This is a genomic window from Streptomyces noursei ATCC 11455, assembly GCF_001704275.1.
Lineage (GTDB): Bacteria > Actinomycetota > Actinomycetes > Streptomycetales > Streptomycetaceae > Streptomyces > Streptomyces noursei.
In genome coordinates this window covers 3,312,032-3,427,374 of sequence record NZ_CP011533.1, presented here as the reverse complement: position 1 = coordinate 3,427,374, position 115,343 = coordinate 3,312,032, and the positions used below count along the sequence as shown (strand labels likewise).

Here is a 115,343-nt window from a genome sequence, read left to right as displayed (position 1 = left end):
AATCGAAGTCCGCGTTGAAGCCCGCGTCGGATCCGGAGGCGTCGGCCTCCGCCTCCGCCGGGGCCGGACCGGTGCCGAACTCGCTCATTGTCCGGCGCGCGACGGGGAACTCGGCGGATAGGCCACTGCCTTCGGTCAGCGCCTCCACATCGACGGCCTGGAGGTCGGCGACCGCCTCCTCGGGCGGGGCGTCGCGGAGCAGCGCCTCCATCACCCGGCGCTCCTCCTTGCCCCAGTCGTCCTCCTTCGTGGCGGCCTCCACCGCACCCAGCACCTCGTGGACCCGCGCCTCGCGGGCGAGGACCTTTTCCGCGACGGTCCGGTCGTCCAGGGCGCCCTCGACCTCGCTCCGCAGGATCAGCGCCCGGAATTCGGGGTTCTCGCGCTGTCCGTACCGGTCGATGCGGCCGTTGCGCTGCTCGACCCGGATCAGGCTCCACGGCAGATCCCAGTGCACGAGGTGGTGGCACTGCCGGTGCAGGTTGACGCCCTCGGAGGCGCCGTCGCCGGTGAGCAGCAGCCGTACGTCGCTGCCGGCCCGCGCGAACTCGTCCACGTAGTCCATCTGGACGGTGTCGGAGACCTCGCTGTGCATCACCTTGACGGCGGCCTCACCGTCCTTGGGCTTCTTCCAGCCCAACAGCGCGGGAAGTACCGCGCCGAGCCAGTTGAGGGTCTCGCGGCGCTCGGAGAACACGACCGCGCGGGTCAGGCTGCCCGGTCCGACCTTGATCTGGCGGAGATAGCTGACGAGGGCAGCGAGCTTGGCCGTGGCCGCGGCTCCTGACACCGACGCCTGCTCGACCTCGCGCGCCAGCTCCGTGAGCCGGAGCAGCGAGGCGACCTCCGGCACCCCCGAGTGCGCCTCCGCACCGGTCAGCGGCGGATCGGTGACGTTCTTGTGCCCTTCCGGCAGGGCATGGCCCAGGCTGGCCAGCTTCTTGCGGGCCGTCACGAACAGCGCGCGGTGTGAGGACAGGAAGGACTTCAGCAGCACGTACGGGAAGAGGTGATCGGCCCCGCGGGGATCCGGATTCCTCAGCCAGTTCTCGGTCAGCTCGGCGAAAACGCGCTCCTCCAGCTCGCCTGCCGCACACGGGATCGGCTTCGACTCGCCACGAGGCGCCCACGCGCCTTCCAGCGCCTTGGCCACCTCCTTGCTCACCTTGGTACGGCGCAGCATGAGGTGGTGCAACTCGGACGCCTTCGGGTTCTGCTCGTCCTTGACGGCCATCGGGTCCAAGAGCCGGACCAGGCCGGTGAAGTCCCGCATCACACCGTTGTGCGGGGTGGCGCTCGCGAGGATCAGGGCATCGGTCTGCTTCGCGAGCAGCTCAGCCAGGATGCGGCGGTCGCTGCCGCGGTTGATCAGGTTGTGGGACTCGTCGATCACGACGGCGTCCCATTCGATGTCCTGGAGCCAGGCACCGTAGCGCTTGGCGTTCTTCAGGGTGTCCATCGAGATGATGACGCGCTTGTAGTAGGTGAACGGGTTCCGGCCGACCGGGATCTTCCGCTCGATCCGGGAGATGCCGACACTGTCCAGGCGGACGAGGGGCAGGGAGAAGCGGGTCCACATCTCGTGCTGGAACTGCTCCAACACCGGCGCCGGGGTGACCACGAGAATGCGCTCGCCGCGTCCCCGGCGGATCAGCTCACCGAGCAGGATCCCGATCTCCAGGGTCTTGCCGAGGCCGACGACGTCACCGATCAGCAGGCGCGGCCGCAGCGGATTCGCCAGGGCCTTCTCGGCCGGCCGCAGCTGGTAGTCCATGCGATCGAGCAGAAAGCCCTCAGTGAGCGCGAGACGGCGCTCGATCTGGGGAAGCGGGGTCTTGCGCAGCACCGCCTCCAGGAAGAGCCGGCTGAGACGGTATCCCTCGGATGTGTCGTGGACGAGTCGGGTGTCCTCGGGGCGCAGAACGCGGGGCATACCGTCGAGTGAGGTCAGGAAGCGTGCCCGGTGCCCGCGGACCAGCTCGGAGGCGCCGATCGCCTCGATCAGAAACTCGCCGGGGCGCACCTCGCGAGGGTTGTTGTGGACCAGCCACTCCTCGTCCCGTACCTCGATCACCGTGCCCGCCGGGGGCGGGCCCGAGGGGAGGTCGGACGCTGCGTCGGGCATGGCGGGCGGTTCCTTTCGACAGGCCGGCGGCACGCGCGCCGGACTCGGCGCACGAGGTTCTGTTTCTCCCGGTGAGAGGGGGCGGCGCGGGCCCATTCGAAGCCTAAACGGACACGGGCCCCAGCGATCCGGGTTCTGCAACCTGTTCTCGCGAGGCCACGGCACCGCCCACGCCGTGGCAGATCAGAGACGCCCACTATGGGCGTACGCCTTCCGCAACCGCTCGGCAGCGCGCAGGGCGACAGGCGGCACCACGGCCGACTCGGGCGTCGCGGGGGGCTGCGGTGGTGCGAGGCGGTAGCTGGTCACCGTCGGCTGCGCGGGGACCGGCGTGACAGCGGGCAGCGCGGGTCGCGGGGCCGGGTCCACCACGGTCGGCACATATGTGGCGGGGCCGGGCGCGGGCTCGGCCTCCACATCCAGGGGCTCCAGGTCCTGCGCCTCGGCCTCCAGGAACTCGTCGAACAGGTCGGGCGCCCACGGACTGTCCGGTGCGGCCCCCTGGTTGACGGCCTGCTGGGCCGCCTGCTGGATCTCGGGGTCCGCCAGGTCAGAGAGGGCTTTCGTGGGGAGCTCGGGGATCAGCCCGGACCCGGTCACGAGAGCCCGCAGCTGGTCCGCGGCGGCTTCCTCCGTCAGTCCGTGGCCGGCGAGCAGCTGGCGAAGGTCGCTCTCGATCTCGTCGAGAGAAGGCCGCTGTGCCTCCACCTGCACCAGAATCCGGCCCAGCAGCGGCAGGTACGGTGCGTGGACACCGTCCCACTTCGGTGCGGTGAGCAGGGGAGCGAGGGGGTACGGCGGGCGCTTGGCGGCCGCGAAGAACAGCACCGCCCCCAGCGAGTAGATGTCTGCGGACTCCGTGACGTGCTTGGTGTCGGTCGCCTGCTCCAGAGACATGTAGGACGGGGTGCCGAAGCCGTCGCCCGTCTTGGTGAGAGCCGCGTCGCTGTCCCGCTCGGTGAGTACGGCGAGACCGAAGTCGAGTACGACGGGGCCGTCGGGACCGAGAGCGATGTTGCTCGGCTTGAGGTCCCGGTGCAGCAGTTTGGCGCCGTGGATGGCGCGCAGAGCGTCCACCAGGGCGAGGCCGAGCGCCCCGTACGGGCCCACGGGCAGCGGACCACAGGCATGGACGAGCTTGTGGAGAGTCGAGCCGTGGACATAGTCCATGGCCAGCCAGGGCTGTTCGGCGTCGGCGTCGGCGGCGAGCAGCGCCGGAACCCGAGCGCTGGCCACCGTACGCATCGTCTCGATCTCCTGCGCGAACCGTGCCCTGGCCTCCTCCTCGGAGTGCTCGGAGCTGTCCCGCAGCTTCGACGGCTTGATCACCTTCACCGCTGCCAGGGCCGGCTGAGCCGACTCCCTGAACTCCGTCAGGTGGTATCCCGTCTCCAGCTCGGGACCCAGGTTCTCCAGCGGGAGCCTGCGCCCGAGGTATGTACGGCCCATCCCGCCCTGTCCGAGCACGGCGAGCAGTTGGAACGGCCCCAGCACCGCCGGGTCCTTCTCCTCGTTCAGCTCGTACATGGCTCGTGCCCCCACCCGTGTCGAACCCTGAACCTGGTCTCGTCGGCGGTGCCCGCTGCTCCGGAGCTGGACGTGTGGGAGGGCCGCGTCCGGCCGACGGCGCACACAGCTTGTCGGCCAGTCTACGGCGAGCGTTCCGCTTCTCTGCCGGGATCGGAGCAGGCCAGGGAGCCGAGCGGCTAGATCAGAGCGCGTACTGGCCGAGAATCGACCCGCGGGGCCGGAGCATCGGCTGAAGTTCCCGGCGCAGTAGATCGGCGTCCGGTTCCGGCAGTCTGAGCGACGCGCGGCGCAAGGTGGCACTCCAGCTGTCGGGCTTCGGGAAGACCTGAAGCTGCGGTACGAGGTCCGCGAGGATCACCCCCTCGTGGCGCGGGGCGAGTCCGTGCACCTGGAGGGTGCATCCGGAGGTGAAGTCCCGGTCGCCGAACGAGACGGGATCCGCGAGCACTGAGACCTCGGAGGTGACGGTCGCCAGGCCCATGATCCGTCCCCGGTCGCGTCCCGGGTTCCGGTAGCAGCCCCGGGTCGTGTAGATGAGGATCTCGTCGCCCTTCTCCGGGAGTCCGGTGGTGCGCCGAGCGGGGAAGGCCATCCGCTGGTTCTCCAGCACCCAGGCCAGGGGCTCTCGGTTGCCGATGATGATTAGTTGCGTCGCCATCAGGCCCCGCCTCGCAGCTGCTCGCGGAGGTCCTGGAGACGAACCCCGGGGTCTTCCTTGAGGACGTATTTGCCATAGCCGTTGATGTCGACTCCGGTCTGCGCCTTGAGCGCGGGCGACGGCTTGGAGAATGCGCGGCCGTCCTCGATTTCGAGCCAGCCGTCCGCCGTCACCGTGGCCTCATGTGTCAGCCCGCGACGCGGCTGGACGTGGATCAGCTTGTCCCCGGCCTTGAGCACTCCCGCCTTGATGAAGGGCATCAAATCTCCCGGCCGGCGCTCCGCCGTGACGGCCGGCAGTCGGCCGGCGCTTCCGAGGAGCAGGCGCCGCAGCACGTCGTTGGGTGTGTCCACCAGGGGCTCGCTCCGACTCTGCAGGTACGCGAACACCTCGTCGTCGATCTCAATGGAACGCTTGGGCACCGCCGATTCCCCCAATCTTTGACATTGAAGTCTCAAAGACTAGGGGATTTGAAGTTTTTGTGCAAGGGCTGTCGGCACTCCGGTCGGGAAGCCGTCAGGCGCCAGTAGCATGTTGGCCCTGTGACGCAGGGGTGCGTCCTTAGTTATTGGGGGTGTGGTGGCGTTAGACGGGCCCAGCCTGGGCAAGATGCTGGAAGATGTTGCGGCCGGAAGGATCCAGCTTCCTGACTTCCAGCGGCAGTGGAAGTGGGACGATGACCGGATCCGTGCTCTGCTGGCGACGGTGACCCTCGACTATCCGCTGGGCGTCGCCATGACGCTGGACACCGGTGGCGAAGCTCAGTTCAAGGCCCGGCCCCTGCACGGCACCGAGGTGGGACCGCAGGTCGTCCCGGAACAACTGCTGCTCGACGGTCAACAGCGCCTGACGTCCTTGTTCCAGGCGCTCCGGTCGGACCGGCCGGTGGAGACGACGGGCGCACGCAACAAGCCGCTCAAGCGCTGGTACTACATCGACATCGCCAAGGCGGTGGACGACACGGCGGACCGGGACGACGCGATCGTGTCCGTTCCGGAAGATCGAGTCGTGCGTGGCGTCTACGGCCGCACGACCTGGGACCTCGGCACGCGGGACAAGGAGTGCGCGAGCGGCCTGTTCCCCTTGAACCTGATCTTCGAGCCGGATCGGACAGGTAAGTGGCAACGGGCCTACGTCAGCGGCGGCGACGACCGCTGGGACATGTGGTCGGCGTTCCAGGCCCAGGTCATCGACACCGTCAAAGGGTTCAAGGTGCCGTTGATCCGGCTGCCGAAGGAAACCCGTAAGGAAGCGGTGTGCTCGGTGTTCGAGCGGGTAAACACCGGCGGCGTCGTCCTCAACGTCTTCGAGCTGCTCACGGCGACCTACGCCGGTGACACGCAGTACGCGGAGCGCAACGGAGGCGAGGACTTCAGCCTCATCAAAGACTGGCAGGCCATCAAGGGCAAGCTGTGCTCGGACCACCAGGTGTTCGGGACACTGGACAAGGAAGGCGGTCAGGAGACCGGACTCACGAGCCTGGACTTCCTCCAGACCATCGCGCTGGTGCGTACGTACCAGCGCAAACAGGAGTTCCTGGCGGAGCATTCCGGGGCGACCAACGCGCCGGCGGTGAGCTGCAAGCGCCGCGATCTGCTGCACCTGCCGCTCGCCGACTACACGCGCATCGCGCCGAAGGCGGCTAAAGCGCTGTCCTGGGTCGGCCGCTTCCTCGCCACACAGCACGTCTTCCGCGAACGCGACCTGCCGTACGGGTCCCAGGTGGTACCCCTCGCTGCGATCGGTGTCCTTCTCGGGGAGGCGGTGGAAGACCGGGGCGTCCACGAGAAGCTCGCGCGCTGGTACTGGTGCGGTGTGCTCGGCGAGCTCTACGGAGGAGTCACGGACACCCGGTTCGTACGCGACGTCGAGCAGGTGGTCGGCTGGATCAGGGACGGCGGTCCGGAGCCCGACACCATCACGGAAGCGACCTTCCAGGAACAGCGCCTGCACAGGCTCACCACGCGCAACAGCGCGGCGTACAAGGGAATCCACGCTCTCCTCCTCAAGGAGGGGGCGATCGACTGGTTCTTCCACGGAGAGCCGATCAGCGAGCAGACACTGATCGGACAGTACGTGGACATCCGTCAGGTCTTCCCCAAGACCTGGTTCGAACACAACGGCGTCGACAGCTCCTTGATGAACAGCATCGTCAACAAAACCCCGCTGTCCTACCGGGCGCTGCAGACCATGGGGACCAGTGCTCCTTCCGTCTACCTGCCCTCTTTCGAACGTCACACCGGCAGTCCGGGCGACTGGTTCGACGACATCGTCGGCACGCACCTCATCGACGCCAAGACACTGCGCGCGGACGACTTTGAGGCGTTCTACCGGGACCGGACGGCAAGGCTCCTGGAACTCGTGGAACGGGAAATGGGCAAGAGCGCGGTGCGAGAGGGAGCGACCGATGGCCACGCCGGATGACGCCACGGTCAAGGGGCTGGAAGGCACCACCCTGTCGATCCGGGGCCTGGTGTCCCTCTGGGGCTTCCGGGTCCGTGACCACGCGTCCGTTCCGCAGATCCGGCTCGACCTGACGAACGCCGGTCTGGCCACGGTGCCGGACTTCGCGGTCGGCTCACTGAACGACGATGTCACGGTCGTCCGGATCGACCACGAGCACGACGCGGGCGCCGGCAGCTACGAAGAGGACAGCGGTACCGATCCGCACCTGGCCGACGACTCTGAAGACGCCGTCGGCATGTTCCCGCAGACGGCGATGCGGGTGCACGACCTGCCGTGCGCTCACAGGGTCACATCGATTACACCTGATGAGCTCCTGCCCGTCGCAATGGGCAGAATGGTGGAGCACGGATACTCGCAGCTTCCCGCGATCGATGCGTCAGGGATCTTGCATGGTGTCGTCACGTGGGCATCGATCGCCCACATGCACGCGACCGGGCGTAAGACATGCCTGACCAGCGCCATCAGCAGCGAGTACGAGATCGTCAACGCCTCGGCCCACCTGCTGCCGGTGCTGCCGGTAATCCGCGCACACGAATTCGTCCTCGTCCGGGCCGCCGACGGGCGGGTGAGCGGCATCGTCACCTCCGCTGACCTTGCCGGCGAGTTCGGCACGGTCGCCCGCCCCTTCTTCACACTGGGCGAGATCGAGCGGCGACTGCGACGCTGCCTGGGCCGTGTTTACGACGAAGACGACATCCAGAAGGTGCACAAGAACAAGCGGTCCGTCGACGAGATGATGTTCGGTGAGTACATCCGCCTCCTGAACAACGAGGAACGCTGGGGCAAGCTCGGCTGGCCTCTCGTCGACAGGGCCTATTTCGTCGGGATGCTCAGCCGGGTGAAGGACGTACGCAACACGGTCATGCACTTCAACGCGCCATCACTCAGGCCCGAACAACTCGACCTGCTCGACAGCTTCGTCTCCATGCTGCGCTTGTACGACCCGGACTACGGAGCGACCTTGGCGAGTACTGAAGGGGGACATCGCCTGGCTGCCGTTGCAGTGGATGGCAGGGAGTGCTTGAGACACTGACCTTGGCGTCGTGGGGGCGGAGCGGCGAGAGCCTTGGTCGGACCTTGATGATGATGGCGTGTCTGCTGCACAGGGCTGTGAGGTCCGCAGGGGCGGAGGTGAGGATCGTGACCGGTCCCGGGGCAGCCAGCGGTTGCGGCAAGCGTGGCGTCCATGGCGTGCTTGTGGCTGTGCAGGGCGGCGTCGGCGAGGAGGGCGCGGCGTGGGACGGCGGAACCGCGCTTTTTCCCTCACCTCGGCTCGTAAAACGCCTGGTCAGTAACCTATATGGCAGTCAATTGCCCATGGTCTAAGCGACCGTGTGCGTTTTGGCAGGCACAAGAAAGGCCCTGACCGGCATTTCTGCTAGTCAGGGCCTGGCACCGAAGTGCCCCCGGCAGGATTCGAACCTGCGCACACGGCTCCGGAGGCCGTTGCTCTATCCCCTGAGCTACGGGGGCTTCGTCGGCCGCTCGTTGCGGCGACGAGTAGAACACTACCAGCTCCGTAGGGGTGGTCATGAACGTTTTGGTGGCCTGCGGCGGAGCCGGGTACGACGGTGGTCCGGGGGTCAAGGAAGGGCGCCCTTACCGCATGCGACGGGTGGGTCGACGACGCTCGTCCAAAGGTCCCTCGCACGGGGGGCGGAAGTGGGCAAAACCGGGACGCAGCCGCAGGTGCGCACCTAGTCTCATGGTGTGCCTGGCTTGTCCGGTCGGATCCTTGTGGTCGATGACAACAAGGTGATCCGGCAGTTGATCAGGGTCAACCTTGAGCTGGAGGGCTTCGAGGTCGTGACCGCGGCTGACGGTGCCGAATGTCTGGACGTCGTGCACCGGGTCAGACCCGACGTGGTGACCCTCGACGTGATGATGCCGAGGCTGGGCGGGCTGCACACCGCCGCGCGACTGCGCTCCGACCCGCGTACCCGGGACATTCCGATCGCCATCGTGAGCGCCTGCACCCAGTGCGAGGTGGACAACGGGGAGTCGGTGGGCATCGACGCCTTTCTGGCCAAGCCGTTCGAGCCGATGGAGCTGGTGCGCACGGTGGGGATGCTGGTGCGCGAGGGGCGGCAGCGGGAGCGCCATGACTGCGAGGGGCGCGGGGGAGTCCCCAAGGGCGCCGGGGCCGCGGAGCGCGGGGCCGCAGGTGGCGAGGGCGGACGGCCGCGGGACGGCGCGACGGGGGCGGGCGGTGCGGTGCCGGGCGACGCCGCCCCCGGGGGTGGCGCGGAGAGCGGTGGCTCGGCGCGGAGCGGCACGTAAGGGCCGGTAGAAGCACGTGGGTGACCGTGGACCGGTGTCCGGTGTCCACAGGGCGAAACCCGTTCGCATGGCCACCCCCTTTCTCCCCTACGCTTGTCGTGTGACCCCGGCCGAGCTCTCCCGTACCGTCCTGTGCTCCGTGCGCAGTGCCGTTGCGGAGCGGGAGCTCTCCGTGCCCGTGCCGGCGCGGATCGTGGTGCAGCCACCGCCGCGGCCCGGGTGCGGGGACTACGCCTCCAACGTGGCGTTGCAGCTCGCCGGGCAGGCGGGGCTGCCGGCCCGTGAGGTGGCCGAGATCCTGCGGAGGCGACTGACCGGCCACGCCGGGATCGCCCGGGTCGAGATCGCCGGACCGGGATTCCTGAACTTCCATCTGGGGGACGGTGCGTCCGCCGGACTGGTGGGGGAGGTGCTGGCCCGGGGGGCGCGCTACGGCGAGCCCGCAGAGTCCGGTGCGGCCGCGGCGGGACCGGGGCGGGCCGTCGAGGGGCCGGCGCGCCATACGGGGGAGTGGGCCCGGGCGCGGGAGGCCGTCGTGGCGGACGTACTGGTCCGGCTCGGACGGGCCGAGGGCCGCGCGGAGCCGTCGACCGGCCCCGGTGCCGCGGAGCTGGCCGGGCTCGTGGCGCGGCTGGGCGTCGACGAGGCCCGATGGACGCTGCTCAAGCCCGCCGCGGCGGACCCGGTACGGGTGCCGGAGCGGCCGGTGCAGCACGAGGACAACCCCCGGTTCCGGGTGCAGTACGCCCATGCGCGCAGCCGCGCGACGGTGCGGAACGCCGCCGAGCTGGGGTTCGCCGCAGAGCCGGGGGAGGTCGTGGGCGACCGGCCCGCGGACCACGGCGACGTGCGGACGCTCCAGACGCTGGAAGCCGCTCTCGCCACCTATCCGACGGCCACCGCCACCGCGGCGCGGCGGTGTGCGCCGGATCGGGTGGTACGCCATCTGGAGGCCACCGCGGACGCCTATCTGCGCTGGCAGGAGGAGTTCTGGCCGCTGCCCGTCGGCGAGCAGAAACCCTTGGCCGTGCACCGCGCCCGGGTGGCCCTTGCCGAAGCCACGGGGACGGTGCTGGGGAACGGCCTGCGCCTGCTCGGCATCTCTGCTCCTGAACACGTCTGATCCGCACACGCCTGAGTCTGGAAATGTCTGATGTACGCGTCCGAAGATCCGCGGAGCGCGCCGAGGACTGCCCCGATCAGCACCACTGAACGATCTTGAGGGGACCGTTTCCGTTATGAGCCGTTCCGCGCATCCCGCAGGGCCCCGGCATGGCGACGTACTGCCCGAGGGGCACTACGCCGGGCCGCCCGCCGACCTCAACTCCCTTGACCCGCAGGTCTGGTCCCGTACCGTCCGGCGCGACGCCGACGGCGCGGTGACGGTCGGCGGGCTGTCCGTGACCGCGCTCGCCGAGGAGTTCGGCACGCCGGCGTACTTCCTGGACGAGGAGGACTTCCGGGCGCGCTGCCGGGCCTGGAAGGACGCGTTCGGGCCGGACGCCGACGTCTTCTACGCGGGCAAGGCGTTCCTGTCCCGGGCCATCGTGCGGTGGCTGGCCGAGGAGGGCCTCAACCTCGACGTCTGTTCCGGCGGCGAGCTGGCGACCGCGCTGGGCGCGGGGATGCCGGCGGAGCGGATCGCGCTGCACGGCAACAACAAGAGCACCGAGGAGATCACCCGGGCCGTCGAGGCCGGGGTGGGGCGGATCGTGCTCGACTCGTTCCAGGAGATCGTGCGGGTCGCGCACATCGCCGAGCGGCTCGGCAAGCGGCAGCGGGTGCAGATCCGCGTGACGGTCGGTGTCGAGGCGCACACCCACGAGTTCATCGCGACGGCGCACGAGGACCAGAAGTTCGGGATCGCGCTGGCCGGCGGGCAGGCCGCCGAGGCGGTGCGGCGCGCGCTGAAGCTGGACGGGCTCGAACTCATCGGGATCCACAGCCACATCGGGTCGCAGATCTTCGACATGGCCGGCTTCGAGGTCTCCGCCCGCCGGGTGGTGCAACTGCTCGCCGAGGTGCGGGACGAGCACGGCGTGGAGCTGCCGGAGATCGACCTCGGCGGCGGCCTGGGCATCGCCTACACCTCCGACGACGACCCGCGCGCACCGCACGAGATCGCCAAGGCGCTGCGCGAGATCGTGGGCCGGGAGTGCGAGGCGGCCGGGCTGCGGGCGCCGCGGATCTCGGTCGAGCCGGGCCGGGCGATCGTCGGACCGACCGCCTTCACGCTCTACGAGGTCGGAACCGTCAAGGAGCTGGACGGGCTGCGGACGTACGTCTCCGTGGACGGCGGGATGTCCGACAACATCCGCACCGCGCTCTACGACGCGGAGTACAGCGTGGCGCTGGCCTCCCGCACGTCGCACGCGGAGCCGATGCTGTCGCGGGTCGTCGGCAAGCACTGCGAGAGCGGTGACATCGTCGTCCGGGACGCCTTCCTGCCCTCCGACGTGGCGCCGGGGGACCTGCTCGCGGTGCCGGCCACCGGCGCGTACTGCCGGTCCATGGCGAGCAACTACAACCACGCGCTGCGGCCGCCGGTGGTGGCGGTCAAGGACGGTGCGGCCCGGGTGATCGTCCGCAGGGAGACGGAGGAAGATCTCCTGCGGTTGGATGTCGGGTAGGGCCGGATCGCCGGGACCGGGCCCCGGATGAAATAAATGTCTCGGCATCCGGACGAACGGCGGAAACCGCCGTCCGGTGCGTGAGACTGGTGCATGACCGGGAAACTGGTGCGTGACCGAGCATGAAACCGCTGGATCGAAGAAAAGACGAGGTCGAATGATGCGTACGCGTCCGCTGAAGGTGGCGCTGCTGGGCTGTGGTGTGGTCGGCTCAGAGGTGGCGCGCATCATGACGACGCACGCCGACGACCTCGCGGCCCGCATCGGTGCGCCCGTGGAGCTCGCCGGGATCGCCGTCCGCCGCCCGGAGAAGGTGCGGGCCGGGATCCCGGCCGAGCTGATCACCACCGATGCGACCGCGCTCGTCAAACGCGGCGACATCGACGTCGTCATCGAGGTGATCGGTGGGATCGAGCCCGCCCGGGGCCTGATCACCACCGCCTTCGAGCACGGCGCGAGCGTGGTGTCGGCCAACAAGGCGCTGGTGGCGGCCGACGGTGCCGCACTGCACGCGGCGGCCGAGAAGCACAACGCCGACCTGTACTACGAGGCGGCGGTCGCCGGTGCGATCCCGCTGGTGCGCCCGCTGCGCGAGTCGCTCGCCGGCGACAAGGTCAACCGCGTCCTCGGCATCGTCAACGGCACCACCAACTTCATCCTCGACAAGATGGACACCACCGGCGCCGGCTACAGCGAGGCGCTGGACGAGGCCACCGCACTGGGGTACGCCGAAGCCGACCCGACCGCCGACGTCGAGGGCTTCGACGCCGCCGCCAAGGCCGCGATCCTCGCCGGGATCGCCTTCCACACCCGCGTCACCATGGACGACGTGCACCGCGAGGGCCTGACCGAGGTCACCGCCGCCGACATCGCCTCCGCCAAGCGGATGGGCTGCACGGTCAAGCTGCTGGCCATCTGCGAGCGGGCCGCGGACGGCGCGTCGGTGACCGCGCGGGTGCACCCGGCGATGATCCCGCTGACCCATCCGCTGGCCTCCGTGCGCGAGGCGTACAACGCGGTCTTCGTGGAGGCCGAGGCGGCCGGCCGGCTGATGTTCTACGGGCCGGGCGCGGGCGGTTCCCCGACCGCCTCCGCGGTCCTCGGCGACCTCGTCGCGGTCTGCCGCAACAAGCTCGCCCGAGCCACCGGGCCGGGGGAGTCCGCGTACACCGCGCTGCCCGTCGGCCCCATGGGTGAGGTCGTCACCCGCTACCACATCAGTCTCGACGTGGCCGACAAGCCGGGCGTTCTGGCGCAGGTCGCGACGGTCTTCGCCGAACACGGCGTATCGATCGATACGGTCCGTCAGCAGGGGAAGGACGGCGAGGCGGACCTCGTCGTCGTCACCCACCGAGCGACCGACGCGGCGCTGTCGTCGACGGTCGGGGCGCTGCGCGAGCTGGACACCGTCCGCGGTGTCGTCAGCATCATGCGGGTCGAAGGGGAGTAAAGGAACCCATGTCTGCCAATTCCACCGTGACCACCGCGAACGGCCAGTGGCGCGGAATCATCGAGGAGTACCGCGACCGGCTGCCGGTCAGCGACACGACCGAGGTCGTCACCCTCCGGGAAGGCGGTACGCCGCTGGTACCCGCCCAGGTGCTGTCGGAGCGCACCGGGTGCGAGGTGCACCTCAAGGTCGAGGGTGCCAACCCCACGGGCTCGTTCAAGGACCGCGGGATGACGATGGCCATCACCCGCGCCAAGGAGGAGGGCGCCAAGGCCGTCATCTGCGCCTCCACCGGCAACACCTCCGCCTCGGCGGCCGCCTACGCGGTCCGCGCCGGGATGGTCTGCGCGGTGCTGGTCCCGCAGGGCAAGATCGCGCTCGGCAAGATGGGCCAGGCGCTGGTGCACGGTGCCAAGATCCTCCAGGTCGACGGAAATTTCGACGACTGTCTGACCCTGGCCCGCGGTCTTTCTGAGAAGTACCCGGTCGCACTTGTGAACTCCGTGAACCCGGTGCGCATCGAGGGCCAGAAGACCGCGGCCTTCGAAATCGTCGACATGCTCGGCGACGCCCCGGACATCCATGTGCTGCCCGTCGGCAACGCCGGCAACATCACCGCCTACTGGCGGGGCTACCGGGAGTACGCGGCCGACGGCATCGCCGCCCGCACCCCGCGGATGTGGGGCTTCCAGGCGTCCGGCAGCGCCCCGATCGTGCGCGGCGAGGTGGTCAAGGACCCGCACACCATCGCCACCGCGATCCGGATCGGCAACCCCGCCTCGTGGGAGTTCGCCGAGCGCGCCCGGGACGAGTCCGGCGGCCTCATCGACGAGGTGACGGACCGTCAAATCCTGGCCGCCTACCGCCTGTTGGCCGCCAAGGAGGGCGTCTTCGTGGAGCCCGCCTCGGCCGCCTCGGTCGCCGGTCTGCTCAAGGCCGCCGAGGAGGGCAAGGTCGACCCCGGCCAGCGGATCGTCTGCACGGTCACCGGCAACGGCCTCAAGGACCCCGACTGGGCGGTGGCCGGTGCGCCGCAGCCGGTCACGGTCCCGATCGACGCCGACGCCGCCGCCGAGCGGCTCGGCCTCGCCTGACCGGCCCGGACGCCCCCGGGCCTGCGGACATGTCGCGGGGGTGACGGGCCGGCCGGCCGCCCGTCGCCCCTCGTGGCGCACTGTGCACCAAGCCCCGGCAAACGCTGCAAACACTGCAAAGGCGGCGTCGGGGCATACGATGGCGTGCGACACGCATCGTGCGCCTCCTGTGCGCCCTATGTCGCGACAGAACCTTCCTTCGATAGGCTGGCACCCAACTCCCCTCCCCACGGCATAACGCAGTGGTGTGCAGGGCAGGTCAGAACAGACCCCACGAGCCGACCGGGCACCTCGGTGCCGCCGGTGCTGCGCTCCGGGTCAGTACCGCAGCATCAACCAAGGAGAGTCATCGAGCGATGGCCGGTCCCGCGTTCCGCGCCGCCGCCGTCCGGGTGCGCACCCCCGCTACCAGCGCCAATCTCGGCCCCGGCTTCGATGCCCTGGGACTTTCCCTGGGTCTGTACGACGACGTCGTGGTGCGCGTCGCCGACTCCGGCCTGCACGTCGACATCGCCGGCGAGGGGGCCGACACGCTGCCGCGCGACGAGAACCACCTGCTCGTACGGGCCATGCGCACCGCCTTCGACCTGCTCGGCGGGCAGCCGCGCGGCCTGGAAATCGTCTGCGCCAACCGCATTCCGCACGGCCGCGGCCTGGGCTCCTCCTCGGCCGCCATCTGCGCCGGGATCGTCGCCGCCCGCGCCGTGACCATAGGCGGCGAGCAGAAGCTCGACGACACCGCGCTGCTGGAACTCGCCAACGAGATCGAGGGCCACCCCGACAACGTCGCCGCCTGTCTGCTCGGTGGTTTCACCCTTGCCTGGATGGACACCGGCACCGCCCGGGCGATCCGGATGGATCCCGCCGATTCCATCGTTCCGGTGGTCTTCGTGCCCGGCAAACCGGTGCTGACCGAGACCGCTCGCGGACTGCTGCCGCGCACCGTCCCGCACGTGGACGCCGCGGCCAACGCCGGTCGCGCCGCACTGCTCGTCGAGGCGCTGACCAGGCGCCCCGAGCTGCTGCTCGCCGCGACCGAGGACCGACTTCACCAGGACTACCGCACCCCGGCGATGCCGGAGAGCATGGCCCTGGTGAACCGACTGCGCGCGGACGGCGTCCCCGCAGTCATCTCCGGTGCGGGCCCGACGGTGCTCGCACTGGTGGAAGAAGCGGCGGCCGACAAGGTCGCGGCGCTGGCGGGAGAGGGGTGGGCGGCCAACCGGCTGACCCTCGACGCGGCTGGTACGTGTGTGCTGCCGCTCGCCGGGTGATCGCACCGAGCGATCGTCGATTGCCGGTCTTGGAGAGGGGGAATGTTTGTTGGATCCGGTAGTGTTAACCTCAAGTCAGTACTCGACGCCAGTGTGGCGCGGTGCTTCGTGTCCCCCATTGGGACCACTTTCTTCCGGGAGCCTCCCAAACTGCTTGGAGCAATTGCCTGAGCAGAAGTGAGCACGCTCCGGAATCGGCGTGACGACAAAAGACACACCCCAGATCTTCACGCCGAAGCCATGAATTGATCTTTCCGCCGTATCCGGCGGGACCACCGCCCCGGCCCGGTCCGCACGACCCAAGGACCCGGCCGGACAGCACAACCGGTCGCCGAGCCAGACAGGCCGACGCCCGCTCCAGGGAAGGACCCTTCGTGAGCGACACCACCGATCTGATGGGCGCGCGCACCGATGGCAGTGCCACCACGCCCGCCACGGACGCTCCCGCCGCGCCTGCCACCACGCGACGCCGCCGTTCCGGCACCGGCCTTGAGGGCATGGTCCTGGCAGAGCTCCAGCAGATTGCCTCCGGCCTCGGTATCAAGGGCACCGCGCGGATGCGCAAGAGCCAGCTGATCGAGGTCATCAAGGAGAAGCAGGCTGCCGGCTCCGGGGCCGCTGCCAAGGCCGACGCGCCCGCAGACACCGAGACCAAGCCCAAGCGCCGCACGACCTCCAAGGCCCGCACGGGCGAGGACGGCGCCGAGCCGGCGGCCAAGGCCGCCAAGTCGACCAAGGCCGCGGACAAGTCCGGGACGCAGCAGCAGATCGACATCCCGGGCCAGCCGGTCAGCGACGAGGCGCCGGCCGGCGAGCGTCGCCGTCGCCGGGCCACCGCCCCCGCGGGCAGCCCGGACGCCGACGTCCGCACCGAGGCCAAGGTCGAGGCCGCCACCGCGGTCAAGACCGAGGTCCGTACCGACACCGCGGTCGCCCCGCAGGAGGCCGGCGAGGGCCGGTCCGCCAAGGGCGCCGAGCGTCAGGAGCGCGGGGACCGTCAGGACCGCGGCCAGAAGGGCGAGCGCGGTCGGCGCGATCGTGACCGCGACCGCGATCGTGACCGCGACCGTCGCAAGACCGAAGCGGGCGACAGCGGCCAGGGCGGCAACCGCCAGCGGGACCGCCGGGACGGCGACGACGAGGACTTCGAGGGCGGCCGGCGCGGTCGGCGCGGCCGTTACCGCGACCGCCGCGGGCGCCGTGGCCGCGAGGACTTCGCCGGTGAGCCGCAGGTGGCCGAGGACGACGTGCTGATCCCGGTCGCGGGCATCCTCGACATCCTCGACAACTACGCGTTCATCCGGACCTCCGGCTACCTGCCCGGCCCGAACGACGTGTACGTCTCGCTCGCCCAGGTCCGCAAGAACGGCCTGCGCAAGGGCGACCACGTCACCGGCGCGGTCCGCCAGCCCAAGGACGGCGAGCGGCGCGAGAAGTTCAACGCCCTGGTGCGACTGGACAGCGTCAACAGCATGGCACCCGAACAGGGCCGCCAGCGGCCGGAGTTCGGGAAGCTGACGCCCCTTTACCCGCAGGAGCGACTGCGCCTGGAGGGCGAGTCGGGCGGCCTGACGACCCGGATCATCGACCTGGTCACGCCGATCGGCAAGGGCCAGCGTGGTCTGATCGTGGCCCCGCCGAAGACCGGCAAGACCATGATCATGCAGGCGATCGCCAACTCGATCACCCGCAACAACCCCGAGTGCCACCTGATGGTCGTCCTCGTCGACGAGCGTCCGGAAGAGGTCACCGACATGCAGCGGTCGGTCAAGGGCGAGGTCATCTCCTCGACCTTCGACCGCCCGGCCGAGGACCACACCACCGTCGCCGAGCTCGCCATCGAGCGCGCCAAGCGTCTGGTCGAGCTCGGTCACGACGTGGTCGTGCTGCTGGACTCCATCACCCGTCTGGGCCGCGCGTACAACCTCGCGGCGCCCGCCTCCGGCCGCATCCTGTCCGGTGGTGTCGACTCGACCGCGCTCTACCCGCCGAAGCGCTTCTTCGGTGCCGCGCGCAACATCGAGGACGGCGGTTCGCTGACCATCCTGGCCACCGCGCTGGTCGAGACCGGCTCTCGGATGGACGAGGTGATCTTCGAGGAGTTCAAGGGCACCGGCAACCTGGAGCTCAAGCTCGACCGCAAGCTCTCCGACAAGCGCATCTTCCCCGCGGTGGACGTGGACGCGTCCAGCACCCGTAAGGAAGAGATCCTGATGGGCAGCGACGAGCTGGCCATCGTCTGGAAGCTGCGCCGGGTGCTGCACGCGCTGGACCAGCAGCAGGCCATCGAGCTTCTGCTGGACAAGATGAAGCAGACGAAGTCCAACGCGGAGTTCCTGCTCCAGATCCAGAAGACGACGCCGACCACGGGCAACGGCAACGACTGACGCCCGCGGCCACGCCGCCTTGTGACCGGGCCCCTCACCCCCCGCGGGTGAGGGGCCCGGCGCGTTCCGCCCGGCCGCGCCCCGCGGGTGTGAGCTGCGCCGCGCGGCACCGTGTCCCGCTTGAGACCTTTCGCACAGATCCGTACGGCGTACGCGGTTTCCTTCCACGCGCACGCCGCGGCGAAAGCCCTGGTGAGAGCCGTGTGGCAGCCCGCGCGCCGGCTCCGCGCACCCCGTTCTTCTAAGAAGACGCTCATAACGCGCTGTGCAACCCTTCCGGTCGGCCTCTCGTCTGACTAGGCAATCCACCGCTTACGGCAGGGAGACGGCGAGGCGCAGTCGACCGACGAAGGACTGAGGAACAGATGGCGCAGAGCGACGGGACCGCGCAGGCGGCCGGAGACCGCGGCCGCTCCATACGTGCCACCGGCCGGCGGCGCAAGGCCCCCACCCGGCGTCGCCGGGTCCTCACCACCACGCTGTGCGCGCTGGTCGGCGTCGTCCTGCTCGGCGGCGCCGGGCTCGGCTACCTCTACTTCAAGTTCAACGGCAACCTGACCGGCGTCGACATCAACGCCGCGCTCGGCAAGGACCGGCCCCAGAACGTCGACAACGGCTCGATGGACATCCTCGTCATGGGCTCCGACTCCCGCTCCGGCAGCAACGCCTCCTACGGCAAGGACGAGGGCGGGGCGCGCTCGGACACCGCGATGATCGTGCACGTCTTCAAGGGGCACAAGAAGGCCAGCGTCGTCAGCATCCCCCGGGACACCCTGGTCACCCGGCCCGACTGCACCCAGGGCGGCCGGACCGTCCCCGGGCAGCGCCGGGCGATGTTCAACACCGCCTTCGAGGTCGGCGGACCGGCCTGCGCCGTCAAGACCGTCGAGTCGATGAGCGGGATCCGCATGGACCACTTCGTCGAGGTCGACTTCACCGGCTTCAAGAAGCTGATCGACGCCCTCGGCGGGGTGCAGATCACCACCACCAAGCCGATCAACGACAAGTACAGCCATCTGCACCTGCAGCCCGGCACCCACACCCTGGGCGGCGAGGACGCGCTCGGGCTGGTCCGCACCCGGCACGGCGTCCCCGGCGGCGACGGCAGCGACCTGGGCCGCATCCAGCTCCAGCAGACCTTCGTCAAGGCGCTGATGAAGCAGGTCCGCAGCGTCGGCCTGCTCTCCAACCCGGCCAAGCTCTACACCATCGCCGACACCGCCACCAAGGCCGTCACCACCGACACCGACCTCAACTCGGTCACCGCGCTGACCGGCCTGGCCAAGGAGCTCGGCGGGATACCGTCCGACGCCATCGACATGGTGACGCTCCCGGTGACCTACGACCCGATCAACCCCGATCGGGTGCTGCCGCTCACCAGCCAGGGCCGCAAGGTCTGGGACGCGCTCCGCCAGGACCAGGACATCCCCAAGTCCGCGATCAAGGGTTCCGCAGGTGACAAGGGCGGCACGTCCAACTACGTGAAGTAGCCGCGACCACGCCTCGTCCGCCCCGGGAATGCCGGGGGACGGGCGGGGGAATAGCTGCGGCCGTACCCCGGTTTTGGGAGATACGGCCAGTGCTGGCAGACTGGACCGTCGGCCCCGGTTCACGTGACGCAATCAGCGCCACGACCCGGTGCACTCCCGAACCTAGGAGAATCCCTTGAAGCGCGACATCCACCCGGAGTACGTCGAGACCCAGGTCAGCTGCACCTGTGGCGCGTCCTTCACCACCCGTAGCACCGTGGCCGGCGGCAGCATCCGCGCGGACATCTGCTCCGAGTGCCACCCGTTCTACACGGGCAAGCAGAAGATCATGGACACGGGCGGCCGTGTGGCCCGCTTCGAGGCCCGCTTCGGCAAGTCCGCCGCGGCCGCCAAGAAGTAGCGACCCGCAAGGCGCCGGTCTCCGGTCGCCCCCGGACAGGGGGGACCGGACCGGCGTCTTTGTCGTCCGTACCCTCTGCCCCTCCGGCCGGGGGACGGCCCGCCGCACCGCGGCACAGGGGCACTGTCGCCCAGGGAAGTCACACCAGCAGTCAGCAGAGGAACACACGATGTTCGAGGCGGTCGAGGAACTGGTCGGCGAGCACGCCGACCTCGAAAAGCGGCTGGCCGATCCGGCGGTCCACGCGGACCAGCGCGAGGCCATGCGGCTGAACAAGCGCTATGCCGAGCTGACCCCGATCATCGCCACGTACCGCGCGTGGAAGCAGACCGGCGACGACATCGAGACCGCCCGCGAACTCAGCCAGGACGACCCTGACTTCGCCGACGAGGTCAAGGAGCTCGACGCCCGGCGCGTGGAGCTCACCGAGAAGCTGCGGCTGCTGCTCGTCCCGCGTGACCCCAGTGACGACAAGGACGTGATCCTGGAGGTCAAGGCGGGCGAGGGCGGTGAGGAGTCCGCGCTGTTCGCCGGCGACCTGCTGCGGATGTACCTGCGGTACGCCGAGCGGGTCGGCTGGAAGACCGAGATCCTGGACGCCAACGAGTCCGACCTCGGCGGCTACAAGGACGTCCAGGTCGCGGTGAAGACCAAGGGCGGCGGCGGGGCCACCGAGCCGGGTCAGGGCGTCTGGGCGCGGTTGAAGTACGAGGGCGGGGTGCACCGCGTCCAGCGGGTGCCCGCCACCGAGTCGCAGGGCCGGATCCACACCTCGGCGGCCGGCGTGCTGGTCACGCCGGAGGCCGAGGAGGTCGAGGTCGAGGTCGTCGCCAACGACCTGCGGATCGACGTCTACCGTTCCTCGGGGCCGGGCGGCCAGTCGGTCAACACCACCGACTCCGCGGTCCGGATCACCCACCTGCCCAGCGGCATCGTGGTCTCCTGCCAGAACGAGAAGAGCCAGCTCCAGAACAAGGAGCAGGCGATGCGCATCCTCCGCTCGCGGCTGCTGGCCGCGGCCCAGGAGGAGGCCGAGCGGGAGGCTTCGGACGCCCGGCGCAGCCAGGTGCGCACCGTGGACCGCTCGGAGCGCATCCGCACGTACAACTTCCCGGAGAACCGCATCTCGGATCACCGGGTCGGCTTCAAGGCGTACAACTTGGACCAGGTGCTCGACGGCGAGCTGGACCCGGTCATCCAGGCGTGTGTCGACGCCGATGCGGCGGCCAAGCTGGCCGCCGCCCAGTAAGACAGGCAAGACCCAGGACGTACCGGCTGGAGGACCAGTGCCGCACGATGCAGGGGGGCGCCCCCCGATCTCCCGATCGTTGCTGCTCGCGGAGGTGGCCCAGGCCACCCAGCGGCTGGCCGATGCCGGCGTGCCCTCGCCGCGTTTCGACGCGGAGGAGCTGGCCGCGCACGTGCACGGCGTCAAGCGCAGCCAACTGCACACCGTCGCCGACGCGGACTTCGACGCCCGCTACTGGGAGGCCATCGCCCGCCGCGAGGCGCGCGAGCCGCTCCAGCACATCACCGGTAGGGCGTTCTTCCGCTACCTCGAACTCGCCGTCGGGCCCGGGGTGTTCGTCCCCCGCCCGGAGACCGAGTCGGTGGTCGGCTGGGCCATAGACGCGGTGCGCGCCATGGACGTCGTGGAACCCCTGATCGTCGACCTCTGCACCGGCTCGGGGGCGATCGCCCTCGCCCTGGCGCAGGAGGTCCCGCGGTCGCGGGTGCACGCCGTGGAGCTCTCCGAGGAGGCCCTGGGCTACGCCCGCAAGAACGTCGAGGGGTCCCGCGTCGTTCTCCACCACGGCGACGCGCTCACCGCGCTCCCCGAACTGGACGGGCAGGTCGACCTGGTGATCTCCAACCCGCCGTACATCCCGCTCACCGAGTGGGAGTACGTCGCCCCCGAGGCCCGCGACCACGACCCGGAGCTGGCGCTGTTCTCCGGCGAGGACGGCCTGGACACCATCCGGGGCATCGAGCGGACCGCGCACCGCCTGCTGCGGCCGGGCGGCGTGGTCGTCGTCGAGCACGCCGACACCCAGGGCGGACAGGTGCCGTGGATCTTCAACGAGGAGCAGGGCTGGGCCGACGCGGCCGACCACCCCGACCTCAACAACCGGCCCCGATTCGCCACCGCGCGCCGGGCGACGCCATGAGCCGCCCCGCTCCGGCGCCCGAGGCGGCCGACGCATCCGAAGTATTCGTTCCGCACGAGGAGGACCGCTAATGGCACGGCGATACGACTGCAGCGACGCGACCGACCGCGCGACCGGCCTGCGTGAGGCCGCCTCGGCCGTCCGCCGCGGCGAGCTGGTCGTGCTGCCGACCGACACCGTCTACGGCATCGGTGCGGACGCCTTCAGCCCGGAGGCCGTCGGCGACCTGCTGGAGGCCAAGGGCCGCGGCCGAGGGATGCCCTCCCCGGTCCTGGTCGGTTCCCCCAACACCCTGCACGGCCTGGTCACCGAGTTCTCCGAGCAGGCGTGGGAACTGGTCGACGCGTTCTGGCCGGGGGCGCTCACCCTCGTCGCCAAGCACCAGCCGTCGCTGACCTGGGACCTCGGCGAGACCCGCGGCACGGTCGCCGTGCGGATGCCGCTGCACCCGGTCGCGATCGAGCTGCTCACCGAGTTCGGCCCGATGGCGGTCTCCAGCGCCAACCTCACCGGCCATCCGTCGCCGCAGGACTGCGACGCCGCCCAGGAGATGCTCGGCGACTCGGTCTCCGTCTACCTCGACGCCGGCCCGACGCCCGCCGCAGTGCCGTCCTCGATCGTGGACGTCACCGGCAAGGTGCCGGTGCTGCTGCGCGAGGGCGCGATCAGCGCGGAGGAACTGCGCAAGGTCGTACCCGAGCTCGAGGTGGCGCATTGATGCCCCCGCCGCAGGGGCGTGGCATAGCGGGACCAGGCGACGACATTCCCTTCGCCGCCCCGGCGGACCCCATGCCCTGTTTCCGGATCCTCCACGTCAGCACCGGCAACGTCTGCCGCTCGCCGATCACCGAGCGGCTGCACCGGCACGCCCTGCAGGAGCGGCTGGGCTCTCCGCAGGCGGTCCGCGGCTGCGGGCTCCTGGTGGAGAGCGCGGGCACCTGGGGCCATGAGGGCGCCCCCATGGAGGCGCACGCCGCCACGGTGCTCGCCGACTACGGCGCGGACCCGGCCGGCTTCATCGGCCGCGAGCTGCTCGACGAGCACGTCATCCGGGCCGACCTGGTGCTCACCGCGACCCGCGACCACCGCGCGCAGGTCATCTCGATGGGGCACTCCGCCGGGCTGCGGACCTTCACGCTGAAGGAGTTCAACCGGCTGGTTCGCGCCATAGATCCGGCCACCTTGCCGGCGCCCGACCCGGACCTGCCCGACAGCGGGCTGGTCGAGCGCGCCCGCGCGCTGGTCGGCGCGGCCGCCGCGCTGCGCGGCTGGCTGCTCGCGCCCAACCCGGAGTCCGACGAGGTCTACGACCCCTACGGTGCGCCGATCACGTTCTTCCGCTCCATCGGCGACGAGATCAACCGCGCGCTCGATCCGGTCGTCACCGCCCTCACCGGGGTCCCGGCACCGGCGTAGCACCCCCGGGGAACGGCCCTGGAGGGCCCTGTGCGGCCCGTGGGCCGGCCCCGGGACCCCGATGCCCCGCCCGCCGCGCCCGATCCCCGTGCCGCGCCTACATTGGGATTGGGGCCTGCCCGGCAGATCGACGTCCGGGACGGGCCCTGGGGGCACGTGCGACGTGCCCTGGTCCCCGCACGAGGCCCGGAGCCAGCGATGCCCGCCACCACCGCGTCATCCCGCCGTACGTCCGCCGCCGGCCGCGCCCGGGCCGGCGAGCCCCGGGCCGCCGCGGCGGCCGCATCCGTCGAGCAGCGGGCGCAGGAAGCGGCCCGTGACGAGGTCACCCGGCCGCCCGGCGCACCGGACTTCGCCGCCCTCCTGGGCCAGGACCCGGAGATCGCCGGCGTCCTGCTGGCGGAGAGCGCCCGACAGAGCGACGGGCTCCAACTCATCGCCGCGGAGAACTTCGTCTCGCCCGCGGTCCTGGCCGCCCTCGGCTCCCCCCTGAGCAACAAGTACGCCGAGGGCTATCCGGGCGCCCGGCACCACGGCGGCTGCGAGATCGTGGACCTCGCCGAGCGGATCGCGGTGGAGCGCGCCAAGGCCCTGTTCGGCGCCGAACACGCCAACGTCCAGTCCCACTCGGGGTCTTCGGCCGTCCTGGCCGCCTACGCCGCCCTGCTGCGTCCCGGCGACACCGTCCTGGCGATGTCCCTGCCGCACGGCGGGCACCTCACCCACGGCTCGCCGGCCAACTTCTCCGGCCGGTGGTTCGACTTCGCCGGTTACGGCGTCGACGGCGACACCGGGCTGCTCGACTACGACGCGATCCGCGCCCTGGCCCGCGAGCGCCGGCCCAAGGCCCTGGTCTGCGGCTCGATCTCCTACCCGCGGCACATCGACTACGCCGCGTTCCGCGACATCGCCGACGAGACCGGCGCGTACCTGATCGCCGACGTGGCACACCCGATGGGGTTGATCGCCGGCCGCGCGGCCCCCAGCCCGGTGCCGTACGCCGACGTGGTGTGCGCGACCACCCACAAGGTGCTGCGCGGGCCGCGCGGCGGGATGATCCTGTGCCGGGGGCGGCTGGCCGAGCGCATCGACCGCGCGGTGTTCCCGTTCACCCAGGGCGGCGCCCAGATGAACGCGATCGCCGCCAAGGCGGTGGCCTTCGCGGAGGCCGCCCGGCCCGCCTTCCGCACCTACGCCCGCCAGGTCATCGCCAACGCCCGGGCGCTGGCCGGCGCGCTCGCCGCGGAGGGACTGCGGGTCACCACGGGCGGCACCGACACCCACCTGATCACCGCGGACACCGCCCCGCTCGGCGTGGACGCGCGCACCGCCCGCGGCCGGCTGGCGGCGGCCGGGATCGTGCTGGACACCTGCGCGCTGCCGGGCGCCGAACCGGCCACGGCGTCCCGGGCCTGCCCGACCGGGATCCGGCTGGGCACCGCCGCGGTGACGACGCAGGGGATGGGCGAGGCCGAAATGCACCGGATCGCGGAGTTGATCGGGGCGGCGCTGCGGGAGGACGGCGCGGTGCGGGCCGCGATCGCCGGCCTGGTCGGCCGATTCCCGCCCTATCCGGATCAGGGCTGATCCGGGCGGAATCGGGAACCGCCGCTGGGACGACGGACGTCCTACCCGGTGTTTCCCCGTATTCACGGCCAGGGGGCGGACACGCATAAGGTGTGAGGCTGTGATGGCCAGCTATCTCGATGGGGCAGCCCGTGCGTGAATACCTGCTGACGCTGTGCGTCACTGCCGCGGTGACCTACCTGCTGACCGGCCCGGTGCGAAAGTTCGCCATCGCCGCCGGGGCGGTACCGGAGATCCGCGCCCGTGACGTGCACCGCGAGCCGACCCCCCGGCTGGGCGGGATCGCGATGTTCGGCGGGCTGTGCGCGGGGCTGCTGGTGGCCGCGCACCTGACCAACCTCAAGAGCGTCTTCGAGACCAACGAGCCGCGGGCGCTGCTGTCGGGCGCCGCGCTGATCTGGATCCTCGGCGTGCTCGACGACAAGTGGGGCGTGGACGCGCTGGTCAAGCTGGGCGGCCAGATGATCGCCGCGGGTGTGATGGTCCTTCAGGGCCTGACGATCCTGTACCTCCCGGTCCCCGGCATCGGCACGGTCGCGCTGACGCCCATGCAGGGCACCCTGCTGACCGTCGCACTGGTCGTCATCACGATCAACGCGGTGAACTTCGTGGACGGCCTGGATGGCCTGGCCTCCGGCATGGTCTGCATCGCCGCGGCCGCGTTCTTCATGTACACGTACCGGCTCTGGTTCGGTTACGGCATCGAGGCGGCGGCGCCCGCCACCCTGTTCTCGGTCGTCCTGATGGGCATGTGCCTGGGCTTCCTGCCGCACAACATGCACCCGGCGCGGATCTTCATGGGCGACTCCGGCTCCATGCTGATCGGCTTGGTGATGGCAGCCGGCGCGGTCTCGCTGACCGGCCAGGTCGACCCCGACCTGCTCAACCAGAAGGCGGGCGGTCTGCGCGAGGCGACCCACGCGATGGTGCCGGTCTACATCCCGCTGCTGCTGCCGCTGACGATCATCGCGGTGCCGGTCGCGGATCTGATTCTGGCCATTGTGCGGAGGACCTGGAAGGGCCAGTCGCCGTTCGCCGCGGACCGCGGGCACCTGCACCACCGCCTGCTGGAGATCGGCCATTCCCACAGCCGCGCGGTGCTGATCATGTACTTCTGGTCCGCGCTGATCGCCTTCGGTGCGGTGGCGTACTCGGCGAACGACGCGAGCATGTGGATCGTCCTGGGAATCGTGCTGCTCAGCGCGGTCGGACTGGTGCTGCTCCTGCTCCCGCGCTTCACCCCGCGCGCCCCGATCTGGGCCGAGCGGCTGGTCCCCCCGCGCTACCGCCGGGTCGTCCGCGGACCGCTCGCCGCGAGCGCGTCGGCGTCGGACGCCACGGCCGACGGGGCGGCCGAGGAGACGTCGGGGGAGGAGCGTCGGACGGCGGTCCCGGCCGGGATCAACGGCGCCACGGCCATCGGCGATCGGTCACGTTTCGTGGACCGTCGGAAGGCGGGGAGTCATCACTGAGGCCCGTCGTGGTCGCCCGAACGTGCCTCGAAAATCGGGATGGTTGACCCCATACCAGACAATCGACGGCCCGTCAGTGCACCTATGGGCGCAGTCACTCTCACGTGTGACAGGATCCACACGAAGCAGGTAAAGACCTCATCAAATAGTTTGTGATACCGTTCACGAAACCCGGCGACAGAGCCGAAGGACCGTAGTGCGACGGTCCTTTGGCCACAGGTTCTCCCTCAGGCCGGGTCTACGCTCGTCCCTGACGACACACCCCCACCCATTGCCGGAGCGCCACCATGCAGTCGAATGACGCCCGACTACTCCTCCACGCCGCCGTGCCCACCCTTGCCGCCGGCGCCATCGCCGTTGCCGTGAGCGGTGCGATCGCAGGCGCGACGGGAGCGATCGGCGCCGTCGTCGGCACCGCGCTGGTGGTGTTGGTGATGGGAGCCGGCCTCGCCGTCCTCCAGATGACCGCGAAGAAGCTTCCGCAGCTGTTCCAGATGATGGGCCTGCTGCTGTACACCGTGCAGATCCTGTTCGTGGCGGTGTTCCTCATCGTCTTCAAGGACACAACTCTCTTCGACACCAAGGCATTTGCGTTCACGCTGCTCGCTGCCACCCTCGTATGGATCGCCGCCCAGACGCGCGGTCATATGAAGGCGAAGATTCTGTACGTGGACCCCGACTCCGCGAAGGCCGAGACGGCCAAGACGGCGGGGTCGCCGACGTGACTCGTAGGGCCGAGATAAATGGCCTCATGCGGGCCTGCTATCGTCCGGTGCCAACTGCGGCGCTGATGGCGCAGGCGGCTGAGCTCCCGGAGTCCACGACAAGGAACGGGAAGTTCTCGCGGCCAATGCCTGTGATCCGGTCCGGCCTAGCGCCGACCAGCCGCCCCCTAATCCGTAAGACCAGTCCAGTGCCGCTCCGTGGCTCAACGCCGCGCCGACACAACGAGGTTGCCGTACCTATGCGCCACGCTGAAGGAGCTCGCGGTGAGTGCTGAAACGATGCTCGCCTTCGAGACCGACTGCCACATCTTTTCCGGATGCGGCTTTGATGCTCCCGGGCTTCATAACTTCGTCTTCGAGCCGCTCTTCACCATCGGCGGCTTCGAGTTCAACAAGCCGATGCTGCTGGCCCTGCTCAGCACCGTCGTCGTGGTGTGGTTCTTCTGGGCTGCATTCGGCCGGGCGAAGGTGGTTCCCGGAAAGCTCCAGATGATCGGCGAGGCGGGCTACGACTTCGTTCGCCGCGGGCTCGTTTACGACGCGCTGGGGAAGAAAGAGGGCGACAAGTACGTCCCCTTCATGGTCTCGCTGTTCTTCTTCGTGTGGATCATGAACCTCTGGTCGATCATCCCCGTCGCCTCCTTCCCGGTGACGTCGGTGATCGCCTTCCCCGCGGGCCTCGCGGCGATCGTCTACATCCTGTGGGTCTTCCTCACCTTCAAGAAGCACGGCTTCGTCGGCGCCTTCAAGAACTTCACCGGCTACGACAAGTCGCTCGGCTGGGTCCTGCCGCTGCTCATGGTCATCGAGCTCTTCTCGAACCTGATCATCCGGCCCTTCACCCACGCGGTCCGGCTCTTCGCGAACATGTTCGCCGGCCACCTGCTGATCCTGATGTTCACGGTCGCCAGCTGGTACCTGCTGAACGGCATCGGCTTCGTCTACGCCGGCGCCTCGTTCATCATGACCATCCTGATGACGGCCTTCGAGCTGTTCATCCAGGCCGTCCAGGCGTACGTCTTCGTCCTTCTGGCCTGCAACTACGTCCAGGGCGCGCTCGCCGAGCACCACTGAGCACCCCGCCTCCCACCCCAACAGCTGTCCGGTGGCCAACCCCCACCGGTATGTGAAACGAGAAGGAAGTAACGGCATGTCCGCTGCTCTCGAGATGGTCAACCACCTCGCCGCCGCCGGTGACTCCGCCAAGACCACGGTGGTCGGCAACGTCGCGGCGATCGGTTACGGCCTCGCCGCCATCGGCCCCGGCGTCGGCGTCGGCATCATCTTCGGTAACGGCACCCAGGCCCTGGCCCGCCAGCCCGAGGCCGCCGGCCTGATCCGCACCAACCAGATCATGGGTTTCGCCTTCTGTGAGGCTCTCGCCCTGATCGGCATCGTCATGGGCTTCGTCTACAAGTAAACCGAAGCCGCATCGACTATCCATTCAGACGGAAGGCACTGATGTGAACGCCCTGAACTTGGCGGCGGAGGTTCCTGAGAACCCGCTGATCCCGCCGATTCCAGAGCTGGTCATCGGCCTGATCGCTTTCTTCATCGTCTTCGGCTTCCTCGCCAAGAAGCTCCTCCCGAACATCAACAAGGTTCTGGACGAGCGCCGGGCGCAGATCGAAGGCCGTATCGAGGATGCCGAGGCGACGCAGGCCGAGGCGCAGCAGGTTCTCGCGGACTACCGAGCCCAGCTCGCCGACGCCCGCCACGAGGCCGCGCGTCTGCGCCAGGAGGCGCAGGAGCAGGGCGCGACGCTCATCGCCGAGATGCGCGCCGAGGGCCAGCGGCAGCGTGAGGAGATCATCGCTGCCGGCCACGCCCAGATCGAGGCGGACCGCAAGACGGCCGCCCAGTCGCTGCGCCAGGACGTGGGCAAGCTCGCCACCGAACTGGCCGGCAAGCTCGTCGGCGAGTCCCTCGAGGACCACGCCCGGCAGAGCCGGACCATCGACCGCTTCCTCGACGACCTCGAGACCAAGGCGGCGTCGGACGCGACGAAGGCTGAGGCCGGCCGATGAATGGAGCGAGCCGCGAGGCACTCGCCTCCGCACGCGAGCAGTTCAACGCGCTGACGGACAACACCTCCGTCGACGCGGCGAAGCTCGCCGAGGAGCTGGCTGCCGTCACCGCTCTGCTCGACCGCGAGGTGTCGCTGCGTCGGGTCCTCACCGACCCGGCGCAGCCCGGCCAGGCGCGGGCCGAGCTGACCCGGCGGCTGCTCGGCGGCCAGGTCGGCGAGGCGACGCTCGACGTGGTGACCGGGATGGTCCGGTCCCGTTGGTCGCGCTCGCGCGACCTGCCGGACGCGATCGAGGAGCTGGCCTACAGCGCCGACCTCGTCGCGGCCCAGCGGGCCGACCGGCTGGACGACGTCGAGGACGAGCTGTTCCGGTTCGGCCGGATCATCGCGTCCAACGGCGATCTCCGCCGTGCGCTGACGGACCGGAGCGCGACAGCGTCCGCCAAGACGGAGCTGTTGCACACGCTGCTGGGCGGCCGGGCCAACCCGGTCACCGAGCGGCTGGTGATCCGTCTTGTCGCACAGCCGCGGGGCCGTAGCCTGGAGGCAGGGCTCGACGCCCTCTCCAAGCTGGCGGCGGCCCGCCGGGACCGCATGGTCGCGGTGGTCACCTCCGCGGTGCCGCTCAGCGACGGGCAGCGGCAGCGCCTCGGCGCGGCACTGGCCACGCTGTACGGCCGGCAGATCCACCTGAACCTCGACGTGGACCCCGAGGTCCTCGGCGGTGTCCAGGTCCGGATCGGCGACGAGGTCATCAACGGGACCATCGCGGACCGCCTCGACGGGGTAGCCCGTCGGATGGCCGGCTGACCCAGCCACCAACTCAAGAGCTGCACACCCGGCGGCCGGCCGTCGGACCCGCCGGACCCACAGGTCCGGCCGCGGTCCAGACGACGCCCCGGGGAGCAGCACAAGCATGACGGCGGCCCGAGTTGGGCCGTAAGCGGAAACCCCAGGGGGACGAGCCCCCCGGACACCCGCACGTAACTTCGGGCCCAACAAGGAGAGCAGGGAACCCAGATGGCGGAGCTCACGATCCGGCCGGAGGAGATCCGGGACGCGCTGGAGAACTTCGTCCAGGCGTACAAGCCGGACGCGGCCTCGCGCGAAGAGGTCGGCACGGTCAGCGATGCCGGTGACGGCATCGCGCACGTCGAGGGCCTGCCCTCGACGATGGCGAACGAACTGCTGAAGTTCGAGGACGGCACGCTCGGTCTCGCGCTGAACCTGGAAGAGCGCGAGATCGGTGCGGTCATCCTCGGTGAGTTCAGCGGTATCGAGCAGGGCCAGCCGGTGCAGCGCACCGGTGAGGTGCTCTCGGTCGCCGTGGGCGAGGGCTACCTCGGCCGCGTCGTCGACCCGCTGGGCAACCCGATCGACGGCCTCGGCGAGATCGAGACCGAGGGCCGCCGCGCCCTGGAGCTGCAGGCCCCGGGCGTCATGGTCCGTAAGTCGGTGCACGAGCCGATGGAGACCGGCTACAAGGCCGTCGACTCCATGGTGCCGATCGGCCGCGGCCAGCGTCAGCTGATCATTGGTGACCGCCAGACCGGCAAGACCGCCCTGGCCGTCGACACGATCATCAACCAGCGCGACAACTGGCGCTCGGGCGACCCGAAGAAGCAGGTCCGCTGCATCTACGTCGCCGTCGGCCAGAAGGGCTCCACTATCGCGTCCGTGCGCGGCGCGCTGGAGGAGGCCGGTGCCCTGGAGTACACCACCATCGTCGCCGCCCCGGCGTCCGACCCGGCGGGCTTCAAGTACCTCGCGCCCTACACCGGCTCGGCCATCGGCCAGCACTGGATGTACCAGGGCAAGCACGTCCTGATCATCTTCGACGACCTCTCGAAGCAGGCCGACGCCTACCGCGCCGTGTCCCTGCTGCTGCGCCGCCCGCCGGGCCGTGAGGCCTACCCGGGTGACGTCTTCTACCTGCACTCGCGTCTGCTGGAGCGCTGCGCCAAGCTCTCCGACGACATGGGCGCCGGTTCGATGACCGGTCTGCCGATCGTCGAGACCAAGGCCAACGACGTCTCGGCGTTCATCCCGACCAACGTCATCTCCATCACCGACGGCCAGTGCTTCCTGGAGTCGGACCTGTTCAACGCCAACCAGCGTCCGGCGCTGAACGTCGGTATCTCGGTCTCCCGCGTCGGTGGCTCGGCCCAGCACAAGGCCATGCGCCAGGTGTCCGGCCGCCTCCGCGTGGACCTCGCCCAGTACCGCGAACTGGAGGCGTTCGCCGCCTTCGGTTCCGACCTGGACGCGGCCTCCAAGGCCCAGCTGGGACGTGGTCAGCGCATGACCGAGCTCCTCAAGCAGGACCAGTACGCGCCGATGGCCACCGAGGACCAGGTCGTCTCCATCTGGGCCGGCACCAACGGCAAGATGGACGACGTCCCGGTCGCGGACATCCGCCGCTTCGAGCGCGAGCTCCTCGACCACCTCCGCCGGGAGAAGAAGGACCTGCTGACCAGCATCCGCGAGGGCGCCAAGATGTCCGATGACACCATCGGTGCCATCTCGGACGCCGTCGACGCCTTCAAGCGACAGTTCGAGACCTCGGACGGCAAGCTGCTCGGCGAGGACACCCCCGCCACCGGCAAGTGACGACGGAAGGGACCTGATCCATGGGAGCCTCGCTCCGGGTCTACAAGCGTCGCATCCGCTCCGTCTCCGCGACCAAGAAGATCACTAGGGCGATGGAGATGATCGCCGCCTCGCGCGTCGTCAAGGCGCAGCGCCAGGTGGCGGCATCGACGCCGTACGCGAGTGAGCTGACCCGCGCGGTGACCGCGGTTGCCACGGGTTCGACCACTCAGCACCCTCTGACGACCGAGGCGGAGAAGCCGACCCGGGCCGCGCTGCTGCTCATCACGAGCGACCGCGGTCTGGCCGGTGCCTACTCCTCCAACGTCATCAAGGCCGCGGACCAGCTCACCGAGCGGCTCAAGGCCGAGGGCAAGGAGGTCGACGCCTACATCGTCGGCCGCAAGGGTGTGTCCTACTACAGCTTCCGCGAGCGCAAGGTCGTGGAGTCGTGGACGGGCTTCACCGACAACCCGACCTACGCCGATGCGAAGAAGGTCGCCGCGCCGCTGATCGAGGCCGTCCAAAAGGGCGCCTCCGAGGGCGGGGCCGACGAACTCCACATCGTCTACACCGAGTTCATCTCGATGATGACGCAGAACGCGCTGGACGACCGTCTGCTGCCGCTGTCCCTGAAGGGGGAGTCGGCGGACGGGTCCGAGGAGAAGTCCACGGGCGAGATCCTGCCGCTGTTCGACTTCGAGCCGTCGGCCGAGGACGTCCTCGACGCCCTGCTGCCGCGGTACGTGGAGTCGCGGATCTACAACGCGCTGCTGCAGGCCGCCGCCTCCAAGCACGCCGCCACCCGGCGTGCGATGAAGTCGGCGACCGACAATGCGGAAGAGCTCATCAAGTCGCTCTCGCGGCTTGCGAACGCGGCCCGCCAGGCCGAAATCACCCAGGAAATCAGCGAGATCGTCGGTGGCAGTGCCGCACTGGCCGACGCGACCGCGGGGAGTGACTGACAACTATGACCACCACTGTTGAGACGGCCGTTGCCACGGGCCGCGTCGCCCGGGTCATCGGCCCGGTCGTCGACGTGGAGTTCCCCGTCGACGCGATGCCGGACATCTACAACGCGCTGACCGTCGAGGTTGCGGACCCGGCCGAGGCCGGTGCCAAGAAGACCCTGACCCTCGAGGTCGCCCAGCACCTGGGCGAGGGCCTGGTCCGTGCGATCTCCATGCAGCCCACCGACGGCCTGGTCCGCCAGGCCCCGGTCACCAACACCGGCAACGGCATCACCGTTCCGGTCGGTGACATCACCAAGGGCAAGGTGTTCAACACCCTCGGTGAGATCCTGAACAAGCCCGAGGCCGAGGCCGAGGTCACCGAGCGTTGGGCGATCCACCGCAAGGCGCCCTCCTTCGACCAGCTCGAGTCCAAGACCGAGATGTTCGAGACCGGCGTCAAGGTCATCGACCTGCTGACCCCGTACGTCAAGGGCGGCAAGATCGGTCTGTTCGGTGGTGCCGGTGTCGGCAAGACCGTTCTGATCCAGGAAATGATCTACCGTGTGGCCAACAACCACGACGGTGTGTCGGTGTTCGCCGGTGTCGGCGAGCGCACCCGTGAGGGAAACGACCTCATCGAGGAGATGACCGACTCCGGCGTCATCGACAAGACCGCGCTGGTCTTCGGTCAGATGGACGAGCCGCCGGGCACCCGTCTGCGCGTCGCGCTGGCCGGCCTCACCATGGCCGAGTACTTCCGTGACGTCCAGAAGCAGGACGTGCTGTTCTTCATCGACAACATCTTCCGCTTCACGCAGGCCGGTTCCGAGGTCTCGACCCTGCTCGGCCGTATGCCCTCCGCGGTGGGTTACCAGCCGAACCTGGCCGACGAGATGGGTCTCCTCCAGGAGCGCATCACCTCGACCCGTGGTCACTCGATCACCTCGATGCAGGCGATCTACGTCCCCGCGGACGACCTGACCGACCCGGCGCCGGCGACCACCTTCGCCCACCTGGACGCGACCACCGTTCTCTCGCGTCCGATCTCGGAGAAGGGCATCTACCCGGCGGTCGACCCGCTGGACTCGACGTCCCGGATCCTGGACCCGCGCTACATCTCGCAGGACCACTACGACTGCGCCTCGCGCGTGAAGTCGATCCTGCAGAAGTACAAGGACCTCCAGGACATCATCTCGATTCTGGGTATGGACGAGCTCAGCGAGGAGGACCGGCTCACGGTTTACCGCGCCCGTCGGATCGAGCGCTTCCTGTCGCAGAACACCCACGTGGCGAAGCAGTTCACCGGTGTGGACGGTTCGGACGTGCCGTTGGACGAGTCGATCGCGGCCTTCAACGCGATCGCCGACGGCGAGTACGACCACTTCCCGGAGCAGGCGTTCTTCATGTGCGGTGGTCTCGACGACCTCAAGAAGAACGCCAAGGAGCTTGGCGTCTCCTGACCCGTGCTCCCGGACCGGGGGCGGCCCTGGCCGTCCCCGGCCCGTACGACCACTAGTATTTGACCCAACATCTGCCACACCAGGCAGGTGGAGACCCGAGGAGCCATCGTGGCTGAGCTGCACGTCGAGTTGGTCGCCGCGGACCGGCAGGTCTGGTCCGGCGAGGCCAGCCTGGTCGTCGCGCGCACCTCGTCGGGCGACATCGGCGTCATGCCCGGACACCAGCCGCTGCTGGGCGTGCTGCAGTCGGGCCCGGTGACGATTCGCACGACCGGTGAGGGCGGGGACGGCACCGTCGTCGCCGCGGTGCACGGCGGCTTCATCTCGTTCGCCGACAACAAGCTGTCTCTGCTCGCGGAGATCGCCGAGTTGTCGGACGAGATCGATGTCCAGCGTGCGGAGCGGGCTCTGGAGCGAGCGAAGTCGGATGCTGACGCAGCCGCCGAGCGCCGCGCCGACGTCCGGCTGCGCGCGGTGGCGGGCGCTCGCTGAGCTCCGTCACCGACGAGATCGATCCTCAGCCGCGGGCTGCCCGGACTTCCGGAGCGGTCCGCGGCTGAGGCAATGCAGGTGCGTTTCCCTGCCCCGGACCCAGTCCGGGGCACCCCCCACCGAGGCGAGGAGGTCGGTCCAGATGGTCCTCGCTCTGCTTGTGAGCGGCGCGGTCGTGCTGCTGGTGCTGCTGGGGCTGTTCGTCTTCGGACTGAGGCGACGGCTCATCCAGCGGTCCGGCGGCACCTTCGACTGCAGCCTGCGCTGGAACGTGCCGGAGAACGAGCCCAGCGGCAAGGGCTGGATCTACGGCGTGGCGCGGTACAACGGTGACCGGATCGAGTGGTTCCGGGTCTTCTCGTACGCACCCCGGCCCCGTCGCCTGCTGGAGCGCTCCGCCATCGAGGTACTGGAGCGCCGTACCCCCCAGGGCGAAGAGGAGCTCGCGCTGCTCTCCGACTCCATCGTGCTGGCCTGCTCGCACAACGGCATCCGCGTGGAACTCGCGATGAGCGAGGACGCCCTGACGGGCTTCCTGGCATGGCTGGAGGCGGCACCGCCCGGCCAACGGGTGAACGTGGCCTGACGCGCGCGGGGGCCTTGGCCCCTTCTCGCGGGAATACTCCCCGCCCCCGACCCGTTGTGGCCCCGCAGGGGGCCCGGGCGTCCCCTACGGGATCCGTTCGGGTGCCCCCTAGGCGTCTCCTAGGGCTTCTCCTAGGGCGTCTCCACCCCCAACTCCTGGGCCAGTACGGCCGCTTGCAGCCGGCTGCGCAGTTCCAGTTTGGCCAGGAGTCGACTGACGTGGGTCTTCACGGTGGCCTCCGCCATGGCCAGCCGCACCGCGATATCGGCGTTCGACAGCCCCTCGCCCAGGCACCCCAGCACCTCCCGCTCCCGCGGCGTCAGCGCGTCCAGGACCGCCGGGTCCGGGGTCTCGCGGTCGCGCGCCGGCCGGACCGCCGTCCGCGGCCGGGCGAACTCGGCGATCAGCCGACGGGTCACCGCCGGGGCGATCAGGCCCTCACCGGCCGCCACCGTGCGGACCGCGCCGAGCAGCGTCGCCGCGTCGCTGTCCTTGAGCAGAAAGCCCGCGGCCCCCGCGCGCAGCGCGCCGAAGACGTACTCGTCCAGGTCGAAGGTGGTCAGCACCAGGACGTCGGCCAGCCCCTCCGCGGTGATCCGGCGGGTGGCCGAGACGCCGTCCAGCCGGGGCATCTGGATGTCCATCAGGACGAGGTCCGGGCGCAGGGCGCGGGCCATGGCGACCGCCTCCTCGCCGTCCACCGCCTCCGCGACGACCTCGATGTCGGGTACGGAGCCCAGGATGAGGACCAGCCCGGCCCGTACGGCTGACTGGTCCTCGGCGACCAGGACCCGGACGGGTCGTTCGGCGGTGCCGGTCATCGTCGTTCTCCCTCTCCGCTGGCGGGCAGTGCTGCCCGGACCAGCCAGACACTTCCGTCCGGCCCGGCTTCCGGGCCGGCGTCGAACTCCCCGCCCAACAGGGCGATCCGCTCCCGCATGCCGACCAGGCCGGCCCCGGAACCGGGCGCGCGGGGGCCCGGCCGGTCGCCGTGGGGACTGCGTACGGTGACGGTGAGCGCCCCGTCGGACGCGTCGGCGATCCGCACCCGGACATGGCCGGGTACGGCGTGCTTGAGCGCGTTGGTCAGCGACTCCTGGACGATCCGGTACGCGGCCAACTCGACCGGTGCGGGCGGCTTCCGGGCGCCCGGCCCGGTCGGCGGTCGGGCGTCGTCCAGGACGAACGTCAGGCCGCTGGCGGCGCCGTTCGTACGGGCCTGTGCGACCAGGGCCTCCAGTCCGTCGAGGGTGGGGATGGCCGCCGGCGCCTCGTCCGCGGTGGCCTTGTGGTCCCGCAACAGCCCGATGAGGCGGCGCATTTCGGCCAGGCCCTGGACGCTGTTCTCGCGGATCACGCCGAGCGCTGCACGGGTCGCGGTGGGATCGTCGAGGGTCTGCGCGGCGGTGGCGTGGATGGCGATCGCGGACAGGTGGTTGGCGACCAGGTCGTGCAGTTCCCTGGCCATCCGGGCGCGTTCGCCGGCCACCGCCTGGTTGCGGTCCATCTCGGCCAGCAGCGCGGTCTGTTCGGCCCGCAGCCGGGCGGCCTCCGCGGCGTCCCGGTGGTTGCGGATGATCAGGCCGGTCCAGGCCGGGGCGACCGTGACCAGTGCGATGCCGATGCCGATCAGAAGCACCTGCGGGTCGTGCCAGGCCACCGCCGTGACGGCCGTGGCCACCACCGACACCAGCTCCGAGCCGAGCGGGATCCGGCGGGCCGCGGCCGGTGGGCCGTACAGCACCGCGGCATAGACCACGTCCGTGAACATCAGGAGCGTGGTGATCAGGGTGCCGGTGCAGAAGTCGAGGACCAGTGCCGGCACGGCCAGGGCCAGCGCGACCATCGGGGCGGTGCGGCGCAGGAGCGCGGCCCCGGCCATGACGGTGAGCGCGAGCAGGTTCAGCGAGGCGGGCAGGCCCAGGAGCGGCGGCCCGCCGTACAGGTGCAGCGCCCGCAACAGCACCCCGGAGGCCAGTCCGCCGCCCGCGATGAGCACGTCGTGGTGGTGCGGGCGTCCGGGCGCGACGAGGGCTCTGGCAATCACCTCTCCATCAAACACGGCGCCGCCGCGGTCCGCCGTCACCCCGCGGACCAGGCCGCCTACATCGAAAGGTGCAGTGCCGGATCGTCGCCGCCGACGATGTTGTGGGAGCCGGCGGTTGGGAGACTGGGGAGTCCGCTCCGCTCGGTGGGAGTCCCTCGGAAGTCCGGGGCGCGGGGCGGCGGGAGAGGAGAGCGACCGTGGTCGTCACGCTGATCATCGCCTGTGAGGTCGGCTTCTGGGTGCTGCTCGCCGCGGGCCTGGCGCTGCGCTATCTGGCGCGGATGCCGAAGACCGGCGCGGCGGTGCTGCTGCTGGAACCGCTGCTGGAGCTGGCGCTGTTGATCGTCACCGCGATCGACCTGAAGAACGGCGCCACCGCGGACTGGAAGCACGGCCTGGCCGCCCTCTACATCGGCTACACCGTCGCCTACGGCCACTACACGATCAAGTGGGTGGACGTGCGCGTCGCGCACCGCTTCGCCGGCGGCCCGGCGCCGATCAAGCGCTACGGCCGGGACCAGCTCAAGCACGAGGCGAAGCTGTGGCTGCGCACGGTGTTGATGGCCGCGGTGGCGGCCGCACTGCTTCAGGGCGCGATCTGGTACGTCGGCGACGGCGACGTCTCGTCGCTGCGCAGCTGGCAGGCGACGGGTCTGCGCATCGTGTCGATCCACGGCGTGATCATGCTGACGTATCTCATCTGGCCGAAGAAGGCCCCCGAGGACCGGACCGCGGCGGAGGAGGCGCCGGCCCGGCCCCGGGAGGAGACCCTCCACTAGGGCCTGACCCATCGGACAGGCGCTGGGCCGGGCGGGGGCTCAGCGCTCGCCGCCCGGCACCCACAGCACGTCCCCGACCTCCTTGTTGGCCGTCCGGGCCAGGATGAACAGCAGGTCGGAGAGGCGGTTGAGGTAGGTGGCGGTGAGCGGGTTCATGGTCTCGCCGTGCTCCTCCATGGCCGCCCAGGTGGAGCGCTCGGCCCGGCGGACGACCGTGCACGCCTGGTGGAGCAGGGCGGCGCCGGGGGTGCCGCCGGGGAGGATGAAGCTGCGGAGCTTCTCCAGCTCTTCCAGGAAGCGGTCGCAGTCCGCCTCCAGCTTGTCGACGTAGGACTGCTCGACGCGCAGCGGCGGGAACTCCGGGTTCTCCACCACGGGGGTGGACAGGTCGGCGCCCACATCGAAGAGGTCGTTCTGCACCCGCAGCAGTACCGCGGCGACCTCCTCCGACAGCGACCCGAGCGCCAGCGCCACGCCGATCGCCGCATTGGCCTCGTTGGCGTCCGCGTACGCCGCGATGCGGGTGTCGGTCTTGGCGGTCCGGCTCATGTCGCCGAGCGCGGTGGTGCCCTTGTCTCCGGTACGGGTGTAGATGCGGGTCAGATTCACCATACGAGTGAGACTACGCCGCGCCCCGGGGGAGGGCTCGGGGCGGCGGGCCGCCGACGGCGTCGCGCGGCCCGGTTCGCCGGCGTTCCCTCGGCCGCGTCCGCGCGGCCACCGTGCGGCTCTTCCCGGGGCTGCGCCGGAGCCGCCGAACGAGCCGGCGAACGGGGCGCCGAACGAGGCGGCGAGCGGGGGGAGGACGAAAGGGGGATGGGAGGGGGACGAGTGGGAAGGCGAGCGGGAAGCAGGGCGGCGCCGGCGAGCGGACAGGGCCTCAACTACGCCGTGTGGAGGGCCGGCTGACGGCCTTCCGGGCGTGCGCCGGACCGCCGGGGATGTGATGTCCGTCATGACAGGAGGCGCCTTGGCCCGTCGGGCCGCCTGGAGAGGCGGCGGTCGGGTGAGGGGAGGGAGTGACGCGCATCTCTTCACTGCCAATCGATCGCCGGTGACCGCTAACGTCACTCAGGACCGTCAAATGCACAGGGTGTGAGGGGACAGCAGTGGCAAAGAAGCTTGCCGTCATCGGCGCCGGACTGATGGGTTCCGGTATCGCGCAGGTCTCGGCCCAGGCCGGTTGGGACGTCGTCCTCCGCGATGTCACGGACGAGGCGCTGGCTCGCGGCAAGGGCGGCATCGCCGCCTCCTTCGAGAAGTTCGTCGCGAAGGGCAAGCTGGAGGCGGACGCCGCCGAGCAGGCGCTGGCCCGCATCACCACCACCACCGATCTGGACGCGGTCGCCGACGCGGACATCGTCGTGGAGGCGGTCTTCGAGAAGATCGAGGTTAAGCGGGAGATCTTCCAGGCGCTGGACAAGCTCGCCAAGGAGGACGCGGTACTGGCCTCCAACACCTCGGCGATCCCGATCACCAAGATCGCCTCGGCCACCTCGCGGCCCGAGCGGGTGGTCGGCACGCACTTCTTCTCGCCGGTGCCGATGATGCAGCTGTGCGAGCTGGTGCGCGGCTACAAGACCAGTGACGAAACCCTCGCCGCCGCGCGGGAGTTCGCCGAGTCGGTCGGCAAGACCTGCGTCGTCGTCAACCGCGACGTGGCCGGCTTCGTCACCACCCGGCTGATCTCGGCGCTGGTCGTCGAGGCCGCCAAGCTCTACGAGTCGGGCGTGGCCAGCGCCGAGGACATCGACATCGCCTGCAAGCTGGGCTTCGGCCACGCGATGGGGCCGTTGGCCACCGCCGACCTGACCGGCGTCGACATCCTGCTGCACGCCACCGAGAACATCTACACCGAGTCCCAGGACGAGAAGTTCGCCCCGCCGGAGATCATGCGGCGCATGGTGGACGCCGGCGACATCGGCCGCAAGAGCGGACAGGGCTTCTACGCGCACTGATGGCGCGTCAGCCCAGCACTCCGACGGGGTCGCCCGTCGGAGTGATTTCGGTATCGGTTCGCTTACAGACGGCAACTTCGCCGTATGAGAGGCAGTCAGATCGGTAGACGACAATGCACCACAACCCATGACATCGGGGAGCGCATATGCACATCAGGGGCGACCACGCCGAGCTGGTCGTCGGGGGCCGCCTCGACGTTCGCAGCGCGGCGGACGCCCGCACGGCGCTGCACGCCGCCGTGGACTCCGGCCGAGGTGATCTGGTGCTGGACCTGACCGAACTGGATTCGTGGGACGCCACCGGCCTCGGCGTGATCATGGGCGCGCATCGCCGGGCCGGCCGCAACAACCGCCGGCTGGTGTTGCGGGGGGTGCCGCCGCAGATGCAGCGGCTGCTGGTCGCCACCCGGCTCCACCGCATCCTCGCGATCGAGGGCGGGATCGAGGCGGAGTCGCTTCCCCGGGTGTGAGCAGGGTCTCCTCCGGGTGCGAGGAGCGAGGGCGGCGGCCGCGGTCGCCGCCCCGTCCGGCCCCGCCCCGCCGCGGTCCCGGTACGGGGTCCCGACCAGGAGAGGCGGGGCGGGCGAGAGGGGCGGGCGGGGCAGGGGAGACGAGCGACCCGGAGGGAAGACCGGGATCCGGGATAATCGGAGGAAACGCGGCGAACCGCGCGTTTCCCCTGATCTGGTGTCGTTCCCGTCAAGGTGCCACCCCGGCCGTGCCCCGTGCCGGAGATCGGTCTATGGTTCGGTTGCCCGCCGTGTGCCATCATCCGCGGCGGGGCACCGGACCAGACGCGACGGCTGAGGAGATCCGCCGGAGCCGGGGGAGTGCGGACGGCCGGAAGCACCGACGGCACGCACATTCTGGGAGCTTGCAGCATGGACCCGAACACCCACCCGGGGCCCGAGGAGTACGGCGAGCAGGCCGGCACGGCCGGTCCGCCGGCGTCCGACGCCGCCGGCCGGCAGGGCGGATCCGGCGGGCTCGCCCGCGTCGTCCGCCTGGTCTCCGGCAACTACCTCGTCACCGTCAACCCGGTCGACGGCTGTGAGATACAGCCCTGCCCGCCCGGCGAGCGGCCCGCCGCGCCGGAGAAGCTCGACCCCCAGGACCGTGCCGCCGCGGCCCGCGCGGCCCAGCCGCCGGTGCCGTCCGGGCCGGTCTCCTTCGCCGGCCACGACATCCCCCTCGAAGAGCGCGACGAGGACGTCGCCCGGCTGGTGCGGCTGCTCACCCGGGGCCGCTCGGTGCGCGTGAGCGGCCCCGCCGGCTCGGGCCGCACCCGGCTGCTGGACGCGGTCGCCGGCCGCGTCGCCGACCTCGCCCCGGACGGCGTGGTCCGGCTCTCCGGCTACCACCGCAGCGTCACCGACGTCCTCTACGCCCTGTTCGCGGCGGTCTACCGGGCCCCGCAGCACCGCCCGGAGCGGCCCGAGCTGCTGCGCCTGCTCGGCGGCATCGGCGCGGTCGTCGTCCTCGACGACCTGGAGTTCGGCGGTGCCGCGCTCGACGAGCTGATGGAAGCCACCCCGGAGTGCGCCTTCCTCTTCGCCGCCACCCCCGACGTGCCCGCCCCCAGCGCCGACGCGCACGTCGAAGAGGTCTTCATCGGCGGGATCAGCCGGGACGCCGGTATGCGGCTGCTGGAGCGCGCCGTGGACCGCCCGCTCACCGCGGACGAGACCGCCTGGGCCGCCGACCTCTGGTTCGAGTCCGAGGGGCTGCCGCTGCGGTTCGTCCAGGCCGCCGCCCTGCTCCGGCAGCGCGACAGGGCACGGACCGCGCCCGGCGCCCTCGACGACGGTTACGGACTCTTCCCCGAGGGGTCCACCGCCGACCCGGTGGACCCCGAGCAGCGCACCGATGTGCCGCTGCCGGCCCTCGGCGAGGCCGTCGCCCCCGCCCCGCTGCTCGCCGAGCGGCTCGGTGCCGCCGCCCAGGAGACCCTCCGCTTCGCGGTCGCCCTCGGCGGCGAGCTGCCGCACCAGGCGCACCTGCCGGCCCTGGCCCAGGACACCCACGCCGACGCCGCCCTCGGCGAACTGCTCGGCTGCGGCCTGATCAGCCCGGCCGGCGGCCACTACCGCCTGGCCGCGACCGTCCTGGACCAGCTGACCGCCGCCGGCTACGCCGAGGACGCCGCCGCCCGCGCGCACACCGCCGCCCAGCACTACGCCTGGTGGGCCGGTCACCCCTCGGTCACCCCCGAGCGGGCCGCCGCCGAGTCCGACGCGGTGCTGGCCGCCATGGGCGTGCTGACCGGCAGCCGGGAGAGCGGCCACCCGGCCGCCGCGGTGCTGCTGGCCCGCACCGCCGCGCCCGCGTTCGCCGCGGCGCTGCACTGGAGCGCCTGGGAGCGCAGCCTGCGGCACGGCCAGGAGGCCGCCCGACTGGCAGGCGAGGTCGCCGAGGAGGCGTACTTCCACCACGACCTGGGTGTGCTCGCGCTGTGCAGCGGCAACGTCGACCGGGCGCGCGCCGAGCTGGAGGCGTCCATCGGGCTGCGCGGGGTGCTCTCCGACCGCGATGGCGCGATCGCCGGGCGGCGCGCCCTCGCCCTGGTCATCGACCGGTCGCGGGCCGCCGCCGCGGACGCGCCGACGACCCTGATGGCCTCCGTCGACCCGGCGGTCGCGGCCTCCGCCGCCGCCGCGACGGACACCCCGGACGGGCCGCAGGCGCACGAGACGGCCGCCGGCCCGGCCGGTGCCGCGACGCCCGACGCCGTGTCCACCGCCAAGCTGCACGCCGTCGCCCGTCCCGAGGGGCCGGCCACCACGGCCACCGCCCCGACCTCCGGGTCCGCCACGGTCCCGCGGTCCTCGGGGGGACCCGCGTCCTCGCCGGGCGCGACCACCGCCGCCGTCCCGGCCGTGAAGGGCGCGCACGCCGCGAAGTCCGGCAAGGCCACGGCGAACGGTGCCGGGGGCCTGGGGCGCGGTATCCGCCGCACCAGCCGCCGCAACCTCATCGCCGCGGGCGCCGGCGTGCTGGTGGCCGCCGGGCTCGGCACCGTCCTCACCCTCGGCATGACCTCCGACAACTCCGGCCCGCACGACGACAAGGTCACCACCAGGCAGTCCCCGGCCACCGGCGACGCGCAGGACCCGGCCCAACTGCCCGGCACCGGCGCCGGCCTGCCGCCCACCGGGTCCGGCACCACCCGGCCCGGCACTCCCGGCACGCCCGGCCACCGGGGCACCACCGCGCCGTCCGCCCCGGGCACCACCGGTGCGCCCAGCGGCCCGGGCACCCCGACCTCCAGCCCCACCGACCCGACCGGCGGCCCCACGTCGTCCAGCGGCCACCCGACCCACCGTCCCACCCACACCCCGACCGGCACCCCCACCGACCCCACGCCGACCCAGAAGCCGACCGGCACCCCGACCGACCCCACGCCGACCCAGAAGCCCACGGACACCCCGACCGGCCAGCCGCCGACGACGTCCGGCGGCTCCTCGGGCGGCAGCCCGTCCGGCAGCCATTCCGCGGTGGCGCCGTCCACCACCGGGAACGGCGGAGACACCACCGCGCCGTCGTCGGGCCAGGCGTCATCCGGCCAGTCGGCATCAGGCCAGGGCACCCCGACCGGCTGACACCCCCGGTGCCCCGCAGGCACCACCCGGCACACCAGGCACGTGCCGAAACACCGCGACGGCCCGGTACGCACCGCCGCCCCATGGGCGGACGGATCGCGTACCGGGCCGTCGCGGTGCGGCCGGTGCGGCGGGTCAGAACAACCGCAGCTTGTCGTCCTCGATGCCGCGCAGCCCGTCGTAGTCCAGCACCACACAGCCGATGCCGCGGTCGGTGGCCAGCACCCGGGCCTGCGGCTTGATCTCCTGAGCTGCGAAGATGCCCTTCACCGGGGCCAGGTGCGGGTCACGGTTGAGGAGTTCGAGATAACGGGTGAGCTGCTCCACGCCGTCGATCTCACCGCGCCGCTTGATCTCGACGGCGACGGTCTGCCCGTCGGCGTCCCGGCACAAGATATCCACCGGGCCAATGGCAGTGGGGTATTCACGCCGAATAAGCGAGTAGCCCTCGCCCAGTGTCTCGATCCGGTCGGCGAGCAGCTCCTGGAGGTGGGCCTCCACACCGTCCTTGATGAGCCCGGGGTCCACGCCCAACTCGTGCGAGGAGTCGTGCATGACCTCCTCCAGGGTGATGATGAGCTTCTCGCCGCCCTTGTTCTCCACCGTCCAGACGTTGCCGTCCCCCTCCTTGAGGGAGCAGGGCGGGGACATCCAGTTGAGGGGTTTGTAGGCCCGGTCGTCCGCATGGATGGACACGGAGCCGTCCGCCTTCACGAGGATGAGGCGGGGCGCGGAGGGGAGATGGGCGGTGAGCCGGCCCGCGTAGTCCACGGAGCAGCGGGCAATGACGAGGCGCATGGTGCGCCACGCTACTCGAATCGGGGCCGCCGACGCGATTCGCCCCCGCACCGGGGTCTCTTTACGGCGGAAACCCCCGCACCCCCGGCGCCCGCGCATGGCCGGTTGTATGTGCAATCTCCTGGTGCGGGCCCCTTGCGCGGCATACCGTTGACGCGGGGGGTCGCGGGGCGAACACGCTCTGTCGCGAATTCCCCTTGTCTCATCCATGAGGCCCCGTCCGTCCCGGCGGGGCCGCGAGAGGAGAACCTCATGTCGCTCGACGTCTCACCGGCCCTCCTCGAACAGGCCGAGCGAGGCGAGGTCGACGAAGCCGCGTTTGTCGACTGCGTCCGGACTTCCCTGCCCTACGCATGGGGGATGATCAGCTCTCTGGTGGACCGGCTGAAGGCGGACGGCGGAGAGTTCGCCGACAACCAGACGCCGCCGCCGGACGAGCAGGCGCGCGGCCAGCTGCTCCGCGCACTCGCGAGCAACGCCATCCGCGACTCGTTGGAGCGTCACTTCGGTGTGCGCCTCGCCTTTCAGAACTGCCACCGGGTCGCGGTCTTCCCGCTCGACCCGGCCGTCGACGAGCGGCTGGTCCGCTTCACCTCCATCCGCGGCCAGTTGCTGAACCAGTCGCCCGAACTCCGCGACTGCTGATCGGAGTTGCTGCCGCTGAGCCAGTTGGCCGGAGCACCCTCCGGGGCTTGCGCACCGGCGGCAGCACCACCGATCAGCCGTGCCCCGTGCCGCAGGGGCCCTTGGACCCCGCCGCCGCCCCGGCGGGGTCACGCCAGCTGCGGCAGTACCTCCGCGCCCAGCCGCCGGACGTTCTCCTCGGTGGCGGCCAGATCCCCGGAGCCCTCCACCAGCAGCGCGAACCGCCGGATGCCGGTGCGCTCCGACGTCGCCGCCAGCCGGTCCGCGCACAACTCCGGCGGGCCGACCGGATGCAGCGCGCACAGCAACTCCGTGTACGCCAGCGGGTCGCGCATCGACCGGTACCGGCCGTCGACCGTCACATGCGCCCCCAACCCCTGCCGCAGCCAGCCGGGCATCGCCTTCATCAGCGTCTCCACCGCGGCCTGACGGTCGTCCGCGACCTGCACCACGCCCGCCGAGACGTGCTCCGCGGCGGCCACCTCGGAGGGGTCCCGGCCGGCCTCCAGCGCCGCCGACCGCCACAGCGCGACCATCTCCGCCTTCTCCTCGTCGCCGCAGTGCATGCCCAGCAGCATCGGCAGTCCGCGCGTGGCGGCCAGCCGCACCGACGACGGGGAGGTGCACGCCACCACCACCGGGGGCCCGGCCGTCAGCCCGTCCGGATCGTCCGGGTCGGTCAGCGCCTCGGACGACCGCGGCACCACCGCCACTTCGCGGAAGGAATAGCGCTCGCCCTGCGCACCCACCCGGGGCTCGCGCAGCCACCGCAGCAGCAGATCCAGCGACTCGGGGAAACCGTGGTCGTACGCGGCCAGTCCGGAGCCGAAGACCTCCAGATCCACCCAGGGACCGCCCCGGCCGACGCCGAGCGTGAACCGGCCCTCCGACGTCAGGTGCAGCAGCGCCGCCTGCTCGCCGAGCGCCACCGGATGCTGGGTCGGCAGCACGCTCACCGCCGTCCCGATCCCGATCCGGCTCGTCCGTCCCAGCAGCAGTGCCGCCAGCGTCGCCGCCTGCGGACAGACCCCGTAGGGGACGAAGTGGTGTTCGGCGAGCCAGACTTCGTGGAGTCCGGCCTGCTCCGCTACCTCAGTGGAACGCACCGCGCGGTGCAGTGCTTCCCCCTGTCCCTGACCGGGGAACTGGGCGCCCAGGATGAAAGCCCCTACGCGCATCGCTCTCTGCCTCCTTGCAGCCGACGCGACCCCCCCTCACCCGGCAACAACGTGCGACACGTGCCCAGGGCACGGCCTGACGCGAAATTTCCAGATCATCGCAGAAACGTGACGGCGGGCTTTTGCCCCTGACCGCGCCGCGTACGCTGGTGACAGCCCTCCCCCGAACTCCCGACGCCTCCCCCGTGCTCCGCTTCGTTCGCGCGGGGGCCCGTGAGCAGGGGGAACCCCGCCCCCGTCGACCTGCCGAGGTGTGCTGTGTCTCCGCGCCGAAACCGCCAACGCGGTGCGAATCCCCCGGACCGTGCAGCACGCGCGGACCACGTGGGGGTCGGCCGCTACGGTCTGGAAACCACCGAGGAGTGGCGCGGCGAGGACTGGGTGGTCCGGCCGGTCGGTGCCTCCGGCGCGGCCAAGCACTACCGCTGCCCCGGCTGCGACCAGGAGATCCCGCCCGGCGTCCCGCACGTCGTCACCTGGCCCCAGCACGGCGACGTCGACGACCGCCGGCACTGGCACAAAGCCTGCTGGAACGCACGGAACCGCCGGAGCGCACGGCTCCAGCGGTCCCGGAACGCGCCCCGGTACTGAAGGCGCGAGAAAGCGGCGGGGCGGGGCGGCCGGTCAGACGTCCCGCTGGGTCAGGGCCGCGTAGGCCCCGCCGAGTGCCACCGCGGTGACCCCGGCGAGCACCAGCAGCGGCGTCCAGCCCGACGGGCCGTCCGACATGAACGGGATGCCGTACAGCGTGGCGATGGCGTTCGGCACCGAGTACTCGATCATCCCCTTCTGGAGCGACCGCAGGGACTCGCCCTGGAGGAACAGCGCCAGCAGCATCGGCAGCAGGACCAGGCCCATCATGGCGCTGATCGCGCCCGCCGAGTGCCGCAGCAGCGCGCCGACCGACAGCGCCAGCAGACCCAGCAGCGCGACGTACAGGCCGGCGCCCACGGTGCTGCGCAGCCACGCATCGGCGCTCGGCGCCGGGCCGTTGAGCATCGCGAAGTCCAGCAGCGCCACCACGGTCGTGGCGAGCGTGGTGATCACCAGCGCCAGTCCGAAGAAGACGATGGCCTTCGCGGTCAGCATCCGGGCCCGGCTCGGGCACGCGGTCAGCGTCGTACGGATCAGACCGGTGCCGTACTCGGACGAGATCGACAGCACGCCCAGGGTGATCACGCACAGGCTGCCGAGCAGCACCCCGACGAAGCCGACCGCGAGCAGCGGGTCCATCTTCCGTTCCGAACCCAGCGCCAGTGTCGTCAGCAGCCCGATGCCGACGATCAGCACCAGCATCACGCCCAGCGTCCAGATCGTCGAGCGCACCGAACGGATCTTGGTCCACTCGGCGGCCAGTGCATGGCCCAGGTGGGTCGGGCGGACCGGGATCGGCGAGACGTAACCGACGTTGCCCGCCTGCCAGTTGGCGCCGACCGGCTGCTGCTGCGGCAGCTGCGGAGCCGGCGCCTGCGGTGCCTGCGGCGGCTGTTGGGGCAGCTGGGGCTGGGCCTGCGGGGGCGCGGGAACGGTCAGCATCATCGTGCCGCCCTCCTTGCCCTGCGCACCGGGCCCGTGCGCCGCGAGCGGCCGCGGCTCGGGGTGGCCACCGGCCGGCGGCTGCGCCTGGAGCATCATCGTGCCGGCCTCCTTGACGGGGGCCGGTTGGGGCTGGGCCTGGGCCTGGAGCAGCATCGTCCCCGGCTCCTCGGCGGCCGGGGATGGGGGTCCCCCCTGCTCGAACGGAGTTGAGAGCTCGGGGGAGGCCGGCGGCATCGGTCCGGCGGTGGGCGCGGGACCCGGCGCGGGCACGGGGGCGGACGGGGGAGGAGTCGCGGACTCGGGGGCGGACGGGGGAGGAGTCGCGGACTCGGGGGCGGAGGGCGGCATCGGCTGCGCACCGGTGCCCGGCGCACCGGGCTGCGGCTGGGGCTGCGGCTGCTGAGGGCTGGTCATCGGACGTCCTGGGTGTGCGGCGTGGGCTGGTCGGCGGGGGCGGGCACGGGCGGCTGCTGCCCGTACGGGTGGGGTGCGCCGTACGGAGCGGGTCCCCCGTACGGGTGGCCCTGCTGCGGGGGCACCGGCCCGCCGGGCATCGGGGCGGCCGGGGCGTACGGGGCCTGCTGGGCGTAGGGGGCCTGCTGGGCGTACGGGTTCGGCGGCGGCGCGGCCGCCCCCGGCGGCACCTGGCCCGGCACGGCCGGCTGCCCCGGCGCGTACCCCTGGGGGGCGGCGCCCTGCGGCGGGTACCCGGCGGGCGCCGCCTGGAGACCGGACCGCTGGTCGGCCGTCGAGCGGTAGTCGACGACCCCCTGCGTCATCCGCATGTACGCCTCCTCCAGCGACGCCTGGTGCGGCGACAGCTCCCACAGCCGGATGTCGGCCGCGTGCGCGAGGTCGCTGATCCGGGGCAGCGGCAGCCCGGTCACCCGCAGCGCACCGTCCTCCTCCGGCACCGCCTGGCCGCCCGCCTCCGCGACGGCCGCGGCCAGCTTCTCGCGCTGCTCCGGCGCACCGTCCGGCGTCCGCACCCGCGCGAAGTCCGCGGAGTTGGCCGAGATGAAGTCCTTGACGGGCATGTCCGCGAGCAGCTGGCCCCGACCGATCACGATCAGGTGCTCGGCGGTCAGCGCCATCTCGCTCATCAGGTGCGAGGAGACGAAGACCGTACGGCCCTCGGCCGCCAGCTGCTTCATGAGGTTCCGCACCCACAGGATGCCCTCGGGGTCCAGGCCGTTGACCGGCTCGTCGAAGAGCAGCACCTGCGGATCGCCGAGCAGCGCCGCCGCGATCCCCAGCCGCTGGCCCATCCCCAGCGAGAACCCGCCGGACCGGCGCTGGGCGACGTCCTGCAGGCCGACCACTCCCAGCACCTCGTCGACCCGCCGGGCCGGGATGCCGGACAGCTGCGCCAGCGACAGCAGGTGCGCCCGCGCGCTGCGCCCGCCGTGCACCGCCTTGGCGTCCAGCAGCGCACCCACCTGCCGCGCCGCGTTGGGCGTCTGCCGGAACGGGCGGCCCCCGATCGTGGCGTGGCCGGACGTCGGGGCGTCGAGGCCCAGGATCATCCGCATGGTCGTCGACTTGCCGGAGCCGTTGGGCCCCAGGAAGCCGGTGACGGTGCCCGGACGCACCTGGAACGACAGGTTGTGCACGGCCGTCTTCGGCCCGTAGCGCTTGGTCAGGCCGACTGCCTCGATCATTCTCCGCCCCTCGCGAGATGGTCGGGGCAGAGGCGCCCTCGTGCCCCCGTGAGGGTTATGAGGCTATCGGGATGTTGACGGTTCCCGCCAAAACGGAGCGGAGGGTGCCGGCGGAGCGGCCCCGGCGCTCAGGCGTCCCGCCGGTTCAACAGCACATAGCCGACGACCAGCGCCGCCACCGTCCACCCCACCATGATCGTGAAACCGCCCCACGGCCCGTACGGCGTCGCGTCGTTGACCGGCGTGACCACCTGCATGATCCGCGAACCGGCCTGGTCCGGGAGATAGCGGCCGACCTTCTGCGTCGCCGAGACGTTCCCCAGGATGCTGGAGACCAGGAAGAAGAACGGCATCAGGATGCCCAGCGACAGCATCGGGCTGCGCAGCATCGTCGCCACCGCCATCGAGAACAGCGCCATCATCGCCATGTACAGCCCGCCGCCGATCACCGCCCGCAGCACCCCCGGATCGCCGAGGTACGCCCGGTGCTCGCCCAGCGCCGTCTGCCCCGCGAAGAACGTCACGAAGCTGGTCGCCAGACCGACCACGAAGACCAGCACGGTCGCCACCGTCAGCTTGCAGAAGAGGAACACCCCGCGCTGCGGCACCGCCGCCAGCGACGAACGGATCATCCCGGTGCTGTACTCGTTCGAGACCACCAGCACCCCGAAGACGATCATCGCCAGCTGGCCCAGGCCCATCCCCGCGAAGCTGATGTTGGTGGCGTCGAAGGAGAGCTGCCGCTGTTCCGGCATCGAGTCGAAGTCCTTCCGGACCAGCGTGCAGATCAGTACGCCGGTCACGATGGTCACCACCGCCGCGGTGCCCAGCGTCCACACCGTCGACCGCACCGACCGGATCTTCGTCCACTCCGACCGCAGGACCTGCCCGACGACCGCCATCCGTCAGCTCCTCTTCCTCTGCCACTGCCGATCCGTGCCCCAACCGTCCTGCGCCGGCCCGCGCGACATCGCGCCCTGGGGGACCGCCGAGCGCACCGGCCCCCCGCCCTGCACCGTCGGCGGCGGCCCGCCGCCGTTGCGCGCGTGGTACTCCACGACACCGGCCGTCAGCTGCATGAACGCCTCTTCCAACGACGCCTGCTGAGGACTCAACTCGTGCAGTACCAGCCGTTCGGCGGCGGCCAGTTCGCCCAGCCGCTCCGCCGGCACCCCGTCGACCTCCAGCGCACCGGCCTCACCGGCGAACACCCGCATCCCCTCCCGGTACAGCATGGTCAGCAGCCGCTCCCGCTCCGGGGACCGCACCCGCACGTACGACCGCGAGTTCTGCTGGATGAACTCCGCCATCGACGTGTCCGCCAACAGCCGGCCCTGCCCGATCACCACCAGGTGCTCCGCGGTCAGCGCCATCTCGCTCATCAGATGGGACGAGACGAAGACCGTCCGCCCCTGGGCCGCGAGGTTCTTCATCAGATTGCGTATCCAGTGGATGCCCTCGGGGTCCAGGCCGTTGACCGGCTCGTCGAAGAGCAGCACCCGCGGATTGCCCAGCAACGCGGCCGCGATGCCCAACCGCTGCCCCATCCCCAGCGAGAAGCCCTTCGACCGCTTCCCCGCCACCGACGCCAACCCGACGAGGTCCAGCACCTCGGCGACCCGGGCCCGCGGAATGCCGTTGCTCTGCGCCAGACACAGCAGATGGTTGGCGGCGCTGCGACCGCCGTGCATCGCCTTGGCGTCCAGCAGCGCTCCCACATACGTCAGCGGGTTCTTCAGCTGCCGGTAGTGCCTGCCGTCGATCCGGACCGTGCCGGCCGTCGGATTGTCCAGACCGAGCATCATCCGCATGGTGGTGGACTTCCCCGCACCGTTGGGGCCGAGAAAGCCGGTGACGATCCCCGGCCGCACGGTGAACGTCAGATGGTCCACCGCGACCGTGTCCCCGTAGTGCTTCGTCAGCCCTCTGAGCTCGATCATGTACAGCACGCTAGGGGCGCCCCGAGGCCCCCGCCACCGGGACGCGCCGCCTGGAGGACCACCGCCCCACCCCCTGGGTACGACCGTGCCCCCGCACCACCACACGGGCGGCACGGGGGCACGAACGGACTACGGGAAGGACCCTTCCGGCATCGGCCTCAGCGGGTCTGCTGCGCGGGCACGCCCCGGGTGACGGACTCCTCGTCGCCGGGCACGCCGGCGGCGGCCACCGCCGCACCGGTCAGCGTCGCCAGCATTTCGCGGACGTTGGTCAGCTGCGCGTTGATCGAGTCGCGGCGGTTGGTGAGCGCCGCCAGCTCGCGCTCGGATTCGCTGCGGATCCGGTCGGCCTTGGCGTTGGCGTCCGCCACGATGTCCTCGGCCTGGCGCTGCGCGGTCTCCACCGTCTGGCGGGCCCGGCGCTCCGCGTCCGTCCGCAGCTTCTCCGCCTCCAGGCGCAGCTGCTCGGCGCGGTGCTCGATCTCCGCCAGTCGCTTCTCCGCCTTGGCCTGACGCGAGGCCAGATCGCGCTCGGACTGCTCGCGGCGCTTGGCGAGGTTGGTCTCGAAGTCCGCGGCGGCCTGCGCGGCCTTGGCGCGGGTCTCCTCGAAGAGGGCGTCCGCCTCCTCCCGCTTGGACTGGGCGTCCTTCTGCGCCTCGGCACGCAGGGTGGCCGCCTCGCCCTTGGCCTTCTCGACGATCCGGGCACCCTCGTCCTCGGCCTTGGCCTTGCGCTCGACCGCGAAGGACTCGGCGTCGTTGCGCACCTGCTGGGCGGCGGACTCGGCCAGCTCGCGGTGTTGCTCGGCGGCCCGCCGGGCCTCCTCGCGCAGCTCCTTGGCCTCCTCCTCCGCGAGGCGGAGGATCTTCTCCACGCGCGCGCCGAGGCCCGCGTAGGAGGGTTCGGCGTCGGTGACCTGAGCCTGGGCGTTCTGCGTCTCGAGGTGCAGCTCCTCGATGCGCTTCTCCAGCGAGGTGATACGGGCCAGCGCGCTGTCGCGGTCCGCGACGAGTTTCGTAATGCGGTCATCCACCTGACCGCGGTCGTACCCACGCCGCACGAGCTCGAAGCCGAAGGGGGAGGAAGTGTCGCTCATGGGGTTCCTGTCGAAAGAGACCGGTGAGGTGATAAAGAGAATCCTAGGGGTCTTAACGGCGTGTCATCGAGTCATTGCACGTTTGAAGTGGAGAATGACCCCTCATTTGAGTGGCTACCCTTCAGACGGCTTGCCACTCGAACGAGTTGTCCCGGCCCCCGTGGCGGCCTTCACCGCCCCGCCCCCCTTGCCGTCCCCGCCCTGCGTGGGCACCTCGAACGACTCCAGCGCCTCCAGCACGTCCTGAACGCGGGAGATCTCGGTGTTGATGTCCTTCCGGCGACGGGCCAGCACCTCCAGCTCGTGCTTGCCCTCCGCCACGATCCGGGCGGCCTCCTCCTTCGCCTCGGCCCGCATCTTCTCCGCGTCGCGCACCGCGGCGGACTTCTTGTTCTCGGCCTCCTTGATCAGGCCCTCGGCCTTCTTCACCGCGGCGATCCGGACCTTGCTCGCCTCGCTGTTGGCGTCCGCCATCAGCTTGTCGGCCTTCTCCTCGGCCTCCACCTGCTGCGCGGTGGCCTGCGCGATCAGCTTGTCGACCCGCTCGCCGGCGCTCTTCATCGCCTCCGCCGACTCCCGGCGGGCCCGCTCGTGCAGCTCCTCGACCTCGGACTCGACCCGGACCCGCAGCTCCTCCGTGCGCTCCCTTATGGCCGTCGCGTCCCGACGCGCCTCACCGAGCAGCGTGTCCGCGTCCGTACGGGCCTTCTCCACCCGCACATTGCCGTCGGCCGTGGCCTCCCGGACGATCCGCTCGGCCTCCTTGCGCGCCGCCCCGACCATCATGTCGGCCTGCTCCTCCGCGCCGGTCGCCGTCTTCAGCGCCTCCTCCTGCGCCTTGGCGATCAACTGGTCGGCCTGCTCCGCCGCGTCGCCGCGGCGCTTGGCGGCGTCCTTGCGGGCCTCGTCCAGCAGCTGGTCCGCCTCCTCCAGCGCCTCCGTACGGGTGAGGTCGGCGGCCTCCTCGGCCTCCTCGCGGATCCTCGCGGACTCCGCTCGCGTCCGATTGGCGTGCTCCTGCGCCGCGGTGACGGTCTCCGCCGCCTCCGCGCGCAGCCGGTCCGCCTCCGCGGTCGCCGTCGCGATCATCCGGTCCGCCTGCTCACGGGCATCGGCCCGGGTACGGTCCGCCTCCCGCTCGGCCTCCGCGGAACGCTCCGCCGCCTCCGCGCGCAGTCGCTCCGCCTCGCCGGCCGCCTCCGCCACCAGCTCGTCGGCCTGCGCCGCGGCGTCGCCCCGCGTCTTGTTGGCCGCCGAACGCGCCTCGTCGGCGGTCCGCTCGGCGTCCGCCCGGGCACCCTCCAGCACCTCGGCCGCCTCGGCCCGCAGCCGCTCCGCCGCCTCGGTGGCGTCCGCCACCAGCCGCTGCGCCTGCTGCTCGCCCTCCGCGCGCAGCCGCTCGGCGGCCTCCTGGCCCTCCCGGACCGTGCGGTCCGCGTCGTCCTGCGCCGAAGACGTCAACTCGGCCGCCTCGGTGACGATCCGTTCGGCCTCCGCGCGCGCCTCGGTCAGCAGCCGATCGGTCTGCCCCGCCGCCTCGGACCGCATCCGGTTCGCGTCGTCCCGCGCCTCGGCCCGGGCCCGCGCCGCGTCCTGCTCCGCCGACGCCAGCGCGTCCGACGCGTCGGTGCGCAGCTGCTGCGCCTTCGCCGTGGCGTCCCCGACCAGCTTCTCCGCCTTGGCGGTGGCGTCCGTGACGAGCTTTTCAGCCTCGGTGGTGGCCTCGGTGAGCAGGCGGTCGGCCTGTTCGGCGGCCTCGGTGCGCGCCGTGTTGGCGTTCCGACGGGCCTCGTCGAGGACCTCGGCGGCCTCCGCCCGCAGCTCCTCGGCCTTGGCGGTGGCGTCCGTGACGAGCTTTTCGGCCTCGGTGGTGGCCTCGGTGAGCAGGCGGTCGGCCTGTTCGGCGGCCTCGGTGCGCGCCGTGTTGGCGTCCCGGCGCGCCTCGTCGAGGACCTCGGCCGCCTCCGCCCGCAGCCGCTCGCCCTCCTCGATGGCCTCCGAAACCGTGCGCTCGGCAAGGGACTTGGCAGCCTCCGTCGCCTCCTGCGCCTCGTGCCGGACCCGCGCGGCGTCCTCCGACGCCCGCTCCCGCTCCGCGTAGGCGTCCGCGCGGACCCGGTCCGCCTCCTCCTGCGCCTCGGACTTCGTCCGCTCCGCGGCGTGCTCGGCCGCCGAACGCAGCCCGGCGATCTCCTCGTTGGCCTGCTCGCGCAGCCCCGAGACCGCGTCCCGCACCTGCTGCGCGGTCTGCTCGGCCGTCGCCACCAGCTCCGCCGCGCGCCGGTCCGCCTCCTCGACCAGCCGCTCGGCCTCCGCCTGCGCCTCACTGACCCGCGTACGGGCCGACGCCAGCAACTCCTCGCTCTGCTCCCGCGCGGCCGTCCGCTCCTGATGGGCCTCCTCGCGGGCCTCGCCCAGCAGCTGCTCGGCCTCCCGGCGCCGCCGCGCGGCCTCCTCCTGCGCCTCGGCGAGCGCCTCCGCGGCCTCCGTGCCCGTACGCTCCGCGGCGGCCGCCGCCTCCGCACGCACCCGGTCCGCGGTCTCCTGCGCCTCCGCCTTGAGCCGCTCGGCCTCGGCCGCCGCCTCGCTGCGCAGCCGCGCCGCCGCCGCCTCGGCCTCCGACCGGGCCGCCGAAGCGTCCCCGGCCGCCTCCGACCGCAGCCGCTCGGCCTCGTCCTCGGCCTGCTGCTGCAACGACCGACGCCGCTCGGCGGCCTCCGCCTTGAGCCGCGCGGCCTCCTCCTGCGTCTCCCGACGCAGCTGCTCGGCCTCCGCACGCGCCTGACGCAGCGACTCCTCGGCCGCCGTCAGCTTCTCCTCGGCCTCGCCGCGCAGCCGGTCCCGCTCCGCCTGGGCCTCGGCCCGGCGCTCCTCGGCGGCCTCCTCGGCCTCCGCGCGCAGCTTCGCCGCGCTCTTCTCCGCCTCGCCCGTCAGCTCCTCGGCGGCCTGGGTGCCCTCCAACAGCAGCTGCTCGGCCTCGCTACGTGCCCGCTCCAGCGCCTCCTCGGCCTGCCGCCGCAGCGCGGCCGCCCGCTCGATGGCCTCGGTCCGCACCCGCTCGCTGTCCGCGACCGCACCCGAACGGGTCTCCTCGGCATCGGACTTGGCCTTCGCCAACAGGTCCTCGGCGGTCCCGGCCGCCTCCTCGATCTGCTGGACCGCCTCCCGGCGCGCCTCACCGCGGATCCGCTCGCCCTCGGCGACCGCGTCCGCCCGCAGCTGCTCGGCCTCGCCGCGCAGCCGCCGTGCCTCCTCCTGGAGTTCGGCGGTCTTGGCGCGGTACTCCTTGGTGTCGTTCTTCGCCGCGCCCTTGAGCTGCTCGGCGGTGTCGTGCGCCTGCTCGCGCAGCCGGTCGGCCTCCGCCTCGGCCTCGTGGCGCAGCCGCTCGGCCTCCTCGACGGCGGCCTTCGTGGTGGCCTTGGCGTCCTCGGACGCCTTGGTCAGGATCTCCTCGGCGGCCCGCGCGGCCTTCGCCAGCTGCGCAGCGGAGTCCTCGGCGGCCCGCGACCGCGCCGACTCCTGCGCCTCGGACAGCAGTCGCTCCGACTCGCCCCGGGCGTCCGCCCGCAGCGCCTCGGCCTCGGCCCGCAGCGCCTCGGCCTCCTTGGTCGCCTCCGCGACCAGCCGGGCCACCTCAGCCTTGGCCGTACGGGTGCGCTGCTCGTTCTCCGTCTCGGCCGCCGACAGCCGCTTGGCGGCCGACTGCTGCGCCTCCTCGACGAGCTTCTCCGCCTCGGCGCGCGCCGCGCGCAGCGCCGCATCGGCCTCCTGCACCCGCGCCTCGGCGGACCGCGTCAACTCGGTCGCCTGCCGGCGTGCCTCCTCCGCCTCCGCACCGGCCGTCGAACGCAGCTGCTCCGCCTGGTCGGTGGCCTCCTGGGCCTGGCTCGACGCCGCGTTCAGCAGTCGCTCGGCGTCCGTCCGCGCCCGGCGCAGGATGGATTCCGCTTCGGTGCGGGCCTCTTCCGCGGCGGTGCCCAGCCGTTCCCGGGCCCGCTCGGCCAGCCGCTGCGCCTCGGCGCGCGCCGCCGCCAGCGCCTGCTCGGCCTCCGCCCGGGACTCCTCCATCAGCCGACGGGCCTGGGACTCCGTACGGGCCCGCAGCTGTTCCGCCCACGCCACGTTCTCGTTGACGTGCGACTCGACGGTCTGCCGGCGCTCGTTGAGTTCCTCGTCGAGCCGCTGCCGACGGCTGACCGCCTCGGCGTGCAGCTCGGCCTCCATCCGGGCCTGCCGCTCGGCCGACTCCTGGAGCAGCCGTTGGGTCTGCGCGCGTGCCTCGCGCACCTCGCGCTCGGCGTCCGAACGCAGCTGGTCGGCCTGGATCTGCGCGTTGCGCAGCAGCTGTTCGGCCTGGTGGCTGAGGTTGTCGTAGGCAGGCCGGGACGCGAGGTTGCGGCGCGCCTCGTGGAGCTTGGCGCGCAGCACCTCGACCTGGTACCCGAGGTCGTCGGCGTGCTGGACGGCCTTGTCCCGCTCGGTCTTCAGCCGCTCCATCTCGGCTTCGAACTGCGAGAGGTGATCGACCTCAGCCCACTGACGCTCCTGGCGCTCGTTGCCCCGCACTGCGCGGTCCCATCCGTCCCCTGGTCATGGCGGCGGCCGGCTCCGGCGCTGCAGCGCGGGTTCCGTACACGTCACCGCGTACCGAACTCGCGCCCTTCGGAGCTGACCCTTCCGAAGAAATGGTGTCAGATCATCGGCAGAGTATGGACCGAGCCCCATTCCCGTACCCCGACCGAAGCTGCACTCTACCGGCCGGGGAAGCGGAAGGTCAGTGGTCAGTCGCGTCCGGGGGCGCGGCGGTGACGAGTTCGGTCAGCACACCGTGGCAGTCCTTGGGGTGCAGGAAGGTGATCCGCGACCCCATCGAACCCCGCCGCGGTTCGTCGTAGAGCACCCGGACGCCCTTGCCGCGGATGGCTTCGGAGTCCTCGTCGACGTCCGCCGTGCCGAAGGCGATGTGGTGCACGCCCTCGCCGTTCTTGGCCAGCCACTTGCCCACCGCGGAATCCTCCCGGGTCGGCTCCAGCAGCTGCAGATACGAGGCGCCGCCGTCCGACGTCTCGTTGATCTTGAGCATGGCCTCGCGGACCCCCTGCTCCTCGTTGACCTCGGTGTGGAACACCTCGAAGCCATACGTGGCACGGTAGAACTCGACGGTCCTGTCGAGGTCGGAACAGGCGATCCCGATGTGGTCGATTCGCGTCAGCATGGCTCCAGTGCACCGCCCGCACGGCTGGTTACGCAACGTGCGCGCGATCACACCCGCTTGCCGGTGACCCGGCGACTACCCCTCAGTACATTGACGGGAACCCTCGTTAACTTCCCTGCAAAGGAAGGCCGCATCGTATGTCTGCAACGAACGGCACCACCTCGGTCATCGTGGCCGGCGCCCGCACGCCCATGGGCCGGCTCCTCGGTTCACTGCGCACCTTCTCCGGGGCCGACCTGGGCGGAGTGGCCATCAAGGCGGCGCTGGACCGCGCGGGTATCGGCGGCGACCAGGTGCAGTACGTGATCATGGGCCAGGTCCTGCAGGCCGGGGCGGGGCAGATCCCGGCGCGTCAGGCCGCGGTCAAGGCCGGCATCCCGATGAACGTCCCCGCGCTGACCGTCAACAAGGTCTGCCTCTCCGGCCTGGACGCCATCGCCCTGGCCGACCAGCTCATCCGCGCGGGCGAGTTCGACGTCGTCGTCGCCGGCGGCCAGGAGTCCATGACCAACGCCCCGCACCTGCTGCCGAAGTCCCGCGAGGGCTTCAAGTACGGCGCGGTGGAGATGCTCGACGCGATGGCGCACGACGGCCTCACCGACGCCTTCGAGGGCATCGCGATGGGTGAGTCGACCGAGAAGCACAACACCCGTCTGGGTATCGGCCGCGCCGAGCAGGACGAGATCGCCGCGCGCTCCCACCAGCGGGCCGCGGCCGCCCAGAAGAACGGCCTGTTCGAGGCGGAGATCACCCCCGTGGAGATCCCGCAGCGCAAGGGCGAGCCGGTGCTCTTCAGCAAGGACGAGGGCATCCGCGCCGAGACCACCGCGGAGAGCCTCGGCAAGCTGCGGCCGGCCTTCGCCAAGGACGGCACGATCACCGCGGGCACGTCCTCGCAGATCTCCGACGGCGCCGCCGCCGTGGTCGTCATGAGCAAGGCCAAGGCCGAGGAGCTGGGCCTGGAGTGGATCGCCGAGATCGGCGCGCACGGCAATGTCGCCGGCCCGGACAACTCCCTCCAGTCGCAGCCGTCCAACGCCATCAACCACGCGCTCGCCAAGGACGGCCTCGGCGTCGAAGATCTTGACCTGATCGAGATCAACGAGGCGTTCGCGGCGGTCGCCGTGCAGTCAATGAAGGACCTCGGGGTCTCCCCGGAAAAGGTGAATGTCAACGGTGGTGCCATCGCGCTGGGGCACCCCATCGGCATGTCCGGCGCCCGTATCGTGCTGCATCTCGCGCTGGAGCTGCGGCGGCGCGGCGGCGGCATCGGTGCCGCGGCCCTGTGCGGGGGCGGCGGCCAGGGCGACGCGCTGATCCTCCGCGTACCGGGCAAGTGACGGGCCCGCGCGCCGGCCGGGTGCCGGCGCGCGGCGCGGGAGCAGCGCGTACCAGCCAGTGAGTCGAGGTCGAAGGAGCCGAGCGCGATGGTGGACGTCCCCCAGCTGGTGGAACAGGCCCGGCAGGGCCGCCCGAGGGCGGTGGCCCGGCTGATCTCCCTCGTCGAGGGAGCGGCGCCGGAGCTGCGCGAGGTGATGGCGACACTGGCGCCGCTGACCGGCGGCGCGTACGTGGTCGGACTCACCGGGTCGCCCGGCGTCGGCAAGTCCACCACGACGTCCGCGCTGGTCACCGCCTACCGCAAGGCCGGCAAACGGGTCGGCGTGCTCGCCGTCGACCCGTCCTCGCCGTTCTCCGGTGGCGCGCTGCTCGGCGACCGGGTCCGGATGAGCGAGCACGCCTCCGACCCCGGCGTCTACATCCGCTCGATGGCCACCCGCGGCCATCTCGGCGGGCTGGCCTGGGCCGCCCCGCAGGCGATCCGGGTGCTGGACGCCGCCGGCTGCGACGTGATCCTGGTGGAGACCGTGGGCGTCGGCCAGTCGGAGGTCGAGATCGCCTCCCAGGCCGACACCAGCGTGGTGCTGCTGGCCCCCGGGATGGGCGACGGCATCCAGGCCGCCAAGGCCGGGATCCTGGAGATCGGCGACGTCTACGTCGTCAACAAGGCCGACCGGGACGGCGCCGACGCCACCGCGCGCGAGCTGAACCACATGCTGGGCCTGGGCGAGTCCCGGGCGCCCGGTGACTGGCGGCCCCCGATCGTCAAGACGGTGGCGGCGCGCGCGGAGGGCATCGACGAGGTCGTCGAGGCCCTGGAGAAGCACCGGGCCTGGATGGAGGAGCGGGGCGTGCTGGCGCGGCGACGGCTGGCGCGGGCGGCCCGCGAGGTCGAGACGATCGCCGTCACCGCGCTGCGCTCCCGGATCGGCGACCTGTCCGGCGACCGCCACCTGGACGCGCTGGCCGAGCGCATCGTCGCCGGCGACACCGATCCCTATCGGGCGGCGGACGAACTGGTGGAGGGGCTGACGAACGGGGCCCAGACGGCTGGTTCGTGAGCCTTCGGGCGTCGGGGCCGCGGTGGCCTCCCGTGCCGCCGGGCCCTGGCGGTGCCGGGGCCCGTCCGCGGCCCCGGTGGCGCCCCGGTGGTCGGCGTCAGGGGTTGCCGCGGTGCTTGCGCAGGTGTTCCGCCACCGGGGCGAGGGAGGAGCGGAAGGACTCCAGGTCCTCGGCGGCGAAGAGGTCGATGAAGTGGCGGCGGACCGAGGCGACGTGGTGCGGGGCGACCCGGCGCATCGTCTCCCAGCCTTCTTCGGTGAGGACGGCGTAGAGTCCACGACGGTCCGACTCGCAGCTTTCGCGGCGCACCAGGCCGGCGTTCTCCATGCGGGTGATCTGGTGCGAGAGGCGGCTCTTGGACTGCAGCGTGCTGGCGGCCAGGTCGCTCATCCGCAGCCGGTGGTCCTCGGCCTCGGAGAGGTTGACCAGGATCTCGTAGTCGTTGTTGGTCAGGCCGAACGGCTGGAGATCGCGTTCCAGTTGGTGCATCAGCAGTCTGCTGACGTCCAGATGGGTGCGCCAGGCACGCTGCTCCTGGTCGGTCAGCCAGGGAGTGTCGCTGTCGGTCGTCATGGATGAATTCTACCCGTGAAAGTTGAATAGTAAATTAGTTGTGGCGTGTGACATTTAGTTGTGGCGTGTGACATTGCGGAAGTCGGCCGGGGCCCGCGGTTGATCAGACGTTCGAGGTCACCGTCCGCAGACTACCGTTCACAGCCCGAAGCGGCGCTGAAGCCCCCCGAGGCCGCCGGGCGGCTGCGGCAGTTGTGAGCCACTTTCCGCAGTCGGCGCGCCGCCGCCCGGCACACCCTCCTCCGCCGGCAGCGCACCGGTCGCCCGCTCCGGCATCAACTGCTCCGTGGACTGCAGCAGAACCGTGCCGGCGCCGGTGAACTCGAACTGGTGCTCCTCGCCGGAGGCGCCGCCGATGCCGGTGTGGGCGCGCAGGCCGCCCAGGAATCCCCGCAGGTACTGATGGTCGTAGTGGTGGCAGGGGGAGGGGCAGTCGGCCCAGCCGACGAGGGCCTGCGGGTCCACCCGGATCGGGGGCTCGACGAACACCACGGGACCGTTGGAGGCGGCCACGAACGTGCCCGTGCCGATGAGCGTGAGGAAGCCCGGGATGATCGATTGCTTCAGCGACAGAGATGGCTGAAAGGCGAGCACGTTGCCGGAGCGAATAGTGAGGTTGCCCTCATCCAGATCATAGGAATTGATGTCGAACGACCGGTCAGCGAGGAGCATCTTGCCCCGCCCCTCGGCGACCACCCAGTCCGCGGCGTGCAGTGGCGAATGGAAACTTCCGGCGATCAGGCGGTCCAGGCGGCCGTGTCCGATGCCGTGGAAGTCGATCTGCCCGTAGTAGGCGATCATCTTCCCCTTCTGCAGGAACCACTGGCCGTCGAGGTCGACGCTGAAGGCATACGGATTGACGTTGTCGTCGGAGGGCAACGAGTGGACGTCGTGGACGACGGGACCGGTCACAGCTTCTCCTCCGACGCCTGTACGTAGACGGTGCCCCGGCCGGACAGCTCCAGTTGGAACGCCTCGCCCGAGCCGCGGCCGATCATCTCGCGCCAACCGATGGCGGTGGACAGGCGGTTGCGGACGTCGCCGCGGTGCGCGACATACGCCTGCGGGTCGACGTGGACCGGGCGCTCGGGGGTGATCGGCAGCTCGATGACGCCGCCGTGGGCCATCACCGCGACCGAACCGTGGCCCTGCAGGGTGGTGGTGAACAGGCCCTGGCCGGTGACCTGTCCGCGTACCATGCCCATCACCCCGCCCTGCGCGCCCATGAACATCGTGCCCTGGGACAGGGAACCGTCGAAGGCCAGCAGGCGGTCGGCCTCCACATAGAGCGTGTCGCCGGTCAGGTCGACGACCTGGACGTGGTGGCCGCCGTACCCGAACATCACCGTGGCGGTGGGGGTGCCTCCCCGACCGTGCGGACCTTGGGCGACCTCGACGGTCATCAGGGGCGTGGCCTCGCCGGCGATCCGGCGGCCGATCATGGAGCCGAGGCCGCCCTGGCCGCCCTGGATGTTGGGGGTGAAGGTGACCTCGCCGCGGTAGGCGAGCATCGCGCCGCGCTGGCTGAACAGCCGCTGCCCGGGGACGATCCTGGCTTCCACCATGCGGGAGTTGAGGGCCGTGAACGGCATCAGACCTCACCTCCCACGGTGTTGCGCTCGCTGGGCTGCACATAGACCAGCCCCTCGCCCTCGAAGCGGATCTGGAACGCCTCGCCGGAGCCCTCGCCGAGGAACGTGCGGAAGTTCACTCCGGACTGGAAGTGCTGCTTCAGGTGGCCGGTGTGCGCGATGTACGCGCCCGGGTCGACCTGGAGGGGGTACTGCTTGGTGACCCGGAGCACCACGGCCGGGCCGTCGGAGGTGAGCGCGGCCTGCCCGTGGCCCTCCACGGTGGTGGTGAACAGGCCGTTGCCCTGCGAGGCGCCGCGCAGCCCCGTGAACGTCGTGCCGGTGTGCAGCGCCGCCTCGGTGCACAGCAGGTTGCTGGCCTCCACGAACAGCTTCTCGCCCTGGAGGCGGACCAGGTTGATCTCGCTGGCGCGGTCGGCGAAATAGCAGGTGCCCTGGCCCTTCACCTCCATCACGGTCATCTGCTCACCCGTCAGCCGCCGGGTGACCATGCCGCGCAGCCCCTCGCCGCCGCCGGTCATCTTCTTGAAGGTCATCCGGCCGTCGTAGGCGACCATCGCGCCGTTCTTCGCCTTGACGGCGTCGCCCGCGAGGTCGACGGCGAGCACCTTGCTCCCTTGGAGCCGAAACTGAGCCACGGGGCAGACGGTAGTGGGCGCGGGGCGGGCAGGACAGGGCCTTTGTCCCGGAGTCGGCCCCGACCTTTCCCGGAGCCCGCCCGGATCGACCCCGTCCGCGCCCCGCTCGCCCGCGGGCAGCGGTCCGTGTGCGCCCGACCGCCCCGGGCGCAGTGATCGCCGGAGCGGCTGTAACAATGGGGCGGACGCTTGTGAACTCTTGCACAAGCAATGTGACGCCCGCCTCCCCCTCCGCCCGAACGAGGTTCCCGTGGACATCAAGACCGCCGCCGCCCTGCACCGCCTGCGCCTGGCATCCATCCCGGAGGCGCTCTCCTTCCCGGCGCTGCTGATATTCGGCACGGGCTTCCGGATCTTCCTGGGCTACGACAAGCTCGTCATGCCCCTCGGCCTGCTGCACGGCATCCTGTTCACCATCTTCCTGGTGCTGCTCCTGGACGCCTGGAACCGCACCAAGTGGCCCTTCAAGCGGGTCGCGTTCTTCTTCGTCCTCGCGGTCCTGCCGTTCGGCGGCCTGTACGCGGACAAGGTGCTCAAGCGCGAGGAGGAGGCCGGTGTGATCGCCGCCCGCGCCCGCCGGGAAGGTACGGTCAACGCATGATCGTCGCCTTCTCCGTGAGCCCGCTGGGCGTCGGCGAGGACGTCGGCGAGTACGTCGCCGACGCCGTCCGGGTCGTCCGCGAGTCCGGCCTGCCCAACCGCACCGATGCGATGTTCACCTCCGTCGAGGGCGAGTGGGACGAGGTCATGGACGTCGTCAAGCGCGCGGTGGCCGCCGTCGAGGCGCGCGCCGGGCGGGTCTCGCTGGTGCTCAAGGCCGACATCCGGCCGGGCGTCACCGACGGCCTCACCTCGAAGGTGGAGACCGTCGAGCGCTATCTGGCCGGGGACGAACAGGGCTCCTGACGGGCCCGACCGTCAGCCGCCGGCCATCAGGGCGATGCCCAGCGGCGTCCGCTCGTAGCGCACCTGGTGACCGTGCCGGCGCGAGGTCAGCAGCCCGGCGTCGCGCAGCACGGACAGGTGCGCCGAGACCGACGAGACGGCCAGCCCCAGCCGGTGCGCCAGCGCCGAGGTCGTCGCCGGCGCGTCCAGCGCGGTCAGCACCGCGGCCCGGTTGGCGCCCAGCAGGCGGGCCAGCGCCGGGCCGCCGGCCGGCTCCTGCCACAGCCCGCCGATGCCGCGCGCCGGGTAGATCACCGTCGGCTGCCACGGCGGGTCGAAACCGCTGATCACGTCCGGCCACACGAACACGCTCGGCAGCAGCAGCACCCCCCGCCCGTCCAGGTCCTGCATCTGCGCGAAGTCCGTGCGGGTGCGGACGGTCAGCGTGCCGTCGTCCGACCAGGACAGCCGCGGGTGCAGATCGGTGAACAGGAGGCGCAGCCCACCGCTCGCCAACTGGTGCGAGCGATAGGTGATTTCGGCCTCCAGCAGCGTCCGCAGCCGGGGCCAGTCGGGGGCCACCAGGGCCTCCCAGGCCCGTTCGGTGACGTCCGCCAGCTCCTGCACCGCCCGCGCCGGGTCGGCCAGCGCCGCCCGGCCGCGCGGCGACCGTGCCGCCCCCGGCGTACAGGCCAGCGACTTGGCCATCTCGGCGCGGGCCAGCGCCGGATCGGTGGCCCGTAGGCGTGCCAGCTCCGCGGCGAAGTCCGCCAGCGGCACCTCCGGCGGCCGGCCCAGGAAATCGGGGGTGTAACCGGGCGGCGACGACGGCATGAACAGCCACACCGGCGACAGGTCCAGCCCCGCCACCCGCTCCCGCATCCGCCGCAGCCACGGCAGGTGGTAGCCGTGCCGGTCGGTGCGCCGCAGGGTCCGCAGCGCCTCATGGGTCTCGCACAGCGGCGAGATCGCGAACCGGATCCGCAGCAGGTCGTCCGCGCCGAAATGCAGCTCCAGCGGCACCGCCGGGCCCTCCCCTCACCGACTTTCGGCTGGAGCCGAAAGACTACGGTCCGTCCGGCGGCGTCGGCAGCCTGACTCCATGCCGACGCCTTCCGGGCCCGCACGACGGGGCCCCGCTCCCGCCTGCCCGCCAGCCTCCGGCCCTGGCGGTCCGCCCGCCCCGGACGCCGCCGGGCCGACCGGCACGGGCTACCGCGCCGTCTTCGCCGTCCCCGAATTCCGCTTCGTCTTCGCCGCCCATCTGCTCTCCTCCCTGGGCGTGGTGGTCTGCGAGATCGCGCTCTCCGTCCTCGTCTACCGGCTCACCGACTCGCCGCTGTTCAGCGCGCTGACCTTCGCGCTCGGCCTGCTGCCGTACCTCCTTGGCGGGACCCTGCTGTCGGCCGTCGCCGACCGCTACCCGGCCCGGCGGGTGCTGGTCGTCTGCGACGCGGTGTGTGCGCTGGCCGCCGCGGCGATGGTGCTGCCCGGGACGCCGGTGGTCGTCCTGCTCGGGTTGCGCTGCGCGATCGCGGCGGTCGCGCCGGTCTTCGCCGGCACCCGGGCCGGGACGCTCGGCGACATCCTCGGCGAGGGCGAGCCGTTCGTCCTGGGGCGCTCGCTGATCCGGATCGTCAACCAGGGCGCGCAGTTGGCCGGGTTCGCCGCCGGGGGACTGCTGCTGGCCGCCGTCACACCGGGCGCGGTGCTCGGCATCACCGCGGCGACGTTCACCGCCTCGGCGCTGCTGCTGCGGCTGGGGACCGCCGCCCGCCCGGCCCGCGGAGGCCGGGTGACGGCGGGGAGGGCCGGTGGCGCCCTGCTGGGCGCCTCGTGGGCCGGCACCCGGCGACTGCTGGCCGACCGGCCGATCCGGGCGCTGCTGCTGCTCACCTGGGTGCCGCCGGCGCTGGTGGTCGTCCCGGAGGCGCTGCTCGTCCCGTACGGGGACCTGCTGGGGGTGGGCCCGGCCGGGCAGGGGCTCCTGATGTGCGGGATGCCGGTCGGGGCGGTGGTCGCCGAGACCCTGGTGGGGACGCTCCTGGGGCCGCGTGCCCGGACGCGGCTGACCTTCCCCATGGGGGTGTTCGCGGTGCTGCCCTCCCTCGGGTTCGCCGCCCGGCCGTCGCTGGGCTGGGCCCTGGTGCTGCTGGTGCTGACCGGCACCGGCATCTCGTACAACTTCGGCGTGGACCGGTGGTTCGTCGCCGCGGTCCCCGAGGAGTTGCTGGGGCAGGCGATGACCGTGATGCAGGCGGGCCGGATGACGATCATGGGGCTGGCGATGGGGCTGGCCGGGGTGGCCGCCGAGTACGCGCCGCTGCCGGTGGTGATGCCGGCGGCGGGGGTGCTGGGGGTCGCGGCCGTGCTGGCGGTGATCGCCGAGGTACGGCGCTCCGGGGCGCGGACGGCGCGGTCCGGCGGGCCGATACCGGCCACTCCCTGAGACCGAAAGTTGAGACAGGGCTGACCAGCATATGACCGCCGGGTAGGGTCGGAAGCGTGCCGAAGCCGCTCAGCCTTGCCTTTGACCCCATCGCTCGCGCCGACGAACTCTGGAAGCAGCGATGGGGCTCCGTGCCCTCCATGGCCGCGATCACCTCGATCATGCGGGCCCAGCAGATCCTGCTGTCCGAGGTGGACGCGGTGGTCAAGCCGTACGGACTGACCTTCGCGCGCTACGAGGCGCTGGTGCTGCTGACGTTCTCCAAGGCGGGCGAGCTGCCGATGTCGAAGATCGGCGAGCGTCTGATGGTGCACCCCACCTCGGTGACCAACACGGTGGACCGGCTGGTGAAGTCGGGCCTGGTCGCCAAGCGGCCCAACCCGAACGACGGCCGGGGCACCCTGGCGTCCATCACGGACAAGGGCCGCGAGGTGTGCGACGCGGCCACCCGCGACCTGATGGCGATGGACTTCGGGCTATGGGCGTACGACGCCGAGGAGTGCGCGGAGATCTTCGCGCTGCTGCGTCCGCTGCGGGTGGCGGCCAAGGATTTCGAGGACCGGGCCGAGCCTGCGGGGTAGTGTCTCTGCGGGTCGGCGCGCTTGTGCCCTGCGTACGCGGGGGTGGTCCGTCCAGAGTGCTCACTCGGTACCGGGTGATTGCGTCCTCCCCGCCGACGCGGGGTTTCGGTGAGCGGTTACGCTCGTCGTCATGAGAAAGAGCGTGCTGACCCGCTACCGGGTCATGGCCTATGTGACCGCCGTCATGTTGCTCGTCCTGTGCGCCTGCATGGTTTTCAAGTACGGCTTCGGGATCGGCAAGGACCTGACCCTCGTCGTCGCGCAGGTCCACGGCGTGCTCTACATCATCTACCTGATCTTCGCCTTCGACCTCGGCTCGAAGGCGCGCTGGCCGTTCGGCAAGCTGCTGTGGGTGCTGATCTCCGGGACGATCCCGACCGCCGCGTTCTTCGTGGAGCGCAACGTGGTCCGCGAGGTCACGCCGCTGCTGGCGAAGGCCGAGCCGGAGCCGGTCAAGGTCTGACGGCGGCGGCCGGGCCGTAGGGCCCGCGCCTCTCCGGTCGCACGCGCCGCGCCTCTCCCGTTGCGGGAGGGGCGCGTTTGTGCTGTCCGGGGCCGTGTCGTCCACGGCGTTTCCGCCGCGCGGGTGCCGGGCAGCCCCCCGGTGGGGGAATGCGCGTCCCCTAGGGGGCCGCCCCGGCGGGTGTCGGGGAGGGTTCGGGGCCGATTCCCATCGACAGATAGTAGGACGTCCTAGTAAATTCATTGGCATGGACGCTGACGCGATCGAAGAGGGCCGCCGCCGCTGGCAGGCCCGGTACGACACCGCCCGGAAGCGCGACGCCGACTTCACCACGCTCTCCGGCGACCCCGTCGAGCCGGCGTACGGGCCGCGCCCCGGCGACTCGGTCGAGGGGTTCGAGCGGATCGGATGGCCGGGGGAGTACCCCTTCACGCGCGGCCTGTACCCGACCGGCTACCGCGGTCGGACATGGACGATCCGCCAGTTCGCCGGCTTCGGCAACGCCCAGCAGACCAACGAGCGCTACAAGATGATCCTCAAGGCCGGCGGCGGTGGCCTCTCGGTGGCGTTCGACATGCCGACGCTGATGGGGCGGGACTCCGACGACCCGCGCTCGCTCGGCGAGGTCGGGCACTGCGGTGTCGCCATCGACTCGGCGGCCGACATGGAGGTCCTGTTCGAGGACATCCCGCTCGGCGACGTCACGACGTCCATGACGATCAGCGGGCCCGCCGTGCCGGTCTTCTGCATGTACCTGGTCGCCGCCGAGCGCCAGGGCGTCGATCCGGCGGTGCTCAACGGCACCCTCCAGACCGACATCTTCAAGGAGTACATCGCGCAGAAGGAGTGGCTCTTCCAGCCCGAGCCGCACCTGCGGTTGATCGGTGACCTGATGGAGCACTGCGCGCACGGCATCCCCGCCTACAAGCCGCTGTCGGTCTCCGGCTACCACATCCGGGAGGCCGGCGCGACGGCCGCCCAGGAGCTGGCCTACACCCTCGCCGACGGCTTCGGCTACGTCGAGCTGGGCCTCTCCCGCGGACTGGACGTCGACACCTTCGCGCCCGGCCTGTCGTTCTTCTTCGACGCCCATGTGGACTTCTTCGAGGAGATCGCCAAGTTCCGCGCCGCGCGCCGGATCTGGGCCCGCTGGATGCGCGACGTCTACGGCGCCCGCACCGAGAAGGCGCAGTGGCTGCGGTTCCACACCCAGACCGCCGGCGTCTCGCTCACCGCCCAGCAGCCGTACAACAACGTCGTCCGCACCGCGGTGGAGGCGCTGGCGGCGGTGCTCGGCGGCACCAACTCGCTGCACACCAACGCCCTGGACGAGACCCTGGCGCTGCCCAGTGAGCAGGCCGCGGAGATCGCCCTGCGCACCCAGCAGGTGCTGATGGAGGAGACCGGCGTCGCCAACGTCGCCGACCCGCTGGGCGGTTCCTGGTACATCGAGGCGCTGACCGACCGGATCGAGGCGGACGCCGAGAAGATCTTCGCGCAGATAACGGAGCGCGGGGCGCGGGCGGTGCCGAACGGGCAGCACCCGATCGGTCCGATCACCTCCGGCATCCTGCGGGGCATCGAGGACGGCTGGTTCACCGGCGAGATCGCCGAGTCCGCGTTCCGCTACCAGCAGGCCCTGGAGAAGGGTGACAAGAGGGTCGTCGGCGTCAACTGCCACGAGGGCTCCGTCACCGGCGACCTGGAGATCCTGCGGGTCAGCCACGAGGTCGAGCGGGAGCAGGTGCGGGTCCTCGCCGAGCGCAAGGCGGCCCGCGACGACGCCCGGGTGCAGGCCGCGCTGAAGGAGATGCTGGCCGCCGCCCGCGCCGACCGCAACATGATCGGGCCGATGCTGGACGCCGTCCGCGCGGAGGCGACCCTCGGCGAGATCTGCGGCGCGCTGCGCGACGAGTGGGGGACGTACACCGAGCCGGCCGGCTTCTAGGGCCCGTCCGACGGGTCAGGGTCGGACGGGACCTGGGGCCCGTCGGTGCGACGGGAGCGGCCGGTCCCGGGCGGCCGGCCGCGCCGCCGCCCGGGGATCGGGAGCCGGAGTGCCGCCCCCTCACCCGGCCCCGGTGGCGGGCTCCGCGCCCCGCATCCGTAGGCGGAACAGCGCGCCGCCGCCCGGCGCCTGCTCCGCGGTGAGCTCGGCGCCGTGCGCCCGCGCGATCTGCCGCGCCATGGCCAGGCCCAGGCCCGAGCCGGGCAGGGCCCGGGCGGCCTGGGCGCGGTAGAAGCGGTCGAAGACGTACGGCAGGTCGTCCGCGGCGATCCCGGGGCCGTGGTCGCGGACGGTGAGGTGCAACTCGCCCGCCACGGGCGTGAGTTCGGCCTCCACCGGGCCGCCGGGCGGGGAGAACTTGGCGGCGTTGTCCAGGAGGTTGGACAGCAGCCGGGTCAGTCGGGCGGGGACGCCGGGGAGCGTGGTGTCCGCCGCCTCGGGGGCGATGTGGAGGGTGAAGGCGACGTTCGGCCAGTGTTCGCGGGCGGCTGCCACCGCGTGGTCCAGCAGGGTGGCCGGGCGGACCTGTTCGAGCAGCGGCCGGGGCTCCTCGTCGCGGGCGAGCTCGATGAGGTCGTTGACGAGGGTGGTGACCTCGCGGAGCTGGCGGGTCAGTGCCCCCGCCGCCCGATCCCGCTGAGCATCCGTCAGGCGGTCGGCGCGGGCCAGGAGTTCGGCGTTGGTGCGGAGCGCGGTGAGCGGGGTGCGCAGCTCGTGGGAGGCGTCGGCGACCAGCCGGCGCTGGGCGGTGACGGACTGCTCCAGTTCGCCGAGCATGGTGTTGAAGCTGGCGGCGAGCCGGGTGAGCTCGTCCTCGTGGCCGGACGGTCCCGCCGGGAGGTCGATGCGGTGCCGGGGGTCGCGGGTGGTGGCGATCCGCTCCGCGGTGGCGGTGAGCCGGGCGACCGGGGCCAGGCCCGTGCGGGAGACCCAGTAGCCGAGGCCGGCGGCGAGCAGCACGCCCGCGCCGCCGACCGCGGCCAGCGCCCAGGCCGCCTGCCGCACCCCGCGTTCGACGGTGTCGGAGCGCAGGCCCACCTGGAGCACCTCGTCCCGGTGGGGGACGCGGGTGGTGAACACCCGGACGGGGTGGGAGGCGACGGTGAGGTTGGTGTAGTAGGGCGTGCGGTGGCCGGCGGCCACCTCGCGGGTGGCCGCGGAGACCGGCAGGACGTACGGGCCGCGGGCGTCCTTGGCCCGGTCGGCGGGGACGATCTGGACGCAGGCGGCGGCCGGGTACTGGCAGGAGGCGTCGCCCGCGGTCGGGCCCCAGTCGCGCATCCGCTGGAGGAGCTGGGTGGCGGTCTGCGCCAGGTTGAGGTCGAGCTGACGGGTCATCTGCACGCGCAGGACGACGAACGCGGCCGCGCAGACGCCGACCGCGACCAGCGCCACCGCGGCGGAGGCGGCCAACGCCAGCCGGGTGCGCAGCGGTCGACGGCGGACCCAGCGGCCGCCCAGGCGGCGCCGGCCACTCATACCGAAGGCTCCCTTCGCCCGCCCTCGCATGCGCGCGGCGCGCGCCGTCCCAGGATGAGCTCGCTCCGCTCGCTCACGCGCCCTCCGGCCGGTCGAGGCGGTAGCCGATGCCGTGCACGGTGTGCACCAGCCGCGGCTCGCCGCCGGCCTCCAGCTTGCGGCGCAGATAACCGATGTAGACGGCCAGGGAGTTGGAGTCCGGGCCGAAGTCCCGGCCCCAGACCCGCTCCAGGATCGTCTCCCGCGGCAGCACCTGGCCGGGGTGCTGGAGCAGCAGCTCCAGCAGCGCGTACTCGGTGCGGCTGAACTCCAGCGGCCGGCCGCCGCGGTGGCCGCTGCGGGTGGCGGGATCGACGACCAGGTCGGCGAAGGCCAGTCGGGAGTCGGCGGCGGCGGAGGCCGCGGCCCGCCGCAGCAGGGCGCGGACCCGGGCGATCAACTCGTCCAGGGCGAACGGCTTGACCAGGTAGTCGTCGGCGCCGGCGTCCAGGCCGTCGACCCGTTCGCTGACCGAGTCCAGGGCGGTCAGGACCAGGATCGGGGTGCGGTCGTCGAGGGCGCGCAGCCGGCGGCAGACCGCCAGGCCGTCCAGCACCGGCATCATCACGTCGAGGACGAGGGCGTCCGGCTGCCAGGTGGCGACCTCGGAGAGCGCGGCCAGGCCGTCGGCGGCGCCGCGGACCGCGTAGCCCTCGACGGCGAGGCCGTCCGCCACGGCGGCGCGGACCTCCGGTTCGTCGTCGACGACCAGGATCCTGGGGGCGGCGGGCGGCGGGGAGTCGCCGGCGGCGGGCGCGGGGGAGGGGCGTGCGGTCATGGCTCCAGGCTCCCAAACGGCGTCTTAGAACGTTCTTAAGGCGGCGGACGAGCGTGGCGGCCATGCGCACACCACTCTCGGTCGTGATCGGTGCGGGCGGCACCGGCGGCCATATCTATCCCGGAATCGCACTCGCCGACGCGCTGCGCCGGGCCGTGCCGGACGCGGTGATCTCCTTCGTGGGGACCGACCGCGGCCTGGAGACGCGGCTGATCCCGCAGGCCGGCTACCGGCTCCACACCGTCGACATGATCCCCTTCGACCCGGCGCTGGGCGCCAGACGCTATCTGCTGCCGGCCGCGCTGCTGCGCTCGGGCGCCCAGTGCCGGGCGATCCTGCGGGACCAGGGCGCCCAGGTCGCCGTCGGGATGGGCGGCTACCCGAGCGCCCCGGTGATCGTCGGGGCCCGGATGGCGGGACTGCCCAGCCTGATCCACGAGTCCAACGCGGTGCCCGGCCGGGCCAACAAGTTCGCCGCCCGGCTCACCCCGCACATCGCCCTGGCCTTCGACCGCAGCCGTCCCCACCTGGCGGGCGGTGCGCAGGCCGAGACGGTCGGGATGCCGCTGACCGGGCCGCTGGCCGGCCTGGACCGGGTGGCGCTGCGGTCGGCCGCCCGGTCGGCCCTGGGGATCCCGGAGGAGGCGCGGCTGCTGCTGGTCAACGGCGGCAGCCTGGGCGCCGCCCGGCTCACCGAGGGCGCCGTCGGCCTCGCGGCCCGCTACCTGGGCCGGAACCGGCTGCGGCTGCTGATCAAGACCGGGCCGGCGGCGCTGGACGCCACCCGGGCCGCCCTGGAAGCGAACGGCGGGGCGGCGGTCGCCGAGGCGGTGCCGTACCTGGACCGGATGGACCTGGCGTACGCGGCGGCCGACCTGGTGCTGTGCCGGGCCGGATCGGCGACCGTCGCCGAACTGGCCACGATCGGGATGCCGGCCGTCCTCGTCCCGTACCCGCACGCGCCCGGCGACCACCAGACGCACAACGCCCGGGTGCTTTCCGACGCCGGGGCGGGACTGCTGCTGCCCGACGCGGAGGTCACCGCCGAGCGGCTGGACGCGCTGGTCACCCCGCTGTTGGCCGATCCGGACCGGCTGGCCGCGATGGGCGCGGCGGCCGACCCCGGCACGCACTCCCGGGCCGCCGACCTGCTGGCCGCGCGGACCCTGACGCTGGCCGGCCATCCCCACCCCCACCACCTCGTCACCACACTGAAGGAGTCAGCATGAGCACGCGGAGCACCGCGTCCCGGCCGTGGGCCGGTCGGAAGGTCCTGGTCACCGGGGCCGAGGGGTTCATCGGGTCGACGCTGGTCGATCTGCTGGTGGAGGCCGGCGCCGAGGTGCGCGCCTTCGTCCACTACAAGCCGTACGCGGAGAAGGGGAACCTGGCCCGCTACCTGGTGCCGGGCGGCCCGGTGGAGATGGTCGCCGGCGACGTCCGGGACGCTGGCCGGGTGATGGACGCCGTCGCCGGCTGCGACACCGTCTTCCACCTGGCCGCGCTGATCGGCATCCCCTACAGCTATGACTCGCCCGGCGCGTATGTGCAGACCAACGTGGTGGGCACCGAGAACGTCGCCGAGGCGTGCCGTCGGCACGGGGTGCGGCGGATGGTGCACACCTCCACCAGCGAGGTGTACGGGACCGCGCGGACCGCGCCGATCAGCGAGGAGCACCCGCTCCAGCCGCAGTCGCCGTACTCCGCCTCGAAGATCGGCGCGGACATGATGGCGCTGTCCCACTGGCACGCCTTCGAACTGCCGGTGACGGTGGTGCGGCCGTTCAACACCTACGGGCCCCGGCAGTCCGCCCGCGCGGTGATCCCGACGATCCTGGCCCAACTGCACTCCGGCGCCCGGCAGATCAAGCTCGGTTCGCTGACCCCGACCCGGGACTTCACGTTCGTCACCGACACCGCGGCCGGGTTCATGGCGCTGGCCGACTGCGACCGGGCGCTGGGGCAGGTCGTCAACCTCGGCAGCGGCCGGGAGATCACCATCGGGGCGCTGGCCGAGGCGCTGATCGCGGCCTCCGGGCGGGACGCCGAGGTGGTGGTGGACGCCGAGCGGCTGCGGCCCTCGGGCAGCGAGGTGGAGCGGCTGCTGTCGGACAACTCCCGGGCCCGCCAGTGGGCTTCGTGGCAGCCGGAGGTCACCCTCAAGGAGGGGCTGGCGCGGACCTCGGAGTGGGTGGCCGAGCACCTGCACCTGTTCCGGGCGGAGCGCTACCAGGTGTGAGGCGGCGCGGGACCGGTGGACGCCGGCCGGGCCGCGGCGGTGGTCGTGACTACGGCTTCAGCCCGGCCAGGCCGGCCAGCAGCAGCGTGGTGAACTGCCGCGCCCAGCCGGTGTCCACCGGCTCCGCGCTGACCAGCAGGCGGTGGACCACGGCCCCGGCGATCACGTCGAAGATCAGGCCCACGGTGCGCTCCGCGGCCCGTTCGCCCTCGGGCCCGCCGGCGTCCGGCGGCAGTTCGCCGCGCGCCTGCGCCCGGGAACGGCCCAGCAGCACCAGCCGTTTCTGCCGTTCCACGATCGCCGAGCGGATCCGCTCGCGCAGCGCGTCGTCGGTCGTGGATTCGGCGACCACCGCCATCAGCGCGGTCTTGGTCTCGGGCCGGGCCAGCAGCGCGCCGAACTGGAGCACCACGCCCTCGATGTCGGACTGCAGGCAGCCCCGGTCGGGGAGTTCCAGTTCGTCGAAGAGGACCGCCACGGCGTCCACGACCAGTTCGCTCTTGTTGGCCCAGCGGCGGTAGAGGGTGGTCTTGGCGACCCCGGCGCGGGCGGCGACCTCGCCCATGGTGAGCCCGCCCCAGCCCACGTCCACGAGCGCGGCGCGGGTGGCGTCGAGGATCGCGTGATCGGTCTCGACGCTGCGGGGGCGGCCCGGGCGGCCTTTCGGGGAGCGGGCGGACTGGTGCATGCCGGCGACCATACCGGCCGGTAGGCGATCCGGACCCCGCCCGGTGGCGCGGTCCGTGAGGGAGATCACCCGGCGGGCGGGGGGAGCCGGGTGCCGGGCGGGGGCGTCGCGAGTTACGCTACGACCTGTAGCGAAAGAGCGACAGCCACTGGCCGTGGGTGGGGACCCATGGCCGCGCACAGCGGCCCCTCGGGGCCGTCCATCGGGCACCGGATCCCCGGCGCGGACCGCACTCCAGCGGGGCCTGCCGGCGGGGCGTGGGCCCGCTTTCCGGATCGCTTTCCGGAACCGGCCGCTCAGGGGGGAGGATGGACCCATGCAGCCACGCAACATGTCCATGAGTGGAGTCGTCGACCTCGCCGCGGTGAAGGCGGCCGGCGAAGCGAAGCAGAAGGCCGAGCAGGCCCGCGCCGAGGCCGCCCGCACGGGCGCGGCGCCGGCCGGTGCCACCCGCCTGGTGTTCGACGTCGACGAGGCGGGGTTCCAGCAGGACGTCCTGCAGCGTTCCACCGAGGTCCCGGTCGTCATCGACTTCTGGGCCGAGTGGTGCCAGCCGTGCAAGCAGCTCGGTCCGCTGCTGGAGAGCCTCGCGGCGGAGTACGCCGGCAAGTTCGTCCTCGCCAAGATCGACGTCGACAGCAACCAGATGCTGTTCCAGCAGTTCGGGGTGCAGGGCATCCCGGCGGTGTTCGCGGTGGTCGCGGGCCAGCCGATCCCGCTCTTCCAGGGCGCGGTCCCCGAGGCGCAGCTGCGGCAGGTGCTGGACCAGCTGGTGCAGGTCGCCGAGCAGCAGTTCGGCATCGTGGGCGCGCCGGTCGACCCGGCGGCGGCCGAGCAGGCCGACGCCCCGGCCCCGGCGCCGGTCGGCCCGTACGACGCGGCGCTGACCACGGCGGCGGACGCGCTGGACGCCGGTGACCTCGGCGGCGCCATCCGCGCCTACCAGAACGTCCTCTCCGACGACCCGACCAACCCGGAGGCCAAGCTCGGTCTGGCCCAGGCCGAACTCCTCCAGCGGGTGCAGGACCTGGACCCGCAGGCGGTGCGCAAGGAGGCCGCGGAGCGCCCGGCCGACGTCCAGGCGCAGATCAGGGCCGCGGACCTGGACCTGGTGGGCGGACATGTCGAGGACGCCTTCGGCCGGCTGGTCGACGCCGTGCAGCGGACGGCCGGGGAGGACCGGGAGGCCGCGCGGGTGCGGCTGCTGGAGCTGTTCGACGTGATCGGCGCGGACGACCCGCGGGTGAGCAAGGCGCGCACCGCGCTGGCGCGCGTCCTGTTCTGAGCCGGCGCGTTCCCCGCCCACCACCCCCCGGGAGACGGCGCTCCGCGTCGAATTCCCCCTCGTGCCGGGTCTTTTCCGGCACATTTCCGTCCCGTCCGGTTCCGTCCTGCGGCAACTCCCGCACACACGTCCGGCAAACGGAGCAGCGGCCACGCTTTACCGAAACTTGGTAAACGTGGCCGCTGTTACTTGGAGTAAGAGCAGGCGGCCAATTTGCCGGATTCTGCTCAGAATTGCCCCTTGTTTGGGCGTCATCAGGGACGACGCTGGGTGCCCGGATGATCTCCGTGTGTCGCGGCGTAGTTATCGGCCCGTTACCCGCAAGTAACGAGGGCCTTGTGCGCCGGGCGGGAATGGACGACGATCGGCCACGCTCGGTCCATTCCCGCAGCCCGGCATCCGGTCGGCGCCGCGGGGTATTTGGGTCCCCACCGAGTGGGTCGGCGGCAGTGGCGCCGACCGCGGACAGGGGGGTCTCTGCCCTTGGGCGGGGCCTGTCCGGTGAGGTTGCGCGAGAGCGTGGCCAGTGGTTGTCGCTCGGGGGTGATCGCCGGTATTCGGATACACGCTGTGCCTCCGAGACGGGCGCTCTCCTTCCCGAGGACGTAGCACTTCTCCCATCCCAGGTACGGCTGCCTTCAACGGAGGCGGCGCGTACCGGAGATGTACGTCCGAGAAGGAGGAAAGTCATGGAGTCCCTGACTCGTGGCGGGACCAGATGGAAGCGGTTCGCCGTCGTCATGGTGCCGAGTGTCGCGGCCACCGCCGCGATCGGCGTCGCCCTCTCGCAGGGTGCCCTGGCGGCGTCGTTCAGCGTGTCCGGCCAGCAGTTCAAGGTCAGCACGGACCGGCTGGACGGCACCGGCTTCGTCCAGTACGGCGCGGTCGACGCCCAGAAGAACGGCACGAACGTCCCGGTGGCGGTCTCGGCGTTCAGCACCGCCAAGATCCGCAACCTGTGCCAGTCCGTCGTCGTGCCGGTCCCGCTCTTCGGCGACGTGTCGATGAAGCTCCAGGCCGGCGGCGGCAAGGACCCGGTGGAGGCCAAGAACCTCTACATCGACCTGGACCAGCTGAACGCGGACGCGACCTTCAACAACATCAACATCGGTGTTGCGGCGGGTTCGACGTCCAAGGGCCCCGGTATCAAGAAGGGCGACAAGGCCGACCCCGGCTCCTTCGCCCAGGAGGCCGACACCGCCACGCTGACCAAGGTGCAGCAGCGTGCCTGGGCCACCACGGCCGGCACCTTCAAGCTCAGCGGCCTCAAGATGAGCGTCAGCAAGGGCAAGAACGAGTGCTACTGATGCGCTGAGCGTGCGGGCGCGGGGAGAGCTGTACGGCGCGAGCCGTTCCCCGTGCCCGTGTGCCCGGTAGCGCTGAAGTGCCTGCAGAACCACCGATTTGCCAGTCCCGAGGAGCCGGACGACATGAGTGACTGGAGCACGGGGGTCTCCTCCCCGGCCGGAGGCTGGGGGAGAGTCAACGACACGTACGCGCGGCGCGGATGTGGGCCCGCCGACCGCAAGGAGGCTGGCGCATGAGCGCGGAACAGCGACCTGAGCCGAACGAGACCCGAGGCGGGAAGCGGCAGGCGTTCCGGGAGTGGCGCGGACAACGCCCGTTCTGGGGCGGACTGCTGACCATCCTGGCCGGCGTCCCGATCATGTATCTCCCCTACGCGAACCTCACCATCGGGTCGCTCACCGTCCGCATGGCGACCACCGCCGGCGCCGGCTCGCTGATCATCGGCGTGCTGCTGGTGGTGCTCGGCCTGACCATGTGGTTCCAGCCGGCCTCGCGGGTCTTCGCGGGCGTCGCGGCGATCCTGCTGGCCCTGGTCTCCCTGGTCGTCTCGAACTTCGGCGGCCTCGTGGTCGGCTTCCTGATGGGGCTGATCGGCGGCGCGCTGGGCGTCTCCTGGGCGCCGGGCGGGCCCGCGCGGAGCGAGGAGGGGCCCGGCGAACCGGACCGCGTCGTCGGGCCGGTGATCGCCACCAACCCCGCGCCGGCGGCCGGTGGCCCCGGGTTGGGCAACGGACTGGACGACCTGTCAGGAACGAGCCCGACCAATGGAAGGAACGGGAGGCACCGTGCCGGGTGACGAGCTGCACGAGGAGGGCGCAGCCGCCGGGGCGAGGGGAGTCCCCCCGCGTCGTCCAGGCGTGGGGGGCGGGCCGAAGCACGCGGCGCCCCGAAAGCCGCTGCTGAGCCGCCTGCATGTGCCCGCGGGCAAGGCGATCGCCATCGCGGCGATGCCGTCCGCCGTCCTCATGGGCATGGGGCTGACGCCCCAGATGGCGATAGCCAAGCCGGCGCCGCCGGAGAGCCCCTTCAGGAACGGCCCCTGCGTCACCGCCCCGGACACGTCCGGTAAGGACGCCAAGGCCAAGGACGGCGCCAAGGACACCAAGGACGCGGCGAAGGGCGGCGGCAAGGACACCGCCGGGGACACCGCCAAGGACGGCACGCCGTCCGCGAAGCCCAGCGCCTCGCCGTCGCCGTCGGCCGGCGAGGACGCGGGGAGCACCAAGCCGGTCGCGCCGTCCGCCTCCGCGACCCCGTCGCCCTCCGCCTCCCCGGAGAAGAAGGACGACGGCGGGCTGCTGGGCGGGATCGGCGACGCGCTCGGCGACCTCTTCGGCGTGCACAAGAAGACCGCGGAGCCGTCCGCCTCGCCGAGCCCCTCGCCGTCCGCGTCCGCCACGAAGTCGCCGTCGCCGACCCCGTCGGCCGGGGGCTCGTCGTCGGACTCCGGTCCCGGCCTGGACGAGGTCACCAAGCCGGTGGGCGACGCGCTGAAGAACCCCTCGAAGGCGGTCAACGACACCGTGCACGGCGCCGTCGGCACGGTCGACAACGCCCTGCCCGGCGGTGGGCTCGACGGCAAGGACTCCAGCGGCAAGCCGGCGTTCCCCTGCGTCGTCGAGAACAAGCAGAAGGGCACGGACGAGCAGACGCCCGACACCCTGCCGAACCTGCCCTGGCACCTGGAGTCCAGCGGGCTGACCCTGCGCGGCCTGGACTACGCGGGGGTGGTCAACGTCATGACCCAGGACGGCCACACCAAGCAGGCCCTGAAGTTCACCGCGGACAGCATCGACATCGGCGATCTGCACCAGATCGTCGACGACCCGGCGTCCGGCAAGCACTACCACGTGCGGTCGACCCCGGGTTCCACGTCCACCATCCGCGGCGGCAAGGTGACGCTGTACACCGAGCGGCTGCAGGGCAACCTCTTCGGGCTGATCCCGATCGTCTTCGACCCGGAGCACCCGCCGCCGCTCAACGTCCCGTTCGCCTACTTCAGCAAGGTGAAGCTGGACCAGGCGGGCCAGTTCGGAGGCAACCTCCACGTCCCGGGCATGCGGGTGTCCATCGAGGACTGACCGGCCCGGCCGGATCCGGTACGACCTTTCCGGGAGCCGCACGAACGGCGGTGGGCCGCCCCCTTGAACCAGGGGGCGGCCCACCGCCGTTCGTGCGTCCGGGGACGGCGCGTCAGGCGCGCTCGCCGCCGAGGTGGTGCACCCGGACCATGTTGGTGGTGCCGGGGACGCCGGGGGGCGAACCGGCGGTGATGATCATGGTGTCGCCCTCGCTGTAGCGCTTGAGCTTGAGCAGCTCGGCGTCCACCAGGTCGACCATCGCGTCGGTGTTGTCGACGTGCGGGACGACGAAGCTGTCCACGCCCCAGCTCAGGGTGAGCTGGTTGCGGGTGGCGAGGTCGGTGGTGAAGGCCAGGATCGGCTGGGCGGCGCGATAACGGGACAGCCGGCGGGCGGTGTCACCGGACTTGGTGAAGGCGACCAGCGCCTTGCCGTCCAGGAAGTCGGCCATCTCGCAGGCCGCGCGGGCCACCGCACCGCCCTGCGTGCGCGGCTTCTTGCCGGGCACCAGCGGCTGGAGGCCCTTGGACAGCAGCTCCTCCTCGGCCGCCTCGACGATCTTCGACATCGTCTTGACGGTCTCGATCGGGTACTGGCCGACCGAGGACTCCGCGGAGAGCATCACCGCGTCCGCGCCGTCGAGGATGGCGTTGGCGACGTCGGACGCCTCGGCGCGGGTGGGCCGGGAGTTGGTGATCATCGACTCCATCATCTGGGTCGCGACGATCACCGGCTTGGCGTTCCGGCGGCACATCTCGACCAGCCGCTTCTGCACCATCGGGACCTTCTCCAGCGGGTACTCCACCGCCAGGTCGCCACGGGCCACCATCACCGCGTCGAAGGCCATCACGACCTCCTGCATGTTGGCGACCGCCTGCGGCTTCTCGACCTTGGCGATGACCGGGACCCGGCGGCCCACCTCGTCCATGACGCGGTGCACGTCCTGGACGTCCTTGGCGTCCCGCACGAAGGACAGCGCGACCATGTCGCAGCCCATGTGCAGGGCGAACTTCAGGTCCTCGATGTCCTTCTCGGACAGCGCCGGGACATTGACCGCGGCGCCGGGCAGGTTGATGCCCTTGTGGTCGGAGATGACCCCGCCCTCGATGACGATGGTGCGCACCCGCGGGCCGTCGATCTCGACGACCTGGAGGGCGACGTTGCCGTCGTTGATCAGGACCGGGTCGCCCTTGGAGACGTCGCCGGGCAGGCCCTTGTAGGTGGTGCCGCAGATGTGCTTGTCGCCGGGCACGTCCTCGGTGGTGATGACGAACTCGTCGCCGCGCACCAGCTCGACCGGGCCGTCGGCGAAGGTCTCCAGGCGGATCTTGGGGCCCTGGAGGTCGGCCAGCACGCCCACGGCGCGGCCGGTCTCCTCGGCGGCCTTGCGGAGGCGGTGGTACCGCTCCTCGTGCTCCGAGTGGGTCCCGTGGCTCATGTTGAAGCGGGCCACGTTCATACCGGCCTCGATCAGCGTCTTCAGCTTCTCGTAGGAGTCGACGGCGGGGCCCAGGGTGCAGACGATTTTGGAACGGCGCATGTCTCGATCCTATCGGTTTGTTTCGGAGCGGAATATTTCGCTCTGCTTCAAAGGCCCTTTAGCCGACGCGAGGCGATGCGAGCGGAGCGAGCGGGTCCCGCTGGGGGATCCGCGGGCCAGCGCCGGACTAGGCGGTGACCAGGGCGTATGTCTGCTGGGCGATCTCCAGTTCCTCGTCGGTGGGGACCACGGCGACCGCGACCCGGGCGTAGTCGGGCGAGATCAGCCGCGGCTCGTCGGACCGTACGGCGTTGAGCGCGGCGTCCACCGCCATGCCCAGCTCCTCCAGGCCCGCGACGGCGGCGGCCCGGACCGGGGCGGCGTTCTCGCCGACGCCCGCGGTGAAGGCCACCGCGTCGACCTTGCCGAGCACCGCGGTGTAGGCGCCGATGTACTTCTTCAGCCGGTGGATGTAGATGTCGAAGGCGAGCGCGGCGCGCTCGTCGCCGCTGTCGATCCGGCGGCGGATCTCCCGCATGTCGTTGTCGCCGCACAGCCCGAGCAGGCCGCTCTTCTTGTTGAGCAGCTCGTCGATCTCGTCCGCGGACATCCCGGCCACCCGCTTGAGGTGGAAGGTCACCGCCGGGTCGATGTCACCGGAGCGGGTGCCCATGACCAGGCCCTCCAGCGGGGTCAGGCCCATGGAGGTGTCCACGCACCGGCCGCCCCGGACCGCGGACGCGGAGGCGCCGTTGCCCAGGTGCAGCACGATCACGTTGATGTCCTCCGGCGCCTTGCCGAGCAGCTCCGCGGTGCGGCGGGAGACGTAGGCGTGCGAGGTGCCGTGGAAGCCGTAGCGGCGGATGCGGTGCGCGTCGGCGGTCGCCACGTCGATGGCGTAGCGGGCCGCGTGCTCCGGCATCGTGGTGTGGAAGGCGGTGTCGAAGACCGCGACCTGCGGGAGGTCGGGGCGCAGCGCCTGGGCGGTGCGGATCCCGGTGATGTTGGCCGGGTTGTGCAGCGGGGCCACCGGCACCAGCCGCTCGATCTCCTTGAGCACCGCCTCGTCGATGACGGTCGGTGCGGTGAACTTCAGCCCGCCGTGCACCACCCGGTGCCCGATCGCGGCCAGCTCCGGGGAGTCCAGGCCGAGGCCGTCGGCGGCCAGTTCGTCCGCGACCGCCTTCAGTGCGGCCTGGTGGTCGGCTATCGGGCCGGTGGTCTCGCGGGTGGCGCCGCCGGCGGCCAGCGGGGTGTGGGCCAGGCGCGAGGTCGCCTCACCGATCCGCTCGACCAGGCCGACGGCGAGCCGGGCCGCGCCGGAGCCGCGCTCCGACCGGGCGTCGCCCATGTCGAGCAGCTGGTACTTCAGCGACGAGGAGCCGGAGTTGAGGACGAGGACGCGGGTGGCTTTGGCAGTCATGAAGGGGCTTTCCGGTGGGGGGGGAGGAGGTCAGGCGGTGTGGCCGGCGCCGGGCTCGGCGCCCTGGGCCTGGATCGCGGTGATGGCGACGGTGTTGACGATGTCCTGGACGAGGGCACCGCGGGAGAGGTCGTTGACCGGCTTGCGCAGGCCCTGCAGGACCGGGCCGACCGCGACCGCGCCGGCGGAGCGCTGGACGGCCTTGTAGGTGTTGTTGCCGGTGTTGAGGTCCGGGAAGATCAGCACGGTGGCCTTGCCGGCCACCTCGGAGTCCGGGAGCTTGGTCCGCGCGACCGCCGCGTCCACCGCCGCGTCGTACTGGATCGGGCCCTCGACCAGCAGGTCCGGGCGCCGCTCGCGGACCAGCTCGGTGGCCTTGCGCACCTTGTCCACGTCGGCGCCGGAGCCGGAGGTGCCGGTGGAGTACGACAGCATCGCGATCCGCGGCTCGACGCCGAACCGCGCGGCGGTGGTGGCGGACTGGATGGCGATGTCGGCCAGCTGCTCGGCGTTCGGGTCCGGGTTGACCGCGCAGTCGCCGTAGACCAGCACCCGGTCGGCCAGGCACATGAAGAAGACCGACGAGACGATCTGGGCGCCCGGCTTGGTCTTGATGATCTCGAAGGCGGGGCGGATGGTGGCGGCGGTGGAGTGCACCGCGCCGGAGACCATGCCGTCGGCCAGGCCCTCCTGCACCATCAGGGTGCCGAAGTAGGAGACGTCCGCGACCACGTCGTAGGCCAGCTCGTAGCTGACGCCCTTGTGGGAGCGGAGCGTGGCGTACAGCTCGGCGAACCGCTCGCGCAGCGCGGAGGTCTGCGGGTCGATGATCCGGGCGTCCGCCAGGTCGATGGCCAGGTCGGCGGCGCGCTTGCGGATCGCCTCCTCCTCGCCCAGCAGCGTCAGGTCGCACACGTCGCGGCGCAGCAGCACGTCGGCGGCGCGCAGCACCCGCTCCTCGGTGCCCTCGGGGAGGACGACCCGGCGGCGGCCGGCACGGGACCGCTCGATCAGCTCGTGCTCGAACATCATCGGCGTGACCCGGCCGGAGCGGGCCACCGAGATCCGGTCGGTCAGCTCCGCGGTGTCCACGTGCCGCTCGAACAGGCCGAGCGCGGTCTCCGCCTTGCGCGGCGAGGCGGCGTTCAGCTTGCCCTCGATGGCGAACAGCTCGGCGGCGGTCGGGAAGGACCCGCCGGGGACCGAGACGACCGGGGTGCCGGGCGCCAGGCGGGCGGCCAGCGCCATGATGTCCGGGCCGGGGCGCTCGTGCAGGGTGAGGAGCACGCCGGCGATCGACGGGGCGCCGGCGCTGTGCGCGGCGAGCGAGCCGATGACCAGATCCGCGCGGTCCCCGGGCGTCACCACGAGGCAGCCGGGGGTGAGCGCCTGGAGGAAGGTCGGCAGCATCGCGCCGCCGAAGACGAAGTCCCGGGCGTCCCGGGCGAGCCCGGAGTCGTCGCCGAGCAGGATCTCGGCGCCCAGCGCCTGCACGATCTGGCCTACGGTCGGTGCGGAGAGCGAGCCGTCCTCGGGGAGCGCGTAGCAGGGCACCGGCAGTCGGGCGGCGAGCCGCTCGACGATCGCGGTGCGCTGCTCGGGCGCGACGCGGTTGACGACCAGCGCGACGACGTCGCAGCCCAGCGTGGTGTAGGCGCGGTAGGCGTTGCGGGCCTCGGCGCGCACCGACTCGGCCTCCTGGCCCTGGCCGCCGACGACGGGTATCACCGCGGCACCGAACTCGTTGGCCAGCCGGGCGTTGAGCGCCAGCTCGTCCGGCAGGCTGGTGCCGGCGTAGTCCGAGCCCAGCACGAGGACGTACTCGTACTCCCGGGCCACCTGGTGGAAGCGGTCCACGAGCCGGGAGACCAGCTCGTCGGTGCCGCGCTCGGCCTGGAGGGCGGCGGCCTCCTCGTAGCTGATGCCGTAGACGGAGTCGGCGGGCTGGGCGAGGCGGTAGCGGGCCCGCAGCAGCTCGTACAGGCGGTCGGGGCCTTCGTGGACCAGCGGGCGGAACACTCCCACCCGGTCGACGTGGCGGGTCAGGAGCTCCATGACTCCCAGCTCGACGACCTGGCGTCCGTCGCCGCGGTCGATACCGGTCACGTACACGCTGCGGGTCACGCGTGGTCTCCGTCCATTCGATGGCCGCGAGGCACCTGCTCGCGAGTTTTCCCTGCTCACAAGGTCGAAATGAGCCATTATTCTGGGCTTGCCCCTCTTGACAATACCTGCGCGGATGGCTAAGTCGCTCTCCCAGTTTCCCTGTGGGGGTCGGGGCGGGGACAGTGGGGGTGGTCCCCTCATGCGGCCGGGGTCGGGGTTGCACCGACGGGCCCGTGAAACAATCGGACCGGCTCACACGAACCGACAGCGAGCACAGGAGACACAGCACGATGCGTATCGGAGTCCTCACCGCGGGCGGCGACTGTCCCGGCCTGAATGCTGTGATCCGGTCCGTCGTCCACCGCGCCCTCACCGGCCACGGAGACGAGGTCATCGGTTTCGAGGACGGCTTCAAGGGCCTGCTCGACGGCCGCTTCCGCAAGCTCGACCTGGACGCGGTCAGCGGCATCCTCGCCCGCGGCGGCACCATCCTCGGCTCCGCCCGCCTGGAGCGCGCCCGGCTGCGCGAGGCGTGCGAGAGCGCCAAGGACTTCTCCCGCGAGTACGGGATAGACGTCCTGATCCCGATCGGCGGCGAGGGCACGCTCACCGCCGCCCGGATGCTCGCCGACGCCGGCATGCCGGTGGTCGGCGTCCCCAAGACGATCGACAACGACATCTCCTCCACCGACCGCACCTTCGGCTTCGACACCGCTGTCGGCGTGGCCACCGAGGCGATCGACCGCCTGAAGACCACCGCCGAATCGCACCAGCGGGTCATGGTCGTGGAGGTCATGGGCCGGCACGCGGGCTGGATCGCGCTGGAGTCCGGGATGGCCGGCGGCGCCCACGGCATCTGCCTGCCGGAGCGCGAGTTCGACGTCAACGACCTGGTGAAGATGGTCGAGGAGCGGTTCGCCCGGGGCAAGAAGTTCGCGGTGGTCTGCGTCGCCGAGGGCGCCCACCCGCTCGCCGGCACCATGGACTACAAGAAGGGCGCCATCGACCAGTTCGGCCACGAGCGGTTCTCCGGCATCGGCACCGCCCTCGCCCACGAACTGGAGAAGCGCCTGGGCAAGGAGGCCCGCCCGGTCATCCTCGGCCACGTCCAGCGCGGCGGCACCCCCACCGCCTACGACCGGGTGCTGGCCACCCGCTTCGGCTGGCACGCGGTCGAGGCCGCGCACCGCGGCGACTTCGGGAAGATGACCGCGCTGCGCGGCACGGAGATCGTCATGACCCCGCTGGCCGAGGCGATCACCGAGCTCAAGCGGGTCCCGGCGGACCGCATGGACGAGGCCGAGTCGGTCTTCTGACCGACGCCGGAGTCAACTCGGCACGGGCGGCGCACCGTTGAGGTGCGCCGCCCGTTTTCCTTGGGTTGCCCGTTCTCCGGCTACTGGTGGACGGTCCAGTGGTCGTCGGCGCCCGCCTGGATGAACTTCAGCGGCGGGCACAGGAACGCGTTCGGATCGGGGGCGGTGTCGGTCCACGGCGAGTCGGACGGGCCCGCCGGCTTCCAGGCACCGTTCCTGCGCAGCCGCACGGCGCTGCTGTCGAAGCTGGTGCGCTGCGCCTCCGTGCAGTAGTACCCCTCTCCCGTGGCCGGGTCGACGCTCGCGTAGATCTCGAACATGTCCCAGCCGTGGTCCAGCCCGCTCTGGTCCGTGCCCGACTGCCGGAACAGCAGGTCCCAGGCGGCGGTGCGGTAGTTGTAGAGGTAGGCCGACCAGCGGTTGGCGGCGTTGTCGTCCCGCACCATCTGCACGCTGTACGCGGCCGGCCCGCCGTTGCCGGGGGTGTAGTTCTTCAGGAAGGCGTCGTCGATGGGGACGGTCCTGGCCGGGCCGACCGTCCCGCACCAGTCCCAGGCCCAGATCTCGTTGCCGGTGTTGGTGTACGCGGTCACCACCTCCATGCACGAGTTCTGGGCCTTGGTGGTGGGCGCGTAGGTGACGTTGTCGGCGTCGGTGACCGTGTAGGACGGGTCGACGGTGTGGGTGGCCATGATGCCGTCATGCGTACCGGGCTGGGGGAAGACGCCCCACCAGTTGTGGGTGACCTGGCCCGCCCGGGGCGCCGCGGCGGTCGGCCGAACGCCGGGGAGTCGGGGGTGGTGCGTCCACGCCGGGCCGGATACGGCGCGGCGCCCGGCCAGGAACGTACGGGCGGCGTGCTCGCGCCCCGGGGTGCGGGCCGGGGTGCGTGCCCCGATGACGACGCCGGTGTGCGGGGCGGTGGGGGAGGGCGGCGGAGCGGTACGGGCCGCGGCCGGGTGGGTGGTGGCGGTGGCGGGGGCGGCCGGGGCCACCGCCACCAGGGCGATGAGGGCCGAGGCGGCGAGGGCCAGGGCGGTGAGGGACGAACGAGAGCGTGCTCGGGAAGCGGTTCCGAGTCCGGGGCTGTCCACGATTCCTCCAGGACCTGTGGGGGGTGGCCCGGGCTGGTCCGGGCGTGCCTGGGCCGACCTGCGCCGGAGTGCGTGTGCCTGTGCTGGCCTGGACCAACTGGGGCCTAATGGAATGTCCATGACAGTGCGTGGGGTGTCAAGGGATCCGGCGCAACGCCCGGTCCCCGCACCTCGGTTGAGGAGCGGGGACCGGGGGGTGAAGGCGGTCGGCGTACGGGACTACTGCGCGCCGATGGACTCCAGCGGGTTCAGGCGGGCGGCGCGGCGGGCGGGCCAGGCGGCCGCCAGGACGCCGACCACCAGGGCGATCCCGAAGAAGAGCGCCAACCGGCCCCAGGGCAGGACCATTTCGTACGTCGGGAGGGACTTGGCGGTCATGCTGCCGCCGGCCCAGGCGAGGAAGACACCCACGCCGATGCCGAGCACCGCGCCGAACAGGGAGATGACCACCGACTCCAGACGGACCATCTGCTTGATGCCGGTGCGGGGCAGCCCGATGGCGCGGAGCATGCCGATCTCGCGGGTCCGCTCGAAGACCGACATCGCCAGGGTGTTGACGACGCCCAGGACCGCGATGACCACGGCCATGCCGAGCAGCCCGTACATCATGTTCAGCATGGTGTTGATGGCGCCGGCGTCCTGGTTGCGCAGCGCGTCGCGGTCCTGGACCTTCAGCAGCGGGCTGTTGCCGAGGGCGTCGCGGATCTCCTTGCCCAGACCGGCGGAGGCGCCGTCGGCGGCCTTGACCAGCACCTCGTCGTCCTTGAACGGCTTCTTGTGCGGGTCGACCAGGGATGCCGCGCCCAGCGCGTCGCGGACGATCCTGTTGTCCTGGTAGATGCCGGTGATCGTCAGCTTCTGCTTCTTGGCCTTGCCGCTGAAGAACTCCGCTTCGACGGTGTCGCCGAGCTTCCAGCCCAACTCCTCGGCCTTGGTGCGGGACACCGCGATCCCGTTGCCCCGTACGGCGTCGTAGGAACCGCTGTCGAACCGGACGTCGGTCACCTTGGGCAGCTGGGCCAGGTCGGTGCCGGTGAGGGAGAGGAACCCGCCGCCCGTCGTCCTGACGGCGACCTGCCGCAGCGAGGCGACGGCCTCGACGCCCGGCACCCGCGCCGCCTTCTTCGAGAGCCGGGGGTCGATCCCGTCGAAGTGGGAGGAGGTGACCTGGTAGTCGGCCTTCAGGTCCTTGGCGACCATCTCGTCCGTGGCGCGCTGGACGGAGTTCCCGCCCACCGTCATGCCGGTGATCAGTGCGAGACCGATCATCAGCGCCGAGGCGGTGGCGGCGGTGCGGCGCGGGTTGCGCAGCGCGTTCTCCTTGGCCAGCTTGCCGGTGACGCCGAAGAGCCGGGTGGTGACCTTGCCGGCCAGCGCCACCAGCGGACGCGACAGCAGCGGGGCCAGGATGATCACGCCGGTCAGGGTGAGGACGCCGCCCGCCATAGCCACGGTCAGCGCGTCGCTGTCCTTCTGCGTGGAGACGTACAGCATGGCCGTCACTCCGAGGGCGGTGACCACCGCGCCCAGGGTGTTGCGGAGGACCAGGCCGCGCTGGGCCGGCGGCGCCTCGACGGTGTTCAGCGCCTCGATCGGAGCGATCCTGGCCGCCTTGCGGGACGGCAGCCAGGCGGCCAGCACGGTCACCAGCACCCCGACGCCGAGGGCGGTGAGCACCGCGGACGGGCTGATGATCAACGGGCCGTCGGGGAAGCCGGCGCCGGTGGCGTTCAGCAGCGGACGCAGGCCGACCGCGATTCCCAGGCCGAGCGCGAAGCCGACGGCCGAGGAGGCCAGCCCCAGCAGGCCCGCCTCGGCCAGCACCGAGCGCACCACCTGACGACGGGAGGCGCCGACCGCGCGCATCAGCGCGATCTCGCGGCTGCGCTGGGCGATGAGCATGGTGAAGGTGTTGGCGATGATGAAGACACCGACGAACAGCGCGATGCCCGCGAAGGTCAGCAGCATCTTCGTCAGCGAGCCGGTGCTCTCGGTGATGAACCTGGCCTCCTGGGAGGCGAGTTCGGTGCCGCTGGTGGCGACGGCGCGGTCCTTGGGCAGCAGTGTGCGGACCTGCTCGGTCAGTGCCTGGTTGTCGGTGCCGGGCTTGGCGGTGACCACCAGCTCGTCGTACTGGCCCGGGTGCAGAAACAGCTTCTGCGCGGTGCCGGTGTCGAAGAGCGCGAGGCTGGACCCCGACGTCACCTGCGGGTCGTCCGTGCCCACGATGCCGACCAGCTTCTTGGTCAGCGCCGGGCCGTTGGTCGCGAAACGCACGGTGTCGCCGAGCGCGTAGCCGCCGCGCTGCGCGGACTTGGCGTCCAGCGCGAGCTCGCCGGCGGAGGCCGGTGCGCGGCCCTCCTTCAGCGGGTAGCGGCTGTCCTTGCCGTCCCGGTCCGGGACGTAGTTGACGCCGCGGTTGCCCCACTCACGGCCGAGCGGCTGGTTGTCCTTGCCGACCACGATGGTGTCGCCGGACAGGGACGGGCGTACGGACGCCACGCCCGGCAGCGTGCGGATCCGGTCCGCGAGCGGGTCGGTCAGGGCGCTGTCGCGCCGGCCGTCCGCCGGCTCCTCGCCGTCGCCGTCGGCGGTGCGGGGGGACGTCGACTGCACGGAGACGGCGACGTCCTTGAGGTTCTTGGACATGGCGTTGCGGTACGCCGCGCCGACGGTGTCGCCGAAGATCAGCGTGCCGGAGACGAACGCGGTACCGAGGACGACCGCGAGCGCGGTCATCATCAGGCGGGCCTTGTGCGCGACGATGTTGCGCAGAGCTGTACGGAGCATGGTGGTGGTGTTCAGTCCTGGAGGTGGGCTGGGTCCTGGAGGTCCGCCGGGTCCGGCCTGGGGTCTGGCACCGGCCGGGGGCGGGGAGGGCCCGAGGATCGGGCGGGAGGCGCGTACGGCTCTCAGCTCGTACGGCCCTTGGCGTCGAACATGCGCATCCGGTCCAGGACGGTGTCCGCGGTCGGCCCGCGCAGCTCGTCCACGATGTGGCCGTCGGCCAGGAAGATCACCCGGTCCGCGTAGCCGGCGGCGACCGGGTCGTGGGTGACCATCACCACCGTCTGGCCCATCGCCTGCACCGACTCCCGCAGGAAGCCCAGCACCTCGGCGCCGGAGCGGGAGTCGAGGTTGCCGGTCGGCTCGTCCGCGAAGATGATCTCCGGCTGGGCGGCCAGCGCCCGCGCCACCGCGACCCGCTGCTGCTGGCCGCCGGACAGTTGCGACGGCCGGTGCCCGAGCCGCCCCGACAGGCCGACGGTCTCCACGACCCGGCTCACCCACTCCCGGTCGGGGCGGCGGCCGGCGATGTCCATCGGCAGCGTGATGTTCTCCAGCGCGGTGAGCGTGGGCAGCAGGTTGAACGCCTGGAAGATGAAGCCGATCTTGTCGCGGCGGAGCCGGGTCAGCTGCTTGTCGTTCAGCGAGGCCAGCTCCACGTCGCCGATTCGCGCCGAACCGGTGGATATCGCATCCAGCCCGGCCATGCAGTGCATCAGCGTGGACTTGCCCGATCCGGACGGCCCCATGATGGCGGTGAACCGGGCCCGCTCGAACTCCACGTCGACGGAGTCCAGGGCGACCACCCGGGTCTCGCCCTGGCCGTAGACCTTGCTCAGCCCCGCGGCCCGGGCGGCGACGGCCGTGGTGGCGGGGGACGCCTGGGTGGCGTGGGCGGGGAATTCCGGACGGGGGACGGCGGTGTGCGGCACCACAACTCCTGGGGGCGACGGGACGGACGGCGCGAACAGTGCGCAGCCAGCACCACTGACCTCGCAAAGCGCTGTCCCCATCTTCGATGCCGCAGGTCAGCCCATTCTTCGGCCGGAAGGACCGAAAGCCGCACCGGCCGGAAGTGCCACAGCCTGCGCCGGCGTCCTCCTCAGGACGGACGGCCGTCCGCCCGCAGACCGACGCGGACGTGTCCGGGCCGTGCCGGTGGGCGTCAGAGCGCCGACTCGCCGACCCGCCGCCAGAACTCCGCCGCGATGTCGTCGAGGAACTCCCGGCCCGCCCGCCCGGCCTCGCCGGCGGCGTCCCCACCGGTCCAGCTGAGCGAGGCGGTCATCCGGGCGTGGTACTCCTCGTGCAGTTCCTGGAGGGCCTGCTGGAGCCGTTCCTTGGGCAGTGGCGCGAGCTTGCCGACCGGGCGGACGTACCCCTGCCAGCGGGTGGTGGCGGCGCTGGTCAGCAGCTCCACGAGCCGGGCCTGCTGGCCGGTGAAGCGGATCAGTGCGGGCAGCGGCAGCCTGAGTTCGGCGGCCAGCGTCGCGGCCTGCCGGTCGGTGCCGGTCCACCGCCCGTCGGCCTCCAGCCGTTCGTACGCCGCCTGGTCCATGCCGATCCGCAGCGCCAGGTCGGCCGGCGCGAGACCGAGCGACAGCCGGAATTCGCGGAGCGTGCGGGGAGCGCCGAGGAGTTCGGCGGGGGCGCACCACAGGGCGCCGGCCAGCGCGGTCAGCTCGGCCTCGGTGGGGGCGCCCTCGCCCAATTCCCAGGAGGCCACCGTCGTCGGTTCCAGTCGAATTCCATAGGCGGCCCAGATTCCGTAGGCGACATGCGCGTGGGTCATGCCGAGGGCCTCGCGCAGCCGGCGGGCGGCGGCGGCGTTGAAAGGGGGCCTGACTGCATCCCCATCGTGCGTGTTCACCGGCACACGGTAAGTGACGGGGTGGCCGGACTCCTATCGTGTGGATGTCCAAGTTTGCCGGTTGGAGGAAGCTACGGAGTGTCCGCCGCGTCTGCGCCGACTTTCGGTCGTTTCCCGGCAATTCTCGCCGATCATGCTGCTGGCCAGCGGCTTCGTGGTGACGGGTCAGCCCTTCACGGCGCCGCCCAGGGTGAAGCCGCCGCCCAGCCGTTTTGAGATAAGGATGTACAGCAGGATCACTGGTGTCGAGTACAGGACGGAGAATGCGGCGAGTTCCCCGAAGGCGATCGCGCCGTAATTCCCGAAGAAAGTGAAAATGCTGACCGACGCCGGGAGTTGCTCCGGTGAGAGCAGCAACATGAACGGGACGAAGAAATTCCCCCACATCATGATGAAGGTGTAGACCGCGACGACCGAGAGGCCGGGCCCCATCAGCGGCAGGATGATCCGCAGCAGGGTCTGGAACCAGGACGCGCCGTCGGTCCACGCCGCCTCCTCCAGCGCCGCCGGCACCCCGTCCATGAAGTTCTTCATCAGCCAGACCGCGAACGGAAGTTGGGCGGCGGCCAGGAACAGCGCGGTGCCGTACCGGGTGTCGATCAGATCCACCCGGACGAACAGCGCATAGACCGGCACCATGATCGCGGTGACCGGCAGGCACGCCGAGAACAGCACGGTGAGCAGGTACGGCCGGGCGAAGCGGGACCGGAAGCGGGACAGCGGATAGGCGGCCAGCGCCGCGCAGCCCACCGTGAGCAGTGTCGCCCCGCCGCAGATCAGCAGGCTGTTGAGCATCGGCGTGAAGGTGATCTCGTCGGTGAGCACCGCCGTGAAGTTGTGCAGCGTGGGGGCGGCGGGCAGCCGCACCCGGAGCGTGGCCCGCTCGTCCAGCGACGCCAGCACCAGCCATGCCAGCGGCACCGCGAACGCCACCGCGACCACCAGCAGCGCGGCGTCGGCGGACGCCCGGCGCCGGACCGCCCGCCGCGCGAGCGGCCACCGCTCCCGGCGCCGTCGCCCGCCCCGCATCAGACCTCCTCCCGCAGCAGTCGCAGATACACCGCCGAGAACAGCGCGCCCACCACGAGCAGCAGCAGCGCCACCGCGGTGCCGTACCCGATCAGCGACTTCACGAACGCCTGGTCGTACATGAACACCGGCAGCGTCTGGCTCCGGTTGCCGGGGCCGCCCCGGGTGAGCGCCCAGATCAGCCCGAACACCGAGAGCGTCTGGAGGGTGTTGAGCATCAGGTTGGTGCCGATGGAGCGGCGGATCATCGGCAGGGTGATGTGCCACAGCCGCCGCAGCCCGCCCGCGCCGTCCACCTCCGCCGACTCGGTGACCTCCTGCGGGATCTCGGCCAGCGCCGCCGAGTAGACCAGCATCGAGAACGCCGTGCCGCGCCAGACGTTGGCGAACGACACCGCCAGGATCGGCAGCGTGAACAGCCAGTCCTGGGTGGGCAGATGGAGCCAGGCCAGCACGGCGTTGAGGGTGCCGCGCCGCTCGAAGAAGGTGTACAGCAAAAAGCCGGCCACGATCTCCGGGAGCACCCACGCGGTGATCACCACCGCGCCGGTCACCGTCCGCACGGGTCGCGACGCGCGCCGCAGCAGCCCGGCCAGCGCCAGCCCCAGCGTGTTCTGCCCCAGGAGCGCCGAGACCACGGTGAACACCAGGGTCAGCAGCACCGCGTTGCGGAACTCCGGATCGGCCAGCGCGTGCCGGAAGTTGGCCAGGCCGACGAAGGACGCCGACTCCTGGCCGGTGAGCTGGGTGTCGGTGACGGCGAGGTAGCCGCAGTATCCGACCGGGCCGGCCAGGAAGAGCACCAGCAGGACGGTGGCCGGCGCCAGCGGCGACCAGCGCAGCAGCCGGCGGGTCACGGCTTGGCGACGACGGCGCCGCCCGTCAGGGAGCGCACCGTGTCGTCGTAGCGGGCGGCGGCCTGCTCCGGCGTGGCGTCACCGGCGGTGACCGCCTCCGTCGCCTCGCCGATCGCGGCGGCGACCTGGCGGTACTCCGGCAGCGCCGGCCGGTACCGGCTCACCGCCACCAGCTGCGTGAAGAAGCCGATCCCGGGCACGGATGTCAGATACCGCGGATCGGCCGCGACGTCCTTGCGGACGGCGAGCTGGGCGCCCCGGGTGCACCACTCCCGCGCGTTGGCCTTCGACTGGAAGGTCTCGATCAGCTTCCAGCCGAGCGCCGGCTGCGGTGCCCGGGCGGGGATCGACCAGGTCCAGCCGCCGGCCAGGCTGACCCGGCCGGGCGGGGCGCCGGCCTGCGTCGGGAACGGCGCCTGGCCCAGCGTCCGGGCCCACTGCGGCCAGGGGGCGCCGCCGGTCTTCTGCCACTGCTGGCCGAGCCAGGAGCCGTCGAGGTCGATGGCGAGCTTCTGCTCGGGCAGCAGCTCGGCGGCCACATTGGTCTGGATGTTGGGGCTGAGCGCGTCCGAGACCTCCGGGCCCAGCTTCTCCCGGTAGACGGTGTCCAGGAAGCGGAGGCTGTCCTTGAAGCCTCGGGTGCCGGTGACCCACTTCTTCGCGGTCGGGTCGTAGAGCTGGTCGGGGCCGGTGCCGTAGAGCAGCATCTCGAAGCCCTGCATCACCGCGGCCTCGCCCGCGCCCTTGCCGGTGAAGACGTTCAGCGGGATCACCCCGGGCACCTTCCGCTTGACCGTGCGGGCCGCGTCCAGGACCTCGTCCCAGGTGCGCGGGTGCCAGTCGGCGGGCAGGCCGGCCTTGGCGAAGACCGTCCGGTTGAACCACAGCCCGCGGGTGTCCGTGCCGTCCGGGACGCCGTACGTCCTCCCGTCCTGCCCGCGGGCCGCGGCCTTCGCGGACGGCTCGAACTGCCGCCAGTCGTCCCAGGACTTCAGATACGGGTCCAGCGGGCGCAGCAGCCCCGCCCTGATGTCGGAGCTGATCAGGAAGGTGTCCTCGTAGACCAGGTCGGGTGCGGTCTTCGGGGAGCGCATCATCTGCTGGATCTTGGTGTAGTAGTCGTTCTCCGACGCCTGGACCGGGATCAGCTTGACCTTCTTGCCCGGGTTGGCCTTCTCGAACTGCCGCGCCACCAGGGCCACATAGTCGTCCCGGACCTTCACCCGGTTGTTGGTGTCCTTGATGAAGGCGACCTTGACGGTGTTCCGGTCGGCCCCGGAACCGCTGCCGCAGCCGGTGAGCGATCCGGCGGCCAGCACGGCGGCGGTGAACAGGACGACGGGGGTGGTGGAGCGCACGGCACGACCTCCAACGAACCACGGCCGGCCCACACGGGCCGGCCGGTCACGGTCAACTGGCCACGGCTTGCTCCCTGCTGAAAGTAAGTCACCGGTCACTCCCGGTCAATGCCCCGACCAGCGGTAGCGCAGCTCCGGGCGGCCGACCTGCCCGTACTGCGGGGCCCGGGCGGCCCGGGCGGTGTCCACCAGGTGCTCCAGATAGCGGCGCGCGGTGATCCGGGAGATGCCCACATCCGCGGCGGCCTCGGTCGCGGTCAGCCCGTCCGCGGCGGACCGCAGCACGTCCGTCACCGCCCGCAGGGTGGCCGCGGTCAGCCCCTTGGGCAGCGCCGCCGGCCGCGGGGCGCGCAGCGCCGCCAGCGCCCGGTCCACCTCGTCCTGCCCGCTGGCCTCCCCGGTGGTGGCGCGGAACTCGGCGTAGCGCAGCAGCCGGTCCCGCAGCGTCGCGAAGGTGAACGGTTTCAGCACGTACTGGACGACGCCCAGCGAGACGCCCTCGCGGACCATCGCCAGATCGCGGGCGGAGGTCACCGCGATGATGTCCGCGGCATGCCCGGCGGCGCGCAGCGTCCGCACCAGCTGGAGCCCGTGGCCGTCCGGCAGGAACAGGTCCAACAGCAGCAGGTCGACCGGGTGGTGGTCGAGGTGGCGGCGGGCCTCGGTGCCCGAGTGCACGGTGCCGGACACCGCGAAGCCCGGCACCCGCCCCACGTACAGGGCGTGCGCGGCGGCGGCGACCGGATCGTCCTCGACGACCAGCACCCGGATGGTGACGGCGCTCATCGGACCGCCCCCGCGGCCGCCCGCAGCGGCAGCCGCACGGTGAACCGCGCGCCGCCCTCCGGCCCCCGGTCCAGCCCGATCGTGCCGCCGTGCCGCCGCACCGCCTGCGCGACGAGGGCCAGCCCCAGCCCCCGGGCGCCGCCGCCGGCGCGCTGCTTGGTGCTCCAGCCGCGCCGGAAGACCTCCTCGGTGGCGTCCGCGGCGACCCCCGGCCCGTTGTCCGCGACGCACAGCAGCAGTTCGCCGCCGTCCGCCCGCGCGGTGACCCGCACCTGCGGCGGGGCGCCGTGCTCCTGGGGCGGGGCGGCGGCGTCGAGGGCGTTGTCGACGAGGTTGCCCAGCACCGTCACCAGGTCGCGGGCGGGCAGGTCCGGCGGGATCACCCCGTCGTCGATCCGGCTGTCCTCGGTCAGCACCAGCTCCACGCCGTGCTCGTTGGCCTGCGCCGCCTTGCCCAGCAGCAGTGCGGCCAGCACCGGTTCGGCGACCGCGCCCACCACCCGGTCGGTCAGCGCCTGCGCCAGCTCCAGCTCGGCGGTGGCGAACGTCACCGCCTCCTCGGCCCGGCCCAGTTCGATCAGCGAGACCACGGTGTGCAGCCGGTTGGCGGCCTCGTGCGCCTGCGAGCGCAGCGCCTCGGCGAAGCCCCGTACGGAGTCCAACTCGCCGGAGAGCGCCTGGAGTTCGGTGTGGTCGCGGAGGGTGACGACGCTGCCGCGGTGCTGACCGCCGGAGACCGGGGAGGAGTTGACGACCAGCACCCGCTCGCCGGTCAGATGCAGCTCGTCGACCCGCGGTCCGGTCGCCAGCAGCGCCTCGGTCAGCGGCTCCGGCAGCCCCAGTTCGGCGACCGGCCGGCCCACCGCGTCCCCGGCCGGCCCCAGCAGCTCCCGCCCGCCGTCGTTGATCAGCGCCACCCGGCCCGTCCCGTCGATCATCAACAGCCCCTCGCGGACGGCGTGCAGCGCGGCCTCGTGGTAGTCGTACATCCGGCTCAGCTCGGCGGCGTTCATCCCGTGCGTGTGCCGGCGCAACCGCGCGTTGACCACGTACGTGCCGGCGCCGCCCAGCGCCAGCGCAGCGGCGGCCACCCCGACCAGCGCCAGGACCTGGTCCCGCAGCTGCTGGCCGATGGTGGCGATGGTGATCCCGGAGCTGACCAGCGCGGTGATCGCGCCGCCCTGCCCGGGATCGCGGACCGGGGCGACGACCCGCACGGACGGGCCGAGCACCCCCATGTGGGTCTCCGGGAAGATCTCGCCGCGCAGCGCGGGGCCGATGTGGCCGAGGTACTTCCCGCCGATCGCGGACGGCTCCGGGTGCGTCCAGCGCGTACCGTCCGGCGCCATCACCACGACGAAGTCGACCCCGGCGTCCCGGCGCAGCCGCTCGCTGTACGGCTGGAGCGCGGCGGTCGGGTCCTTCGTGCGGGCCGCGGCCACCACGGCCGGGGAGTCGGCGACGGCGGTGGCCGCCGCGGTCGCCTGCCGCCGCGCGGTCTCCTCCGCCTGCCGTTCGGCGTTCACGTACGCGAAGACCGCGCAGCCCAGGACCACCACCGCCACCAGGACCACCTGCATGGCGAAGAGCTGCCCGGCGAGACTGCGGGGGCCGCGCAGCCGCCGTGACGGGCGGAAACGGGGGAGGCGCATACAGAACAGTCTGCCGGGTCACTTTTACGTGAACGAAATGTACGCAAGGGTGACGGGCGCCACACCGCCGTGCATAGTCGCCGGGACTTGTTGTGCGCCGCGAGCCGCGAGAGCTGCGCACAACCGTGACCCCCGTCAGGAAAGGTAGGGCAGCCGTGGCTGCACAGATCCCGTCGTCCCGGGGCACTGCCGAGGACACCCCACCGGCCAAGCGGGACCGGACCCATTTCCTGTACCTCGCCGTGATCGGCGCCGTGCTGCTCGGCATCGTCGTCGGATTCGCCGCCCCCGGCGTCGCCGTCCAGCTCAAACCGCTCGGCACCGGGTTCGTCAACCTCATCAAGATGATGATCTCGCCGGTGATCTTCTGCACCATCGTGCTGGGCATCGGCTCGGTCCGTAAGGCGGCCAAGGTCGGCGCGGTCGGCGGGCTGGCCCTCGGCTACTTCATGCTGATGTCCACCGTCGCGCTGGCGATCGGCCTGCTCGTCGGCAACCTCCTGGACCCCGGCTCCGGCCTGCACCTGACCGACGCGCTCCGGCACGCCGGCCAGGCCCAGACCGCCGGCGGCCACGAGTCCACCACCGACTTCCTCCTCGGCATCATCCCGACCACCCTGGTCTCCGCTTTCACCCAGGGCGAGGTGCTCCAGACCCTGCTGGTGGCACTGCTGCTGGGCTTCGGACTGCAGGCGCTCGGCCCGGCGGGCGAGCCGGTGCTGCGCGGCATCGGCCATGTGCAGAAGCTGGTCTTCCGGGTGCTGTCGATGATCATGTGGGCGGCGCCGGTGGGGGCCTTCGGCGCGATGGCCGCGGTCGTCGGCGCCACCGGGCTGGCCGCACTGAAGTCGCTGGCCGTCATCATGGTCGGCTTCTATCTGACCTGTCTGCTCTTCGTCGTCGTGGTGCTCGGCACGCTGCTCCGGCTGGTCGCCGGGGTGAACGTCTTCGCACTGCTGAAGTACCTCGGCCGGGAGTTCCTGCTGATCCTGTCGACCTCCTCCTCGGAGTCGGCGCTGCCCCGGCTGATCGCCAAGATGGAGCACCTGGGCGTCAGCCGCCCGGTCGTCGGCATCACCGTCCCGACCGGCTACAGCTTCAACCTCGACGGCACCGCCATCTACCTGACCATGGCCGCGCTGTTCGTCGCCGAGGCGATGGACAAGCCGCTCTCGCTCGGCCAGCAGGTCTCGCTCCTGGCCTTCATGATCATCGCCTCCAAGGGCGCGGCCGGGGTCACCGGCGCGGGCCTGGCGACGCTGGCCGGCGGCCTCCAGTCGCACCGGCCCGAACTGGTCGACGGCGTCGGCCTGATCGTCGGCATCGACCGCTTCATGAGCGAGGCCCGGGCGATGACCAACTTCGCCGGCAACGCCGTGGCCACCATCCTGATCGGCACCTGGACCAAGGAGATCGACCGCGACCGGGTCACCGAGGTGCTGGCCGGCCGGCTGCCGTTCGACGAGCGGACGCTGTCCGCCGACCCGCACGGCACACCGTCCCCCGCCGAGGCCGCCCCGCCGGCCGACGGCGGCAAGACGTCCGTCGGGGTCTGACCGGACGCGCAGGAGGGGAGAAGGGGCGGGCGCCGCGTGCGCCCGCCCCTTCGGCGTACGGCCTCGCCGGGTCGATTCCGGCCCGGCCCTAGGTGTTCTGTCCGATGGGTCATGGCCGGGTCCGCGGCGTCTGGCACGGCACCTCGCCGCGTTGCCGAAACGCCCCGATAGCTCCGCTATCGAGCCGCTCCGGCGCCTTGCGATGCACCGCACCAGACGCCGCGGCCTTGCCGACCCTGACCCATCGGACAGGCCCTAGGCGGGCAGCAGCCAGATCGTGGCCAGCGGCGGGAGCACCGCCGCGATCGAGGTGCGGCGGCCGTTCCAGGGGACCGGCTCGGTCTTGAGCGGATCGGGGTTGGCGACGCCGCTGCCGCCGAAGCGCGGGTCGTCGGTGTTGAGGACCTCGCGCCAGACGGGTACGTCGCCGGGGACGCCCAGCCGGTAGTCGTGCCGGACGACCGGGGAGAAGTTGGTGACCGAGATCAGCGGACCGCCTCCCCCCTTGCCCGGACCGCCGGGGCGGTGTCCCGATGCCGCGTGGCGGAGGAAGGAGAAGACGTTGTCCTCGCCGGCGTCGCCGTCGATCCAGGAGAAGCCGGCCGGGTCGGTGTCGCGCTCCCACAGCGCGGGCGTGGCCGCGTAGCGGCGGTTCAGCTCGCGCACCAGGTCGCGGACGCCCCGGTGGTCCGCCTCCGCCTCGTAGGACGGGTCCAGCAGCCACCAGTCCGGGCCGTGGCTCTCCGCCCACTCCGCGCCCTGGGCGAACTCCTGCCCCATGAAGAGCAGTTGCTTGCCCGGGTGGGCCCACATGAAGCCCAGGTACGCCCGGTGGTTGGCGCGCTGCTGCCACCAGTCGCCGGGCATCTTCGACACCAGCGCCCGCTTGCCGTGCACCACCTCGTCGTGCGAGATCGGCAGCACGTAGTTCTCCGAGTAGGCGTAGATCATCGAGAAGGTCATCTCGCCGTGGTGGTACTTGCGGTGCACCGGCTCCTTCTCGACGTACCCCAGGGAGTCGTGCATCCAGCCCATGTTCCACTTCAGGCCGAAGCCCAGCCCGCCGAAGCCGCCCGGCCCCACGTGGTGCGTGGCGCGGGTGACGCCGTCCCAGGCGGTGGACTCCTCGGCGATGGTGACGACGCCGGGGCAGCGGCGGTAGACCGTCGCGTTCATCTCCTGGAGGAAGGCGACCGCGTCGAGGTTCTCCCGGCCGCCGTGGACGTTCGGCGTCCAACCGCCGTCCTCGCGCGAGTAGTCGAGGTAGAGCATCGAGGCGACCGCGTCGACCCGCAGCCCGTCGATGTGGAACTCCTCGCACCAGTAAACCGCGTTGGCGACCAGGAAGTTGCGCACCTCGGTGCGGCCGTAGTCGAACTCCAACGTGCCCCAGTCCGGGTGCGCGGCCCGCGCCGGGTCCCCGGGCTCGTACAGCGGCCGCCCGTCGAACTCCGCCAGCGCCCAGTCGTCCCGCGGGAAGTGCGCCGGCACCCAGTCCATCAGCACCCCGATCCCGGCCCGGTGCAGCGCGTCGACCAGGAACTTGAAGTCGTCCGGGGTGCCCATCCGGGCGGTGGGCGCGTAGAAGCCGGTCACCTGGTAGCCCCAGGAGCCGCCGAAGGGATGCTCGGCCACCGGCATGAACTCGACGTGGGTGAAGCCCAGGTCCTTGACGTAGGCGGGCAGCTGGACCGCGAGCTGACGGTAGGTCAGGCCCGGTCGCCAGGAGGGGAGATGCACCTCGTAGACGGAGAACGGCGCGGTGTGCACGGGGCGCGCGCCGCGCCGGCCCATCCATGTGGCGTCCCGCCACTGGTGGTGCGAGGCGTGCACCACCGAGGCGGTGGCCGGCGGACACTCGGTGCGCCGGGCCATCGGATCGGCCCGCACCGTCTTCGAGCCGTCCGGCCGGGTGATCTCGAACTTGTACAGCTCGCCCTCGCCGAGGTCCGGCAGGAACAGCTCCCACACCCCGGACGAGCCCAGCGAGCGCATCGGGGTGCCGGTGCCGTCCCAGTAGTTGAAGTTCCCGACCACCCGCACGCCCTGGGCGTTGGGCGCCCACACGGTGAAGCGGGTCCCGGCCACCCCCTGGTGCGTCATGACTCGTGCACCGAGCGCCTGCCACAGCTGCTCGTGCCGGCCCTCGGCGAACAGGTGCAGGTCCAACTCCCCGAGCGCGGGCAGGAAGCGGTAGGGGTCCCGCACGGTCGGCGCGGTGTCGCCGTAGTCCACCAGCAGCCGGTAGTCGGGGATCTCCCGGAGCGGCAGCACCCCCGCGAACAGCCCGTCCCCCTCGGCGTGCAGTGTCGCCCGCAGCCCCGGCGCCACGACCGTGACGCTCCCGGCACCCGGCCGCAGGGCCCGGAACAGCAGTCCGTCGGGCATCGGATGCGCGCCGAGCAGCGCGTGCGGGTCGTGGTGCGCCCCGGCGAGCAGCCGCCCGCGGTCCTCGTCGGACAGTGGCGCGGCCCGCCGCACGCCGCGGCCGGCGGCGTTCTGCGCACCGGTCCGCGCACCGGCCGGCGGCGGGCCGGGCGGGGGCACGGGAGCGGTGGGCCGGGACGGCGGTGCGGCGGCGGGCTCGCCGCTCTGGGGGGCGGCGGGAGAGGGGCGGGCGGTCACGGGTGGGGCCTCCTCGGGGCGGGGATCGGTCGGTCGGTTCCGGACGGACGGACGGACGGGGCGGGGCCGACGGGGCCGCCGCGCGGGCGCGGGCTCAGCCGGCCCCCGGGTCCCCGCAGGCCGCCAGCCGCCGGATCGCCGCCATCGGCACCGACAGCCAGTCGGGCCGGTGCCGCGCCTCATACAGCACCTCGTAGACGGCCTTGTCGGTCTCGTAGGCCCGCATCAGCTCCGGCGCGGAGCGCGGGTCCGGCCCGCCGGCCTCGGCGTAGCCCAGGCAGTACGCCGCGCGGGTGCGACGGGCCCAGTCCAGCGCCCAGGGGTCGCCGCCGGCCGGGCCGCTGCGGGCGGCGTAGTCGAACGAGCGGAGCATCGCGGCGACGTCCCGGACGGCCGGCTGCGGGCGGCGCCGCTCGGCCAGCGGCCGGGCCGGTTCGCCCTCGAAGTCGATCAGCGCCCAGCGGCCCCCCTCGACGGAGCGCAGCGTCTGCCCCAGGTGCAGATCGCCGTGGATGCGCTGGGCGGCCCAGCTGCGGCCGTCGTGCCCCATCGCGACGAGCGCGTCGAACGCGGTGCGCAGCCGCACCCGGTAGGGCTGGAGCACCGGCACCGCGCGGGCGGTCGCCTCCAGCCGCTCGTTCATCTGGGCGGCGATCGCGTCCAGCTGCGGGCGGCGCAGCTCGGTGGTGGGCAGCGCCTGGGCGAGCGCGGTGTGCACCTCGGCGGTGGCGTGGCCCAGCGCCCGCGCCGAGCGGGTGAAGTCGGCGCGCACCGCCAGCGCGTTGAGCGCGAGCTGCCAGCCGTCGGTGGAGCCGGCGAGGAAGGGCTGGAGGACGCCCAGGGTCGTCGCCTCGCCGTCGGGCCCGGGGTTCGCCGACTCGAACCACGCGGCGGGCGCCGGCACCCGCGCGCACCGGGCGCCGGCCAGCGCCCGCGGCAGCTCCAGATCGGGGTTGACGCCGGGCTCGATCCGCCGGAAGACCTTCAGAATGAACGTATCGCCATAGACGATCGAGGAGTTGGACTGCTCCACCGCGATCGGCCGGGCGGTCAGCCCCGAGGGGATGTCCGCGTCCGGTTCGCGGCAGAACCGCAGCGCCCCGATCCGGCCGGGCACCCGCAGCCGCTCCAGCAGCAGCCCGCACAGCCGGTTGTCCAGCAGCGCGTCGTAGACGGTGCGCCCGCGCAGCGGTCCGCCGGCCGGGCGGCCGAGCACCGCGGGCGCCAGGTGCGGGGGCGGCGCGGGGTGGGTGCCCAGCAGCAGTTGGTAGCAGTCGCCGCCGGCCGGGGTGCGGCTGGGCGGGGCGCTCTGCTGGGCGCGGACCAGCAGCTGGAGCAGGCCCGGTGCGCTGCCCTCGCCGGCGCACGGCAGCAGTTCGGTCGCCGCGACCAGCGTGAAGCCGGTGAGCAGCCGTCCCTTGCCGGCGAACCAGCGCTGCCGCGGCACCCACTCGGCCAGCAGCGGCACCAACGAGGAGAGCAGATCGGGCGCGGTGACCGGCGAGCGGTCGGGGGTGTGGCGGGTGGCACGGGTCGAGGCGGTGTCCGACATGGCGTCGCGTCCTTTCCCCGGGCACACGACAGACAGGGCAAAGTGTCCCGGAATGCGGCCTTTACGATGCAGCGGTGTGGGACGTGTCGGGCGAGATCGTCCTTACGCGCGAGCGTTTTCGCGTTTCTCGGCGTTCGCTTCGTGCGGTGGTGCCTGTCCCCGAGCTCCGACGGGCGGGAGGACCCCACCCGAGCCGGAAGACCGTCCATGGCCCACCCGGCCCGTGCGGTAGTAGGGAGGTTGCCCGAGCCAAAGGTCGAAAAACGCCCGCACGCGCCGGACGATCGCGTACGGGCGGGGGAACCCCAGGGGCCCGTGCCCGGTACGGCAGGGCCGGGCCGGGCTCCCTCGGATCCCCGGGGCCGGTCGTCGCCCTCCGGTCCGCGGGCGACGACGGGAAGGCGACGACGGCACCTAGACCGCGTTGGGCGCCTGCTGCGTGTTCCTGCGGAGCCGGAACCAGTAGAAGCCGTGGCCCGCCAGGGTCAGCAGGTACGGCAGCTTGCCGATGGCCGGGAAGCGGACGCCGCCGATGAGCTCCACCGGATGGCGACCGCTGAACGCCTGGAGGTCCAGCTCCGTCGGCTGCGCGAAGCGGGAGAAGTTGTTCACGCACAGCACCAGGTCGTCGTCGGTGCCGTCCTTGCCCGGGGATTCCCGGAGGTAGGCCAGCACCGCGGGGTTGGACGAGGGCAGCTCGGTGTAGCTGCCGAGCCCGAACGCCGGGTTCTGCTTGCGGATCTCGATCATCCGGCGGGTCCAGTGCAGCAGCGAGGACGGCGAGCTCATCGCGGCCTCGACGTTGGTGACCTGGTAGCCGTAGACGGGATCCATGATGGTCGGCAGGAAGAGCCGGCCCGGGTCGCAGGAGGAGAACCCGGCGTTGCGGTCCGGGGTCCACTGCATCGGGGTGCGCACCGCGTCCCGGTCGCCGAGCCAGATGTTGTCGCCCATGCCGATCTCGTCGCCGTAGTAGAGGATCGGCGAGCCGGGCAGCGACAGCAGCAGCGCGGTGAACAGTTCGATCTGGTTGCGGTCGTTGTCCAGCAGCGGGGCCAGGCGGCGGCGGATGCCGATGTTGGCGCGCATCCGCGGGTCCTTGGCGTACTCCGCGTACATGTAGTCGCGTTCCTCGTCCGTGACCATTTCGAGGGTCAGCTCGTCGTGGTTGCGGAGGAAGATGCCCCACTGGCAGCCGAACGGGATCTGAGGGGTCTTGGCGAGGATCTCCGAGACCGGGTAACGGGATTCCCGGCGGACCGCCATGAAGATCCGCGGCATGACCGGGAAGTGGAAGGCCATGTGGCACTCGTCGCCGCCGACCGCGTAGTCGCCGAAGTAGTCGACCACGTCCTCCGGCCACTGGTTGGCCTCGGCCAGCAGCACCGTGTCCGGGTAGTGCGCGTCGATCTCGGCGCGGACCCGCTTGAGGAACGCGTGCGAGGCCGGCAGGTTCTCGCAGTTGGTGCCCTCCTCGGCGTAGAGGTAGGGCACCGCGTCCAGCCGGAAGCCGTCGATGCCGAGGTCGAGCCAGAAGCGCAGGGCGGAGATCATCTCCTCCTGGACCGCCGGGTTCTCGTAGTTGAGGTCCGGCTGGTGGGAGAAGAAGCGGTGCCAGTAGTACTGCTTGCGGACCGGGTCGAAGGTCCAGTTGGAGACCTCGGTGTCGACGAAGATGATCCGGGCGTCGGCGTACTGCTTGTCGTCGTCCGCCCAGACGTAGTAGTCGCCGTACGGGCCGTCCGGATCGGTGCGGGACTCCTGGAACCACGGGTGCTGGTCGCTGGTGTGGTTCATCACCATGTCGATGATGACCCGCATGCCGCGGTGGTGGGCGGCGTCGACGAACTCCACGAAGTCCGCCAGGTCGCCGAATTCGGGGAGGACCGCGGTGTAGTCCGCGACGTCGTAGCCGCCGTCCCGCAGCGGGGATTTGAAGAACGGCGGCAACCACAGACAGTCCACCCCCAGCCACTGGAGATAGTCGAGCTTGGCCGTGATGCCCTTGAGGTCCCCGATACCGTCACCGTTGCTGTCCTGGAAGGAACGGACCAGGACCTCGTAGAAGACCGCCCGTTTGAACCATTCGGGATCGCGGTCCTTCGCCGGGGTGTCTTCGAACGTGTCGGGAACAGGCTCATTGACGATCAATTGGGTGACCCTCCGATCGGTGAGGACGGTCGCAGCGACAGCACATGAGCCGGCGCGAGCGAGCTGCCCGGCTCCAGGCGCACATAGTTGTCCCTGCCCCAGTGGTAGGTGTCGCCGGTGAGCTCGTCGCGCACCGGGAAGGACTCGTGCCGGCCAAGGCCGAGTTCCGGCATGTCCAACGACACCGTCGCCTCGTGGGTGTGGTGCGGGTCGAGGTTGACCACCGTGAGCACCGTGTCGGCTCCGGCCCCGTGTCCCACGCGCTTGGAGTACGCGAGGACGGCGTCGTTGTCGACCTGGTGGAAGTGCAGGTTGCGCAGCTGTTGCAGGGCGGGATGGCGGCGGCGGACGCGGTTGAGCGTGGTGATCAGCGGGGCGATGGTCCGCCCCTCGCGGGCCGCGGCGTCCCAGTCGCGCGGCCGGGGCTGGTACTTCTCCGAGTCCAGGTACTCCTCGCTGCCGGGCCGCAGCGGGGTCCCCTCGCACAGCTCGTAGCCCGCGTAGACGCCCCAGGTGGGGGAGAGGGTGGCGGCCAGCACGGCACGGATCTCGAAGGCGGGGCGACCGCCCTCCTGGAGGTAGGCGTGCAGGATGTCCGGGGTGTTCACGAAGAAGTTGGGCCGCAGGTAGGAGGCGCTCTCACCGGACAGTTCGGTGAGGTACTCGGTCAGCTCCTCCTTGGTGTTGCGCCAGGTGAAGTAGGTGTAGGACTGCTGGAAGCCGATCTGGGCGAGGGTGTGCAGCATCGCCGGGCGGGTGAACGCCTCGGCCAGGAAGAGCACATCGGGGTCGGTGCGGTTGATGTCGCTGAGGACCTTCTCCCAGAACGCCACCGGTTTGGTGTGCGGGTTGTCCACCCGGAAGATCCGGACGCCCCTGGCCATCCAGAAGCGCAGCAGCCGCTCGGTCTCCCGGACCAGTCCGCGGAAGTCGGTGTCGAAGGCGAGCGGATAGATGTCCTGGTACTTCTTCGGCGGGTTCTCCGCGTAGGCGATGGAGCCGTCGGCGCGGTGGTGGAACCACTGCGGGTGCAGGGCGACCCAGGGGTGGTCCGGGGAGCACTGGAGGGCGAAGTCCAGCGCCACCTCCATCCGCAGGTCGCGGGCGGTCCGCATGAAGTGGCCGAAGTCCTCGAAGGTGCCCAGGTCCGGGTGGAGCGCGTCGTGGCCGCCGGCCGGCGACCCGATGGCCCAGGGGGAGCCGACGTCGCCCGGGCCCGCGGCGAGCGCGTTGTTGGGGCCCTTGCGGTGGGACGTGCCGATCGGGTGGACGGGCGGCAGGTAGACCACGTCGAAGCCCATCGCGGCGACCGCCGGCAGCCGCTCGGCGGCGGTGCGCAGGGTGCCGCCGAGGCAGCTGCCGTCCGGTGCGGTCACGGCGCCCTCGGAGCGCGGGAAGAGCTCGTACCAGGAGCCGTACAGGGCTCTTCGGCGCTCGACGATCAGCGGCATCGGGCGGGAGACGGTGAGCAGTTCGCGCAGCGGATGGCGGTCCAGCGCCTCGGTGACCTCCGGGGCGAGCGCGGTGGCCAGGCGGGTGGCGGCCGGCAGGGTGGCGTCGCGCAGCGCGTCGACGGCGGCCAGCACCGCCTCCCGGCCGTCGCTCTTGGGGACCTCGGAGGCGGCCCGTTCGTGCAGCGCGGCGCCCTCGGCGAGGACCAGCTCGGTGTCGATCCCGGCCGGGATCTTCACCCCGGCGTGCCGGCGCCAGGTGGTGACGGGGTCGGACCACGCCTCGACGGTGAACGTCCAGCGCCCCTCGACGTCGGGGGTGACCTCGCAGGTCCACCGGTCGGTGCCGGGTTCGCGCTCCCGCATCGGGGTCCAGGGGCCGCACCGGCCCGCAGGGTTGCGCAGCACCACGTTCGCGGCGACCGCGTCGTGGCCTTCGCGGAAGACCGTCGCGGAGACCTCGAAGGTTTCGTCCACCACGGCCTTGGCCGGGCGGCGGCCGCAATCGATCTGCGGGCGGATGTCCAGTACAGGGATGCGACCGATCATGGGCTCACCTGGGATTGTGATGCTTTGCGGGGTTTTGTCCTTTCTATCCGCTCCACGGCGGGGGGACCGGGTGCGGGCATGGGCGCTCCTGTCCGCTTTCACTCTGCTGGCGGACGGCGCGGCGACCCCGAACGGGCCCCGCCGGCCGGGTGCGCGAAACGGCGTACCGGGTGAGGCTTCCCGTGCGCGGCGGCCGGGAAAGCCACGGGAATGTGAACTACCGATTCGTAACCGCTCACGCCGGGCGCTCCGGTGGGCAGGGGCCGCCGCCCTGGTGGGCGGCCGCGGCTCGGTGCTGACACGGTCGGCGTTCGCCTCCTCAACTCGGTGCGAGCACAGCGGAGTTGCGGTGTGCGGAAGTCCGTTGCCGCGCCGGGGCCCGTCGGCGCCACCACCGCAGCCTCTCGCCACGCGGGGGTCCGGACAAGAGCGCCTGAGGGGGTGGAATCGGCCATATCGACGGACCGGGCAGTACGGGCCGCCGGCGGTCGCCGCCCGCACGACCCTCACCTGGGGCGACGGCGCGCGACGGCGCCCGGTCGCCCGGCGCCGGGCGGTGCGCCGCCCTCGGGGGCCGGGCGGGGGATCCGGCCGCGACGGCGTGGCCGAAAAAAGCCGGCGTGGCCGGGGGAGCGAGCCCCCGGCCACGCCGGTGCGGTGCGGCCAACCGGCCGCGGTGGTGCGTTACTTGACGTTGACGCCGGTCCAGGCCGACTCGACGCCCTTGACCTCGGCGCTGCCCGCGCCGTAGAGGTCGGTGGCCGCCTTGACGGTCGCCTCGCGGGCCGCCTTGTAGTCGGTGGTCGAGGTCATGTACGTGGTCAGCGCCTTGAACCAGATCTTCTCGGCCTTGTCGCGGCCGATGCCGGTGACCTTGGAGCCGTCCGCGGTCGGGCTGTCGTAGTGGTCGCCGTTCGCGTCCTTCGGGCCGCTGCCCTCGGACAGCAGGTAGAAGAAGTGGTTGGCGATGCCCGAGGAGTAGTGGACGTCCACGTTGCCGGCGTCCGCGCTCCAGTTGTCCAGGGACTGGCCGTCCTTGGAGGGCTTGTCCATGTAGCGCAGCGGCTTGCCGTCACCGTTGATGTCGATCTTCTTGCCGATGAAGTAGCTGCCCGGCTCGGCGGGGTTCTTGGCGTAGAACGCCACGGAGGCGCCGAAGATGTCCGAGGTGGCCTCGTTGAGGCCGCCGGACTCGCCGCTGTACTCCAGGCCCGCGGTGGCGGAGGTGACGCCGTGCGACATCTCGTGGCCCGCGACGTCGAGGGCGGTCAGCGGCTTGTTGTTGCCCTCGCCGTCGCCGTAGGTCATGCAGAAGCAGCTGTCGTCCCAGAACGCGTTGACGTAGTTCTGGCCGTAGTGCACGCGGGACGTGGCGCCCTTGCCGTCGCCCTTGATGCCGCTGCGGCCGTGCACGTTCTTGTAGTAGTCCCAGGTCTCCTGGGCGCCGTAGGCGGCGTCGACGGCGGCGGTCTGCGCGTTGCTGGGCTTGCCGTCGCCCCACGTGTCGGTGGAGTTGGTGAAGAGCTTGCCGTCGCCGCTCTCGCTGCCGCTCAGGTCGAACGTCTGGTGGCCGCCGCGGGAGTCGTCGGTCAGCTCGTAGCCGCTGCCGCCCTTCTTGGACGCGAGGTCGACCTTGCCGGCGTACATGCTGTTGCCGACGCCGGTCTCGATGCCCTGGAACTGGAAGAGCTTCTTGCCGGTGTTGGCGTCGGTGATGACGTGCAGCTCATTGGGCGTGCCGTCCTTCTGGACGCCGCCGACCACGGTCTCGTACGCCAGCACCGGGGTGCCCTTGGCGGCCCAGATCACCTTGCGGGGCGCGGGTGCGTCGACCTTCTTGGCGCCGATGGTCTTGGTGGCGGTGGACTCGGCGGCCAGCGCGGCGGTCTTCGGGGCGATCTTCGCGGTGAGCGAGGCGACCTTGACGTTCGCCTTGGTGGCCTTGGTGACGCCCTTGACGGCGCCGCCCTTGGCGGTGTGCACGACCAGGTCGCCGCCGAGCACCGGCAGGCCGCCGAAGGTGCGGTCGTAGCGGGTGTGCACGGTGCCGTCGGCGTCCTTGATGACGTCCTTGACGACCAGCTTCTCCTGGGAGCCCAGGCCCAGCTCCTTGGCCGTCTGCGCGGTGGCCGCGCTGGCGTCGTGGAGCAGCTCCGCGCGGTGCGAGGTGCTGAGCGCGAGCGGCGCGCCACCGTGGGGGGTGGCGGTGGGGGCGGGCGAGGCGCCGGCGGTGCCGGCCGCGGTGATGCCGGCGACGAGCAGGGCCGCTCCGGCGACCGCGGCGCTGGTCACACGGGTCTTACGAGATATGTGGGGGGTCACGCGTGCTCCTTCAACTTTGCCAAGTGGTGGGGGTGCAAAGCGATGCGGGTGTGACATGCGTCGGGAAGACTGCCAGTTGATCGGGTGCATGTCAGCGGGGTGATCGGAGTTTGGCTGAAAATCGTCCGCACAGAGGGGAGCGTTGTCCGGATAACGGAGCGGGGCGCCGTCCCCGGTGGATCCGGGGACGACGCCCAACTCGGTGATGCCGCTGATCAGTTGTCACGTCGGGTGTGACGCGGTCGAGGTCGGACCGGCGCTGTCACACCAAGGTGACGGGCAGGTTGCCGGCTCCTGTCAGAAGGTCAGCTTCCAGCCGTTGAGGGTGCCGGAGTCGCCCGCGTAGACGTCCTGGACACGCAGCTTCCAGGTGCCGCTCGCGGCCTTCGTCGAGGCGTTGACGGTGTACGTGGCCTTCACGTCGGCCGCCGAGTCCGAGAGGCTGGAGTTCTTCAGCCGGTACGCGGTGCCGTCCGGGGCCAGCAGGTCGATGACCAGGTCACCGCGCCAGCTGTGGGTGATGTCCACCGTCACCTTGAGCCCGCTGGGCGCGTTGCCGCTGCGGCTGACGGGGATCGGCGAGGTGATGGCCGCTCCGGCGTCCGGGATGGCCACCTTGGTGGTGTTCTCGTAGACGTTGCCGCCGCCGACCGGGTTGACGGTCCAGGTGAAGGACGCGGTCCCGGTCTTCTGCGCCGCGTCGGTGACCGTCACGGTGACCGTGCTGGTGCCGGCGGTGGTCGGGGTGCCCGAGATCAGGCCGGTGGAGGCGTCGATGGACAGCCCGGCGGGCAGCCCGCTGGCCGCGTACGACAGCGTGCCGGTGGTGCCGCTGCTGGCCTTGATCTGGAGGCTGGCCGCCTGGCCGACGGTGCCGGTCTGGTTGCCCGGGTTGGTGACGGAGACCCCGCCGTCCGAAACCCGGGAGCCGACGTTCACCGCCGCCCAGGTGTTGGCGACCGTGTTGTACGTGGCGCTGCCCTGGCCGAAGAGGTCGGCCGCGGCCTGGAGGGTGGCGGTGCGGGCGCCGGCGTAGTCGGTGTTGGCGCTCATGTACTGGCTGAGCGCCTTGAACCACACCTTCTCGGCGTTGGCCCGCCCGATGCCCGGCACCGGCAGGTTGTCGTAGGTCGGGCTGTCGTAGTGGACGCCGTTGATGTCCTTGGCGCCGCTGCCCTCGGACAGCAGGTAGAAGTAGTGGTTGGCGACCCCGGACGAGTAGTGGACGTCCTTGTTGCCGACGGTGCTCGACCAGTAGTCGGCCGAGGCGCCGTCCTTGGAGGGCTTGTCCATGTAGCGCAGCGGGGTGCCGTCGCCGTTGATGTTGATCTTCTCGCCGATGAGGTAGTCACCGGGGTCGGCGGGGTTGTTGGCGTAGAACTCCACGGCGGTGCCGAAGATGTCCGAGGTCGCCTCGTTGAGACCGCCGGACTCGCCGCTGTAGGTGAGGTTGGCGGTGGCGGCGGTGACGCCGTGCGACATCTCGTGGCCGGCCACGTCCAGCGCGGTCAGCGGGGCGGCGTTGTTGCTGCCGTCGCCGTACGTCATGCAGAAGCAGCCGTCGTCCCAGAAGGCGTTGACGTAGCTGTTGCCGTAGTGCACGCGGGAGTAGGCGCCGACGCCGTCGCCGCGGATGCCGGTGCGGCCGTGCACGTTCTTGTAGTAGTCCCAGGTCTCCTGGGCGCCGTAGGCGGCGTCCACGGCGGCGGTCTGGGCGTTGCCCGGGGTGCCGTCGCCCCAGGTGTCGTCGGCGTCGGTGAACAGCGAACCGGTCCCGGACGAGCCGTGGTTGAGGTTGTAGGTCTTGTGGTTGCCGCGGGTGGTGTCGGTCATCGTGAAGTTCGGCGCGGAGCCGGAGGTCCCGATGGTGACCTTGCCGCTGTACTCGCTGTTGCCGATGCCGTTCTCGATGCCCTGGTACTGGAAGATCTTCGCGCCGGTGCCGGCGTCGGTGATGACGTGCAGCTGGTTGGGCGTGCCGTCGTCCTGGAACCCGCCGACCACCGTCTCCCAGGCCAGCCGCGGGGTGCCGTCGGCGGCCCAGACCACCTTGCGCGGGGCCTGGTCGGCCGCGGTCCTCGTCGAGCCGAGGGACTTGGCGGAGGAGACCGCCTTGGCCGCGGCGGTGGCCGGGGAGACCTTCGCGGTGGTGGAGGCGACGGCGAGGGCGGCCTTGGTGGCCTTGGTGGTGCTCTTGACCGCACCGCCCTTCGCGGTGTGCACGACGAGGTCTCCGCCGAGCACCGGCAGCCCCTCGTAGGTGCGGTCGTAGCGGGTGTGCGTGGTGCCGTCGGCGTCCTGCTCGACGTCCTTGACGACCAGCTTCTCCTTGGCGCCGAGGTGCAGCCGCTGGGCGGTGGCGGCCGTGGTGGCGTTGGCCTTCCGGATCAGCTCGGCCCGCTGCGACGGGGTGAGCTTGCCGGGCAGCGCACCGGCCAGGGGGGCGGCGTGCGGGGCCGGGCGGGCGGCGGCGTGCGGGCTGGCCGCCGCGCCGGTGCCGGTCTGGACGCCGACGGCCAGCAGTGCGGTGACCGCGACCAGCGCGCCGGTCGCCACGGCACGCCGCTGCGGGGTGGGTCTATGGGGGGTGCTTCTCACACTGACTCCTTCTGCGGGGCCGCGGCACGACGGGAGCGGCCAAGGGGGGGACCGGGCGGCTGAGCGGCCGTCCGGGCAGAGCGAGGCAGAACTCGTGGAGCGTGTGTGGGGGGTTGACGAGCCGGTGGTACGGGGTCACGGCCGCCCGGAGCGGTGCAGTGGGGGTCCGGGTGGCGGCTGCCGGGAAGAGTGCCACCACTGGCGAGTGGTTGTCAGGTGCCGTTCAACTAATTGGCCGGAAAACGTCCGTTGGGCGAAATCGACGTCCGGAAACCGGACGGTCGGCCGGGTATCGGGCCGGCCCGGGACCGTCGCTCAGGACACACTCGTCCGCCAGGCCCGGTGCAGAGCCGCGTACCGGCCGCCGTCGGCGATCAGCGCGGCCGGGGCGCCGTCCTCGACGATCCGGCCGTCGGACATCACCAGCACCCGGTCCGCGGACTCCACCGTGGACAGCCGGTGCGCGATCACCAGCGCCGTCCGGCCGCGCAGCACCGCACCCATCGCCCGCTGCACCGCCCGCTCGCCCGGTATGTCCAGCGAGCTGGTCGCCTCGTCCAGGATGAGCACCGCCGGATCGGCCAGCAACGCCCGTGCGAAGCCCACCAGTTGACGCTGGCCCGCGGAGAGCCGGCCGCCGCGCCTGCGGACGTCGGTGTCGTAGCCCTCCGGGAGCGCGACGATGAAGTCGTGCGCCCCGATCGCCCGCGCGGCCCGCTCGATCCGCGCGCGGTCGGCATCCGGATCGCCCAGCGCGATGTTGTCGGCGACCGTGCCGGAGAACAGGAACGCCTCCTGGGTGACCATCACCACCTCGCGGCGCAGCTCCGCGCCGGACAGCTCGCGCAGATCGACCCCGTCCAGCGCCACCCGGCCCTCCGTGGGGTCGTGGAAGCGGGCCAGCAGCCTGGCGAGGGTGGACTTGCCGGCCCCGGTGGCGCCGACCACCGCGACGGTGGTGCCGGCCGCCAGGGCGAGGTCGAAGCGCGGCAGCACCTCGCCGCCCGTGCGGTACCCGAAGCGGACGCCGTGGAAGGCCACTTCGCGGCCGGGGCGGTCGGGGGCGGCGGGCGGCAGCGCACGCGGAGCGGTGGGCTCGGCGACCGTCGGCCGCTGGGCCAGCAGCCCGGCGATCTTCTCCAGGGAGGCGGCGGCGGACTCGTAGGCGTTCAGGAACACGCCCATCCGGTCGAGCGGGTCGTACAGCCGGCGCAGGTAGAGGGTCGCGGCGGCCAGCACGCCGAGGGCGAGCCCGCCGGTGGCGACGCGGTAGGCGCCCCACAGCACGATCGCGGCCAGCGCGGCGTTGGCCACCGCGCGGGAGCCGACGACATAGCGCGCCATCTCCAGGATCGCGTCGCCGTTGAGCCGCCGGTGGCGGGAGTTCAGCGCGGCGAAGGCGGCGTCGTTGGCCCGCTCGCGGCGGAACGCCAGCACCGGCCGGATGCCGTTGAGGGTCTCCGCGAACCGCACGATGACCGCCGCGGTGGCGGTGGACTTGGCGCGGTACGCCCGCTGCGAGCGGTGCTGGAAGGAGCGGACCAGGAGCGCCAGCGGCACCGCCGAGAGCAGCGCCGAGGTGCCCAGGCCCACGTCCAGCCAGAACAGCAGCACGGTGACGTACAGCGCCGAGAGGACGACCGTGACCAGTTCCTGGAGGCCCTCTTCGAGGAGTTCGCGCAGCGCCTCGACGTCCGTGGTGGCGCGCGATATCAACCGGCCGGAGGTGTAGCGCTCGTGGAAGTCCAGGCCGAGTGCCTGGGAGTGCCGGAAGATCCGGCCGCGCAGGTCCAGCAGCACGTCCTGGCCGGCCCGGGCGGAGAGCCGGACGAAGGCCCACTGGAGGCCGCCGGCGGCCACCGCGCACAGCACGGCCACCGTCACCAGGACGACCAACGGGCCGCGCCCGCCCGCCCGCAGGGCCGGCACCACCCGGTCGAGGGCGTAGGCCACCAGCAGCGGGCTGGCCTGCGCGGCGGCCTGCTGGAGCAGCAGCGCGGCGGTGGCGGCCGCCACCCGGCCGCGGTGCGGGGCCAGCAGCGACCCCAACAGGGCTCGGGAGGCGCCCTTCGGGGTGGGCAGCAGATCCGCCTCGAAGGCGTCCGGGGCGTCGTCCGGTGGGCGCCGCCCGTCCGCGGCGGGTCGCCCGGTGCGATGGGCGGCGTCGCCGGTGGTGTCGCTGTCCGGGCCGTCGGCCGGCCGGTCGGTCTCCGTGGTCGTCATCGCGCGCCCTCCCCCTCCTGTCGCCCGGTGTCGCCGCGCCCCGGGTCGCCGGACATCAGCGCCGCGTACTCCGCGTTCTCCCGCAGCAGTTGGTGGTGGGTGCCGACGGCGGCTATCCGGCCGCCGGACAGCAGCGCCACCCGGTCGGCCAGCAGCACCGTGGACGGCCGGTGGGCGACCACCAGTGCCGTGGTCGTCGCCAGTACGTCCCGCAGCGCCGCCTCCACCCGGGCCTCGGTGTGCACGTCGAGCGCGGAGAGCGGGTCGTCGAGGATCAGGAACCGCGGCCGGCCGACCACCGCGCGGGCCAGCGCCAACCGCTGCCGCTGCCCGCCCGACAGGCTCATCCCCTGCTCGCCGACCCCGGTGGCGGCGCCCTGCGGGAGGGCGGCCACGAACTCCTCGGCCTGCGCCACCCGCAGCGCCCGCCGCAGAGCCGCCGGGTGGTCCGCCTCCGGGCCGTCCGCCGCGCCCATCAGGACGTTCTCCGCCACCGACGCCGAGAAGAGGGTCGGCTCCTCGAAGGCCACCGCGACCAGCGCCCGCGCCTCCTCGCGGCTGAGCGTGGCCAGATCCCGGCCGTCCAGGGTGATCCGGCCCGCGGTGGGGTCGTACAGCCGCGGCACCAGCGCCGTCAGGGTGGTCTTGCCGCTGCCGGTCGCCCCGACCAGCGCCATCGTCTCCCCGGGCCGGACGTGCAGATCGACGCCCCGCAGGGCCGGATGGGCGTCGGGGGCGGCGTCCGGATAGCGGAACTCCACCCCCTCGAAGACCAGCCCCCCGCCGCCCCGTTCGCCCTCCGCGGCGGCCGCGCCGTTCGCGCGCCGCCACGTCCCGCCCTCCTCCACCGCCGGCTCGTCCAGCACCTCGAAGTACCGGTCGGCGGCGGTCGCCGCCGCGCTGCTCATCGCCAGCAGGAAGCCGATCGAGTCCACCGGCCAGCGCAGCGCCAACGCCATCGACAGGAAGGCGACGAGGGTGCCGGCGGACAGCTGCCCGTCGGCCACCTGGACCGTGCCGAGCACCAGCGCGGCGCCCAACGCCACCTCCGGCAGCAGGGTGTTGACGCCCCATATGGCGGCCAGCAGCCGGGCCTTGCGCAGCTCGGTGGTGCGCACCGCACGGGCCAGCTCGCGGAACGCGCGGGCCTGGCTGCGGTGCCGCCCGAAGCCCTTGATGATCCGGATGCCGAGCACCGACTCCTCGACGACCGTGGTCAGATCGCCGACCTGGTCCTGGGCCCGGCGCGCGACCTGCCCGTACCTGGCCTGGAAGACCGAGCACACCGCCATCAGCGGCAGCACCGGCGCCAGCAGCACCAGCCCCAGCGACCACTGCTGGGCCAGCAGCAG

General features: G+C 71.7%; 93 protein-coding genes, 1 tRNA gene and 1 pseudogene (2 of these 95 running past the window's edge). 49 read left to right on the top strand and 46 right to left on the bottom strand.

Going from position 1 to position 115,343, the window contains the following annotated elements:
* The 4 genes from SNOUR_RS14175 to SNOUR_RS14160 all read right to left on the bottom strand — a co-directional run.
* A protein-coding gene (locus tag SNOUR_RS14175; RefSeq protein ID WP_067346945.1) for an SNF2-related protein crosses the window boundary here: on the bottom strand, positions 1-2,125 show its 5' portion. It extends 971 nt beyond the left edge of the window; only the first 2,125 of its 3,096 coding nucleotides appear in the window; its start codon is at positions 2,123-2,125; the stop codon falls past the left edge of the window.
* A 183-nt stretch (positions 2,126-2,308) separates the two neighbouring features.
* Complete coding sequence (locus tag SNOUR_RS14170; protein ID WP_067346943.1) at positions 2,309-3,652, bottom strand: serine/threonine-protein kinase; 1,344 nt, start codon at positions 3,650-3,652, stop codon at positions 2,309-2,311.
* A 184-nt stretch (positions 3,653-3,836) separates the two neighbouring features.
* Entirely contained in the window at positions 3,837-4,313 is a 477-nt protein-coding gene (locus tag SNOUR_RS14165) for a hypothetical protein (protein WP_312632569.1), read from the bottom strand.
* Positions 4,313-4,735 (bottom strand): restriction system modified-DNA reader domain-containing protein, encoded by a 423-nt coding sequence (locus SNOUR_RS14160; protein ID WP_067346941.1) that lies wholly within the window; start codon positions 4,733-4,735, stop codon positions 4,313-4,315. The genes SNOUR_RS14165 and SNOUR_RS14160 overlap by 1 nt, the downstream gene beginning before the upstream one ends.
* Before the next feature lie 187 nt (positions 4,736-4,922).
* On the opposite strand from SNOUR_RS14160, the gene SNOUR_RS14155 reads away from it, so the two are divergent.
* Both SNOUR_RS14155 and SNOUR_RS14150 read left to right on the top strand, forming a co-directional pair.
* Entirely contained in the window at positions 4,923-6,737 is a 1,815-nt protein-coding gene (locus SNOUR_RS14155; RefSeq protein WP_099055688.1) for a GmrSD restriction endonuclease domain-containing protein, read from the top strand.
* Positions 6,721-7,812, top strand: coding sequence for a CBS domain-containing anti-phage protein (locus SNOUR_RS14150; RefSeq protein WP_067346938.1), 1,092 nt, complete (start codon positions 6,721-6,723; stop codon positions 7,810-7,812). Before SNOUR_RS14155 ends, SNOUR_RS14150 begins: the two co-directional genes overlap by 17 nt.
* Positions 7,813-7,852: 40 nt before the next feature.
* Here the strand turns inward: SNOUR_RS14150 and SNOUR_RS48320 are convergent.
* Together SNOUR_RS48320 and SNOUR_RS14140 are read right to left on the bottom strand one after the other, a co-directional pair.
* Positions 7,853-8,009, bottom strand: a pseudogene (locus SNOUR_RS48320) (DNA-binding protein); the annotation flags it as partial.
* 171 nt (positions 8,010-8,180) lie between these two features.
* Positions 8,181-8,252: transfer RNA gene (locus SNOUR_RS14140), tRNA-Arg, on the bottom strand.
* 237 nt (positions 8,253-8,489) lie between these two features.
* Here SNOUR_RS14140 and SNOUR_RS14135 point away from each other — a divergent pair.
* The 25 genes from SNOUR_RS14135 to SNOUR_RS14015 all read left to right on the top strand — a co-directional run bounded on the left by SNOUR_RS14135 (position 8,490) and on the right by SNOUR_RS14015 (position 35,261).
* Positions 8,490-9,059, top strand: a complete 570-nt coding sequence (locus tag SNOUR_RS14135) for a response regulator (protein WP_312632568.1) — start codon at positions 8,490-8,492, stop codon at positions 9,057-9,059.
* Between the two features lie 100 nt (positions 9,060-9,159).
* Positions 9,160-10,182, top strand: a complete 1,023-nt coding sequence (gene nrtL / locus SNOUR_RS14130; RefSeq protein ID WP_067346935.1) for an ArgS-related anticodon-binding protein NrtL — start codon at positions 9,160-9,162, stop codon at positions 10,180-10,182.
* Positions 10,183-10,297: 115 nt separating this feature from the next.
* Positions 10,298-11,689 carry a diaminopimelate decarboxylase gene (gene lysA, locus SNOUR_RS14125; protein WP_067346933.1) on the top strand — a complete coding sequence of 464 codons (1,392 nt, stop codon included), beginning with the start codon at positions 10,298-10,300 and terminating at the stop codon, positions 11,687-11,689.
* 157 nt (positions 11,690-11,846) lie between these two features.
* Positions 11,847-13,139 (top strand): homoserine dehydrogenase, encoded by a 1,293-nt coding sequence (locus tag SNOUR_RS14120; RefSeq protein WP_067346932.1) that lies wholly within the window; start codon positions 11,847-11,849, stop codon positions 13,137-13,139.
* A gap of 8 nt (positions 13,140-13,147) precedes the next feature.
* The gene (thrC, locus tag SNOUR_RS14115; RefSeq protein ID WP_067346930.1) at positions 13,148-14,233 is read left to right on the top strand and encodes a threonine synthase; all 1,086 of its coding nucleotides are present in this window, start codon (positions 13,148-13,150) and stop codon (positions 14,231-14,233) included.
* A gap of 356 nt (positions 14,234-14,589) precedes the next feature.
* A complete protein-coding gene (gene thrB, locus SNOUR_RS14110) occupies positions 14,590-15,507 on the top strand; it encodes a homoserine kinase (RefSeq protein WP_039632779.1) in 918 nt (305 codons plus the stop codon).
* A 374-nt stretch (positions 15,508-15,881) separates the two neighbouring features.
* On the top strand, positions 15,882-17,894 hold the full coding sequence (gene rho / locus SNOUR_RS14105) for a transcription termination factor Rho (protein ID WP_067346928.1): 2,013 nt from the start codon (positions 15,882-15,884) through the stop codon (positions 17,892-17,894).
* 365 nt (positions 17,895-18,259) lie between these two features.
* The gene (locus SNOUR_RS14100; RefSeq protein WP_067346926.1) at positions 18,260-19,384 is read left to right on the top strand and encodes an LCP family protein; all 1,125 of its coding nucleotides are present in this window, start codon (positions 18,260-18,262) and stop codon (positions 19,382-19,384) included.
* A gap of 175 nt (positions 19,385-19,559) precedes the next feature.
* Positions 19,560-19,784 (top strand): 50S ribosomal protein L31, encoded by a 225-nt coding sequence (rpmE, locus tag SNOUR_RS14095; RefSeq protein WP_030065532.1) that lies wholly within the window; start codon positions 19,560-19,562, stop codon positions 19,782-19,784.
* Between the two features lie 169 nt (positions 19,785-19,953).
* Positions 19,954-21,033, top strand: coding sequence for a peptide chain release factor 1 (prfA, locus tag SNOUR_RS14090; protein WP_067346925.1), 1,080 nt, complete (start codon positions 19,954-19,956; stop codon positions 21,031-21,033).
* Positions 21,034-21,100: 67 nt separating this feature from the next.
* Positions 21,101-21,952 carry a peptide chain release factor N(5)-glutamine methyltransferase gene (gene prmC / locus SNOUR_RS14085; protein ID WP_079143420.1) on the top strand — a complete coding sequence of 284 codons (852 nt, stop codon included), beginning with the start codon at positions 21,101-21,103 and terminating at the stop codon, positions 21,950-21,952.
* A gap of 70 nt (positions 21,953-22,022) precedes the next feature.
* Positions 22,023-22,670, top strand: a complete 648-nt coding sequence (locus tag SNOUR_RS14080; protein WP_067346921.1) for an L-threonylcarbamoyladenylate synthase — start codon at positions 22,023-22,025, stop codon at positions 22,668-22,670.
* Positions 22,670-23,368: an arsenate reductase/protein-tyrosine-phosphatase family protein gene (locus tag SNOUR_RS14075; protein WP_039632773.1), complete on the top strand. Its 699-nt coding sequence runs from the start codon at positions 22,670-22,672 to the stop codon at positions 23,366-23,368. The genes SNOUR_RS14080 and SNOUR_RS14075 overlap by 1 nt, the downstream gene beginning before the upstream one ends.
* 198 nt (positions 23,369-23,566) lie before the next feature.
* Positions 23,567-24,955, top strand: coding sequence for a serine hydroxymethyltransferase (glyA, locus tag SNOUR_RS14070; RefSeq protein ID WP_174717870.1), 1,389 nt, complete (start codon positions 23,567-23,569; stop codon positions 24,953-24,955).
* 119 nt (positions 24,956-25,074) lie between these two features.
* A complete protein-coding gene (locus tag SNOUR_RS14065; RefSeq protein ID WP_174717869.1) occupies positions 25,075-26,427 on the top strand; it encodes an MraY family glycosyltransferase in 1,353 nt (450 codons plus the stop codon).
* 287 nt (positions 26,428-26,714) lie between these two features.
* Entirely contained in the window at positions 26,715-27,152 is a 438-nt protein-coding gene (locus tag SNOUR_RS14060; protein WP_067346920.1) for a Cg1360 family ATP-synthase-associated protein, read from the top strand.
* Positions 27,153-27,431: 279 nt separating this feature from the next.
* Positions 27,432-28,226, top strand: a complete 795-nt coding sequence (gene atpB / locus SNOUR_RS14055; RefSeq protein WP_067346918.1) for a F0F1 ATP synthase subunit A — start codon at positions 27,432-27,434, stop codon at positions 28,224-28,226.
* A 76-nt stretch (positions 28,227-28,302) separates the two neighbouring features.
* Positions 28,303-28,572 carry an ATP synthase F0 subunit C gene (gene atpE / locus SNOUR_RS14050; protein ID WP_016570924.1) on the top strand — a complete coding sequence of 90 codons (270 nt, stop codon included), beginning with the start codon at positions 28,303-28,305 and terminating at the stop codon, positions 28,570-28,572.
* Positions 28,573-28,615: 43 nt separating this feature from the next.
* A complete protein-coding gene (locus SNOUR_RS14045) occupies positions 28,616-29,179 on the top strand; it encodes a F0F1 ATP synthase subunit B (RefSeq protein WP_067346916.1) in 564 nt (187 codons plus the stop codon).
* Positions 29,176-29,991, top strand: coding sequence for a F0F1 ATP synthase subunit delta (locus SNOUR_RS14040; protein ID WP_067346914.1), 816 nt, complete (start codon positions 29,176-29,178; stop codon positions 29,989-29,991). Before SNOUR_RS14045 ends, SNOUR_RS14040 begins: the two co-directional genes overlap by 4 nt.
* Before the next feature lie 210 nt (positions 29,992-30,201).
* On the top strand, positions 30,202-31,791 hold the full coding sequence (gene atpA, locus SNOUR_RS14035) for a F0F1 ATP synthase subunit alpha (RefSeq protein ID WP_067346913.1): 1,590 nt from the start codon (positions 30,202-30,204) through the stop codon (positions 31,789-31,791).
* A 20-nt stretch (positions 31,792-31,811) separates the two neighbouring features.
* Positions 31,812-32,735, top strand: a complete 924-nt coding sequence (locus tag SNOUR_RS14030; RefSeq protein WP_067346911.1) for a F0F1 ATP synthase subunit gamma — start codon at positions 31,812-31,814, stop codon at positions 32,733-32,735.
* A gap of 5 nt (positions 32,736-32,740) precedes the next feature.
* Complete coding sequence (gene atpD, locus SNOUR_RS14025) at positions 32,741-34,183, top strand: F0F1 ATP synthase subunit beta (protein WP_067346909.1); 1,443 nt, start codon at positions 32,741-32,743, stop codon at positions 34,181-34,183.
* A gap of 108 nt (positions 34,184-34,291) precedes the next feature.
* Positions 34,292-34,675 carry a F0F1 ATP synthase subunit epsilon gene (locus SNOUR_RS14020; RefSeq protein ID WP_067346907.1) on the top strand — a complete coding sequence of 128 codons (384 nt, stop codon included), beginning with the start codon at positions 34,292-34,294 and terminating at the stop codon, positions 34,673-34,675.
* Between the two features lie 142 nt (positions 34,676-34,817).
* Positions 34,818-35,261, top strand: coding sequence for a DUF2550 domain-containing protein (locus SNOUR_RS14015; RefSeq protein WP_067346906.1), 444 nt, complete (start codon positions 34,818-34,820; stop codon positions 35,259-35,261).
* A gap of 131 nt (positions 35,262-35,392) precedes the next feature.
* Here the strand turns inward: SNOUR_RS14015 and SNOUR_RS14010 are convergent, their stop codons facing one another.
* Positions 35,393-36,082 (bottom strand): response regulator, encoded by a 690-nt coding sequence (locus SNOUR_RS14010; RefSeq protein WP_067346903.1) that lies wholly within the window; start codon positions 36,080-36,082, stop codon positions 35,393-35,395.
* The gene (locus SNOUR_RS14005; protein WP_067346902.1) at positions 36,079-37,308 is read right to left on the bottom strand and encodes a sensor histidine kinase; all 1,230 of its coding nucleotides are present in this window, start codon (positions 37,306-37,308) and stop codon (positions 36,079-36,081) included. The genes SNOUR_RS14010 and SNOUR_RS14005 overlap by 4 nt, the downstream gene beginning before the upstream one ends.
* A 197-nt stretch (positions 37,309-37,505) precedes the next feature.
* Here SNOUR_RS14005 and SNOUR_RS14000 point away from each other — a divergent pair, with 197 nt between their 5' ends.
* Positions 37,506-38,087, top strand: a complete 582-nt coding sequence (locus tag SNOUR_RS14000; protein ID WP_067346900.1) for a hypothetical protein — start codon at positions 37,506-37,508, stop codon at positions 38,085-38,087.
* Positions 38,088-38,126: 39 nt separating this feature from the next.
* On the opposite strand, the gene SNOUR_RS13995 is transcribed toward SNOUR_RS14000, so the two are convergent.
* Positions 38,127-38,699: a cob(I)yrinic acid a,c-diamide adenosyltransferase gene (locus SNOUR_RS13995; RefSeq protein ID WP_067346899.1), complete on the bottom strand. Its 573-nt coding sequence runs from the start codon at positions 38,697-38,699 to the stop codon at positions 38,127-38,129.
* 497 nt (positions 38,700-39,196) lie between these two features.
* Between SNOUR_RS13995 and SNOUR_RS13990 the strand changes: the two genes are divergently transcribed.
* The 3 genes from SNOUR_RS13990 (at position 39,197) to SNOUR_RS13980 (ending at position 43,644) form a co-directional block, all read left to right on the top strand.
* A complete protein-coding gene (locus tag SNOUR_RS13990; protein WP_067346897.1) occupies positions 39,197-40,045 on the top strand; it encodes a 3-hydroxyacyl-CoA dehydrogenase family protein in 849 nt (282 codons plus the stop codon).
* A 146-nt stretch (positions 40,046-40,191) separates the two neighbouring features.
* Positions 40,192-40,515: an STAS domain-containing protein gene (locus SNOUR_RS13985; protein WP_039632750.1), complete on the top strand. Its 324-nt coding sequence runs from the start codon at positions 40,192-40,194 to the stop codon at positions 40,513-40,515.
* A gap of 411 nt (positions 40,516-40,926) precedes the next feature.
* Positions 40,927-43,644 (top strand): AAA family ATPase, encoded by a 2,718-nt coding sequence (locus tag SNOUR_RS13980; protein WP_067358287.1) that lies wholly within the window; start codon positions 40,927-40,929, stop codon positions 43,642-43,644.
* 135 nt (positions 43,645-43,779) lie between these two features.
* On the opposite strand, the gene nucS is transcribed toward SNOUR_RS13980, so the two are convergent.
* Positions 43,780-44,442 carry an endonuclease NucS gene (gene nucS / locus SNOUR_RS13975; protein WP_039632746.1) on the bottom strand — a complete coding sequence of 221 codons (663 nt, stop codon included), beginning with the start codon at positions 44,440-44,442 and terminating at the stop codon, positions 43,780-43,782.
* A gap of 252 nt (positions 44,443-44,694) precedes the next feature.
* On the opposite strand from nucS, the gene SNOUR_RS13970 reads away from it, so the two are divergent.
* Entirely contained in the window at positions 44,695-45,087 is a 393-nt protein-coding gene (locus tag SNOUR_RS13970; RefSeq protein ID WP_067346895.1) for an SCO5389 family protein, read from the top strand.
* Positions 45,088-45,215: 128 nt separating this feature from the next.
* Here SNOUR_RS13970 and SNOUR_RS13965 read toward each other — a convergent pair whose 3' ends face one another.
* The gene (locus SNOUR_RS13965; RefSeq protein ID WP_067346893.1) at positions 45,216-46,265 is read right to left on the bottom strand and encodes an LLM class flavin-dependent oxidoreductase; all 1,050 of its coding nucleotides are present in this window, start codon (positions 46,263-46,265) and stop codon (positions 45,216-45,218) included.
* 258 nt (positions 46,266-46,523) lie between these two features.
* Between SNOUR_RS13965 and SNOUR_RS13960 the strand changes: the two genes are divergently transcribed.
* The gene (locus tag SNOUR_RS13960; protein WP_067346892.1) at positions 46,524-46,856 is read left to right on the top strand and encodes an Rv1322 family protein; all 333 of its coding nucleotides are present in this window, start codon (positions 46,524-46,526) and stop codon (positions 46,854-46,856) included.
* Positions 46,857-46,889: 33 nt separating this feature from the next.
* Here the strand turns inward: SNOUR_RS13960 and SNOUR_RS13955 are convergent, their stop codons facing one another.
* The 7 genes from SNOUR_RS13955 to mce all read right to left on the bottom strand — a co-directional run bounded on the left by SNOUR_RS13955 (position 46,890) and on the right by mce (position 57,717).
* Positions 46,890-48,218, bottom strand: coding sequence for an ABC transporter permease (locus SNOUR_RS13955; RefSeq protein WP_107407298.1), 1,329 nt, complete (start codon positions 48,216-48,218; stop codon positions 46,890-46,892).
* Positions 48,215-49,465: an ABC transporter ATP-binding protein gene (locus SNOUR_RS13950; RefSeq protein WP_067346890.1), complete on the bottom strand. Its 1,251-nt coding sequence runs from the start codon at positions 49,463-49,465 to the stop codon at positions 48,215-48,217. Before SNOUR_RS13950 ends, SNOUR_RS13955 begins: the two co-directional genes overlap by 4 nt.
* A gap of 128 nt (positions 49,466-49,593) precedes the next feature.
* Positions 49,594-50,367 carry an ABC transporter permease gene (locus SNOUR_RS13945; RefSeq protein ID WP_067346888.1) on the bottom strand — a complete coding sequence of 258 codons (774 nt, stop codon included), beginning with the start codon at positions 50,365-50,367 and terminating at the stop codon, positions 49,594-49,596.
* Between the two features lie 3 nt (positions 50,368-50,370).
* The gene (locus SNOUR_RS13940; protein WP_067358281.1) at positions 50,371-51,405 is read right to left on the bottom strand and encodes an ABC transporter ATP-binding protein; all 1,035 of its coding nucleotides are present in this window, start codon (positions 51,403-51,405) and stop codon (positions 50,371-50,373) included.
* A 158-nt stretch (positions 51,406-51,563) separates the two neighbouring features.
* On the bottom strand, positions 51,564-52,502 hold the full coding sequence (locus SNOUR_RS13935) for a coiled-coil domain-containing protein (RefSeq protein WP_039632736.1): 939 nt from the start codon (positions 52,500-52,502) through the stop codon (positions 51,564-51,566).
* 114 nt (positions 52,503-52,616) lie between these two features.
* Positions 52,617-57,068: a polarized growth protein Scy gene (scy, locus tag SNOUR_RS46990; protein ID WP_067346886.1), complete on the bottom strand. Its 4,452-nt coding sequence runs from the start codon at positions 57,066-57,068 to the stop codon at positions 52,617-52,619.
* Between the two features lie 208 nt (positions 57,069-57,276).
* Complete coding sequence (gene mce / locus SNOUR_RS13925; RefSeq protein WP_067346884.1) at positions 57,277-57,717, bottom strand: methylmalonyl-CoA epimerase; 441 nt, start codon at positions 57,715-57,717, stop codon at positions 57,277-57,279.
* Positions 57,718-57,854: 137 nt separating this feature from the next.
* Here mce and SNOUR_RS13920 point away from each other — a divergent pair, with 137 nt between their 5' ends.
* Positions 57,855-59,057, top strand: coding sequence for an acetyl-CoA C-acetyltransferase (locus tag SNOUR_RS13920; RefSeq protein WP_067346883.1), 1,203 nt, complete (start codon positions 57,855-57,857; stop codon positions 59,055-59,057).
* A gap of 87 nt (positions 59,058-59,144) precedes the next feature.
* Positions 59,145-60,119, top strand: a complete 975-nt coding sequence (meaB, locus tag SNOUR_RS13915; protein ID WP_067346881.1) for a methylmalonyl Co-A mutase-associated GTPase MeaB — start codon at positions 59,145-59,147, stop codon at positions 60,117-60,119.
* Positions 60,120-60,216: 97 nt separating this feature from the next.
* Here the strand turns inward: meaB and SNOUR_RS13910 are convergent, their stop codons facing one another.
* The 4 genes from SNOUR_RS13910 to SNOUR_RS13895 all read right to left on the bottom strand — a co-directional run bounded on the left by SNOUR_RS13910 (position 60,217) and on the right by SNOUR_RS13895 (position 62,923).
* Entirely contained in the window at positions 60,217-60,693 is a 477-nt protein-coding gene (locus SNOUR_RS13910; protein ID WP_039632723.1) for a MarR family winged helix-turn-helix transcriptional regulator, read from the bottom strand.
* Between the two features lie 138 nt (positions 60,694-60,831).
* Entirely contained in the window at positions 60,832-61,605 is a 774-nt protein-coding gene (locus SNOUR_RS13905; protein ID WP_067346880.1) for an AIM24 family protein, read from the bottom strand.
* A complete protein-coding gene (locus SNOUR_RS13900) occupies positions 61,602-62,285 on the bottom strand; it encodes an AIM24 family protein (RefSeq protein ID WP_067346878.1) in 684 nt (227 codons plus the stop codon). Before SNOUR_RS13900 ends, SNOUR_RS13905 begins: the two co-directional genes overlap by 4 nt.
* Positions 62,285-62,923 (bottom strand): AIM24 family protein, encoded by a 639-nt coding sequence (locus SNOUR_RS13895; RefSeq protein ID WP_039632717.1) that lies wholly within the window; start codon positions 62,921-62,923, stop codon positions 62,285-62,287. The genes SNOUR_RS13900 and SNOUR_RS13895 overlap by 1 nt, the downstream gene beginning before the upstream one ends.
* A 250-nt stretch (positions 62,924-63,173) precedes the next feature.
* On the opposite strand from SNOUR_RS13895, the gene SNOUR_RS13890 reads away from it, so the two are divergent.
* Together SNOUR_RS13890 and SNOUR_RS13885 are read left to right on the top strand one after the other, a co-directional pair.
* Entirely contained in the window at positions 63,174-63,524 is a 351-nt protein-coding gene (locus SNOUR_RS13890; protein ID WP_067346876.1) for a DUF3817 domain-containing protein, read from the top strand.
* Positions 63,521-63,829: an MTH1187 family thiamine-binding protein gene (locus tag SNOUR_RS13885; RefSeq protein ID WP_067346875.1), complete on the top strand. Its 309-nt coding sequence runs from the start codon at positions 63,521-63,523 to the stop codon at positions 63,827-63,829. Before SNOUR_RS13890 ends, SNOUR_RS13885 begins: the two co-directional genes overlap by 4 nt.
* A gap of 12 nt (positions 63,830-63,841) precedes the next feature.
* Here SNOUR_RS13885 and SNOUR_RS13880 read toward each other — a convergent pair whose 3' ends face one another.
* Positions 63,842-64,831 carry an ArsR/SmtB family transcription factor gene (locus SNOUR_RS13880; protein ID WP_067346873.1) on the bottom strand — a complete coding sequence of 330 codons (990 nt, stop codon included), beginning with the start codon at positions 64,829-64,831 and terminating at the stop codon, positions 63,842-63,844.
* Positions 64,832-64,910: 79 nt separating this feature from the next.
* Between SNOUR_RS13880 and SNOUR_RS13875 the strand changes: the two genes are divergently transcribed.
* From SNOUR_RS13875 to icmA, 4 genes are all read left to right on the top strand, one after another.
* On the top strand, positions 64,911-66,257 hold the full coding sequence (locus tag SNOUR_RS13875) for an MFS transporter (protein WP_067346872.1): 1,347 nt from the start codon (positions 64,911-64,913) through the stop codon (positions 66,255-66,257).
* 56 nt (positions 66,258-66,313) lie between these two features.
* Positions 66,314-66,838: a MarR family winged helix-turn-helix transcriptional regulator gene (locus SNOUR_RS13870; protein ID WP_067346870.1), complete on the top strand. Its 525-nt coding sequence runs from the start codon at positions 66,314-66,316 to the stop codon at positions 66,836-66,838.
* A gap of 130 nt (positions 66,839-66,968) precedes the next feature.
* Positions 66,969-67,301 (top strand): DUF3817 domain-containing protein, encoded by a 333-nt coding sequence (locus SNOUR_RS13865; RefSeq protein ID WP_079142620.1) that lies wholly within the window; start codon positions 66,969-66,971, stop codon positions 67,299-67,301.
* A gap of 247 nt (positions 67,302-67,548) precedes the next feature.
* Complete coding sequence (gene icmA / locus SNOUR_RS13860; RefSeq protein ID WP_067346866.1) at positions 67,549-69,249, top strand: coenzyme B12-dependent isobutyryl-CoA mutase large subunit; 1,701 nt, start codon at positions 67,549-67,551, stop codon at positions 69,247-69,249.
* Positions 69,250-69,369: 120 nt separating this feature from the next.
* Here the strand turns inward: icmA and SNOUR_RS13855 are convergent, their stop codons facing one another.
* Together SNOUR_RS13855 and SNOUR_RS13850 are read right to left on the bottom strand one after the other, a co-directional pair.
* Positions 69,370-70,788 carry a HAMP domain-containing sensor histidine kinase gene (locus tag SNOUR_RS13855; RefSeq protein WP_067346864.1) on the bottom strand — a complete coding sequence of 473 codons (1,419 nt, stop codon included), beginning with the start codon at positions 70,786-70,788 and terminating at the stop codon, positions 69,370-69,372.
* A gap of 73 nt (positions 70,789-70,861) precedes the next feature.
* A complete protein-coding gene (locus SNOUR_RS13850; protein WP_067346862.1) occupies positions 70,862-71,605 on the bottom strand; it encodes a response regulator transcription factor in 744 nt (247 codons plus the stop codon).
* A 62-nt stretch (positions 71,606-71,667) separates the two neighbouring features.
* Here SNOUR_RS13850 and SNOUR_RS13845 point away from each other — a divergent pair, with 62 nt between their 5' ends.
* The gene (locus SNOUR_RS13845) at positions 71,668-72,834 is read left to right on the top strand and encodes a UDP-N-acetylglucosamine--N-acetylmuramyl-(pentapeptide) pyrophosphoryl-undecaprenol N-acetylglucosamine transferase (RefSeq protein WP_067346861.1); all 1,167 of its coding nucleotides are present in this window, start codon (positions 71,668-71,670) and stop codon (positions 72,832-72,834) included.
* A complete protein-coding gene (locus SNOUR_RS13840; protein ID WP_067346859.1) occupies positions 72,831-73,844 on the top strand; it encodes a GDP-mannose 4,6-dehydratase in 1,014 nt (337 codons plus the stop codon). The genes SNOUR_RS13845 and SNOUR_RS13840 overlap by 4 nt, the downstream gene beginning before the upstream one ends.
* A 49-nt stretch (positions 73,845-73,893) precedes the next feature.
* Here SNOUR_RS13840 and SNOUR_RS13835 read toward each other — a convergent pair whose 3' ends face one another.
* Entirely contained in the window at positions 73,894-74,532 is a 639-nt protein-coding gene (locus SNOUR_RS13835) for a TetR/AcrR family transcriptional regulator (RefSeq protein ID WP_229921322.1), read from the bottom strand.
* A 316-nt stretch (positions 74,533-74,848) separates the two neighbouring features.
* Between SNOUR_RS13835 and SNOUR_RS13830 the strand changes: the two genes are divergently transcribed.
* The 4 genes from SNOUR_RS13830 (at position 74,849) to SNOUR_RS13815 (ending at position 79,206) form a co-directional block, all read left to right on the top strand.
* Positions 74,849-75,817 (top strand): tetratricopeptide repeat protein, encoded by a 969-nt coding sequence (locus SNOUR_RS13830; RefSeq protein WP_067346855.1) that lies wholly within the window; start codon positions 74,849-74,851, stop codon positions 75,815-75,817.
* 689 nt (positions 75,818-76,506) lie between these two features.
* Complete coding sequence (locus tag SNOUR_RS13825) at positions 76,507-77,124, top strand: DUF6230 family protein (protein WP_067346853.1); 618 nt, start codon at positions 76,507-76,509, stop codon at positions 77,122-77,124.
* A 233-nt stretch (positions 77,125-77,357) separates the two neighbouring features.
* Entirely contained in the window at positions 77,358-77,921 is a 564-nt protein-coding gene (locus SNOUR_RS13820) for a DUF6114 domain-containing protein (protein ID WP_067346851.1), read from the top strand.
* A complete protein-coding gene (locus tag SNOUR_RS13815; protein ID WP_067346849.1) occupies positions 77,911-79,206 on the top strand; it encodes a hypothetical protein in 1,296 nt (431 codons plus the stop codon). The genes SNOUR_RS13820 and SNOUR_RS13815 overlap by 11 nt, the downstream gene beginning before the upstream one ends.
* A 112-nt stretch (positions 79,207-79,318) precedes the next feature.
* On the opposite strand, the gene pyk is transcribed toward SNOUR_RS13815, so the two are convergent.
* The 3 genes from pyk to pta form a co-directional block, all read right to left on the bottom strand.
* Positions 79,319-80,746 carry a pyruvate kinase gene (gene pyk / locus SNOUR_RS13810; RefSeq protein WP_039632685.1) on the bottom strand — a complete coding sequence of 476 codons (1,428 nt, stop codon included), beginning with the start codon at positions 80,744-80,746 and terminating at the stop codon, positions 79,319-79,321.
* Between the two features lie 127 nt (positions 80,747-80,873).
* A complete protein-coding gene (locus SNOUR_RS13805; RefSeq protein ID WP_067346846.1) occupies positions 80,874-82,109 on the bottom strand; it encodes an acetate kinase in 1,236 nt (411 codons plus the stop codon).
* Between the two features lie 30 nt (positions 82,110-82,139).
* Positions 82,140-84,233, bottom strand: a complete 2,094-nt coding sequence (pta, locus tag SNOUR_RS13800; RefSeq protein WP_067346844.1) for a phosphate acetyltransferase — start codon at positions 84,231-84,233, stop codon at positions 82,140-82,142.
* A 272-nt stretch (positions 84,234-84,505) separates the two neighbouring features.
* Between pta and SNOUR_RS13795 the strand changes: the two genes are divergently transcribed.
* On the top strand, positions 84,506-85,531 hold the full coding sequence (locus SNOUR_RS13795; protein WP_067346842.1) for an ATP-dependent 6-phosphofructokinase: 1,026 nt from the start codon (positions 84,506-84,508) through the stop codon (positions 85,529-85,531).
* Between the two features lie 80 nt (positions 85,532-85,611).
* Here SNOUR_RS13795 and SNOUR_RS13790 read toward each other — a convergent pair whose 3' ends face one another.
* From SNOUR_RS13790 to SNOUR_RS13750, 9 genes are all read right to left on the bottom strand, one after another.
* Positions 85,612-86,625, bottom strand: coding sequence for a carbohydrate-binding protein (locus SNOUR_RS13790; protein ID WP_067346840.1), 1,014 nt, complete (start codon positions 86,623-86,625; stop codon positions 85,612-85,614).
* 219 nt (positions 86,626-86,844) lie between these two features.
* Positions 86,845-89,415: an ABC transporter permease gene (locus SNOUR_RS13785; RefSeq protein ID WP_067346838.1), complete on the bottom strand. Its 2,571-nt coding sequence runs from the start codon at positions 89,413-89,415 to the stop codon at positions 86,845-86,847.
* Positions 89,416-89,537: 122 nt separating this feature from the next.
* The gene (locus tag SNOUR_RS13780) at positions 89,538-90,344 is read right to left on the bottom strand and encodes an ABC transporter ATP-binding protein (RefSeq protein WP_067358278.1); all 807 of its coding nucleotides are present in this window, start codon (positions 90,342-90,344) and stop codon (positions 89,538-89,540) included.
* A gap of 233 nt (positions 90,345-90,577) precedes the next feature.
* Positions 90,578-91,288: a helix-turn-helix domain-containing protein gene (locus SNOUR_RS13775; protein WP_067346836.1), complete on the bottom strand. Its 711-nt coding sequence runs from the start codon at positions 91,286-91,288 to the stop codon at positions 90,578-90,580.
* A gap of 159 nt (positions 91,289-91,447) precedes the next feature.
* A complete protein-coding gene (locus SNOUR_RS13770) occupies positions 91,448-92,311 on the bottom strand; it encodes a carbohydrate ABC transporter permease (RefSeq protein ID WP_067346835.1) in 864 nt (287 codons plus the stop codon).
* Complete coding sequence (locus tag SNOUR_RS13765; RefSeq protein ID WP_067346833.1) at positions 92,311-93,168, bottom strand: carbohydrate ABC transporter permease; 858 nt, start codon at positions 93,166-93,168, stop codon at positions 92,311-92,313. The genes SNOUR_RS13770 and SNOUR_RS13765 overlap by 1 nt, the downstream gene beginning before the upstream one ends.
* On the bottom strand, positions 93,165-94,526 hold the full coding sequence (locus tag SNOUR_RS13760; RefSeq protein ID WP_067346831.1) for an extracellular solute-binding protein: 1,362 nt from the start codon (positions 94,524-94,526) through the stop codon (positions 93,165-93,167). The genes SNOUR_RS13765 and SNOUR_RS13760 overlap by 4 nt, the downstream gene beginning before the upstream one ends.
* Before the next feature lie 105 nt (positions 94,527-94,631).
* The gene (locus tag SNOUR_RS13755; RefSeq protein WP_067346828.1) at positions 94,632-95,312 is read right to left on the bottom strand and encodes a response regulator; all 681 of its coding nucleotides are present in this window, start codon (positions 95,310-95,312) and stop codon (positions 94,632-94,634) included.
* Positions 95,309-96,964, bottom strand: a complete 1,656-nt coding sequence (locus tag SNOUR_RS13750; protein WP_067346826.1) for a sensor histidine kinase — start codon at positions 96,962-96,964, stop codon at positions 95,309-95,311. The genes SNOUR_RS13755 and SNOUR_RS13750 overlap by 4 nt, the downstream gene beginning before the upstream one ends.
* A gap of 155 nt (positions 96,965-97,119) precedes the next feature.
* Between SNOUR_RS13750 and SNOUR_RS13745 the strand changes: the two genes are divergently transcribed.
* Positions 97,120-98,520 carry a cation:dicarboxylate symporter family transporter gene (locus SNOUR_RS13745; RefSeq protein WP_067346825.1) on the top strand — a complete coding sequence of 467 codons (1,401 nt, stop codon included), beginning with the start codon at positions 97,120-97,122 and terminating at the stop codon, positions 98,518-98,520.
* A 255-nt stretch (positions 98,521-98,775) separates the two neighbouring features.
* Here the strand turns inward: SNOUR_RS13745 and glgB are convergent, their stop codons facing one another.
* The 8 genes from glgB to SNOUR_RS13705 form a co-directional block, all read right to left on the bottom strand.
* A complete protein-coding gene (glgB, locus tag SNOUR_RS13740; protein WP_376738513.1) occupies positions 98,776-101,145 on the bottom strand; it encodes a 1,4-alpha-glucan branching enzyme in 2,370 nt (789 codons plus the stop codon).
* Positions 101,146-101,239: 94 nt separating this feature from the next.
* Positions 101,240-102,697, bottom strand: coding sequence for a maltokinase N-terminal cap-like domain-containing protein (locus SNOUR_RS13735; RefSeq protein ID WP_067346823.1), 1,458 nt, complete (start codon positions 102,695-102,697; stop codon positions 101,240-101,242).
* A 414-nt stretch (positions 102,698-103,111) separates the two neighbouring features.
* Positions 103,112-104,848 carry a maltose alpha-D-glucosyltransferase gene (gene treS / locus SNOUR_RS13730; protein ID WP_067346821.1) on the bottom strand — a complete coding sequence of 579 codons (1,737 nt, stop codon included), beginning with the start codon at positions 104,846-104,848 and terminating at the stop codon, positions 103,112-103,114.
* Entirely contained in the window at positions 104,845-106,848 is a 2,004-nt protein-coding gene (locus tag SNOUR_RS13725) for an alpha-1,4-glucan--maltose-1-phosphate maltosyltransferase (RefSeq protein WP_067346819.1), read from the bottom strand. The genes treS and SNOUR_RS13725 overlap by 4 nt, the downstream gene beginning before the upstream one ends.
* Positions 106,849-107,532: 684 nt before the next feature.
* The gene (locus SNOUR_RS13720; protein WP_067346817.1) at positions 107,533-109,170 is read right to left on the bottom strand and encodes a M4 family metallopeptidase; all 1,638 of its coding nucleotides are present in this window, start codon (positions 109,168-109,170) and stop codon (positions 107,533-107,535) included.
* 297 nt (positions 109,171-109,467) lie between these two features.
* Entirely contained in the window at positions 109,468-111,726 is a 2,259-nt protein-coding gene (locus SNOUR_RS13715) for a M4 family metallopeptidase (protein WP_312632566.1), read from the bottom strand.
* A gap of 357 nt (positions 111,727-112,083) precedes the next feature.
* Positions 112,084-113,991: an ABC transporter ATP-binding protein gene (locus SNOUR_RS13710; RefSeq protein WP_067346813.1), complete on the bottom strand. Its 1,908-nt coding sequence runs from the start codon at positions 113,989-113,991 to the stop codon at positions 112,084-112,086.
* Positions 113,988-115,343 carry the 3' portion of an ABC transporter ATP-binding protein gene (locus SNOUR_RS13705; RefSeq protein ID WP_067346811.1) on the bottom strand. It continues 510 nt past the right edge of the window, so 1,356 of the gene's 1,866 nt are visible here — the last part of the coding sequence; its start codon lies off the right edge, out of view; its stop codon occupies positions 113,988-113,990. Before SNOUR_RS13705 ends, SNOUR_RS13710 begins: the two co-directional genes overlap by 4 nt.

Excerpts from the sequence above, each read along its gene's own strand:
- thrB (WP_039632779.1), top strand. The coding sequence starts at position 14,590 with ATGGCCGGTCCCGCGTTCCGCGCCGCCGCCGTCCGGGTGCGCACCCCC.
- SNOUR_RS13940 (WP_067358281.1), bottom strand. The coding sequence starts at position 51,405 with ATGATCGAGCTCAGAGGGCTGACGAAGCACTACGGGGACACGGTCGCG.
- icmA (WP_067346866.1), top strand. The coding sequence starts at position 67,549 with ATGGACGCTGACGCGATCGAAGAGGGCCGCCGCCGCTGGCAGGCCCGG.
- SNOUR_RS13955 (WP_107407298.1), bottom strand. The coding sequence starts at position 48,218 with ATGACCAGCCCTCAGCAGCCGCAGCCCCAGCCGCAGCCCGGTGCGCCG.
- atpB (WP_067346918.1), top strand. The coding sequence starts at position 27,432 with ATGCTCGCCTTCGAGACCGACTGCCACATCTTTTCCGGATGCGGCTTT.
- SNOUR_RS13850 (WP_067346862.1), bottom strand. The coding sequence starts at position 71,605 with ATGACCGCACGCCCCTCCCCCGCGCCCGCCGCCGGCGACTCCCCGCCG.
- lysA (WP_067346933.1), top strand. The coding sequence starts at position 10,298 with ATGAGCCGTTCCGCGCATCCCGCAGGGCCCCGGCATGGCGACGTACTG.
- atpD (WP_067346909.1), top strand. The coding sequence starts at position 32,741 with ATGACCACCACTGTTGAGACGGCCGTTGCCACGGGCCGCGTCGCCCGG.
- SNOUR_RS13935 (WP_039632736.1), bottom strand. The coding sequence starts at position 52,502 with ATGAGCGACACTTCCTCCCCCTTCGGCTTCGAGCTCGTGCGGCGTGGG.
- SNOUR_RS14150 (WP_067346938.1), top strand. The coding sequence starts at position 6,721 with ATGGCCACGCCGGATGACGCCACGGTCAAGGGGCTGGAAGGCACCACC.
- SNOUR_RS13845 (WP_067346861.1), top strand. The coding sequence starts at position 71,668 with ATGCGCACACCACTCTCGGTCGTGATCGGTGCGGGCGGCACCGGCGGC.
- SNOUR_RS13835 (WP_229921322.1), bottom strand. The coding sequence starts at position 74,532 with ATGCACCAGTCCGCCCGCTCCCCGAAAGGCCGCCCGGGCCGCCCCCGC.
- SNOUR_RS14155 (WP_099055688.1), top strand. The coding sequence starts at position 4,923 with ATGCTGGAAGATGTTGCGGCCGGAAGGATCCAGCTTCCTGACTTCCAG.
- SNOUR_RS13885 (WP_067346875.1), top strand. The coding sequence starts at position 63,521 with ATGATCGTCGCCTTCTCCGTGAGCCCGCTGGGCGTCGGCGAGGACGTC.
- SNOUR_RS13710 (WP_067346813.1), bottom strand. The coding sequence starts at position 113,991 with ATGACGACCACGGAGACCGACCGGCCGGCCGACGGCCCGGACAGCGAC.
- meaB (WP_067346881.1), top strand. The coding sequence starts at position 59,145 with ATGGTGGACGTCCCCCAGCTGGTGGAACAGGCCCGGCAGGGCCGCCCG.
- SNOUR_RS14065 (WP_174717869.1), top strand. The coding sequence starts at position 25,075 with ATGGGGCAGCCCGTGCGTGAATACCTGCTGACGCTGTGCGTCACTGCC.
- SNOUR_RS13805 (WP_067346846.1), bottom strand. The coding sequence starts at position 82,109 with ATGACTGCCAAAGCCACCCGCGTCCTCGTCCTCAACTCCGGCTCCTCG.
- SNOUR_RS13725 (WP_067346819.1), bottom strand. The coding sequence starts at position 106,848 with ATGATCGGTCGCATCCCTGTACTGGACATCCGCCCGCAGATCGATTGC.
- SNOUR_RS13900 (WP_067346878.1), bottom strand. The coding sequence starts at position 62,285 with ATGCCGTTCACGGCCCTCAACTCCCGCATGGTGGAAGCCAGGATCGTC.
- SNOUR_RS14100 (WP_067346926.1), top strand. The coding sequence starts at position 18,260 with ATGGCGCAGAGCGACGGGACCGCGCAGGCGGCCGGAGACCGCGGCCGC.
- SNOUR_RS14120 (WP_067346932.1), top strand. The coding sequence starts at position 11,847 with ATGATGCGTACGCGTCCGCTGAAGGTGGCGCTGCTGGGCTGTGGTGTG.
- SNOUR_RS13735 (WP_067346823.1), bottom strand. The coding sequence starts at position 102,697 with ATGTCGGACACCGCCTCGACCCGTGCCACCCGCCACACCCCCGACCGC.
- nucS (WP_039632746.1), bottom strand. The coding sequence starts at position 44,442 with ATGCGCCTCGTCATTGCCCGCTGCTCCGTGGACTACGCGGGCCGGCTC.
- SNOUR_RS13995 (WP_067346899.1), bottom strand. The coding sequence starts at position 38,699 with ATGGTGAATCTGACCCGCATCTACACCCGTACCGGAGACAAGGGCACC.
- SNOUR_RS13910 (WP_039632723.1), bottom strand. The coding sequence starts at position 60,693 with ATGACGACCGACAGCGACACTCCCTGGCTGACCGACCAGGAGCAGCGT.
- SNOUR_RS13840 (WP_067346859.1), top strand. The coding sequence starts at position 72,831 with ATGAGCACGCGGAGCACCGCGTCCCGGCCGTGGGCCGGTCGGAAGGTC.
- mce (WP_067346884.1), bottom strand. The coding sequence starts at position 57,717 with ATGCTGACGCGAATCGACCACATCGGGATCGCCTGTTCCGACCTCGAC.
- SNOUR_RS13750 (WP_067346826.1), bottom strand. The coding sequence starts at position 96,964 with ATGCGCCTCCCCCGTTTCCGCCCGTCACGGCGGCTGCGCGGCCCCCGC.
- pyk (WP_039632685.1), bottom strand. The coding sequence starts at position 80,746 with ATGCGCCGTTCCAAAATCGTCTGCACCCTGGGCCCCGCCGTCGACTCC.
- prfA (WP_067346925.1), top strand. The coding sequence starts at position 19,954 with ATGTTCGAGGCGGTCGAGGAACTGGTCGGCGAGCACGCCGACCTCGAA.
- SNOUR_RS13865 (WP_079142620.1), top strand. The coding sequence starts at position 66,969 with ATGAGAAAGAGCGTGCTGACCCGCTACCGGGTCATGGCCTATGTGACC.
- SNOUR_RS13965 (WP_067346893.1), bottom strand. The coding sequence starts at position 46,265 with ATGCGCGTAGGGGCTTTCATCCTGGGCGCCCAGTTCCCCGGTCAGGGA.
- SNOUR_RS14030 (WP_067346911.1), top strand. The coding sequence starts at position 31,812 with ATGGGAGCCTCGCTCCGGGTCTACAAGCGTCGCATCCGCTCCGTCTCC.
- SNOUR_RS13970 (WP_067346895.1), top strand. The coding sequence starts at position 44,695 with ATGTCGCTCGACGTCTCACCGGCCCTCCTCGAACAGGCCGAGCGAGGC.
- glyA (WP_174717870.1), top strand. The coding sequence starts at position 23,567 with ATGCCCGCCACCACCGCGTCATCCCGCCGTACGTCCGCCGCCGGCCGC.
- SNOUR_RS13945 (WP_067346888.1), bottom strand. The coding sequence starts at position 50,367 with ATGGCGGTCGTCGGGCAGGTCCTGCGGTCGGAGTGGACGAAGATCCGG.
- SNOUR_RS13825 (WP_067346853.1), top strand. The coding sequence starts at position 76,507 with ATGGAGTCCCTGACTCGTGGCGGGACCAGATGGAAGCGGTTCGCCGTC.
- SNOUR_RS14040 (WP_067346914.1), top strand. The coding sequence starts at position 29,176 with ATGAATGGAGCGAGCCGCGAGGCACTCGCCTCCGCACGCGAGCAGTTC.
- SNOUR_RS14010 (WP_067346903.1), bottom strand. The coding sequence starts at position 36,082 with ATGACCGGCACCGCCGAACGACCCGTCCGGGTCCTGGTCGCCGAGGAC.
- SNOUR_RS13795 (WP_067346842.1), top strand. The coding sequence starts at position 84,506 with ATGCGTATCGGAGTCCTCACCGCGGGCGGCGACTGTCCCGGCCTGAAT.
- SNOUR_RS13980 (WP_067358287.1), top strand. The coding sequence starts at position 40,927 with ATGGACCCGAACACCCACCCGGGGCCCGAGGAGTACGGCGAGCAGGCC.
- SNOUR_RS14015 (WP_067346906.1), top strand. The coding sequence starts at position 34,818 with ATGGTCCTCGCTCTGCTTGTGAGCGGCGCGGTCGTGCTGCTGGTGCTG.
- SNOUR_RS13875 (WP_067346872.1), top strand. The coding sequence starts at position 64,911 with ATGCCGACGCCTTCCGGGCCCGCACGACGGGGCCCCGCTCCCGCCTGC.
- SNOUR_RS14075 (WP_039632773.1), top strand. The coding sequence starts at position 22,670 with ATGCCCCCGCCGCAGGGGCGTGGCATAGCGGGACCAGGCGACGACATT.
- SNOUR_RS13855 (WP_067346864.1), bottom strand. The coding sequence starts at position 70,788 with ATGAGTGGCCGGCGCCGCCTGGGCGGCCGCTGGGTCCGCCGTCGACCG.
- SNOUR_RS14165 (WP_312632569.1), bottom strand. The coding sequence starts at position 4,313 with ATGGCGACGCAACTAATCATCATCGGCAACCGAGAGCCCCTGGCCTGG.
- SNOUR_RS13785 (WP_067346838.1), bottom strand. The coding sequence starts at position 89,415 with ATGCTCCGTACAGCTCTGCGCAACATCGTCGCGCACAAGGCCCGCCTG.
- atpE (WP_016570924.1), top strand. The coding sequence starts at position 28,303 with ATGTCCGCTGCTCTCGAGATGGTCAACCACCTCGCCGCCGCCGGTGAC.
- SNOUR_RS14170 (WP_067346943.1), bottom strand. The coding sequence starts at position 3,652 with ATGTACGAGCTGAACGAGGAGAAGGACCCGGCGGTGCTGGGGCCGTTC.
- SNOUR_RS14080 (WP_067346921.1), top strand. The coding sequence starts at position 22,023 with ATGGCACGGCGATACGACTGCAGCGACGCGACCGACCGCGCGACCGGC.
- SNOUR_RS13830 (WP_067346855.1), top strand. The coding sequence starts at position 74,849 with ATGCAGCCACGCAACATGTCCATGAGTGGAGTCGTCGACCTCGCCGCG.
- SNOUR_RS13820 (WP_067346851.1), top strand. The coding sequence starts at position 77,358 with ATGAGCGCGGAACAGCGACCTGAGCCGAACGAGACCCGAGGCGGGAAG.
- SNOUR_RS13985 (WP_039632750.1), top strand. The coding sequence starts at position 40,192 with ATGCACATCAGGGGCGACCACGCCGAGCTGGTCGTCGGGGGCCGCCTC.
- SNOUR_RS13755 (WP_067346828.1), bottom strand. The coding sequence starts at position 95,312 with ATGAGCGCCGTCACCATCCGGGTGCTGGTCGTCGAGGACGATCCGGTC.
- SNOUR_RS13920 (WP_067346883.1), top strand. The coding sequence starts at position 57,855 with ATGTCTGCAACGAACGGCACCACCTCGGTCATCGTGGCCGGCGCCCGC.
- SNOUR_RS13950 (WP_067346890.1), bottom strand. The coding sequence starts at position 49,465 with ATGATCGAGGCAGTCGGCCTGACCAAGCGCTACGGGCCGAAGACGGCC.
- SNOUR_RS14060 (WP_067346920.1), top strand. The coding sequence starts at position 26,715 with ATGCAGTCGAATGACGCCCGACTACTCCTCCACGCCGCCGTGCCCACC.
- SNOUR_RS13770 (WP_067346835.1), bottom strand. The coding sequence starts at position 92,311 with ATGCGGGGCGGGCGACGGCGCCGGGAGCGGTGGCCGCTCGCGCGGCGG.
- thrC (WP_067346930.1), top strand. The coding sequence starts at position 13,148 with ATGTCTGCCAATTCCACCGTGACCACCGCGAACGGCCAGTGGCGCGGA.
- atpA (WP_067346913.1), top strand. The coding sequence starts at position 30,202 with ATGGCGGAGCTCACGATCCGGCCGGAGGAGATCCGGGACGCGCTGGAG.